Source organism: Nitratireductor sp. StC3, assembly GCF_003015025.1.
GTDB classification, from domain to species: Bacteria; Pseudomonadota; Alphaproteobacteria; order Rhizobiales; family Rhizobiaceae; genus Mangrovimarina; species Mangrovimarina alexandrii.
Genome location: NZ_PYBP01000001.1, coordinates 1 through 111,601, shown reverse-complemented (window position 1 = coordinate 111,601; position 111,601 = coordinate 1). Strand labels below are relative to the sequence as shown.

Here is a 111,601-nt window from a genome sequence, read left to right as displayed (position 1 = left end):
CCGAACGCGCCACCGCCGCGCTGATCGGAGAATTTTCCGCCGCCCGCTGGACGGCGCTCGACGTTCACCCTGCCGATGCGGGAGCGGCCCGGCTCGGCCATCTCGGTTTTTTCCGCCAGAAAAACGCTTCCTTGTGGCCACGGGTGATCGCCTGGCTGCTGGCGGACGCCGACAATAGACCGCCGCGGCACGCCAACCCCGAATTGGACAACGGCAAAACGCCCGCCTCAGCCTGAGCCGCGCGGCACCATCGCCGCGCGCTTCCTCTCAGTCGACAGGCCGCTCAGGCCGCCTTGGCGCGCCGGCGGCGCAAATCGGGCGGCGTTGCCTCCTCGGCAAGCATGGCAACCGCGTCGGCGAGCGCCAGCGACTGCTGATCGCGCGACCCGAGCCGGCGCAGATTGACCGTGCCTTCTTCCGCCTCGCGCCGGCCGCATACCAAAAGCACCGGCACCTTGGTCAGGGAATGTTCGCGCACCTTGTAATTGATCTTTTCGTTGCGCAGATCGGTTTCCACGATCAGTCCCCGATCCTTCAGCGTGCGCGCCACATCCTGGGCGTACTCGTCGGCGTCCGAGGTGATGGTGGCGACCACGACCTGCAGCGGTGCGAACCAGAGCGGAAAGTGGCCGGCATAGTTTTCGATCAGAATGCCCAGGAACCGCTCCATCGACCCGCAGATGGCACGATGCACCATCACCGGCTGCTTCTTTTCCGAATCCGCGCCGATATAGAAGGCGCCGAACCGCTCCGGCAGGTTGAAGTCGACCTGGGTGGTGCCGCACTGCCATTCGCGACCGATCGCGTCCTTCAGCACATAGTCGAATTTCGGACCGTAAAACGCGCCGTCGCCGGGATTGATCGCGGTCTTGATGCGGTCGTCCGACTGCTGGATCTGGGTCAGCACACGGCCCATGATCTCCTCGGCATGGTCCCAGAGCGCATCGGAACCGACGCGCTTTTCCGGCCGGGTGGAGAAAAACACCGTGATCTCCTCGAAGCCGAAATCGGCATAGGTCGACAGGATCAGGTCGTTGATCTTCAGACATTCGGCCGCGAGCTGGTCCTCGGTGCAGAAGATATGCGCGTCGTCCTGGGTAAAGCCGCGCACGCGCATCAGACCGTGCAGGGCCCCGGACGGCTCGTAGCGGTGCACATTGCCGAACTCGGCCAGCCGGATCGGCAGGTCGCGATAGGATTTCAGGCCGTGCTTGAAGATCTGCACGTGGCCGGGGCAGTTCATCGGCTTCAACGCGAACACCCGGTCGTCCTCGGCGTCATCGCCGGCGACCTGCACCTTGAACATGTTCTCGCGATACCAGCCCCAGTGGCCGGACGTCTCCCACAGGCCCTTGTCGAGCACCTGGGGGGCGTTGACCTCCTCGTAGCCTTCCTGGTCGAGGCGCCGGCGCATATAGGCGACCAGGTTCTGGAACATCCGCCAGCCCTTGGAATGCCAGAAGACGACGCCCGGTCCCTCTTCCTGGAAATGGAACAGGTCCATTTCGCGGCCGAGGCGTCGGTGGTCGCGTTTCTCGGCTTCCGCGAGCATGTGCATATAGGCGTCGAGCTGTTTCTGATCGGCCCAGGCCGTGCCGTAGATGCGCGTCAGCATGGGATTGTTGGCATCGCCGCGCCAATAGGCGCCCGCCACCTTCATCAGCTTGAAGGCGTTGCCGATCTGCCCGGTCGAGGCCATATGCGGGCCCCGGCACAGGTCGAACCAGTCGCCCTGGAAATAGATCTTCAGGTCCTGGTCTTCCGGGATCGCATCGATCAACTCGACCTTGTAGGCCTCGCCCTTGTCGCGAAACACCTGCCTGGCCTTGTCGCGATCCCAGACCTGCTTGGTGAACGGCTTGTTGCGGCCGATGATCTCGCGCATCTTTTTCTCGATAGCGGGAAAATCCTCCGGCGTGAACGGCTCGTTGCGCGCGAAATCGTAATAGAACCCGTTTTCGATCACCGGCCCGATGGTGACCTGGGTCCCGGGCCACAATTCCTGCACCGCCTCGGCCAGCACATGGGCGGCGTCGTGGCGGATCAGTTCGAGCGCGCGCGGATCGTCGCGGGTGATGATCTCGACCGCGCCGGAGGCGCCGATCGGATCGGCGAGATCGCGCACCGTGCCGTCGAGCGCATAGGCGACCGCCTTCTTGGCCAGCGATTTCGAAATCGATTCGGCAAGCTGCGCGCCGGTCGTCGCCGCGTCATGCTCGCGCACCGATCCATCGGGAAATTTTAGGGAAATCTGCGACATCGTCTTCTCCTATCCAGTCCCGCACACGAACGCGGGTGGTATTGTCTTGATTGGCAGGCGCGCACGGCAACACGCGCACGCCGGTCGGCACGCTACATAGGCACCGTACCCGCGCACGTAAAGCCCGCGCGAGGCGGAGACGCCGGGCGCGGACTGGATTTGCGAGGCTTAGGCGGAGCTGGACGCGCCCGCCGCTCCGTCAGCTGTTGTCTTCGACCGGCGCGTCCGGTCCGTTCTTCTTGATGGAATCGATCGCGTTCTGGGCGCTCGACTTCGAGGTGTAGCCTTCGGTCGAGAACATGATCTCGCTGTTATATTTGAAACGGACCCGGAACTCGCCCTTCTTGTCCTTATAGATCTCGAACTTGTGAGCCATGTGCGGCCTCCCTCTGCGTATTCGGAACGATGCGATTCGCAAACTGCCAGTGCCCGCGCCCGGGAACAAGCGCTGGATATCGCCTTATGTGCGGTTATGCCCCAATCTGTGGGCCGACCGCCCCCCGTGCGGCGACGCCGGACAGGCGTCGCGCACCGCCTTTGCTCTCACGCGGCATGCGAGCGCCGCCCCACACGCCAATAGCGCCACGGCATATACCAGCGCAGCCGGGCGTCGAGCGCCTCGGGCACGTTGTCGATGCCGTGTGTGCCGCCCGGGCCGCAGCGCGCGACTCGAAACAGAGCCATCCAGCCGCCCGACCACAGCCCGTGGCGGGCGATCGCCTCATAGGCATATTCCGAACAGGTCGGAAAATGCCGGCACGAATTGCCGATGAAACCCGACAGGGTGAGCTGGTAGAGCCGCACGAAGCCTGTCCCGAACAGCCGTCCCGGCGTCTTCGGCCAATCTCCGGAAAAATTGCGCGAGCGAGCGGTCATGTCTGGCTCATTGAACTAGCGCAGCGATGCCGGCCGCGGATGCGGCGTTGCCAAGGGCCGGTCGGATCCACGCCGGTCAGGCCGCCTGCCCGGCCTGCTTTTTCTCGATCTGGCCGATCGCGTCGACGACCGCATCGAAAGTCAAGAGCGTGGAGGCGTGGCGGGCCTTGTAGTCGCGCACCGGCTCCAGATATTTCAGGTCCTCGAACCGGCCCTGCGGCGGTGCGCCGTCTTCCTTCAGCATTGTGCGCATGGTTTCGCGCACGGCCCGCAACTCCTCCGCCGAGGCGCCGACGACATGGCTGGCCATGATCGACGACGAGGCCTGGCCGAGCGCACACGCCTTGACCTCGTGGGCGAAGTCGGTGACGACGCCGTCCTTCATCTTCAGGTCCACGACAACGGTGGAGCCACACAGCTTGGAATGCGCCTTGGCGCTGGCGTCGGCATCGTCAAGCCGCCCGATGCGCGGAATATTGCCGGCGAACCCGAGAATTTTCGCGTTGTAGACGTCGTTGATCATGATTTTCGCACGCCCGTTGAAATTGCGACAATCCGTTTCCGTCTGCCGCCTTTCAATTGTTGTATCCGCTCATATATAATGCCTGGGTTGCCGTTGCAGCAAGACGTACGGTTTTGGCGCAACGGAAAACACGACGCCATTTTCGGGCAGTTTCGGAATTTCGTTCCCGCAATCCCTGAAAAGGCCGTGGTCCGTTCAACTCGTTCCCCCGTAGAGGGGAACTACGGGAGACGCTTTTCATGGACGCAATCGTGAAACCATTCGCTACATCCACCGCTGTCGTTACCCAGGCCGACAGGCCCAGCCAGACCGAGGCCGAAGAGGCCGTGCGCACGCTGTTGCGCTGGATCGGCGAAGATCCGGGCCGCGAGGGCCTGCTCGACACGCCCCAGCGCGTCGCAAAAGCCTATCGCGAAATGTTTTCCGGCTACGAGCGCGATCCGGCCGACGAGCTCGGCCGCACCTTCGAGGAAGTCGCCGGGTTCGACGATATGGTCATCGAGCGCGACATCTATTTCCATTCCCATTGCGAGCACCACATGGTGCCGATCATCGGCAAGGCGCATATCGGCTATCTGCCGGACGGCCGGGTCGTCGGCCTGTCCAAGCTCGCCCGCGTGGTCGACATCTTCGCCCAGCGCCTGCAGACGCAGGAGGCGATGACGGCGCAGATCGCCTCCACCATCCAGGACGTGCTCAATCCGCGCGGCGTCGCCGTCATCGTGGAGGCCGAGCATATGTGCATGGCCATGCGCGGCATCCGCAAGCAGGGCGCAACCACGCTGACCTCCACCTTCACCGGCGTCTTCAAGGACGGGCCCGAAGAACAGGCGCGTTTCTTCACCCTGTTGCGGGCCGGCGCGAAAGCCTGATCTTGCGCCGGCCGCCGGCGGTCCGCAGTCCTTCGTCGCGAGACGGGCCCGGCCGCCCGCCGGCATCGCACGGCGCGAGCGGCTTTATGTCAAAGACGCATGGCTCAACACAGGACCCGGCATGACCCGATCCGATTTTCCCGCCCCGCCGACTTCCAAGAGCGAACTGGAAGAAGGCGCGGCCTTCACGCCGCGTTTCGACGCCAGCGGGCTGGTGACGGCCGTGGTCACCGATGCAGAGGACGGCATGGTGCTGATGCTGGCGCATATGAACGCCGAAGCGCTTGCCATGACGCTGCAAACCGGGATCGCACATTACTGGTCGCGCTCGCGCGGCAGCCTTTGGAAAAAGGGCGAAACCTCCGGCAATCTCCAGCACGTCATCGAAATGCGCACCGATTGCGACCAGGACGCGGTCTGGCTGCGCGTGCGCGTGGCCGGTCACGACGCAACCTGCCACACGGGACGGCGTTCCTGCTTCTACCGGACCGTCGTCGCAGCCGACGGTGCCGCGCGCCTTGCCAAGGACGACGCGGCACCAAAATTCGATGCCGCCGCCGTCTACAAAGACGCGAACCGGTCATAAACGGACCATGAACGCCCGATTCATGGTTTTGATACCCATTGCGGGTAAGGTGGAGACAGGGACGCAAGGGAGATGACGATGCTCGAATGGGCATCCCTTCGCACGAAACAGGAAACCAGGGACGACCGCGCGCCGCCCCCGGAGACCGATGCGCCCGGCCCACTGCCCCAGCCCAAGACCGGAATCGCACTGGCGCTCGGCGGCGGCGCGGCGCGCGGCTGGGCCCATATCGGGGTGCTGCGCGCGCTCGACGAGGCCGGCATCAGGATCAACATGATCGCCGGCACCTCGATCGGCGCCCTGGTCGGCGGCTGCTATCTGGCCGGCAAGCTGGACGAGTTGGAAGAATTCGCCCGCAGCCTGACCAAGCGCCGCATCTTCGGGCTGCTCGACCTGCATCTGGGCGGCAGCGGCCTGTTCGGCGGCATGCGGCTGACGGCGCGCATGCAGCAGCATATGCGCGGGGTTACGTTCGAGGATCTGGAAAAACCCTTCGTCTGCGTCGCGGCCGAAATCCGCACCGGCCACGAAATCTGGCTGTCGAGCGGCAATTTGATCACCGCCATGCGCGCCTCCTACGCGCTGCCGGGCGTGTTCGAGCCGGTCAGCGCCAACAATCGCGTGCTGGTCGACGGCGCACTGGTCAACCCGGTGCCGGTTTCGGTATGCCGCGCCTACGAGCAGCCGCTGGTGGTGGCGGTCAATCTGCACTACGACCTGTTCGGCCGCGCCGCCGTCATCAAGCACAGCGCCGGCGAACTGGTGGTCGAAAAGCCGAAACGCGCCGCCGACGTCACCGGCCACAACCCCCGCGACGCCGAGACCCGTCTCGGTATCACCGGGGTGATGGTGGAAGCCTTCAACATCATCCAGGATCGGATTTCGCGGGCGCGACTGGCCGGCGATCCGCCCGATTTGTCCTTGCAGCCCAAGCTCGGTCAGATCGGGCTGACCGAGTTCCACCGCGCCGACGAGGCGATCCGCCTCGGTTACGACGCCACCCTTGCCAACATCAACGAACTCAAGCGCCTGCAGACCGTGCTGGCCTGACCGGCAGGCCGCTGCCGACAGACGCTCAATCGGCGGCCGCAGCGTCGCTCAGTCGGAACTGCACCGATTTGGTGCCGTTCCAGTAATTGGCCGACAGCGATCCCGCCGCATGGATCAGCCGGCCGCGACTGGCCATGAGAAAACGGCCGAGATCGGTGTCGACGCTGCGAAAAGCCATCGCCTGCAGTCGGCCGCCGGCGCCGGAGCGCAGCGCGATTCGCAAATGGCCCTGCCCGACCGGGCGCACGTCCGATATCTGGTGTCGCGGCAGGACAAAGACGGGCTGTGGATGGCCGGTGCCAAAGGGCCCGGCGCGTTCGAGCAGGTCGAGAAGCTCGAGCGTGGCGCCGTCGGCGGCGAGTGCTGCGTCGATCTTCAAGGCCTGCTCCTCACGCAGGCGAAACACGGCCTCGGCCGCCTGCTCCTCGAAAAACGCCCGCAAGGCGCCCAGTTTGGCGCGTTCCACCGTGATGCCGGCAGCCATGGCGTGTCCGCCGCCCTTGACGATCAACCCGCGTTCGGCAGCTTCGCGCACCAGCCGCCCGAGATCGAAGCCGGCGATCGAGCGGCCCGAGCCCGTGCCCTCGCCATTGGCGTTGAAGGCGACCGCGAAGACCGGCCGGCGCAATTGCTCCTTCAGCCGCGACGCGATCAGCCCCACAATGCCCGGGTGCCATGTCGTGCTCTGGGTTAGGAAAACCGCCGGGCCCCGCCCGTTTGCGAGTTCGGCCTCGGCCTCCGCGCGCGCCTCTTCCAGCATCGTGCGTTCCATCGCCTGACGCTCCTGGTTGAGCCGGTCGAGCTGCTCGGCGATCGCGCGCGCGGCGACCGGGTCGGTCTCGGCCAAAAGCCGCGCGCCCAGCGCCGCGTCGCCGATGCGCCCGCCGGCATTGATGCGCGGGCCGATCAGAAAGCCGAGATGAAACGTGTTGGTCGGCTCGCCGATACGCGCCACGCGCTGCAGCGCCGCCAGGCCGGGATTGTTCTGGTGCCGGGCCGCGACCAGTCCCTTGACCACGAAGGCGCGGTTGACGCCAACGAGCGGCACGACATCGCACACGGTCGCAAGCGCGACCAGGTCGAGCAGCTCCAACAGGTCGGGCAAGGCGCCGGATTTGCCGCTGGCGCGCAGGTGCTTGACGGTCTGCACCAGGGCTAGAAAAGTGACCCCGGCGGCGCATAGATGCCCCTGCCCCGACAAATCGTCCTCGCGATTGGGATTGACGACGGCGAGCGCGTCGGGCAGCGCGCCGCCGACCTGGTGGTGGTCGAGCACGACGACGTCGGCGCCGGCGGCGTTGGCGGCGGTGACTGAGGACGCGCTGTTGGTGCCGCAATCGACGGTGACGATCAGCGTGGCGCCGCGCGCGACGAGGTCGCGCATGGCGTCGGGATTGGGCCCGTACCCTTCGAAGATCCGGTCGGGAATATAGATTTCCGCGTCGATGCCGAAATGGCGCAGAAAGCGCTTCATCAGCGCCGAGGAAGCGGCACCGTCGACGTCGTAATCGCCGAAGATCGCCACGCGCTCGCGCTTCAAGACGGCGGCGGCCAGCCGCGCCGCGGCCTTGTCCATATCGGTCAGCGAGGCCGGATCGGGCAGCAGATCGCGGATCGTCGGGTCGAGAAACCGTTCGGTCCCTGCCGCATCGATGCCGCGCCCGGCCAGGACGCGGGCGATGATGTCGGGCAGGCCGTGGGTCTGGGCGATCTGGAGTGCGTCGTTCTCGCCACGCGCCGACAGGCGGTGGACCCAGGCCTGTCCGGTCGCCGAGGTCCTGACGTCGAGGAACAGCCGCGCCTCACTCATGCCATCGTCCCGTTTTGGGGTCGTGACAGGCGCGTCGTGCGGCCAAGCGCGGCGTCAAAACTTGTCCAGATCCTGGTGCTTGGCCTTGATTTCGCGCACGGTGCGCGAGGACGAGCGCATCACGATCGTGTGGGTCTGCACGAAATCGCGGGCGAACTTGACGCCGGCCAACAGATTACCGTCGGTCACGCCGGTGGCCGCGAACAACACGTCGCCGCGCGCCATCTCGTCCATCTGGTAGATCTTGTCGGGATCGTCGATACCCATTTTCCTGGCGCGCGCGATCTTGTCCTCGGTGTTAAGCTGCAGGCGCCCCTGCATCTGGCCGCCGATGCAGCGCAACGCCGCCGCCGCGAGCACACCCTCCGGCGCCCCGCCGATACCGATATAGATGTCGATGCCGGTCTCGTCGGGATCGGTGGTGTGGATGACGCCGGCCACGTCCCCGTCGCCGATCAGGCGGATCGCGGCCCCGGTGGCGCGCACCTCCTCGATCAGCCGGGCATGGCGCGGACGGTCGAGGATGCAGGCGGTGATCTCGCCGACCGGCACACCCTTGGCCTTGGCGAGCCTGTCGAGATTTTCGGCCGCCGGCGCGTCGATGTCGATGATGCCGGCCGGATAGCCGGGCCCGATCGCGATCTTGTCCATGTAGACGTCCGGCGCGTAAAGCAGGCTGCCCTTTTCGGCGATAGCGATGACAGCGAGCGAGTTCGGCAGGTTCTTGGCGCAGATCGTCGTGCCTTCGAGCGGGTCGAGCGCGATGTCGACCTCCGGCCCGTCCTTGGTGCCCACTTCCTCGCCGATATAAAGCATCGGCGCCTCGTCGCGCTCGCCTTCGCCGATCACCACGGTACCGGTAATCGGCAGACGGTTGAGTTCCGAGCGCATCGCATCCACGGCCACCTGGTCGGCAGCCTTCTCGTCGCCGCGCCCGCGCAGCCTGGCCGCCGCCACGGCGGCGCGCTCGGTCACACGGACCAGCTCGAGGGTAAGGATGCGATCGAGACCGTCGGAAGCGAGTTTGGCCATTTTTGTATCCTGAAACGGGGCGCCGGCGAGCCGGGGCGGATAGTCGGTCGCCTCTTTTGTCAAACGGGCTCGGCGACGGCAAGGGACGGCTGAGGGCTTTCCCCTAATCGCCAATCATAACAATCGATTAAAAAGCACCGCCGCGGCCTACTCGGCGCGCTCGATGCGGATCACCTGTGGCGTGTCGACGACATGGCCGTCCCGGGTGATGCCCTCGACGGCCTTGCGCACCGCAGCCTCGGTGGTCTCGTGCGTGACCAGGATCACCGTCTTGTGGTCGGCGCCGTTTTCGCCGTTGGCGTGCTGGACGATCGATTCCAGCGAAATATCGTTGGCGGCCATGCGCTTGGCGATCGCGGCGAAGGCGCCTGCGCGATCGATCACCGTCAACCGGATGAAGTAGCCGCCGGCATGGGCGCGCATGCGGGCGCGCTTATAGGGCGCGAGTTCGCGCGCCGGCCGGCCGAAGACCGGCCCGTGCTGGAAGCCGGGGCTCGCCTTGGCGATGTCGGCGATGTCGCCGACTACGGCCGACGCGGTGGCGTTGCCGCCGGCACCCGGCCCCGACAAAAGCAATTCGCCCAAAATGTCGGTCTCGATCGCCACCGCGTTGGTGACACCGTCGACCTGGGCGATCACCGAGGCCGTCGGCACCATGGTCGGGTGCACGCGCTGCTCGATGCCGCTTTCGGTGCGCTGGGCAACGCCCAACAGCTTGATCCGGTAGCCCAACTCACCGGCCGCGCGGATATCGGCCTGGGTGATGTTGGAAATGCCTTCCATATAGATGTCGCCGGCCGAAATGCGGGTGCCGAAGGCAAGGCTGGTCAAAAGCGACAGCTTGTGGGCCGTGTCGTGGCCCTCGATGTCGAAAGTCGGATCGGCTTCCGCATAACCGAGGCGCTGAGCGTCGGCCAGGCAGTCGGCGAACGACAGCCCCTCCTCTTCCATGCGCGTCAAAATATAGTTGCAGGTGCCGTTGAGGATGCCGAAGACACGGCTGATCGTGTTGCCGGCCATCGCCTCGCGCATGGTCTTGATGACCGGGATGCCGCCGGCCACCGCCGCCTCGTAATTGAGAAGGACACCGCGTTTTTCCGCCTTTTCGGCCAACCCGACGCCGCTGGCCGCCAACAGCGCCTTGTTGGCGGTCACGACATGGCGGCCGGCCGCAAGCGCGGCTTCGACACAGTCCTTGGCGATGCCCGTCTCGCCGCCGATCAGTTCGACGAAAACGTCGATCTCGGCCTTTTTGGCGAGCGCGACCGGATCGTCGAACCATGCCGCATCGGCAAGCGCGATGCCGCGATCCTTGTGGCGATCGCGCGCCGACACCGCAACCACGGCGACCTCGCGCCCGCATTGGCGCGTCAGTTCGGCGGCCTTGTCGGTCAGCACGCGCACGACGGAGGCGCCGACCGTGCCAAGACCGGCAATTCCGACACGCAATGCTTCGCCCATGGCCGTCAGCCCCTTTCGTTCAAAAAATCATGTGCTGGTTCAGCGGCGCGCGCCGAGCGCGACCACATTGGTCTCGCCGTCCGGCCGGACGCTGCCGGCAAGAAAACGCTTGATGGAACGCGCCGCCTGGCGGATGCGATGTTCGTTCTCGACCAAGGCGATGCGCACGAAATCGTCGCCATGTTCGCCGAAACCGATGCCCGGCGCCACCGCGACGTCAGCTTTTTCCACCAGCAGTTTGGAAAACTCCAAAGAACCGGCCTCACGGAACGGCTCGGGGATCGGTGCCCAGGCGAACATGGTCGCCGCCGGCGCCGGTACGGTCCAGCCGGCACGGTCGAACGATTCGACCAGCACGTCGCGACGGCGGCGATAGGTCTCGCGCACCTCCTCGATATCCGACCCGTCGCTGTTGAGCGCCGCGGCGGCCGCCACCTGGATCGGCGTGAACGCGCCATAGTCGAGATAGGATTTGACCCGCGACAGCGCGGCGATCAGCCGGTCATTGCCGACCGCGAACCCCATGCGCCAGCCCGGCATGGAAAAGGTCTTCGACATCGAGGTGAATTCGACCGTGACGTCGATGGCGCCCGGCACCTGCAGCACCGAGGGCGGCGGATTGTCGTCGAAATAGATCTCGGCATAGGCGAGATCGGACAGGATGATGAGGTCGTGCCGTTTGGCAAACGCGACCACATCCTTGTAGAAATCGAGCGTGGCGACATAGGCCGTCGGATTGGACGGATAGTTGAGGATCAGCGCCAGCGGCCGCGGGATCGAATGCTTGACCGCGCGTTCCAGCGCCGGAATGAAACCTGAATCCGGCTCGGCGGGGATCGAACGGATGACGCCGCCCGACATGATGAAGCCAAAAGCATGGATCGGATAGGTCGGGTTGGGGCACAACACCACGTCGCCCGGCGCGGTGATCGCCTGGGCCATGTTGGCGAACCCCTCCTTGGAGCCGAGCGTGGCGACGACCTGGCTTTCGGGATCGAGCTTGACGCCGAAACGACGGGCGTAATAGGCGGCCTGCGCACGCCGCAATCCGGGGATGCCGCGCGAAGCGGAGTAGCGGTGGGTACGCGGATCGCGCACCACGTCACATAATTTGTCGACGATCGACTTGGGGGTCGGCAAATCGGGATTGCCCATGCCGAGATCGACGATGTCGGCGCCCCTGGACCGCGCGCTGGCCTTCAGGCGGTTAACCTGTTCGAACACGTAAGGCGGCAGCCGGCGGGTTTTGTGAAACTCTTCCATGACGGTCTCGACGGGAATGGAGCGATCTGGGCGCGCGTATACACCCAATCCGGCAGTCGGTCGATAGCGTCACTCGCCCTCGATCTTCTTGAGCGTCTCCTCGCCGTGCGTCTCGCCGAGCTTGCGCAACCTTTCCAGTTCGGACGGCGCGATACCCGGTTGCTGGGCGACCTCGGCCTGACCGCTGGCCGAGCGGCGCACCTCGCCCTTCTTGGCGCTGGCCTCCCCGGGGCTGAGCTGGTTGACCGCGCCCTGGCGCGGCACATTCAGATTCGGATAACGGCCGGTATTGCGCAACGCCGGCGGCGACACACCGTCGATGGGGGCGGTCGGGCCGTTGTCGAGCGCGCCGGCCGGAACTGCGTCCTCGATCGGAACGCCAGCACAGGCCGCCACCGCAACAGGCGCTGCGACGATCAGTCCGCGCAAAACGGCACGGGAAAGAAACGATCGAGATGGTTTCGACATATTGCGTTCCCGAACGTCGGCTAGGCAAATCCCGGCCGCCGGTTCAATGGACCGCTATGGCCGTCACATGATATTGTGTCAACAAAAGGCCCGGGAGGAGCAGCGCCGCAATGGCCAGCCAGGACGACAAGACCAATACGGACGCCAGCGCCTCGTCGGTCGAACAATATATCGTCAAGGATCCGGAGCAGTTCGCCCGCAATCTCGCCCACATGATCGAGCAGGCCGGCAAGGCGGCCTCGGCCTGGGTGACGCCACGCGAACGTGGCGAGGTGCGCGACAGCGTCGCCGAGCCGATGGCCGACATGGTCAAGACCTTTTCCAAACTGTCCGAATACTGGCTGTCGGACCCCGCGCGCGCGCTCGAGGCCCAGACCAAGCTGTTCGCCGGCTACATGAACGTGTGGTCGAACGCGGTCGGCAGGATGTCGGGCGAGCAGCGCGGCGAAGGCGGCGTCGAGCCCGAGCGCGGCGACAAGCGATTCCAGGATCCCGAATGGGGCCGCAATGCGTTTTTCGATTTCCTCAAACAAGCCTATCTGGTGACCTCGCGCTGGGCGGGCGAGCTTGTCGAACATGCCGATGGCCTGGACGAACACACCCGCCACAAGGCCAATTTCTACGTCCGCCAGATCACCCAGGCGATCTCGCCGTCGAACTTCATCCTCACCAATCCCGAACTGTTCCGCGAGACGGTGGCCACCAACGGCGAAAACCTGGTGCGCGGCATGAAAATGCTGGCCGAGGACATCGCCGCCGGCAAGGGCGATCTAAAACTGCGCCAGGCCGACTACTCCAAATTCGCGGTCGGCAAAAATATCGCCACCAGCCCGGGCAAGGTCGTCGCGCGTAGCGAGCTGGCCGAAATCATCCAGTACGAGCCGACCACCCCCAAGGCGCTGAAACGGCCGCTGATGATCTGCCCGCCGTGGATCAACAAATTCTACATTCTCGACCTGAACCCGGAAAAATCCTTCATCCGCTGGGCCGTCGAACAGGGCCACACCGTGTTCGTGATTTCCTGGGTCAATCCCGACGGGCGCCACGGCAGGAAGGGCTGGGACGCCTATATCGAGGAAGGCATCGGCTTTTGCCTCGACACGATCGAGAAAGCGACCGGCGAGCGCACCGTCAACGCGATCGGCTATTGCGTTGGCGGCACGCTGCTGGCCGCCGCCCTCGCCCTGATGGCCAAGCGTGGCGACCGGCGCATCGGCTCCGTCACCTTCTTTACCACCCAGGTCGATTTCACCCATGCCGGCGACCTGAAAGTGTTCGTCGACGAGGACCAGGTCGCCGCGCTCGAACGGGCCATGAACGACAAGGGCTATCTCGACGGCACCAAGATGGCCACCGCCTTCAACATGCTGCGCGCCGGCGACCTAATCTGGCCCTACGTCGTCAACAATTACATGCGCGGCAAGGAGCCGATGCCGTTCGACCTCTTGTACTGGAACTCCGATTCCACGCGCATGGCCGCCGCCAACCACTCCTTCTATCTGCGTAACTGCTACATGGAGAACAATCTGTCGCGCGGGCGGATGGTGCTCGGCGGCGAGACGCTGTCGCTGAAGGACGTCACCATCCCCGTCTACAATCTGGCCGCGCGCGAGGATCATATCGCGCCAGCCCGCTCGGTCTTCGTCGGCTGCCAGTTCTTCGGCGGCGACGTGGAGTTCGTGATGGCGGGCTCGGGCCATATCGCCGGCGTCGTCAACCCGCCGCAATCGAACAAATACCAGCACTGGACCGGCGGGCCACCGCTGGGCGCCTTCGACGACTGGGTCAAGTCGGCCAAGGAAAATTCCGGCTCCTGGTGGCCGCACTGGCAAAAGTGGATCGAAAAACAAGATCGCAAACGCGTGTCCGCGCGGCGGCCCGAAGACGAAAAAGTGCCGATTTTGGGCGACGCGCCCGGCGACTACGTCACCGTCAGGATATAGCGAAGCGCGGCAGGTGGGCAGTAGAACGGTACAAGTCGGGTAACGAACGGTAATGGTCTGTGATGGCGTGCGACGGCGCAAACGCCGCGCAACCGCCTGTGCAACACGGTGCTGCCGCATTTCACTCCTAGCGCGGGGTGGCGGCCGGGATTGCACTTTGAGCGTGACTTCGTTAGGGCTCGAATGATCGATTCCGCGATTGTCCGGCTCCGGTGGGCACGGGGTTGGAAGGGCTGCGTTCCGAATTGGGAACGGTAAGAGGGGAATCCGTTGAAAACAACGCAAGCGCTCGTTGGCAGCAGGAACCGCCGCATACTCGCGACAGCGGCGTTGTCGGTTCTGCTCAGCGCCTGCACGACCGGCGGATCGATGTTCGATGTCGCCTCCCCGTCCTTTAACGGCACCAGCGGCACCACGACCGGCCCAGTCGTTCTGGACGCGATCGAAGAGAGCGATCTCGCCACGATCGACGAAGCGCCCCCGCCTTCCGTGATAGAAGAAGGCGACACGGTGCTACCCACCGAGGTCGCCTACCTGCCCGCCGACAAGCCCGGCACGGGCGCGCCGATGCCCGGCGAGGAGAGCGCCGAGGCCCTTGCCGCAACGCCTAACGGACAGGACCGAGCGGTCGAGACCGGCGACGAGTCGGGCGGGGCAACCGCCGCCGCGACATTGCAACCCGCCCCGGCACCGCCGGCCGAACCGCCGAAAAAACGCGGTTTCTTCGCCAGCCTGTTCAACAGTCCCGCGCCACGAACCGCCGAGACCGAGCGCGGCCGCGCGCCGCGCCAGAATCGCATCGCAACGCCCGAAACGACCGTTGCCGCCGCCATACCGGCCGACAAGCCAGAAACCGCAACACCTCCCCTGCCCGCGCCGGCGAACGCCGCCGAAGAAACCGCCGCATCGACCGACGACGCAACGCAGCCCGTCGCCCCCGAACCCACCGCCTTCATCGAGAGCGGCCCCGGGCCCGCGCCCGCGCCGGTTCAAAAGCGCGGTTTTCTGGCAAGCCTGTTTTCCAACGACGTGCGCTCGGCCGACACCGCCGAGCGGCCTGCCGCAAGAACCACGCCGCGCCGCGAGCCGGTGGTCGCGCTTGCCTCGACCGGACCGGCCAAGCCGATCATCGATCCGGTCTCGCCGACCGGTTCTGGAGATGCCCTGCCCGGCGTGCGCCAATCGGCGCTGTTCGAGATCACCAGAAAATCCGGGCTCGACGAAGACGACGACATCGACGTGCACGAGGCCGGCGAGCCGGTACGCGTGGCCTCGGCGGCGGGTCTGGCCCGTCTTGCCCCCAACGGCTTGATCAAGCAGACCGACAGGGTCGATGTCGGTTGCCTCAAACCGTCGCTCGTGCGCGTGCTGCGCCGGGTCGAGCAGCATTTCGGCAAGAAGCTTATCGTCACCTCCGGCTATCGCAGCCCGGCGCGCAATCGACGCGCGCGCGGCGCGCGCAACTCCTTGCACATGTATTGCGCGGCCGCCGATGTGCAGGTGCCGGGCGTATCCAAGGCGCAACTGGCCCGCTTTGTCCGCGCCATGCCCGGTCGCGGCGGTGTCGGCACTTATTGCCACACCAAATCGGTGCATATCGATGTCGGTCCCGAGCGGGACTGGAACTGGCGCTGTCGTCGCCGGCGCTGAGCCCCGCCGTTCCCGCCTTCCCACTCGCCGGTTTTCGCGATCGCTGCAGCGCGATGGCGGGCATTGGCGTGTGATTTATGCAGCCCGGCAAAAAATCTTCCGCCCGATCTGTTTTGCGGGTTGTCGCCCAACAGGAAGCTGACTATAAGGCCGCACGTTCCCCGCGCGCCCATCGTCTAGCGGTCTAGGACGCCGCCCTTTCACGGCGGAAACACGGGTTCGAGTCCCGTTGGGCGTGCCAATCTTTCCAGTGATCCCATTGAATGCAGCGCGACCCGCCCCATCGAGGCGGGGCTTTTGGCCATGCCGGTCGACCCAGGCATGCGCCCTTTCGCGGCAATGGCAGCGCTGCGGGCTTGATGCCGGCGCGCTTCGATGCCAAATCTGCGTATGAAGGTGCCGCCACCGACGGCCGCGCCCGCTCCCGTTGCCAACGCACGCCCGAAAGACGAGCCCATGGTCACCTATCAGGACGCGGCAACCGCGCCACTCAAAAACACCGGTCAGATTCGCCTCTACGACGAGACCGGCTTCGAAGGCATGCGCCGCGCCTGCCAGTTGACCGCGCGCTGCCTCGACGAGCTTGTTCCGATGGTCGAACCCGGCGTCACCACCGAAACGCTCGATCGCTTCATCTTCGAATTCGGCATGGACCACGAGGCCATCCCGGCGACGCTCAACTATCGCGGCTACACCAAATCGTCCTGCACCTCGATCAACCACGTGGTCTGCCACGGCATTCCCGACCGCAAGCCTTTGCGCGAGGGCGACATCGTCAATATCGACGTCACCTACATCCTCGACGGCTGGCACGGCGATTCCTCGCGCATGTACCCGGTCGGGCAGATCAAGCGGGCGGCCGAAAGGCTGTTGGAGGTGACCCATGAAAGCCTGATGCGCGGCATCGCGGCGATCCGGCCGGGCGCACGCACCGGCGCGATCGGCGCGGCGATCCAAACCTATGCCGAAGGCGAGCGCTGTTCGGTAGTGCGCGATTTTTGCGGCCACGGCGTCGGCCTTCTGTTTCACGACGCGCCCAACATCCTGCACTACGGCAGCCCGAACGAAGGGGTGGAGCTGAAACCGGGCATGATCTTCACCGTCGAGCCGATGATCAATCTCGGTCGGCCGCATGTCAAAGTGCTGTCGGACGGCTGGACGGCGGTCACGCGCGACCGCTCGCTGTCAGCGCAGTACGAGCACAGTATCGGCGTCACCGAAACCGGCTGCGAGATTTTCACCCTGTCGCCGGCCGGGCTCGACCGGCCGGGCCTGCGCGACTGAAAACGCAGCGTCCCGCCCCATTCCGCACGGCGATTCCCTCCGGCCACGAAACGGTCTAGGCTTGCCGCCGGGTGGGTCATGGAATGTGCGTCCTGCAAGCGGGAGGCTGGATGGCGCCGGAGGATGACGACGAACGCGGCTTTTTTGCCGAAAACCCCGTGCCCCGCGCCGGCAAGCCGCATTATTCGGGCCATCGCGAGCGGCTGCGCGAGCGGTTGCGCGACGGAGGCCAGGCCGCGCTCGCCGAATACGAGCTTCTTGAATTGCTTCTGTTTCGCTCGATTCCGCGCGCCGACACCAAGCCGGTTGCCAAGGCGCTAATCGGCCGCTTCGGATCGTTCGCCGAAGTATTGGGCGCACCGGAACACCTGCTGCGCGAGGTGCAGGGCGTCGGCCCGGCGGTTGCCTTCGACCTGAAACTGGTCGCCGCCGCGGCCGAACGGATGCTCAAGGGTCGCATTCGCGGACGCCAGGTCCTGACCTCCTGGAGCGACGTTATCGACTATTGCCGCGCCGCGATGGCGTTCGAACCGCGCGAACAGTTCCGCATCCTGTTTCTCGACAAGAAGAACGCGCTGATCGCCGACGAGGTCCAACAGCAGGGAACGATCGATCACACGCCGGTCTATCCGCGCGAGGTCGTCAAGCGTGCGCTCGAATTATCGGCGACGGCCCTGATCCTGGTCCACAACCACCCCTCAGGCGATCCCACGCCCTCGCGCGCCGACATCGAGATGACGCGGATGGTCGTCGAGTCGGCCAAACCGCTCGGCATCGCCGTCCACGATCACATTATCGTCGGCAAGAACGGCCACGCCAGCCTGAAGGGTCTGCAACTGATCTAAAATTTATGTAATTTTTCAATATATATTCATTCAAATTTGAATATTATTTTAAATAAATAAGGTTTTCGAGAAACCTATCTCAAAAAGGCAATTAACCAAATTTGTCAATTGTTAAGCAAGTCGATTAACTTTCGTTTAACACTCTCAGCGGGTGACCGTGGGAGTTTATCATGCTTATTCGCCAGACAGCCGACAGCGGCGGTCTCGACATGCTCGGCCCGCGCCGGGCCAATCCGTACGAGAATTCGAACAGCCTGGAATTCGGGTTCCGGGCCCGCCGCTTCGTCCATATCCGCCGCCTGATCGAGGCGATCATCGCCGAACGCGGCCGCGCCGAGATCCTCGATCTGGGCGGGACGGAGACCTATTGGAAGATCGGCGCCGATTTCATCCGCGAAAATCGCGGCCGGCTGTCCTTCACCATGGTCAATACCGAAGACCAGCAGGTCGAGGACCCTTCCTTGTTCAGTTTCGTCGCCGAGAGCGCCTCGGATCCGGCGCTGTTTGCCGGCCGGCAGTTCGACCTTGTTCACTCCAATTCGGTGATCGAGCATGTCGGCGACTGGTCGAACATGGAGGCGTTCGCCGCCAATGCGCGCCGCCTGGCGCCGCGCTATTACGTCCAGACGCCGAACTACTGGTTTGCCTACGAGCCGCATTTCCGCTTCCCAGGCTTCCAGTACCTTCCCAAACGCGTCCGCGCCGCCCTTTTGACGCGCTTCGCACTCGGCTTTTTCCAGCGCATCGACTCGCTGGAGGAGGCGCGCGACATCATCCACCATCATCGGCTCCTGTCGACGCGTGAGATGGCGGGGCTGTTTCCCGATGCCGCGATCGTGCACGAGAAAGCGTTCGGTCTGAACAAATCGATAATCGCGATCCGCGACCGCTGCTGACCGCAGCCGCACAGCGCGAAACGCAAAACGGCCGTCCGGATCGGGCGGCCGTTTTCACATGACTCCGTTGAAAGGGAGGCCGTCTTCTAGTCGGCGCTCTCTTCTGCGTCCTTGGCCGCGGCCTTTTTCTTCGGTGCGGCCTTTTTCTTCGCCGGCGCCTTCTTGGCCGGCTTTTCGGCCGTCTCGTCCTCGTCGTCGGCCAGCAGCTCTTCCTTGGAAACCTTCTTGTCTGTCACCTCGACCTGGCCGAGCAGATGGTCGACGACCTTCTCCTCGAACAGCGGCGCGCGCAACGTGGCAAGTGCCTGCGGATTGCTGCGGTAATAGTCGTAGATTTCCTTTTCCTGGCCGGGATAATGGCGCACGGTCTCGATCAGCGCGCGCTGCATCTCCTCGTCCGTGATCTGGACGCCGGCCTGCTCGCCGATTTCGGCCAGCACCAGGCCGAGCCGCACGCGACGCTCGGCGAGACGCTGATATTCCGCACGCGCCTCGTCCTCGGTCGTGTCCTCGTCCTCGAAGCTGCGGCCGGCCTTTTCGAGATCGTTCGTCACCTGGTTCCAGATATTCTGGAATTCCGCCTCGACCAACTTGGACGGCGCCTCGAACGAATAGGCTCCGTCGAGCGCGTCGAGAAGCTGGCGCTTGACCTTCTGACGGGTCAGCGCGCCGTACTGGCTTTCGATTTGACCCTTGACGATTTCGCGCAGCTTGTCGATCGAATCGAGCCCGAGATTCTTGGCCAGTTCGTCGTTGAGTTCCAACGCCTCCGGCTTGGAGACTTCGGAAATCTTGACGTCGAACGTCGCTTCCTTGCCGGCCAGATGCGCCGCCTGGTACTCGGCCGGGAACGTGACGGTGATGGTCTTTTCATCGCCCGCCTTGGCGCCGACCAACTGTTCCTCGAAGCCGGGAATAAACTGCTTGGAGCCGATCACCAGATTGGCGCCGTCGTCCGCGCCGCCCTCGAAGGGTTCGCCGTCGATCTTGCCGACATAATCCAGCGTGACCCGGTCGCCGTCTTCGGCCTTGCCCTTCTTCGGCGTGAAGCTGCGTGCCGATTCGGCGATCCGCAGCATCTGCTCCTCGATCTCGGCGTCTTCGACGTCGTAGACCTCGCGCGTCACCTTGATGGTGTCGACGGCCTGGATCTCGATCGGTGGAATCACCTCGTAGGCGATCTGGAAGCTGAAATCGGCCTCGCCGGCCAGCACCTTCTCGGCTTCCTTCTCGTCCTCGGTCATCGTGACTTCGGGCTGCATGGCGGCCTTCTCGCCACGTTCGGAGATGATCGAGCCGGTGGAATTCGACAGAATGTCGTTGACGACCTCCGCCATCACCGCCTTGCCGTACATCTTGCGCATGTGCTGCATCGGCACCTTGCCCGGCCGGAAGCCGTTGATGCGCACCTTGCCCTTGGCGTCCTCGAGCCGCTCCATCAGCCGGGCTTCCAGGTCCTTGGCGGGGACCACCACCTGGATTTCCCGCTTCAGCCCTTCATTCAGCGTTTCGGTTACCTGCATCATCAAACCTTTGTCTTCGCGAATGCCGGCGATCCGGCGCCTGCCGTTTCGTGAGCCGGATTCTCTTGCCGGGAGTGGCTTCGTGGTGCGGGTGGAGGGACTTGAACCCCCACGGCTTGCGCCACAGGAACCTAAATCCTGCGTGTCTACCAGTTCCACCACACCCGCTCCGGAGGCTTTTTGACCCCCGAAAGCGCGGCGTTCTATATCATCAGCCTTTGTGGCTTCAAAGGAAAAAGGCCGCAAAAATGCGGCTTTTTTTCCGTCATGCCAGGTTTTTTCAAGCGGTCGGCTTCAGCCTACCGATCCGAATGGCTGCGCGGCTAATAAAGCGGCTCTTGATAGAGCGTGGTGTCGCCGTCCTGAAACGCCTTGATCTGCGCCTGCCCGGCGGCGCTGACGGCGGCGATCACATAAAAGCTGCGCTTGCGCATGTCGGCCTCGATCGCCCTGCCCTCGCCTTCCGGCAGATAGAAACGCTCGATGCCGTAGCGCAGCCTGACCCGGTCGGTCGCCGGCGACAGGCCGGATCGGAGCGCGCCGCGCAGGCGCACGCTTTTTTCGTCCGGCGGCGGAGCCCCCTGCGGTAAATGCATCGCCACCGGCTGGAAAAGCCCTTTTTCGTCGGCCTGGACATCGACCAGAACGATCGCGCCCTCGGCCAGCGTCCCCGCGGGCGGCGTCGAAAACAGCGTTTTGGGCAGGACGGAGATGCCATACCCGAGCCGCACATAGTCACCGCGCAGCAGATCGCGCGGATCGACCGGCTCGACCTTGAGGCGCACCTCCCGGCCATGGCGCAAAATATCGGCGCGGGCCTGGATCATCCATGCCAAAAAGCCGATCTGCAGCAGCGCCGCGGCAAGGGCGGCAGCGAAGAAAAGCCCGGTCCTGGCTTTCATGAGGGCGCTCCCCGACCGGTCGCGGGCGCGAGCAGTCTTTTTTCGAGGCGAATGATGACGGCGGCCATCGCCGCCAGGATCAGTCCGGCCGCGAGCAGGAAACCGGCCGTGCCAAGCATGGTTCCGACAGTGGCGACATAGACCACGCCCAATTCGAGCGTGAACAGCGCATAGGCGCACCAGCGCAGGGCGCGGCTGTCACGGCCAGCCAGCATCAAGGCGGCCACGCAGCCGCCAAACGTCACCAGCGCCGCCAGCATGAAGACCGGATCGTCGACGATTTCCGCCTGGATGAGCATCATCGCCACGGCAAAGCCGATCAGCCCGTGCACGGGCGCGCCGCCGCCCAAACGCAGGATCCGCTCACTGGCCGCCTCGCGCGCGGCGCTCACCGCCAGAAACAAGGCCGATGCCACGGCAAGCGCGACCGGAACCGCCAGGCGTTCGCCATGCAGATAGATCAAGCAGACATAACCGACGAAAGCGAGCAACAGCAAATGCCTGGCCGCACGGCTGGCGGTCCACAACGACACCGCCCACAAGCCGGCCGCCAGCACCAGCCATTGCCAAGGCAAGGGGGACTGGCGCCAAAAATCCCAGCTATCCGTCCACAACCAGGCGACGGACAAGGCGACCGCAGCCGCCGTCAGGGCGGGCGACCGCAGCAGGATCGCGGCCAGCCCCACGCCCAGGCACCAGGTGAGCAGCGCGGCCGCCTCGTCGCCCGACAGGTGATACATCTGGCCGATCAGCGCGATCGAGGCGCCGAAGGCGGCGGCGGCCACCATATAGGCAGCCTCGCCGGCCCCGTTCTGGCCGCGCGCGTGCAGCCCCGCCCCGCCGAGATAGCCGGAGAGAATCACCGCAAACAGCATGCCGACCCGGGCAAGCCGCGGCAGCGCCTGCCAATTCGCCGCCACGAAGATCAGAATTGCAGCGCCGAGCAACAGCGCGGCCAGCATCGCCACGATGGCGCCGAACGAAATGCCTCTGCGACCGGTGTTTTCGACATCCTCGAGCAGCCGGCGCGCCGTCGTCGCGTCGACCAGCCCCGCAGCCCGCCAGCGCTCGATATCGGTTTTCAATCGTGTCGCATAGGAAGCCATGGTCGCTCGCTGTGTACCGGCCGGAAGCGCTCTATCCTAGCGGTTTTGGCGAGCGCGGATAGAAGCCGGTTTTACCGGAATTGCCGCGCTGCACCATACGACCGCGCCCGCGCCTCGACACGAGGCAAAGCGGAGTGCGGCGTTTATGTGACGATCCGCTGATGTTGCGCCGCACAAAATGCATTGCTGCTATGCAATATATGCGCTTCAAATCGGCCCCGAACGCCCCTATCTTCCAATTGTCAACGAGAACAGCCGAAACGAAGATTTACGAAAGAGAACGACCATGAACCTGATCCGCAATTATCGCAACTGGCGCCGCTACCGGGAAACCGTCAACGAGCTGAGCCGCCTTTCGAACCGCGAACTCAACGATCTGGGCATCAGCCGCGGCGATATCCCCTTCGTCGCCCGCCGCTCGATCTAACACAGAACACGAATTTCGCCAGGACCATCCTCCTCCCAGGTCCTGTCGGATAAGGCCGGCATTCACCTCCTCCCGGATGCCGGCCGCCAAAACGACACCCGCCGGACCTCCTCCCCCGGCGGGTGTTGTTTTTTTGCGGGCAGCGCAAGCCATGCCCCGGTCTCCAACGACCATTCTGCCACGATCATCCATATCCGATTTCGGGCGCGAACACCCGCTCAGCGCGCGCCCATCACCCCGCGCGAGCGCCATTCGCTGTAAAGCATGATGTCGGGCGCGCCGCCCATCGGCTCGTACCAGCTATCGACCGCCCACAGCGTGCCGCCGCGCTCGCGGATCATCGCCGTGGAATGCGGATAGCGGCCGTCGACGAATAGACCCCGCGAGCGATTCCACTCCACCGTATGGTGCTTCAGGAGACCCCGCTCCTGCAGATAGAGCAGCAGCGAGCGGGTATTGGTCGATTCGTCGATGCAATCCATCTGGCCCTTGACCCGGGAGCCGGCGAGATTGGATTTGGCAGCGTCGCGCACGCCGATCACGCCGCCGGCACGATCCTCGAAATATTGCACCGCCTTGGAGATCGCGCCGCGTTCGTCCGCCGCCGTTTCGGCATAAGCGAACATGCCGCCGAAGGTTTCGCCATCGCGGGCGGTCAGGGTCAGCCTGGTCTTGTAGGAACAATTATAGCCGTGGCAGACATAAAGCCGCTTGGTTGTGGTCTTGGTGATCTCGCCGGTATAGTTGCTCGATACCGACGTGCAGCCGGCCGCGGCAACCAGCCCGAAGCCCACGATGATTCGCCCGAATGACCCGCCACCCATCATCGTGCGATCATAGAAAACGACGCGCGGCCCGGCAAATCGAAAAACGCCGTGCCGTGCAACCGCCCACCGGCCGATTGCATTCGGCCCGCGCGGGGACTATCTCGACCCCATGAACACAAAACCCATCCACGTCATCGGCGGCGGTCTTGCCGGCAGCGAAGCCGCCTGGCAGATCGCCGAGGCCGGCGTTCCCGTCATCCTTCACGAAATGCGCGGCGTGCGCGGCACCGACGCCCATAAGACCGACGGGCTCGCCGAACTGGTCTGCTCGAATTCCTTCCGCTCCGACGATGCCGAAACCAACGCGGTCGGCCTGCTGCATGCGGAGATGCGGCTTGCCGGCTCGCTGATCATGGCCTGCGGCGACGCCCACCAGGTTCCGGCCGGCGGCGCGCTGGCCGTCGACCGCGAAGGCTTTTCTGCCGCCGTGACGGAGAAAGTCGAGACGCACGAACTGATCACGGTGGTGCGCGAGGAAGTCCGCGGCCTGCCGCCGGCGGACTGGGACCAGGCGATCATCGCCACAGGCCCGCTGACCGCGCCGTCGCTGGCAGAGGCCATTCGCGCCGAAACCGGCGCCGACGCACTGGCTTTTTTCGACGCGATCGCCCCTATCGTGCATTTCGATACGATCGACATGGATATTTGCTGGTTCCAGTCGCGCTACGACAAGGTCGGTCCAGGCGGCACTGGCAAGGACTACATCAACTGCCCGATGGACAAGGCCCAGTACGAGGCCTTCGTCCAGGCGCTTATCGACAGCGACAAGACCGAGTTCAAGCAGTGGGAAGGCACGCCTTATTTCGACGGCTGCCTGCCGGTCGAGGTGATGGCCGAGCGCGGGCCGGAGACGCTGCGCCACGGACCGATGAAGCCGATGGGCCTGACCAACGCCCACGCCCCCGACATCAAGCCCTACGCCGTCGTGCAGCTGCGCCAGGACAACGCGCTGGGCACGCTCTACAACATGGTCGGCTTTCAGACGAAGCTGAAATATGGCGAGCAGGCGCGCGTGTTGCGCATGATCCCCGGGCTTGAACGGGCCGAATTCGCCCGGCTCGGCGGCGTGCACCGCAACACCTATATCAACTCACCCGTCCTGCTCGACGGCGCGCTGCAACTGAAATCGCGACCAGGCCTGCGCTTTGCCGGCCAGATCACCGGGTGCGAGGGATATGTCGAAAGCGCCGCGATGGGTCTGCTTGCCGGACGCTTCGCCGCCGCCGAGCGGCTCGGCCGCGCCGCACCGCCGCCGCCCGTTACCACCGCCTTCGGCGCCTTGCTTTCCCACATCACCGGCGGCCACATCGTCTCCGACGACGAGCCGGGCAAACGCTCCTTCCAGCCCATGAACGTCAATTTCGGCCTGTTTGCGCCGCTCGAGCCCGGCGCGATCGAAAAGCCGGAGGGACGGCGCTTTCGTGGCAAGGAAAAAACCATCGCCCGCAAGAAGGCTTTGACCGGCCGCGCGCTCGCCGACTGCCGGGCCTGGCTGGGGCTTGCGCCGCGCGCCGAAGCCGCGGAATAGTCGGGCCCAGTCGGCAGCCGTGTCCGACGCAACCGGGGACTCGCCGCCATGACCGCGTTCGAAAGCACCTTCTTCCACGTCGAGCGCCATGGCGCCGTCGTTCATCTGGTGATGAACCGACCCGACCGGGCCAATGCCATGAGCTCCGATTTCTGGACCGACCTGCCGCGCCTGATCGCCGCCCTCGGCCGCGACCAGACCGTGCGCTGCGCGGTGATCTCGGGCGCGGGCAAAAATTTCACCGGCGGCATGGATCTTGCCGCCTTCGCCGACATCGCAAAACTGTTCGAGGCCGAACCGGGACGGGCGGCGCTGGCCATGCGCGATCTGATCCTGACGCTGCAGGACGCCTTCACCGCGCTGGAACGGGCGCGATTTCCGGTGATCGCAGCCGTGCACGGCGCCTGCGTTGGCGCAGGCGTCGACCTGATCACCGCCTGCGACATGCGGCTCGCCGCCGCCGATGCCGCCTTCGCCGTCGAGGAAATCCATATCGGCATGGCCGCCGATGTCGGCACGCTGCAAAGACTGCCCAAGCTGATCGCGCCGTCCGTGGCGGCCGAACTCGCCTATACCGGGCGCCGGTTCTCCGCCGAGGAGGCGAAAGGGTTCGGTCTGGTCTCCACGGTATATGACGAGCGCGAGACGCTGGTTGCGGGCGCCCTCGAGTTGGCGCACGCGATCGCGCGCAAGTCGCCGCTGGCGATCACCGGCATCAAGCGCAACCTCGCCTATGCACGCGACCACTCGGTCGCCGACGGCCTCGACTATATCGCGACCTGGAACGCCGGCATGTTGCGGCCGCAGGACCTGATGGCGGCGGTGCAGGCGAAGATGGCCAAGCGCGAAGCCCAGTTTGCCGATCTGTTGCAAAGCGAAGCCTGAAAGCCGCGACCGGCCGGTCGGCGGAGGTCCCGCTGGCAGGCCGGCGGCGCATTCGTTCCTGCGCCGCCACGGTCCCCGTCCTACTCGGCCGCCGGCTCCGGCAGCGCGAAGGCGATCACGTAGTCGCCGCGCTCGGGCGAGGTGCGCGCGCCGCCCGCCGACACCACGACATATTGCCGGCCCGTCTCGGGAGATGTGTAGACCAGCGGGGTCGTCTGCGCGCCCACCGGCAGCCGGTGCTTCCACACTTCCTTGCCGGTCGCCAGGTCGAAGGCGCGGATATTGTGGTCAAGCGTGCCGGCATAGAAGACCAGGCCCGAAGCCGTCGTCACCGGGCCGCCCACCGTCGGCATCCCGGTCGGCATCGGCACATGCATCTTGATGCCGAGGGGACCGTTGTCCTCGACCGTGCCAAGCGGCACCTGCCAGGCGATGGTCTGGCTTTTCAGATCGATCGCCGTCAGCGTGCCGTAAGGCGGCTCCTGACACGGAATGCCGAGCGGTGACATGAAGGTGACCTTGGCCGCGCCATAGGGCGTGCCGAGCTGACCCGAGAGCCCTTCATGCGAGTTGCGCGCGTCCGCCTTGTCGGCCTCACTGCGGGCAACGAGCTGGATGCGGTGTGGCGAGCGGGTGTCGTTGAACACCAGATAGCCGGTCGGCTCGTGGATCGACGAACTGCCCCAATTCATACCGCCGAAGAAACCCGGCCATTGCAGCGTCGGCTCCAGCCCCGGCGGAGTGAATTCGCCCTCATAGCGCATCTTGCGAAACTCGATGCGGCAATAAAGCTGATCGAACGGCGTGGTGCCCCACATCCGCGCTTCCGTCAGCGGGTCGGCGCCGATGCTGGGCATGCCCACCGAATAGGGTTGCGTCGCGGCCGTCCAATCCCCTTCGACCGCCCCCTGCGGCACCGCGCGGTCCTCAACCGCGAAGACCGGTTCGCCGGTTGCGCGGTCGAGCACGAAGATCTGGCCGCGCTTGGTCGTTTGGATCAACGCCGCGTGCGTGCCGCCCTGCCCGTCCGGAATATCGTAGAGGGCGGGTTGCGAAGGCACGTCATAGTCCCACAGATCGTGGTTGACGGTGCGAAAGTGCCAGCGTTCGCGTCCCGTCTGGATGTCGAGCGCGACGACGGCGGCGGTGTATTCCTCCGCCCGCTGTGAACGATGCGCGCCGAAGAAATCCGGAGTCGCGTTGCCGGTCGGCAGGTAGACCAGACCGAGCTCCGGATCGAAGGCCGGCGTGCTCCACACATTCGGCGTGCCGCGCGTATAGGTTCCGCCTTCCGGGGGGAAGCGTGTGATGTCCGGATTGCCGAGGTCCCAGGCCCAGACGAGTTCGCCCGTCTCGGCGTCGAAACCGCGTACGACGCCCGAAGGAAGACCGATGGCGACATTGTCGACGACCCAGCCGCCGATAATGATGATGCCCTGCGCCACCGTCGGCGCCGACGTCTGGAAATAGAAGCCGGGGCGCACCTCGCCCATGCCGACCGTCAGGTTGACCGTGCCGTTTTCACCGAATTGCGGGCACGGCGCGCCAGTATCGGCATCGAGCTGGATCAGGCGGGCATCGATCGTGGTCAAGACGATGCGGCGCTGACAGATGCCCGCCTGCCCGGCGGGACGCGTCTGTTCGGGCTCGGCCGGGACGAGCGCCTCACCTTGCGCGCCATCGTCCTCGACGGCCGCAGCCACCGCTGCCTGTGCTGCTTCCGCTTCGGAGGCGCGAACCGCCTGCAGCCCGGCGGAGATGCGACCGGTCGATTCGTAATAGCCGACGCTGCGGCACCGCTGCCACAGCGGCGAAGACGCTTCGGGGTCGAAGCTCCAGCGCTTCTCGCCGGTATCGGCGTCCAGCGCGTGGACCACGTTGCGCACCGTGCACACATAAACGGTGTCGCCGACCTGAAGCGGCGTGTTCTGGTCTTCGGCACCCGTGCCGGTCTCGTTGATGGGCACGTCGCCGTGGCGGAATTCCCAGGCCACCTCGAGCTGGCCGACATTTTCGGGCGTGATTTGAGCGGACGGCGCATAACGCGTGCCGGCCGGCGTGCGCCCGTAATGCTGCCAGCTTTGCGCGACTTCGGCCGTCTCGGCCAGCGTTTCCGGCGCCCCGCTGGCTGCGACGTAGGGCACGGGCTGGAACGCGCGGTAACCGGTCGCAGCAAGCGCCACGACCAGCAGCGCAGCCATGGCAAAGGCCGGCAGACGCGCCGGTCGACCGCTGCCACGCTTCAGCGACGGCGCGGCCAGGAAGATCAACACGCCCAGCACCGCCGGCGCGACCAGGCGCGAGACCAGCGGCCAGAACTGGAAGTCGACCTCCCAGATCGCCCAGATCACCGTACCGACGAACACCACGACGAAAATGTGCAGGCCCAGAACGTGGCTGCGGGCCAGAAACCAGGCCGACAACAGCAAGCCCGCGCCGGCGACGGCGAAATACCAGGAGCCGCCGAGCGAGATGAGCTGAACTCCGCCGATCAGGAGATAGCCGCCGCCGGCAAGCATGACGAGGCAAAGAAGAAGAACGGGCCAGGAGGCCCAGCGCGGGGGAAGCGGCATGGCAGCCATAGAACGACCTTTCCGTTTGGCACGCAGGCGCGCCGTATTTCCCTCCCAGCGGGCACGCCCCTACGACGCTCGAACCGCGATGTCCATCGCGGTACCGAGTTATGGACAGTTAGATCTCGACGTGGATCAATCGCCGGCCGGCAGCGGCCGATTGCGCGCCTTGCGCCTACTTGGTCGACGCCAGGCCGGCACCGTCCGCCGTTGGCAGGCCCGGCTTGCCCGCTTCGGCCGGATTGCGGCGCACGAAATCGGCTTTCAGGCTTTGCGAGGTCTCGCGCGAACCGTCATGGCTCCAGCCCGGCGGCATGAACAGGTAGCCCAGACGCTGTCGCAGCGTCAGACCGGGCGCGGCGGCGTCCTTGAACATGCCGATCCATTCGTGGAAGGCGACCTTGAACGGGTTGAAGGTACCCAGGTTCTTGACGATGCCGTATCGCGGCCGCTCCTCTTCCAACTCCTCCACGAAGGTACCGAACATGCGGTCCCATATGATCAGCGTGCCGGCATAGTTGGCATCGAGATAGCGCGGATTGGTGGCGTGGTGGACGCGGTGATGCGACGGCGTGTTGAAAATCGCCTCGAACCAGCCCCACATCTTGCCGATCGTCTCGGTATGTATCCAGAACTGCCAGACCAGATTGAAGCCGAAGACGAAGGCGATCACCGCCGGATGGACGCCCAGCAGCACGATCGGCGCCTGCAACACGAACATGCCGGTGAACGTGCCCGTCCACGACTGCCTGAGCGCGGTCGACAAATTATAGTGCTGGCTGGAATGGTGGTTGACGTGCTCGGCCCATACCCACCGGCAGCGATGGGCGATGCGATGATACCAGTAATAGCGCAGGTCATCGAGCAGGAAGGCGAGGACGAACACCCACCAATGCAGGCCGAGATCGAACAGGCGGAACTGCCAAACCCAGGACAGCGCCCAATAGGCGACGAAACCGAGCAATATGCCGGCCACCACATTGCCCGTGCCCATCATCAGGCTGGTAAAGGTGTCGCGGGTCTCGAACGCCCCCCTGGCGCGACCCGAGCGCACCAGCCACAGCTCCAGCAGGATCGCGGCGACGAAAAACGGGATCGCCAGTTCCGTGACTTTTGGAAAATCGTAGCCGTCCATCAGGCGCTCTTTCGTTGCTCGTTGCGGTTGGCCGGCGAAAGCCGTTGCGACAGGCGCTGCACCTCCCCGGCGCTTGCGAACCGGAAACATCCGCCCGCCCAGGTGAAATCCCTGGTTTTCAGGCAAAGCGTGGCGCCGTCGGCGTCGACCGCGGCCAGGTCGGGCGGCCGCACGATACGGGTCAGAAAATGCATTCCCACCGCCTGGACGATCCCCGTGCGGGTGCCGTCGAGCAGCAGAAACGCCGCCGTGGGCGGTGTCGTCAGAAGCACCTCGGCAATCGTCTCATTGGGAAAATCCTCGGCAAACCGCCGGCGCGCCTGATCCGCGTTCGCCAGTTCGGCCGCACGCGTTCCCCCGCTTGCATGCACCGCGACGAGGACGGCCGCTATGCCGATCACGACGATGGCGACCAGGACCGTCAGGCTCATGCCGGCTCTCTCCCGTCGGCGCTCCTTGCGCCCGGCACGCTGTAGCATTTTTGACGTAAACGTAAAAGAGAGTCGTCACCAGCCGCCGGTCGCGCGGCGCAAGATCAGCCAGTGCCTGCGCAGCGCCGAGGGCGCGGGCGCGTCGACGCCTTTGCTCTCGATTCGGTCGAGGCTTGCCTCGATTACGGCCAGTGGCAGGAATGCCGGACGCAGGCTGGCCGGCAGTGTCGGCGCGTCGCGCAAAAAAGCACCGAAATGATCACGGGCCAGCGCCAGCATGGCCGCAACAGCCCGCCCTACCCCGTCATCGTCGTCGTTGCTGAGAAAAGCCTCACGATCCGTCCCCACGGCGGCGAGCAGATCGGCCGGCACGTAGCATTGGCCGCGCGCGCGGTGCCGCGACAGGTCCTGCAACAGGCCGGTCATGGTCTGCGCGCACCCGGCATGGCCGGCCAAGTCGGCCTGGCCGGCGGCCGTCTCGGCGTCGAGCACCAGCGCGGCAAGCTGGATCAGCGCCGCGCCAGTTTCCCCGCAATAACCTTCCAGCGTCGTCCTGTCGGGCATCGGATCGTCGTAGAGGTCGAAGACACGCGCCTCCAGCATGGCCTCGAACGCGGCCACCGGCAGGCGATAGGCGTCGATCGCCGCAATCAGCGCGTCGGCGACGGGACTGCCGGTCGGCTGGCCGGCGGCGATCGCGTCGCGCCACCATTGCAGCCGGATTTCGCCGGGCAGCGGTTCGCGAACCAGATCGCGCACCCTGGCCGTCTCGACGTGGAAGGCATAAAGCGCAAACAGTGCCGGCCGCTTGTCTTCGGGCGCGTAAAGGGTCGCCAGATAGCGGTCGGGATCGCCGGCGCGCACGATCTCGCGCACATGCGCATCGGCCGCCATTTCAGGACACGGCGACCAGGGCCGCCGCCACGGCCCGATCCTCGGCCAGAAGCACGTTATAGGTGCGCACGGCCGCTCCCGTCGACATCGCCTCCACCGTCAACCCGGCCGCGCGGACGGCCTCGCGCACCGCCTTGGGCAGCGGCTTCAGCGCCGTGCCGGTTCCGACCAGCAAAAGTTCGATCTCGGCTGCCTCGTCGAAGACACGGCCGAAATCGGCTTCACCGAGCGCAGTCGCATCGGCCGGCTGCCAGCCGTGAATGCCCGACGGCACGCACAGGATGGAGCCGCGATGCGACATCTCGGCAAACCGGAAACCGCCATTGCCGTAGGCGTCGATCGGCGCCCGGCCCGGAAAATGGGCCTCGCGCATGATGATACCGCCGGCCATGGCCGCCTCAGGCTTTCGACGTTTCGGCCGGCGCGTCCTGATCGTCCTCCTTCGCCTCGTCCTTGCTGGCCGAAAGCGCGCCCGGCCGAAGCTTGAACAGGATCAGGATCGGCGCGGCGATGAAGATCGACGAATAGGTGCCGAACACCACGCCGAACAGCATTGCGGCCGTGAACGAACGGATCACCTCGCCGCCGAACAGGAACAGCGCCGTCAAGGCGAGCAAGGTGGTGACCGAGGTCATCAAGGTGCGCGACAAGGTCAGGTTGATGGCGTTGTTGAGCAATTGCGGCAAGGGCATCTTCTTGTAACGCCGCAACTCCTCGCGCACCCGGTCATAGACGACCACCGTGTCGTTCAGCGAATAGCCGACAATGGTCAAAATGGCCGCGATCGAGGACTGATTGAACTCGATGCCGGAAATCACGAAAAAGCCGACCGTGATGACGATATCGTGCACGGTGGCGATGATCGCTCCGACCGCGAACTGCCATTCGAAGCGCAGCCAGATATAGACCATGATCAGGGCGAAGGCCGCCAGAACGCCGATCGTGCCCTGCATCGCGAGTTCGGACGAGACCGTCGGTCCGACGGTTTCCACACGGCGGATATCGTAGTCCTGCTCGAGCTCGCCGCGAACCTTGACCACGACGCTCTGTTCGGCGTTGTCGCCGGCCTCCTGCGAGGCGACGCGGATCAGCACATCGGTTTCGGTACCGAACTGCTGGACCTGGATATCCCCGATATTGAGGTCGGAGAGTCGGCCGCGGATTTCGCCGATATCGGCGGCCTGACCGTCGCGCGTCTGCACCTCGATCAGCGATCCGCCCTTGAAGTCGATGCCGTAATTCATGCCCACGCCGATGAACAGCACGACGGAAGCCACCGACAAAAAGGCGGAAAACGCGAAAGTGATGCGCCGGAAGCTCATGAATGCGATTTTCGTGCCGGGCCGGATCAGCGACACGAACGAGCGCGGCAGCTCCTTCGGCCGGCGGCGGCGGACCCATTCGGCCAGCATCCAGCGGCTGAAGGTAAAGGCGGTGAAGACCGTCGTCACGATGCCGATCGCCAGGGTCACGGCAAAACCGCGCACCGGCCCGCTGCCCAGATAAAACAGCACGACGGCCGCGATCAGCGTCGTCACGTTGGCATCGACGATGGTGGCGAAGGCGCGTGAGAAACCGGTATCGATCGCCTGAATCAGCGAGCGCCCGTTGCGCCGTTCCTCGCGGATACGCTCATAGATCAGCACGTTGGAATCGACCGCCATGCCCATGGTCAGCACGATGCCGGCGATGCCGGGCAAGGTCAGCGTGGCCCCGAGCACCGACAGGATCGCCACGATCATCCCGATATTGGCCAGCAGCGCCAGATTGGCCAGCACGCCGAGCGTGCCGTAGGCGGCGATCATGAACACCACTACCAGCACGGCGCCGATCACGCCGGCAAGCTTGCCCGCGTCGATGGAATCCTGGCCGAGCCCCGGCCCGACCGTGCGCTCCTCGATGATGGTCAGGGTTGCCGGCAGCGCGCCGGCGCGCAGCAGCACCGCCAGGTCGTTGGCGCTCTGAACGTCGAAATTGCCCGAGATCTGGCCCGTGCCGCCGAGGATCGGCTCGCGGATCTGCGGCGCCGAGATCACCTGCTCGTCGAGCACGATGGCAAACAGCCGACCGACATTTTCCTGCGTCGCCTGGCCGAACCGGGTCGCGCCCTTGGTGTCGAAGCGGAACGAAACGACCGGCTCGTTGGTGCGCTGGTCGAACGTCGCCTGCGCGTCGACCAGGTTTTCGCCCGATACGATGACGCGGTTTTCGATCAGATAGGGCACCGGCGGATCGTCGGTGGAATAAAGCACCGTCGTGCCCGGCGGCGGGCGGCTTTCGATCGCCTCCTGCACCGGCACCGAGGTGTCGACCATCTGGAAGGTCAGCTTCGCGGTCTGCCCGAGAATGTCCTTCAGGCGCTGCGGGTCCTGCAGCCCGGGCACCTGAACAAGAATCCGGTCGTCGCCCTGCCTCTGGATGATCGGTTCGGTGGTGCCGAGTTCGTTGACGCGCCGGCCGACGACTTCGATCGACTGCGACAGCGCGGAAGCGAGGCGATAGGTGATGCCCTCATCGGTCAGCGTGAAGCGCAGCAGGCCCGGCTCCGGCTCTTCGAGCGCGAGTTCGGTCACCGTGCCGCCGGCGAACAGGCCGGCAGAGACCGGCTCGGTCAACTGCGCCAGTGCCTCCTTGGCGCGCTCGACATCGCCGGCGTCGCGCACGCGCACCTGGACGGTGCGGCTCGAACCGGAAAGCCCAGTATAGCCGATGCGGGCGTCGCGCAGCAGGCGGCGCACGTCGTCGCGGGTCGATTCGAGGCGCTCCTCGATCAGGTCCCGCCTTTCGATCTGCAACAGGATGTGCGAGCCGCCCTGCAGGTCGAGGCCGAGCGTCATCTGGCGCTTCGGCAACCAGTCCGGCAGACTGGCAACAGTCGCCTGGGAAAAAAGGTTGGGCGCGGCGAACACGATCCCGGCCAGAACGGCCAGCCAGATCAGAGTCGTCTTCCAGCGGGTGAAATACAGCATCAGCCTGTCCGTCGGGGCGAAAACGAGATCATTTCACCCTGTTCTGGGTTATTTTTTGGCGTTCTGGTTGGCGACCGGCTCGCCCTTGACCCGCACTTCCGCGATCGTGGCGCGCATCGCCGTCACCTTCATGCCGCCGCCGAGATCGATTTCCAATTCGTGGTCGTTGATGACCTTGGTGACCTTGCCGACCAGACCGCCGCCGGTGATCACCGAATCGCCCCTGCGGATCGCCGCCAGCATTTCCTGGCGTTTTTTCATCGTCTGGCGCTGCGGCCGAATGATGAGAAAATACATGATCACGAAGATCAGCACGAACGGCAGGATGCTGATCAGCATGTCGGAGCCGCCAGCAGCCCCTGTTTGCGCATAAGCCGGTGTTACGAACATAGAATTCTCCTGAGAACGCCGCCGTGCGCAAAAGGCCCCGGCCGAAGGTGGGCGGAATATAGTCTCTCGCGCCTTCATTGCAACCGGATGGACCGGGTTTCGGCCCGCTTTTGCCGGCGGCACGCGCGTGGTAGAGCGCGCAGACATAATTCAGGACGGACGGAAATGACAGAAGCCCGCAGCGAAACCCTTGGTGAAAAACTCGACCGGCTGATTGCGGCGGTGTCGCGCCTGGCCCCGCCGCCGCCGGCAGCGCCCGATTTCGACGCCGCCGACTGCTTCGTGTGGGAAGCCGAAACCGGCATGCTCACCCCGGTGGAGCGGGTCAACCGGGTGGAGATCGATCTGATCAAGGGCGTCGACCGTGTGCGCGACATCCTGGTCGACAACACGCAGCGTTTCGCCGACGGCTACCCGGCCAACAACGTGCTTTTGTGGGGCGCGCGCGGCATGGGCAAGTCGTCTCTGGTCAAGGCGGCGCACGCCGCCGTCAACGCGAGCCACGCGGCCCGGCTGCGCCTGATCGAAATCCACCGCGAGGACATCGACACGCTGCCCGCCCTGCTGGCCCTGCTCAAGGGCGTCGCGCATCGCTTCATCCTGTTTTGCGACGATCTGTCCTTCGACCACGACGACACCTCCTATAAGTCGCTGAAGGCGGCTCTGGAGGGCGGTGTGGAGGGCCGGCCCGACAACGTCATCTTCTACGCCACCTCGAACCGCCGGCATCTCCTGCCGCGCGACATGATCGAAAACGAGCGCTCCACCGCCATCAACCCGTCCGAGGCGGTGGAGGAAAAAGTCTCGCTGTCGGACCGGTTCGGCCTGTGGCTCGGTTTCCACAAATGCTCCCAGGACGACTATCTCGCCATGGTCGACGGCTACGTCTCCCATTACGGCCTGGCGATCGACGCCGAGACCCTGCGCGCGCAGGCGCTGGAATGGGCGACCACGCGCGGTTCGCGCTCGGGCCGCGTCGCCTGGCAGTTCGTCCAGGATCTGGCCGGACGGCTCGGCCGCAGGCTGGACTGAGCGGCTGCGCACAACGAAATCGCCCGCCCCTTGCGGGACGGGCGAAGCTGGCGGGCCCGACTGGAGGCGATGACCCGCTGCCTACTGTTTAGGGCGCCCTATTCGAGATAACCTGTCGGATCGACCGGCACGGAATCCTTGCGCACCTCGAAATGGAGTTTCGGCAGGTCAGCCGAACCGCTCATGCCCGAGCGTGCGATCTCCTGGCCGCGCCGCACCTTGTCGCCGCGCGCCACCTTCAACTGGCTGGCATGGCCGTAAACGGTAACCAAGCCGTCCTCGTGACGCACGAGAACCGTATTGCCGAATTCCTTCAGCCCGTCGCCCGCATAGATCACGACGCCGTTCTCGGCCGCCTTGACCGGCGTGCCTTCCGGCACGGCGATGTCGATGCCGTCATTCGGCTTGGAGCCGGTCTTGCGGCCGTAGCCGGCGATGACCCGGCCGCGCACCGGCCAGCGCATGCGCTCCACGCCGGTCGCTTCCGGCGCGACGGCCGCGCTTTTGGTGACGGTTTCGGCGATCGCCTTGTCGGAGGAACCGCGCGCGGTCTTGTCGGCTTCCGGCGGCGTATAGGCCGTTACCGGGCTTTTCGTTGCATCGGATGCGCGTTTTTCGCCCGTGCCGGCGGTCTTGATCGGGTCGACGGGCTCGTCCGCCCGCACGAGCACCTGGCCGGACGCAGGAATGCGCAATTTCTGTCCGATGCGCAAATGGCCGTCACTCAGGCCGTTGGCCTGCTTGATCGCAGCGGCGGTGGTGCCGCGCTGGCGCGCGATGCCATAAAGCGTATCGCCGGCCACGACCGTGTAGATCCCGTCCTTGGCGGGCGAAGGCGTGGCGGATGCCTTTTGCGTGGCGACGTCGCTGGTCTCGGCGGAGGCGACGCGCTGCTTGGGCTTCGGCGTCTGCGGCAGGATTGCCACGCTGCGGTCCGGCGAACGGCTCGGCAGCGGCACCTTGTCGGCCGGGACGTCGTAGCGCGAACCGCGCGAGGACTTCGCCTCCATCACGTTGGGATTGGCGTCGGGCGCCGAAATCGGCGCCTTGCGCGAATAGACATAAGTCGGGATCACGACCTTTTGGCCCGCAGACAATTCCCCGGCCGACTCCATGTCGTTGACCTTCATGATCGCCTTGACCGGCACGCCGAAGCGACGCGAGAGATTGTAGAGCGTTTCGCCTTCGCGGATCGTCACCTGGGTTCCGCCGGCCCGCGTCCAGCCCTCGCCATCCGCATCAGTGCCGGCCGGCGCCGGGGCGGGAGCCGCGGCAACAACCTGGCGCGGCGCGGCCGAGGCCACCGGCTCAGGAGCAACCGGCTCGGCCCGCGCCACCTCGACCGGCCGTGCCGGCATTGGCTGGCGGACGGGCGCCGGCAGCGTCTGGCGCTGAACGCTCCCGGTGCGGACTTCGACGGGTTCGACGGCGCGCCGATTGACCGAGCCGGTATAGGTCTGGTCGACCGTGGCCGGCCGTGGGCTCACATCGCCGGGAAAGGGCTGATCGATCGCGTTGCCGAGAATGGCGCGCTGATTGGCCGTGGACGCAGTGAAAATCTCTTCATCGAAACGCATCGCGCCGGAACTGCAGCCGGCCAGAAAGCTGCCGGCGGCCAGAATGGCCGTCATGCGGGCGAAATCGCGCCCGGCTATGCCCAAGACTTTGATACGCATCGCAATACTCGCGAACACCGGTTACGGAACGTCACTCACCCAAAATTAAAGCGCGTTAATCTTACTGCCGCGTTAAGATGGCGCGACGCGCGGCGCGATTTCGCAAATTGCGTGAAAAGGCCGGCTTCAGATCGCCGCGGCCACGCCTTCGAGCAAGGGCTGGAAACGCACGACGCCGATATCGCTCCGGTCGAAACGGCTCCCCACCTTTTGCAGATGGACCAGCGCCTGCTCGCCCTCGCCCGGCCCGATCGGTGCGATCATCAGCCCGTTCGTCGACAATTGATCGACGAAATTGCGCGGCAGGGCCGAGAACGCGGCCCAACACACGATGCGGTCGAACGCCCCTTCGCCGGCGAGCCCGTTGGCCGCATCGGCCTGGCGCACGACCACATTGGCGATACCGAGCGCGTCGAGGCGGTGACGGGCCTGGTCGACCAGCGTCTTGTAGTGATCGACGGTGACGACGCGGCCGGCAAGCTGCGCCATCAGCGCGGCCGTGTAGCCCGACCCGGTGCCGATCTCCAGAACGCGGTGCTTCGGCTCCAGACCGAGCGCATGCACGATCTGGGCCTGCAGGTCGATCCCTTCCAGCGTTTCCCCGCATTCGATCGGGATCATCCGGTCGCACCACACGACGGACTGCCACTGGCCGGACACGAAACCGCGCCGCGGCACCGCCTCGATCGCGGCGATCAGCCGCTTGTCGTCGACGCCCTTGGCGCGGGCGCGCAGCAGGAAGGCGGCGAAACCCTCGCGATCATCGCCGGCACGGGTCATGCGAGCCCCTTCGCCACCCTGTCTTTGAGTTCGTGCGCGGTCAGGTCGAGCTGAAGCGGTGTGACGGAGACGAAATTGTCGCGCATGGCGGCAAGATCGGTGCCCTCGCGCACTTCCGAGGGCTGGCGGCCGAAACGCAGCCAGTAATAGGGAAAATTACGCCCGTCGCGACGCTCGTCGATCCACAGGCCGTGCAGAAGCTTGCCCTGCGCGGTCACTTTCGTGCCCCGCACCTGCTCGGGCTCGCAATTGGGGAAATTCACGTTGAGGAACGCGCCTGCCGGCAGGTCCATGGCGATCAGCTTCTTCAGCAGTGCCGGCGCCAGCGTCTCCGCGACGTGCCACGGCACGAAACGGTCATCGTCGCGGAAACTGTAGGCCTGCGACAGCGCGATCGAGCGCACGCCGACCAGCGTCCCCTCCATGGCGCCGGCAACCGTGCCCGAATAGGTGACGTCGTCGGCGACGTTGCCGCCCGAATTGACGCCCGACAGCACCAGATCCGGCGGCTCGGGCATGACCTTGCGCACGCCCATGATGACACAATCGGTCGGTGTGCCGCGCAGGGCGAAATGGCGCTCGTCGAGCTTGCGCATCCTCAGCGGCTCGGACAGGGACAGCGAATGGGCGAAACCCGACTGGTCGGTTTCCGGCGCCACCACCCACACATCGTCGGACAGGGTGCGCGCGATCCGCTCCAGCACCTGCAGTCCCTCGGCGTGGATGCCGTCATCGTTGGTCAGAAGAATGCGCATACTCAGCCGATCCTTTCCAGACCGCCCATATAGGGACGCAAAACTTCAGGAATGGTGACCGAGCCGTCGGCGTTCTGGTAGTTTTCCATCACCGCGATCAGCGCGCGACCGACCGCCGTGCCCGAGCCGTTGAGCGTGTGCACGAAGCGGGTCTGCTTCTCGCCCTCCGGCCGGTAGCGGGCCTCCATGCGCCGGGCCTGGAAGTCGCCGCACACCGAACAGGACGAAATCTCACGATACGCGTTCTGGCCCGGCAGCCAGACCTCGATGTCGTAGGTCTTTCTGGCCCCGAACCCCATGTCGCCCGAACACAGCACCACCGTGCGGTAAGGCAGGTCAAGGCGTTTGAGCACCTCTTCCGCGCAGCCCGTCATGCGCTCGTGCTCATCGAGCGAGGACGTTTCGTCGGTGATCGAGACCAGCTCGACCTTGTAGAACTGGTGCTGGCGCAGCATGCCGCGCGTGTCCTTGCCGGCCGAGCCGGCCTCGGAGCGGAAACACGGCGTCAGCGCGGTGAAGCGCAGCGGCAGCGATTTAGCGTCGAGGATTTCCTCGCGCACCAGGTTGGTGAGCGATACTTCAGCCGTCGGGATCAACCACAGACGCATCGGGGCCTGGCGCGACCGGCGCAGCCGCTCCATCTCGCGATAAAGTTCGATTTGGGGGAAATCGTCGGGCGCCCACGCCTCCACAAGGTTAGCCACCGCCTCGCCGTAAAGCGCGCTTTCGTCGAAAGACACCTCGCCCGCCCGCGAGGTCTGGAAAAGATCGTCGGTGAATTTCGGCAATTGCCCGGTGCCGAACATCGGCCCGTCGCGCACCAGAAGCGGCGGCTGGACCTCCAGATAGCCGTGCTCGGTGGTGTGCAGGTCGAGCATGAACTGGCCGAGCGCGCGCTCGAGCCGGGCAAGCTGGCCCTTGAGCACGGTGAAACGCGCGCCCGACAATTTCGCCGCCGTCTCGAAATCCATCAGGCCGAGCGCCTCGCCGATCTCGAAATGCTCCTTCGCCGCATTGGCGCGTTTCGGCTCGCCGACGCGGCGGATCTCGACATTGTCGGCCTCGTCGGCGCCGACGGGCACGTCGTCGTGCGGCAGGTTGGGCAGCGCCGCCAGCCGGTCGAACAGCGCCTTGTCGAGCGTGCGCTCCTCTGCCTCGCCGTCCTGAACGAAACGCTTGATATCGGCGACCTCGGCCTTGAGCTTTTCGGCCAGCGCCAGGTCCTTTTGCGCCATCGCCTTGCCGATTTCCTTGGAGGCGGCGTTGCGGCGTTCCTGCTTGGCCTGCAACTCGGTCAGATGGGCGCGCCGCGCCTCGTCCGCGGCCACCACGGCGTCGACCTCGGCGCGCGCATCCGCCGACGACCAGCCGCGCTTTTCAAGCGCTTCGGCCAGGGCCTCGGGGTTGTCGCGAATCCATCTTATGTCGAGCATGGCGAAAATCGGTTCCCATACGGTTGGTGTTGCCGAAACGGCATATGAATGTCCGCCGCGCGCCGCACAACGCGCGCAAGACCGCCGAACGGCCTAAACCGCAAATCGGAATGGCGCAAGGCCGCGCCGCACCGCGAGCGCCTTACGAGGGACGCGTCGCGTCCTCGTCGCCGGCTTCGGAAGCCGCGGGCTCCGCTTGGGCTGGATCGGGTTCGTCACCATCCGTTTGCGCCTCGTCCCGGGCTGCGCGCTCTTCCGCGCGCTTCTTCTCGACCATGCGCGCCAGCCAGATCGAGACCTCGTAGAGAAGGATCGTCGGCAGGGCGAGGCCGAGCTGGCTGACGGGATCGGGCGGGGTCAGCACCGCGGCGACGATAAAGGCGATGACAATGGCGTATTTGCGCTTGTCGGCCAGCCCCGCCGAACTCAAAAGCTCGACCCGCGTCATCAGCGTGGTGACGACCGGAAGCTGGAACACCAGGCCGAAGGAAAAGATCAGCGTCATGATCAGGCTGAGATATTCCGACACTTTCGGCAACAGCGAGATCTGGATTTCCTGATCGGGCGACACCTGCTGCATCGACAGGAAGAACCACATCACCATCGGCGTGAAGAAGAAATAGACCAGCGCGCCGCCGATCAGGAACAGGATCGGCGAAGCGATCAGAAACGGCAGGAACGCGCGACGCTCGTTGCGGTAGAGGCCGGGCGCGACGAATTTGTAGATCTGGCCGGCGATCACCGGAAAGGCGATCACCAGCCCGCCGAACATGGCGAGCTTGATCTGGGTGAAAAAGAACTCCTGCGGCGCGGTGTAGATCAGGTCGACCTTGTCGGCGTCGAGACCGGCCCAGGCGGTCGCCCACTGAAACGGGATCACCAGCAGGTTGAAAATGTCCTTGGCAAAAAAGAAGCAGACCAGGAAGGCGACGAAAAAACCGCCGATCGACCACATCAGCCGCGTACGCAGCTCGATCAAATGATCCATCAGCGGGGCCGACGATTTGTCGATGTCGTCGTCGTGGACGTTCACGAGGATGCCCCGGTCTTCTTGGCCGGCGCCTTGCGCGTTGCCGGTCTGGGTTTGGAGGTCTTGGCAGCCGGCTTGGCGCGCGCGCCCGCAGCCGTTTTCTTCGCCGGCGACGCGGCAGCCTTGCCGGCCGGCTTGGCCTTGGCCGCGGCGCCGGTTGCGGCAGTGGATTTGGCCGCGGTCTTCCTCTTGCCAGGCACGGTCGCCGCCGGTTTTGCCGCTGCGGCCCCCGGCATCGCCGTCGGCCCGGCCTTGGCCGGCTCGGCCGGCGCCGCTTCGGCGTCGGGCGCCGCGGTCTTGGCCGGTTTCGGCTTCATCATGTCGTCGAGGCCGGCGCGCACATCCGCGGCCGCCTTTTCCATCGGATTGAGCGCTTTCTTGATTTCCGAGGTTGGATTGAGCTTGCGCGCGCTGTCGAGGGTCGACTTGACGTCGTCAAGCTCGGCCTCCTTCAGCGCCTCGTCGAACTGCTTGCGGAAATCGCCCGCCATCGAGCGCATCTTGGACGTCGTGCGCCCGAACGCGCGCAGCATGCGCGGCAAGTCCTTCGGCCCCACGATCACGATCAGAACGACCGCGACCACGAGCATTTCCGGCCAACCGATGTCGAACATGGCTCAGCTTCCGGCAGCCTGCGACCGGGGCTCGCGCCCCGTCAGGACTTGGTTGCCTTTTCCTTGGTCGAGGAGGCGGGCGCGCTTTCGTCGTCGCGGTGCTCGACGGTCTTGGCGTTGGCCGCCTCGTCCTCGTCCGACATGCCTTTCTTGAAGCTTTTGATTCCCTTGGCCATGTCGCCCATCAACTCCGGAATCTTGCCGCGCCCGAACAGCAGCAGCACGACCACGAGCACGATAAGCCAGTGCCAGATCGAGAAGGTTCCCATTACAAACCCTTTTATGAACGCGTTTCGTTCCCAGATTTAGGCGTTTTCGGTCCCGCTTTCAAACACAAGCACATCAGACTTTCGCACCGTAAGCCAGATATCGCGTGCGCCGGCAGGCAAAACGCCGCATCGAATGCGTGCCCGAATCGAGGTTTCGGCGCCCGGAACCGCAAGTTCCAGCGCCTCCGCCTCGCCCAGGAAGCGCCGGGATATCACTCTTGCCGCCGTCCCGCCATCCTTTTCGCACGGCTCTATGCCGGAGAGCCGCACGGCAACGGTAACGGGCGCGCCATCGCCGATGCCGGGTGCCGCGAACTGGCCGAGCGGCGTATCGACCCGGCCCGCGCCCGCCCTGGCCTCGAACAGGTTGAGCTCGGAAAAGAAACCGGCCACGAACAGGTCGGCCGGTTTTTCGAACAGGGCCTGCGCCGGCCCCATCTGCACCAGCCGCCCGTTTTTCAAGAGCGCGATTCGATCGCTCATGCGCATCGCCTCCTCGGCGTCGTGGGTGACCACGATCGCCGTCGCCCGGCTCTCGCGCAGGATCGCCAGCGTTTCGGCGCGCACGGTGTCCTTCAGGCGCGAATCGAGCCCGGAGAACGGCTCGTCCAGCAACAGCACCGCCGGGCGTGGCGCAAGCGCCCTCGCAAGCGCCACGCGCTGCTGTTCGCCGCCGGAGAGAATATGCGGGAAGGACTGGGCATGATGCTCCAGGCCGACGCGCACCAGCGCTGCCATCGCCTCGCGCCTGGCTTCTCCCGACGACAGCGCGGTCAGGCCGAAGCGCACATTGTCGAGGATCGACAGATGCGGAAACAGGGCGAAATCCTGGAACACCAGGCCGATCGAGCGCCGCTCCGGCGGCACGAACACCGACGGTCCGGAAATTTCGCGATCGTTGAGCAGCACACGCCCGCGCGTCTGCGTCTCGATGCCGGCGGCGATCCTCAGAAGCGTCGTCTTGCCCGAGCCGGAGGGACCGAGCAAACAAAGCACCTCGCCCGGTTCGGCGCTCAGCGAGACACCGCGCAGCGTTTCGTTCCGATTGTCGAAGGAATGCCACACATTGTCGAAGGACAGGCGCGCGGCAAAGGACACACCGGCGGGAAGGCGCCCTGCCCGTTCACCCGGCTTCCGCCTTGTCTTTTCTGCCTGCGCCATTTCGCCTGTCACGGATATGCGCCGCGACGACACGCGGCGCCTCCGTCAATCATCCCCGCCGCGGGGTGTCAACAGGCCGAGCTCCTCCAGGTCGATGTCGGTCAGCGGCTCTTCGTCCTCGGTAAGCTCGTCGGGATCGGTCGGCGGCAGCGGCACGGAGAAATTGGCCGGCATGCGCGCCGACAACAGGCCCGCGCCCTTCAATTCGTCTATGCCCGGCAGGTCGCGCAGCTCGCCGAGCCCGAAATGGTCGAGAAAGGTCAAGGTGGTGCCATAGGTGACCGGGCGGCCGGGCGTGCGCCGCCGGCCGCGCATTTTCACCCAGCCGGTTTCCATCAGCGTGTCCAGCGTGCCCTTGGAGGTTTCGACGCCGCGGATTTCCTCGATCTCGGCGCGCGTCACCGGCTGGTGATAGGCGATGATGGCCAGCACCTCGAGTGCCGCACGCGACAATTTCTTCTGCTGCACGGCGTCGCGGCTCATCAGGAAGGACAGATCGCCCGCGGTGCGGAATGCCCAGGACTCCTCGATCCTGACCAGGTTGACGCCGCGCTTTTCGTAAAACTTCTGCAGCGACGCCATGATCGCGGGAATGTCGACGCCTTCGGGCATGCGCATGGCCAGCGCCTTTTCGCTGACCGGCTCGGCCGACGCGAACACGATCGCCTCGGCCATGCGCATGGCCTCCACCAGGTGCAGCCGCTCGGCCGGGTTGTCGTTCAGCGGATCGGCGTCGAGGGCATTCCCGTCGTCCGGCATGGACAGCGCGTTCGCCCGGCTGCTTTCAGACATGGCTTCCCTCGCTGGGCACGTGTTCCGGCGGCCGGGCGCGCATGAAAAGCGGCGCGAACGGCTCGGTCTGGCGAATTTCGATCGCGCCTTCGCGCACCATTTCGAGCGAGGCGGCAAACGAGCTGGCGAGCGCGGTGGCGCGCTCTTCCGGTACGGTCAGATACTCGATCAGGAACCGGTCGAGCGCGGTCCAGTCCTTGATCCTGCCGACCAGGCGCGACAGCACCGCGCGCGCGTCCTGGAGCGACCACACCGTGCGCTTGGCGATCCGCACATTGGTGACCGCCTGACGCTGGCGCTGTCCGGCATAGGCGGTCAGCAGATCGTAGAGCGAGGCGCTATATTCGGTCCGGCGTTCCAGGATCACCGCTTCGGGCATGCCGCGGGCCATCACGTCGCGACCGAGCCGGTTGCGGTTCACCAGGCGCGCGGCAGCATCGCGCATCGCCTCCAGCCGCTTGAGGCGGAATTGCAGGATCGCGGCCAGTTCCTCGCCGCTTTCGCCCTCGTCGCTGTCCTGCTTGGGGATCAGCAGCTTCGACTTCAAAAAGGCGAGCCAGGCGGCCATCACCAGATAGTCGGCGGCAATCTCGAGGCGCAGCTTGCGAGCCTCGTCGACGAAAGCCAGATATTGCTCGGCAAGCGCCAGGATCGAGATGCGGGCAAGATCCACCTTCTGGGTACGCGCCAGGTGCAGGAGCAGGTCGAGCGGTCCCTCGAAACCGGCGACGTCGACGACGAGCGCCGGCGCGGCCGGATCGCGCCGCTCCTCGCTTTCCGTCCACAGGCGCTCCATCGGCGCCTTGTCCTGGCCTGAATTCTTCTGGACCGCTCCCAAATCCTTACCCTATTCAAAGGCCGGGGCTTACGCCACCGACCGGGCCAACGCGTCGAATTCCGCCCTGGCCAGCATTTCGCTCTCGCTCGACGCGCCCGCCCGCAAATCGAGGGCCCGCCGCGCCCGCTCCAGCGCCCGACCGGCGAGCGCGGGGGTCGCGGCCGCGACCCCCGCCATCTCGTCCATGACGCCGTTGCAGTGAAGAACCACATCGCAGCCGGCCGCAAGAATCGCCCGGGCTTTTTGCGAGAAATCCCCAGAAAGCGCCTTCATGGAGACGTCGTCGCTCATCAACAGACCGTCGAAACCGATCTCGCCACGGATAATGTCGCCGATCACGCGCGCAGAGGTGGTGGCGGGATTGTCGGGGTCGATCTCCTGGTAGACAATGTGCGCCGTCATCGCCATCGGCAGGTCGGCGAGTGCGGCGAACGGTGCGAAATCGACCGCGCGCAGGACGTCCAGCGAGGCTTCGACCACCGGAAGCGCCTTGTGGCTGTCGCAGCGCGCTCGTCCGTGTCCGGGCATGTGTTTCATCACCGGAAGCACGCCGCCGGCCAAAAGCCCATCGGCCGCCGCGCGCCCCATCGCCGCGACCACGGCCGGGTCGCCGGCATAGGCGCGCTTGCCGATGACATCGTCGGCGCCATCCACCGGCACGTCGAGCACCGGCAGGCAGTCGGCGTCGATACCGTGACGGGCGAGGTCGAAAGCGTGCAGGCGCGACATCAGCCAGGCCGCGCGCAGCCCAGCCGCCGGGTCGGCGGCATGGATCGCGCCAAGCGCGCCGGCCGAGGGATAGTCGGGCGCCAGCGGCGGGCGCAGCCGCTGCACCCGGCCGCCCTCCTGGTCGACGAAGACCGGCGCATCCGGCCGGCCGACGCTCTCGCGCAGGTCGGAAACCAGGCGCAGCACCTGCGGCGTGTCGGCGACGTTGCGGGCAAAAAGAATGAAGCCCCAGGGTTTTTCCCGGCGAAAGAAGGCCTCTTCCTCAGCGGTGAGTTCGGCCCCGGCACAGCCGAGGATCATTGCTTTTGATTCGCTCATTGCGACAGATTAGCCCGTCTTGGCTTGCCGCGCACTGACCACAGCCGAGCCTCATCCGGAAACGGTTCGGGCCGCTTCGCAGCGGCCCGACGTTTCGATGCAGAGTGGTCATCGGCCCGGCGGCCGGCATTATTTGGCGACGAAACAGCTTCCGCCGGCGGCCTTGTACTGCTCGCACAGCCTGGTCGCCTCGGCGCGGCTTCCCGCCGGGATCCGCACCCGCCAGAACGTGCCCTTGCCGGCGATGTCGGCCTTGACGATATTGACGCCGCGCCCGTTCAGGATCGAGCCGTAACGCGTCGACAGATTGGCATAGCTTTTCTGGGCGCCTTCCGGCGAGGGCTGCGAGGCGATCTGCATCGACCATTCGCCCGGCTTCGGCGCCCTGGTGTCGAGGGCCGCGACCTCGGTCTGGCGATTGGCCTGCGCGGTGTTGCCGACGATCTCGACCGGCTGGTCGGACGGGCGGGTCGGTGCGACCGGACCGCGATCGGGAACCTTCTGTGTGCCGGATTGCCGGATCGTGGTGGTTTCCACCACGCGAACCGGCGCGTTGTCTGTCTCGGCCTGTGCCGGTGCGGCAACCTCGTCGGACGTTCCGGCACCGCCGACATCCGCAGCGCCGTTCCGGGCATCCGGCGCGTCCGCGGCGACCGGTTCCGGTGCAGGCGTCGCGGCAACCGGTTCGGGCGCGGGGGCGGCGGGCTCGAGAGGCGCCGGCGCGGGTTCGACCTCCGCCGCCGTCGCGACCTCGAGCGGTTCCTCGCGCGGCACCAGCGTGCCGTCCGGCTTGACAATCATGGTGCGTACCCTGCGCGGTGCGACCAGCGCCGGCTCTTCGCCGGCGACGCCCGGCAGGTTGGACGTCTCGGGCGCGACCCTGTCTTCGGACTTGCCCGCTGCCGCACCCGCCGCGTCGGGCGCGCCCGGGGTGACATCGCGCACGGCGAGATCGACCGGCTCTTCGGCGGCCGAAAGCAGTTTTTCCTGTGTCGGCACGGCCGGCTCGTCGCCACCGGCGACCCGTTCATAGACGATCTTGTCCTCGTTCGGCACGGTCACGCCGCCAGGCGTTTCCGGTCGCACCTTGACCGGCGACGGATCGGCCTTGACCATTGCAGGCGAGGCTTCGGGGTCGCCAGATCCAAACGACAGCGCGAAGGCCGATATGCCCCCGACGACGGCAACGCCGGCAACCAGCGCCGCAATCATCAGCCCGCGACGGCCTGAAGGCTGTGCCTCGTCGGCCGCCTCCGCGTGCGGAGCCGCCCCGTGAAAGGCGGCGGCAAGCTCGCCATCGTCGGGCGCATGCAACTGCTGATAGGCCTCGTCCGGCCACCCGGCCGCCATGGCCTGTTCCTGGCCGGCCGCTTCGTCGAAACCGTGAGGCTGCCAGGCTGCACCGTCGTCGCCCTGCTCGGGGGCCGCGAAATCGAACGTATCGTCGAGGGCGAGGTCTGCCTCGTCGAGCCCGAGCGCGAAATCCTCCGGCGCGGCCTCCTGCGAAACCCGCCGCTCGGCGGCAAGCGACGCCGCGTCGGTGGCGCGCGGCCAGCCCTGCGGCTGGGAGGCGCCGGAACTGTCGCGATTCAACTCGTCGAAAGCCGAGGCGAACTCCATGTCGAGCTCGTCGGCGAGGTCGAGCCGGGGCTCCTCTTCCTGCACGAATTCCGGGATGCCGGTTTCGTCGGCGATCTCGACACCGGCTTCCGGCACGTCGACCGTCTCGATCGCGGGCGCCTCGGCAGCGCGGGCGAAACCGGCGCGCGCCCCACCCAGGGCAGCCGCTGCCGCACCAGCGCCGATTGCGGCACTCTCCGCGGCGATAGGCGCGGTCGGCGGCGCCTCAGCCTGCTGTGCCGGCGCGTCGAAGCCGACCGGCGTCGCCGCCTCGACAGGCTGGGTTTCGGTCCAGCCGGCCATATCCGGCTCGCTCCGCTCGAACTGCGCCTGCCTCCACGCTTCCTCGCCGGCGACGAGCTGGGCACCCGCCAGCTCGTCGGGCGCGGCCGGCGCGTCGTCGATAGGCGCGGACACGTCGTCGTCCGGCATGGCGACCTGCGTGGCCTCCGGTTGCACCGGCTGCGGCGCGACCGGGGTTGCTCGGTCGAACACGAAAGGCCGATCGCCCTCGTCGGGGTGCGGCGCGGCCGGCTCGAAGCCCTGGTCCATATGCGCCAGAACATCGTCCTGGAAATCGTCGGCGACCGAGGCGCTCGCACGCTCGTCAGCATAAAACGGGCTAGTTTCGGCTTCGGGGGCGTCATCCCGGAAATCGGCCTGCATGAATGGATCGGGCGCAGCCGGTGTCGCGACCGCATGGTCGCGCGCTTCGATAGCCGGGCCCTGCCCCTCTTCGCGTGCCTGCGGCAGCGTTTCGACACCCCGCACCGGTTCCGGTGCCGGCGGCGACGCCATCGCTGCAAGTTCTGCGAATGGATCGAAAACCGGTTCGTCGGCAGCCGCGGCCTGGCCGGCGCGCTCCGCGGGCTCCCACGCATCCGCCGGCGCCGCCATACCAACTGACTCGGCAGTCTCGTGCCGCGGCGCGGTCGAAAAACCGGCCCCTTCGCCGCCGTCGTGAACCGGATCGGTCGCCGGTTGCGGATCGGCCCGCGAAAAATTCAAATCCACGAACGCGGCCGCGTCGTCGGCCTGGCCGAAATCGACAGGCGGCGGCGCGGCAGCCGCCGCTGCGGGGCCAGCGTCCAGATAGGAAGGCGCCCTTGCCCCGTCGTCTTGGGCCTGCTGGCCTTCATTGTCGGGCGCGCCCGTATCGCCGCCGAGTGTCTCCAGCGAAGCCGAAAACTCCGCTGCCAGCTCGTCCTCGAAGGCCTGACCGAGTTCGGGAAGGGCTTGCGCGTCGGCCGCCGGCTCTTCCGGCTGGCGTGGATGCCGGGCGGGCGGATCAAGGTCCTGTTCCAACTCCCCCATCAATTCGCGTTCGAGATCGATGCCGAAATCGTCGGCATCGCTCGCGCCGGACGTTTCCGGCATACCGCCCATGATCCGGGTCAGTTCCGCCAGGGGATCGTTTTCGGCGAAGTCATCGTCGCGCTTCACCTTCAACTGCTTGAGGTCTGCCATACCCATTTCCGCACTCACACTCGCCCGGGCGCCGAAAACGCCGCGAGTTTCTGGCCGTTACCAGCCCATTGTGGGCAAAAGGTGACAGGTTTTACCGTGTCGCCTAGCGCATTTCTTCCGGCGCGTCGGCTCCCAACAGACCCAGTCCCGACGTCAAGACATCAGAGACCACCTGCACCAATCCCAGTCTAGCCTGGGTCAAGACTGGGTCATTAACCTTAATAAACCGTAAGTCTTCATTGTCGGTGCCGCGGTTCCACAAGGCATGGAACTGGCTGGCGAGGTCATAGAGGTAAAATGCGATCCGGTGCGGCTCGTGTGCGAGCGCCGCGGCTTCGATCATGCGCGGATATTCGGCCACCTTTCTGACCAGCGCGATCTCGGCGTCGTCGGTCAGCCGTTCCGAAGCCCGCGACAGGCTCTGCCGGTCGAGCCCGTCCGCGCCGATCTGCTCGGCCGCCTGCCGGAACACCGAATGCGAGCGCGCGGAGGCGTACTGGACGTAGAAGACGGGATTGTCCTTGGTCTGCTCCGTTACCTTGGCGAAGTCGAAATCAAGCGGCGCGTCGCTCTTGCGATAAAGCATCATGAAGCGGATCGCGTCGCGTCCGACCTCGTCGACCACCTCGCGCAGCGTCACGAATTCGCCCGCGCGCTTGGACATGCGCACCGGCTCCCCGCCCCGGTAAAGCTTGACCAGCTGGCACAAAAGCACCGTCAGCTTGATGTCGCCGCCAGAAATCGCGCGCGCCAGCGCCTCGAGCCGCTTGACGTAGCCGCCGTGATCGGCGCCGAGCACGAAGATAAGTTCTTCGAAGCCGCGGGCGTATTTGTCCTTCATATAGGCGACGTCGGCGGCGAAATAGGTGAACGCCCCGTCCGACTTGACCAGCGGACGGTCGATATCGTCGCCGACCTCGGTCGAGCGGAACAGGGTCTGTTCGCGGTCTTCCCAATCCTCCGGCTTCTGCCCCTTCGGTGGCGGCAGCTTGCCCTTGTAGACATGGCCCTTCATCGTCAGATCGGCGATCGCGGTGCGAATGGCGCGCGCGCCGTCGGCATGCAGGCCACGTTCGGAAAAGAACACGTCGTGACACACGTTGAGCGCGGCGAGATCGTCGCGGATCATGTCCATCATCGCGTCGATGGTGCGCTCCTTGACCAGGCCGAGCGCCTTGTCCTCGGCCATGCCGAGCAGAGACTGGCCGTATTCGTCAGCCAGCGCCTTGCCGACCGGCTTGAGATAGTCGCCCGGATAGAGACCGGCGGGAATCTCGCCGATCTTTTCGCCGAGCGCCTCGCGGTAGCGCAGCAGCGCCGAGCGGGCCAGAACGTCGATCTGCGCGCCGGCGTCGTTGATGTAATATTCCTTGGTGACCTCGAAGCCGGCAAAACCCATCAGATTGGCCAGCGTGTCGCCGACGACGGCGCCGCGGCAATGGCCGACATGCATGGGCCCGGTCGGATTGGCCGAAACATATTCGACATTGACCTTGCGCCCCGCCCCGACGGTCGAGCGGCCGTAATCGCGGCCGGCGGCCAGCATTTCGCGCAGCCGCGCCTGCCAGAATCCGTGGCCGAGTGTCAGGTTGATGAAGCCGGGCCCCGCCACATCGACGGCGGCGACTTCGGGATCGGCAGCGAGCCGTTGGGCGATCCGCCCTGCGAGCGCGCGCGGATTCTCGCCGACCGCTTTCGACAGCACCATCGCCGCATTGGTGGCGATATCGCCGTGCGCGGCGTCACGTGGCGGCTCGACCGTCAGGCGCGAATAGTCCAGGGGACCGCCCGAAACGGGCTGAAGGTCGAGCGAAGCGATCGCCTTCGTGATCCGATCGCGGAAATCGGCAAAAATGTTCATGGGTCAACGTCCGGGTAAAAACGGGGCCGGCTTGGGCTGCGCGAGGCCCTATCCGATCTCGGGCGTATGGTCAAACAGACGCCGATGCTCCTTGATCGCGTAGGTATCGGTCATGCCGGCCAGGAAATCGGCGACATGGCGGGCTTTGACCGCCTCGTCGGCGCGCTCAAGAATTCCGCGCCAGCCCTCCGGCATCGCGGCCGGGTCGGCGAGGTAGGCGCCAAACAGGTCGCGCACGATGCGCTCGGCATCAGCGCGCACAGCCATCACGTCGGGATGACGGTAGAGATTGGCGTATAAAAACGCCTTCAGCGCCTTCTCGTCGTCGCGCATCGCCGCCGAAAAGCGGACGATCGTCTCGCCTGCCGCGCGCACGTCACCGCTGCTTGCCGGTTTCAGCGCGGCGAGCCGGTCGCGGGCGGTCACGATGACATCCTCGACCATGCGCGTAATCTGGCGGCGCATCAGTTCGTGGCCCGTGCGCACCGGGTCGAGCCCTGGATAAAGAGCGCGCACCTCCGCCAGGATGGCGGCCGCGAAGGGGACCTCCTCCAGCATGTCGAGCGTCAGCAGCCCCGAGCGCAGGCCGTCGTCGATGTCGTGCGCGTCATAGGCGATGTCGTCGGCGATCGCGGCCGCTTGCGCCTCGAGCGAGGCGTGGGAGGCGAGATCGAGCGGAAACAGCACGTCGAAATCCGCGATCGTGCGCGGCAGCGGACCGTCGAGCCCCTTGCCCTCGGCGTCGGTCAGCGGACCGTTGTGCTTGACCAGCCCCTCCAGCGTCTCCCAGCTCAGATTGAGGCCGTCGAACTCCGCATAGCGGCTTTCCAGCCGGGTGACGACGCGCAGCGACTGGGCGTTGTGGTCGAAGCCGCCGGCGAACCCCATCACGGCGTTGAGCGCGTCCTCGCCGGTATGGCCGAACGGGGTATGGCCGAAATCGTGCACCAGCGCGACCGCCTCGGCGAGATCCTCGTCGAGGAACAAGGCGCGCGCCAGGCCGCGCGCGATCTGGGCGACCTCGATCGAATGGGTCAGCCGCGTGCGGTAGTGATCGGCCTCGTGGGCGATGAAGACCTGGGTCTTATGTTTCAGCCGGCGAAAAGCGGTCGAATGGATGATGCGGTCGCGATCGCGCTGGAAGGGCGTGCGGGTACGGCTTTCCTGTTCGGGGTAAAACCGGCCGCGCGTCGCGTCCGGGTCGCAGGCATAGGCCGCCCGCGGCCTGTAGCCAAAGCCGATATGTGAAAATTGTGATGCGTGATCGGACATGAAGCGCCGGTTGACTTGCGGTATGGCGCTTCATACCTATGGAGGGAGTGCGAACACAAGGTGACGCCATGGGCGCGGACGCATTAACAGGCAAGAAGGGCGTCGAACTGACCGACGCCGCGGCGAAGCGGATCGCCAAGATCATGGCCGGCGAACCGGGCAAGACGGCCCTGCGGGTCGCGGTCGAAGGCGGCGGCTGCTCGGGCTTTTCCTACACGTTCGACCTGGTCGAGGCGCGCAACGACGATGACGTGGCCATCGAGAAGGATGGCGCGACGGTGTTGATCGACGAGATTTCGCTGGTCTATCTCGGCGGCTCGGTGATCGACTTCGTCGACGATTTGATGGGCCAGTCCTTCCAGATCAAAAACCCCAATGCCGTCGCTTCCTGCGGCTGCGGAACCAGCTTCTCAATCTGAACCCTCGCCCGCGATAAGGCTTTGCGCCCCGCGAACCGGCCGCGAACGCATCACGCGGCCGGGCTCGTATCCTTCGCCGTCAGTCGAGTTCTTCCGGCAATACGAGATTGAGCACAACCGCCAGGAACGCCGACGGCAGCAGGCCCGAGGTCAACAGGATCTGCGCGGTCTTGGGCAGATGCTGGAGCGCTCCCGGCTCGAGCTGAAGGCCGAGTCCGACCGACAGCGACACGGCGAAGATCACCATGTTGCGCCGGTTCCAGGTGACGTCGGACAGCATGTTGATGCCGGCCGCGGCCACCATGCCGAACATGACGATCACGCCGCCGCCGAGCACGGTGATGGGAATGGTGGAAATCACCGCCCCGACCTTGGGGATCAAGCCGCACAGGATCAGGAAGATCGCGCCGTAGGTAACGACGTGACGGCTCATCACCCCGGTCATCGAGATCAGGCCGACATTCTGGCTGAAGGACGTGTTGGGCAGGCCGCCGAAAATGCCCGCGATTGCCGTTCCCAGCCCGTCGGCATAGGTGGCGCCGGAAATCTCGCGGTCGGTCGCCTCGCGGCCGGCACCGCCCTTGGTGATGCCCGACACGTCGCCGACCGTCTCGATGGCCGAGATCAAAGCCATGAAGCACATGCCGATGATGGCCGCGGCCGACAGTTCGAAGCCCCATTTGAATGGCACCGGCACGGCGACCCAGCCGGCCGTGCCGACATTGTTGAAATTGACCATGCCCATCATCAGCGCCACGACGTAACCGGCGATCAGGCCGAGCAGCACCGCCGCGATCGACCACATGCCCTTGGCGAAGAATTTCAAGAGCAGCGTCACCACGACCACCACGATGGCGACGCTCCAATTGGCCAGGCTGCCATATTCGGGTTTGCCGATCAGCGGCACGCCGCCGGCCGCGTACTGGATGCCGACCTTGATCAGGGCGAGCCCGATCATCAGCACGATCAGGCCGGTGACAAGCGGCGGCAGCGCGAAACGCAGCCGGCCGATGAAGGTGCCGAGAAAGAAGTGGAAAATGCCGCCGATCAAGACGCCGCCCATCAGCGCGCCCATCGCCGCGACGCCGCCGCCGGCCACGATCGGGATCATCACCGGCAGGAAGGCGAAGCTCGTGCCCTGTACGATCGGCAGGCGCCCACCGACCGGCCCCATGCCGATCGTCTGGAACAAGGTAGCGATACCGGCAAACAGCATCGACATCTGGATCATGTAGATCAGGTTCGGAAAGTCGGGCGAATTGGATCCGAAGCCGAAGCCCGCCGCCCCGGCCACGATGATCGCCGGCGTCACGTTCGAGACGAACATGGCCAGCACGTGCTGGATGCCGAGCGGCACGGCCTGTGTGATCGGCGGCGTGTAGTCGGGATCGCGAAGTCGTTGCCTGAGCCCCGCGGCACTTGCCGGGTCGGTGGTCGTCGTGTCAGTCATGGTCGTTGTCCCCTCTTCTCAACGCCCCTTTGTTTTGAGATGGTTTTTCGGGCAATGAACGACAATTTCCGACAATGGCGTCGCTGACCATCAAGTAAAATTTGAAAGATCGGCACTTTATCCATGAAAATCGCAACCTGGAACATCAACGGCGTCAAGGCGCGCATCGACAATCTGCTCGTCTGGCTCAAGGACAGCCAGCCCGACATCGCCTGTCTCCAGGAGATCAAATCGGTCGACGAGCTGTTTCCGCGCACCGACATCGAAGCGCTCGGCTACCACGTCGAAACCCATGGCCAGAAAGGCTTCAACGGTGTAGCGATCCTGTCCAAGCTCCGCTTTGACGAGGTCAATCGTGGCCTGCCCGGCGACGATGACGACCAGCAGGCGCGGTTCATCGAGGGGGTGTTTTCGACCGAATCGGGCGTGGTGCGCGTGGTGTCGCTCTATCTGCCGAACGGCAATCCGCTCGGTTCGGAAAAGTTTCCCTACAAGCTCGGCTGGATGGAGCGGCTGGAAAGATGGGCCCGCGAACGGCTGGATCTGGAGGAGCCGCTGGTGCTGGCCGGCGACTACAACGTCATCCCGCAACCCGAAGACGCCAAGAACCCCGGCGCCTGGGTGGACGATGCTCTGTTCCAGCCCGAAAGCCGCGGCGCTTTCCGCCGTCTGTGCCATCTGGGCTACACGGACGCGGTCCGCGCCGTCAGCGACGACGTGCTCTACACGTTCTGGGACTATCAGGCCGGCGCGTGGCAGAAGAACAACGGCATCCGCATCGACCATGTGATGCTATCTCCGGAGGCCGCCGACCGGCTGGCCAGCGCCTCGGTGGAAAAACATGTCCGCGCCTGGGAAAAACCGTCCGATCACGTGCCGGTTGTGATCGAGCTCGCCTGAGGCGAAGGAAGGCGAGACGGGCCGGCCTCGCGTACCCCTCGCGACGCGCCGCCAGGGCTGCCGAAACCCTTGCCGGATGTGTTTAAGCAGCGCTGGTGCTTCACCGCACAGCAAGGCTTCGATCGGGAGACGCTCCGGCGGAAACCCGCTCAGGCCTCGTCACCTGGAATGTCGGCGGTGAGAACGGAACGTCATTCCGCTGAGGCTGCGCGACGGTCTGCTATGCAACGCTCTGCTCTTGAAAGAGGGCGATAGCCTTAGCAACGAGTTGTGCGTTCGACGATGCGACAGACTGGTCTTCCAACCTGCAACCATCCTCGAGGCCAATACGGGTAGACCATCGCTTCACCCGAGCCTCACGTACGAAATGCCATACCGTAGCATCAAATCCATGTAATAGAATGGGCCGCTGAACACCGGCCTCATTCAAAACAGTTTGGATGCCTGCTAGCGTCGCCCGCGCCTGTCGGAGGTCTTGTTGTTCGATTTCAAACAACACACGAAAGACCTTGTCTCGTTGTCGCAAAGATACAAAACGCTCCGCGTCCTCAACTGTGGCTATCCCAGCTTCGATACCAACACCCTTTGCTTCAAGGAGCGAAAAAATGGCTGGTGCGTCCGGTTCCGACAAGTTCACCGAAGCGTAATCCGGCAGCGATGACCATTCGTTGATACGGTGTCTGGTGAGCGTAATGTCATTTTCGATCCATGCCCCTGTCGATACCCCGACCAGCGTGCCTGGGCAGACGCTTCGGATGCCACGAACAAGCTCATCCACATGGGCCAGACTCTCTTTACCGTCCGAGTCGCGAGGGTGGATGTGCAATTCGCCCGCGCCTGCCGCAATGCATTCTGCTGCGTCAGCTACCATTGCTTCGTGTGTAAGGGGCAGAGATGGGTGGTAAGCCTCAGGGCGGGCTCCGTTTATACACGCTTGAACAATCACCTTGTCGACCAGCCTCTAGCGTGACCTTTCTTTTGTCGACATTCGTTTCCTGCGCAGCAATTGTCAAATTCGGCTCGAAGCCGTCATTGCCCGCTGAAGACCGCGCCGAACCAAGGCGCGACCATCGCCCGCATCCGGCAAAGCGCCTGGCTCGGGCAAGCTGAAGTCGTTTTTCAAGCAGTTGACGCCGGGAAACTTTCCCGGCCGGATGGTGCGGACGGCGGGACTCGAACCCGCATGGCCGAAGCCGAGGGATTTTCGTACCAGCTACGGCTTTCGCCGCCGCCCCGCAGGGGCGTTTGTGGTCTGGACTATACCTTCACCCTAGCCACGGCCTTAGGTGCTGCCCGTCTAGTCTCTACACCTTCCCGAACCATCGAGGCCGCCGGGCTTGGCTCGGGATCGCCATCTGACAGGGTTCCCCGAATTTGAGCAGTTCTACAGCCGGGGTTTCCCCCGATGCACTCAGATTTCTTCAAGTCCCTTGTGTCTACCGATTCCACCACGTCCGCGTGGCCATTCCTGCTAGCAGAACGGGTGACCGGGCTCAATTCCTTACCGTATCTGTCGTTTATTGTTCCGATCCGGCCCCATCGTCGGCCGGCGCCCGCGCCTCAACGTCGGACACATCAACCATCACCTTGTCGGGCACATCGATGCTGGCCGTCTTCGATCCATCGAAAAATCCGCCGGCAAACAGAATGACGACGACCAGAAGCGCCACCACCAGGCGCCGGCGATAAACCAGCCGGCTCCACCGCCGCCCAATGTGACGATCGTCGTGCGCTCGCGCGGATCTTTTTCCATCGCAACATCGCTCCTTTAGAAACCTGCCAAGTCCTGACGAGTTTCAGCCGGCAACCATGCCGAGAACGGCCATAAACCCGGCCAGCGCGAATACCGGGCCAATCAGCCATCGCGCTTCCCGAACACTGGTATGCATCGTCCTTTCCAATATTGACCTGCCTGGACGATGTCCGAACACGCCATCGGGTTCCGGCACGCGAAAGTGTAGAAGACACGAGCGCCGGCGAGGTGCGGACCGGCCGGAAAAGCGGTGCGCGACTGCGGGAACCGCATTGGAGTGCATGCGGGTGATCGACATGCGGCCTGCTTTCTGCTTCCATCGCACGGCCATTGGAGGGAACTGAATATGGGCATCGAAAGTCTGATCGTTTTCATCATCATCGGTGCGATCGCCGGCTGGCTTGCCGGGCTGATCGTCAAGGGTTTCGGCTTCGGCCTGCTTGGAAACATCGTCGTGGGTATTGTCGGCGCCTTCATCGCCGGGTTCCTGTTTCCCGCGATCGGCATCTCGCTTGGCGGCGGCATCCTCGCCGCCATCATCCACGCCACCATCGGCGCGGTCATTCTCCTGGTGATCATCAAGCTGGTGAAATCGGGCTGACATCGCACGGCAAACCACGAAAAACGGCCGGTCCCAACGGAACCGGCCGTTTTTTCCTCAAGGCCGCGGCCTCAGCGCGTATCTGCAGTTTCTTTCGCCCGCCCGGCGTGTCGCAAACGCAACATCGGCGCCATCCGCCAGGCGATGATCGGCGTCAGCGCGAGACTGACGACAACTACGGCCGGGATCAGATAAGGCGCCCAGGCCCGCAACGCCGGCACCGACAGCACCGTGACCGCGCCGGCCCCGAACAATACCGCATTGACCATCAGGCCGATCATGCCCGCCATGTAAGTGCGCGTGCGCATCGAAACATCCTTTCCTTTGACGGAAGAACGCGAGCGGCCGGGCGCCGGTTCCACGCTGCCGGTCAGCCCCCATGCGACCGAGGCGTTCCGACGACGCGGCCTGCCCTTTCTTTTCGCGTTTTCGCCCGCTTGCGACTGGCGCTCGCGCGCCGCTCTTGGCACAGTGCGCCGATAAGGAGACCCGATCATGGCCGCACCGATCTTGCCCGCAAACCGCAAGCCGCATCCCTGGACCGAGGTCGCGCCACTCCTGGTCGACGTCGCCATGGGCCGGCGCGCTGCCGATCTGGTGATCCGCAACGGGCGCTGGGTCAACGTGCATTCCGGCGAGGTAATCCCGGCCACCGACCTGGCGATCGTGGCCGGCCGCTTCGCTTATTGCGGTCCCGACGCCAGCCACGCCATCGGCGAAGGCACCAAGGTCGTCGACGCGGCCGGACGCTATCTGGTACCGGGCCTGTGCGACGCGCATATGCATGTCGAAAGCGGCATGGTGACGGTGACCGAATTCTGCCGCGCCGTCATTCCGCACGGCACCACATCGATGTTCGTCGACCCGCACGAGATCGCCAACGTGCTGGGGCTCGACGGGGTCAGGCTGATGCACGACGAGGCGGCGGCCCAGGCGATCAACGTCTTTGTGCAGATGCCCTCCTGCGTGCCCTCGGCACCGGGCCTGGAAAACGCCGGCGCGCAACTCGGTCCCACCGAGATCGCCGAAGCGATGGGATGGGAAAACATCATCGGGCTCGGCGAGGTGATGAATTTTCCCGGCGTCGCGGCCAACGACCCCACCATGACCGGCGAGATCGCCGCCACGGTGGCCGCAGGGCGCACGGTCGGCGGCCACTACGCCTCGCCCGACCTCGGACGCGCATTTCACGGCTATGTCGCCGGCGGGCCGGAAGACGACCACGAAGGCACGCGCGCCGAGGACGCCATCGCCCGCGTGCGCCAGGGCATGAAGGCAATGCTGAGGCTGGGTTCGGCCTGGTACGACGTCGCCGAACAGATCAAGGCGGTGACGGAAAAGGGGCTCGACCCACGCAATTTCATCCTGTGCACCGACGACAGCCATTCCGGCACGCTGGTCAACGAGGGCCACATGGACCGCGTCGTACGCCATGCGATCGCCCAGGGCCTGAAGCCGGTGACCGCGATCCAGATGGCGACCATCAACACCGCCCAGCATTTTCGGCTCGAACGCGAGCTCGGTTCGATCGCGCCCGGCCGGCTCGCCGACCTGCTGATCGTCTCCGATCTCGCCACGCTCGAGATCGACGAGGTGTTCGCGCGCGGCGTCAGGCTGGCCAAGGCCGGCCGGCTCGAAGTCGAGATCCCGCCCTACCCCTATCCGGCAAACGCGCGCGACACGGTCCGGCTCGGCAAGACGCTCGCTGCGGCCGATTTCGACATCCCCGCCCCCGACAACAGCGCCGAAGTGCGCGCCCGCGTGATCGGCGTGATCGAGAACCAGGCGCCGACCAGGGCGCTGGAAGCCGATCTTCCAGTCGAGGACGGCATCGTGGCCATGGACCGGCGCAACGATGTCTGCCAGATCGCGCTGGTCGAACGGCACAAGGGCAGCGGCGCCGTCGTCAACGGCTTCGTGTCTGGCTTCGGCTATACCGAGGACTGCGCGATGGCCTCCACCGTCGCGCATGATTCGCATCACATGATCGTCGTCGGCACCAACAAGGACGACATGGCGCGCGCGGCCAACCGGCTCGGCCAAGTCGGCGGCGGGGTGGTGATGGTCTCGAAGGGCAAGGAGCTGGCCCTGGTGGAAATGCCGATCGCCGGGCTGATGTCGGACGAGCGCGCCGAGATCGTCGCCGCCAAGGCCGAAAAACTGTCGGCGGCGATGCGCGACATGGGCTGCTCGCTCAACAACGCCTATATGCAGCACTCGCTGCTGGCGCTGGTCGTCATTCCGGAACTGAGAATTTCCGATCTCGGCATCATCGACGTGACCAGGTTCCAGAAGGTGGATCTGTTCGTTTGATCAGCCGAAAGCGGCGGCGATCATGAAACGGTGGCCGTCGGGGCTGCGCACGGCGAATTCGCGCATGCCCCAGGGCCGGTCGGCGGGCGGAAACAAAATGTCGGCGCCGCAGCCCGACACCGCCTCGAACCAGGCATCGACGTCGGTCACCTCGAGATAGCCGAAATATTGATGATCGCCCAGATGGATAGCGTCCGGGCAGCTTCCAAGCATGATCGTGACCTTTCCCGAGCGCACGAACACCCAACCGTCGGGTTCGCCAACGATCTCGAACCCCATCACCTCGACCCACCAGCGGGCGGTGACCCGGGCATCCGGCACGGCAAGCACGTGGGCTGCACCGCGCATAGCCTGCGGCATCACTCCACCCCGACCGTCGAAAGAACCTCGGCCGGCGTGGTGATGACGATGCTGGCCGCCGAAACCGCGGTTTGGCCGAGCCCCTTGGCAAGGTTCTCAATATTGCCGGCAAGGTCGGTGCGGCGCTGCACGAACGTGTCGCCGGCCTTCAGTCGGTCACCGATCAGCTTCACCAGCACAGGGTTGTCAGCGAACTTGGTGTGGTTGAGCCGGTCGCCCGCCTCGACGTCGGTGACATTGACGACGACGATGCCGTAACTGGCGATGTCGTCGGCATCGGAATATTCGCCGAGCCTGGGCCGATTGCCGGCGATCAGGCCGGACAGGTTCAGCGCTCGGTCGTTTTGCGACAGCATCACGAAAAACGGCTTGTCCGGTTTGCCGTAACGCTTCATCTGGCTCTTGAACACGTCGACATCGACATCCGGCGAGGCCAGAACGACGTCGCCGAGCTTGCCGCCGATATCGCGATCCCCGGAAATGGCGAGTTGGCGCAAGGCCTCCAGCGTCAGCCAGTTGCCCATCGAATGGGCGATGATGTCGATGCGTTGCGCACCCGCGCGACGCACCAGCCGCAGCGTGCGCTCCAGCCCGTCGCGCGCGGTGGTGGCCGAATCGCGATCGTAGACATAATCGACGGTGCGCCCGCGCGAGGCCCAGGTGAAAAGCACCGGCGCGCCGTCATAGCCGGCATCGTGCACGATCTGCGTCAGCCGGTAGACGGCCTCGTCGAAACGGGTGTTGTAACCGTGGATGAAGACCAGCGCCCTGCCCCCACGCGCGGCGATCGCCTTGGCGAGCCCGGCCTGGAAGGCCGCCTCGTCCTCGTAGCCGCCGACCGCGGTTGCGGTGAAATATTTGGCCGGGTCGCGGGTGCTGTTCTTCGGCCGCTCCAGCGCGCCGGTCTTGTGGATCGCCGGCACCGTCACGTCGGTCACGGCAAAGTTCAGCGCCAGCGAGCGCTCGCCGTCAAAGACCTCGCGCGGCTCGGCCGAGCGCCGGCGGGTGGTGGCCACGAACAGGCGGTGTTCGCCGGCGATCTCGGCCGTGGTCGCCGACACGGTTTCGCTCCCCACCAGCAGATGCGCGCCCTTGTTGGCGCAGCCCGCGAGCGAGGCGACCAGCATGCCCAAAGCCAGAAATTTCAGGAATTTCGTCGCGCGCGACAGGATCAGACCTCCATGCCTGTGCCCTTCGATAAGCAGATTGACCCGACGGCGTCTACCCGTCATGACGGCAAGAATGCGGCGCCGGCGAACACATTGTCTTGCGCGCTGTCACGGTTTTGTCCGGAACGCAGGCGCCTAAAGATGGTAGCCGGCCGCTCAGCGAGCCCAAAACACCGGCGTGAAGATCACCAGAACGGCCAGGATTTCCAGACGCCCGAGCATCATGGCGAGCGACAATATCCATTTCGCCACATCCGGCAGCGGTGCGAAATTGCCCGACGGTCCGATATAGTCGCCGAGGCCTGGACCGACATTGGTGAGCGCGGTCAGCGCCCCGGTCATGGCGGTGATCAGGTCGAGGCCGGTGGCCGACAACAGCACGGTGGCGATCGCCCACAGCACGAAAAACGAAGAAATGAACAACACCACCGCGCGCTGCATGTCGTCGTCGACCGGCCGGTCGCCGTAGCGCACCGTCTGGACCGAACTCGGATAGACGAAACGGCGCAGGCCGTTGGCCATCAGTTCGAACAGGATGATGAAGCGATAGGCCTTGATGCCGCCACAGGTCGAGCCGGAACAGCCGCCGAGAAAGGTGGCAACGAAGGCGCAGGCGACCACGAACGGCCCCCACGACGTGTAATCGTGCGTCGAGTAGCCGGTGGTGGTGATCAGCGACATGAAGTTGAAGGTGGTGTGCGTCAGGGTCTCGAAAAACGGTGCCCCGGTGGTGATGCGCGTATAGATGGCGGTCGCCACCGCGAAAAACACCACGTAGCCGGCGAACACGCGGATCTGCGGGTCGCGCAACGCGTCGAGCCGTCCGCGTACCATGAACAGGATCAGGATCGAGAACGGCAGAGCGCCGATGAACATGAACACGATCGCGATCCACAGGATCGCCGAGTTGTGGGCGAAATAGCCGAACGAGGCGTCATGGGTGGAGAAGCCTGCCGTGGAGATGGTCGTCAGCGCGTGGTTGAGCGCGTCGAAGCCGCTCATGCCGGCGGCCGCATAGGCGATGCCGCAGGCCAGCGTCAGCGCCGAATAGATGCTGATCAGACTGATGGTGAAGGTCGACAGCCGCTCGAACGGGCGGTCCTCGATATCGGTCGATTCGATCTTGAAATAGGACACGCCGCCGACATTGAGGAACGGCAGGATGAACAGGCCGAGCGCGATCACGCCGAGCCCGCCCATCCATTGCAAGATCGAGCGCCACAACAGCAGGCCCGGCGGCAGGAAGTCGAGACCGCTCAGCACAGTGCTGCCGGTGGTGGTCGTCGCCGAGACCGATTCGAATACGGCGTCAGCAAGCGACATCTCCAGCGACGAGGCCAGGAACGGCACCGCGCCGACCATCGCCGTCGTCGCCCACAGAAGATTGACCATCAGAAAGCCGAAACGCGAGGAGACCGGCGGCGGCCGGCCTTGGGTGGCGAGCGCGACGGCAAGCGAGAGCCCGCCGGTGAAGAACGCCGACAGCGCGAACACCCGCCAGTCCGGATTGCCCTGATAGAGGTCGACGAAAGCGGGGATCAGCATCGCCAGCGACAGGTAGATCCCAAAAATCGCGGCTATGTGGATCGCGGCGCGGAAGGCGAAGCTCTGCACGAAAAGCAAACCCCGATCTGAGCGGCTGCCGGACTCCTCTCGGCCCCGCCATCTTGGCGCGCCGACAGTGGCGGGACGCGGCCTTTTATGCAATAGGGCGCGAAGGTGCAACCGGGAGGTGGAAGGGATCGTGGTCGACAAGTCTGGGCTCGCCGGTTTCGCGACCCGCGTGGACAAGGCCGCGGAGGCCCTGCGCACGCTGTTTGCCGAAACGCCGCTGCAGGAAAACGAGCACCTGTCGCGTAAGACGGGCGCGCGCGTCTTCCTGAAGCGCGAAGACCTGACCCCGGTGCGGTCCTACAAGATCCGCGGCGCCTACAATTTCTTCCGCAAGGCGCTGGCCCGCCCCGACGCGCCGCAGTCCTTCGTGTGCGCGTCGGCCGGCAATCACGCCCAGGGCTTCGCCCATGTCTGCCGCCAGATGCGCAAGACCGGCGTGATTTTCATGCCGGTCACCACGCCGCGCCAGAAAATCGACAAGACGGCGACGTTTGGCGGCGATTTCGTCGACATTCGCCTGACCGGCGACTTTTTCGACGATTGCCTAGCCGCGGCACTGGCCCACGCCGACGAGACCGGAGCGCTGATGGTGCCGCCCTTCGATCATGTCGACATCATCGAGGGGCAGGCGAGCGTTGCGCATGAAATCGCGCACCAGATGCCGGCCGGAGCGCCCGACATGATGATCCTGCCGGTCGGCGGCGGCGGGCTTGCCGCCGGCGTGACGCGATACGGCGCCGCAAGAGGCTGGGCGACGCGTTTCGTCTTCGCCGAGCCGGACGGCGCTCCCAGCCTGCGGCGAAGCCTCGAAGCCGGACGCCGCACAAAACTTGCCCAGGTCGACAATTTCGTCGACGGCGCGGCCGTCGCCGAGATCGGGCGCGAGCCGCTGCGCCACTTAAAGGGTTTCGCCGCCGCGGACGTGCATCTCGTTCCTGAAAACCGGCTCTGTGCCACCATGGTCGAAATGCTCAACGTCGAGGGCGTCGTGCTGGAGCCGGCCGGCGCGCTCGCCATCGATGCGCTGAAGGATTTTTCGCGCCAGGATCTGAAGGGCAAGACCGTGGTCGCGATCGTCTCGGGCGGCAATTTCGACTTCGAGCGCCTGCCCGACGTCAAGGAGCGCGCGCTGCGATTCGAGGGACTGAAGAAATATTTTGTCTTCCGCTTCCCCCAGCGTCCGGGCGCGCTGCGCGATTTCCTCGACCTGCTTGGCCCCGAAGACGACATCGTGCGGTTCGAATATCTGAAAAAATCGGCGCGCAATTTCGGCTCGGTACTGATCGGCATCGAGACCAGGCAGAAAAGGAACTTCGCTGCGCTGAAGAAACGCTTCGACCAGGCCGGCTGGTCCTATCAGGACATCACCGACAACGAGGTGCTGGCGGGTTTCATCATATGAGCGACACAGTCTGGATCGCCCTGTTCCGCGGCGTCGGCGGCAAGACGCAACTGCCGGTCAAGCCATTGCGCGAAAAGCTCTCGCAGGCCGGCTTTCACCGGGTCGCGACCTATATCAACAGCGGCAATGCCATAGTGGCGAGCGACCGGCCGCGCGAAGATGCGCACGCGGCGATCGCCAAACTTTGCGCGCGCGAATTCGGCTTCGAAAAGGACATCTATTTGCGCTCGCTGGCCGAATGGGAGCGGCTGATCGCGCACAACCCCTTCCCCGAGGCGGCCAAGACGGGAAAAGTCCTACACGCCGCCATCCTGGCCGCAAAGCCCGACAACGCCGACGTGACGGCCTTGCGCGCTCACGCCGTCGACGGCGAAGGCATCGTTGTCGTCGACCGGGTCGCCTATCTGCATACCCCGCACGGCTTCGGGCGTTCGAAACTGGCGGACAAATTCGACAGGGGCATCAAAGTTTCCAACACCGCGCGCAACTGGAACACGGTCGCCAGACTGGCCGGTCTGGCACGCGCGGCGGCCAAGGAAGCGTAAGCCGGCCGGCGAGAATTCGTTTGCTTTCCCGACCGAACTCCCCCATATGGCGACCAGACGCAAGGGCCGGCATCGACCGGCCCGCCTGAACTGGCCTTTGCTGCGTCTGGTTCCCCCTCCCCTCATTGGCAGGTGTGAACGATCACCCGCGCGGCATTCTCGCGCGGAACGACAGCGCAGCCGCGCGCGCCCTCGGGCCCGCCGCCTCGTCGTTTTTGACATCATTGTACCGGCAGGTTGCGCCCTGCCGCGCGAGACGCAGTGCCAAACTGCCGAAAGAGAAGAATTTTGACGCATATCAACACCGCGAACCCGCAAAGCGGCTTCGCCGATCTCGGCATCGCCGGCGCGCTTTTGAAAGCGCTGGTCAAGGCCGGGTTCTCAGACCCCAAGCCGATCCAGACCCAGGCCATCCCGCATATGCTTGAGGGTCGCGACGTGCTCGGCATCGCCCAGACCGGCTCGGGCAAGACGGCCGCCTTCGCACTGCCGGTTCTGTCGGCGATCATGGCGCTTGGCGCACGCCGGCAGCCCAAGACCGCGCACGCGCTGGTGCTGGCGCCGACGCGCGAGCTTGCCGTCCAGATCGAGGAAGCCTTCCGGCTATTTTCGCGCGGCGCCCATATCACCACCGCACTGGTGCTCGGCGGCGTGTCGCGCAACAGCCAGACCAAAAGGCTGCGCGACGGCGTCGACGTGCTCGTCGCGACGCCCGGCCGGCTGACCGACCTGGTGCGCGCTGGCGACGTCCGGCTTTCCGAGACCCGCTGGCTGGTGCTGGACGAGGCCGACCGCATGCTCGACATGGGCTTCATCAACGATGTGCGGCGCCTGGCGCGCGCGACCCATCCCAAGCGCCAGGTCGCGCTGTTTTCAGCGACCATGCCGGCCGAAATCGAAAAGCTCGCCATGGAGCTGCTCAAGGATCCGGTTTCGGTGTCGGTCGCCCCGCAATCGACGACCGTGGCCGAAATCGGCCAGCACCTGGTGCTTGCCCGCACCAAGCAAAAACGCGTCGTGCTGGCGGGGCTGCTCGCCGACCCGGCGATGAAAACCGTGATCGTGTTTTCCCGCACCAAGCACGGCGCCGACAAGGTGACGCGCCAGCTCGAGCAGGACGGCATTTCGGCCGCCGTGATTCACGGCAACAAGTCGCAGAACGCGCGCCAGAAGGCGCTCAACGGCTTCCGCGCCGGTGACGTGCGCGTGCTCGTGGCCACCGACATCGCCGCGCGCGGCATCGACGTGCCCGGCATTACCCACGTGGTCAATTACGATCTGCCGGACGAGGCCGAGACCTATGTGCACCGGATCGGCCGCACCGGCCGCAACGGAGCCGACGGCACGGCCATCACGTTGTGCGCGCCCGATGAACGCGCCAAGCTGCGCGCCGTCGAAAGGATCACGCGCACCCGCCTCGAAGTGATGGCCGACCATACCGGCGAACCCGATCCCGCCCCGCAGCCCCGCTCGGCACGGGGCGTCGACGAGGCCGAGAGGAACCGCCCGCGGGCAAAACCCGCCAAGCCGGCCCACGGCCACGACGGCAAGAAAAAGCCCCGGCCCGCCGGCGCCCAGGACGCCGGCGCCGCCGCCAAGCCCCGGTCGCAGCGCCGCCGCCGCCGGCCGCAACGCGCCCGCTTCGCCAAGGCGGCCTGAGCGACACTGGTCCAATATTTGACGGCCCCGCGGCAATTGTGCGGGGCCGTCCCGATTTTGTAAGCTGTGCGCCAGGGCCGGCCGTGGCTGGCCATGGCGCGACGGATCGCGCCGTGAGCTCCAGCACACGCGGGACAAGATGGCCGGCATCGTCGCATTCGCCTTCGCTTACATTCTGTCGCAGTTCTACCGCTCCTTCCTCGCCGTTCTGACGCCGGCGCTGGCCGGAGAACTCGGCGCCAGCAAGGCGGAACTGTCGCTCGCCTCCGGCGCGTGGTTCATCGCCTTCGCGCTGATGCAGTTCATCGTCGGCGTCTCGCTCGACCGCTTCGGACCGCGCCGCACGGCCTCGGTTCTGCTGGCTGTCGGCGCCGGCGGCGGCGCCGTGCTGTTTTCCCTGGCCAACGCGCCCTGGATGATCGTCCTAGCCATGACGCTGATCGGCATCGGCTGCTCGCCGGTGCTGATGGCGCCGCTTTTCATCTTCGCCAAGACCTATTCGCCGATGCGCTTTGCCGTGCTGACATCGTGGTTCGTCGGCATCGGCACGCTCGGAAACGTGCTGGGCGCGGCGCCGCTCGCCGCCTCGGCCGAGCTGTTCGGCTGGCGTGCGGTGATGGTCGGGCTCGGCGTCATCACGCTCGCGGTCGCCGTCGCGCTGCATCTGGTCGTGCGCGACCCGCCGCCGGATCGGGATTCTGCCGGCACCTCGAGCGGCTTTTCGGGCTATTTCGAATTGATGCGGCTGAAAGTGTTGTGGCCGATCATTCCGCTGATGGCCATCAATTACGCACCGCCGATCGGCATTCGCGGATTGTGGGCCGGCCCGTTCCTGACCGACATGCACGGCGCCGACGCCTTGATGATCGGCAACGTCACGCTGTTCATGGCACTCGGCATGGTGGCCGGCTCGTTTGTCTACGGGCCGCTCGACACCGTGTTTCGCACCCGCAAATGGGTCGTGGTCGCCGGCAACGCGATCTGTCTTGCCGCACTCGTCTTCCTGATGCTGTTTCCGGCCGCCTCGATCGTCACCGCAGCCGCGGCGCTGGTGGTGGTCGGCATCGCCGGTGCGAGTTACGGCATGCTGATGGCGCATGCGCGGGCCTTCTTTCCCGGCCACCTGACCGGGCGCGGCGTGACGCTGATGAACTTTTTCGCAATCGGCGGCGTCGGCCTGATGCAATTCGCCAGCGGCGGTGTCGTCAGCGCGGCGGCGAGCCCGGAAAGACCGGCCACCGCCTATGTTGCCCTGTTTGCCTTTTATGCCGTGACACTCGGCGTGGCTTTCGTCATCTATCTGTTTTCGCGCGATGCCCGGCCCGGCCGCGACTGACGCGCCGCCACGGACGCCGGCCAAGCAACGCTTGCCTTTTTGCTCCAACTGCGCATAAGGCTCTGCCGCATCGAGATGCTGAAAAAGAGACGGTCGCGATGTCGCTCCCAGAAAAAGCCTTTCCCGTCTCCTGGGATCAGTTCCACCGCGATGCGCGTGCCCTCGCCTGGCGGCTTACCGGCAATGGCGGCACGTGGAAGGCGATCGTGTGCATCACCCGCGGCGGTCTGGTACCGGCGGCAATCATCGCCCGCGAACTCGGCATTCGGGTCATCGAGACGGTATCGATCGCCTCCTATCACGACTATGCTGCCCAGGGTGAACTGAAGGTGCTGAAGGAGGTGAGCCCGGTGCTGTTGGAAAACGACGGCGCCGATGTGCTGATCGTCGATGACCTGACCGATACCGGCAAGACCGCCGCCGTGGTGCGGGCGATGATGCCAAAGGCCCATTTCGCCACCGTTTACGCCAAGCCGAAGGGCCGCCCGCTGGTCGACAGCTTCGTCACCGAAGTGTCCCAGGACACCTGGATCTATTTTCCCTGGGACATGGGCTTCACCTATCAGCGTCCGATTTCCGAAGACGACCGCAACTGAGACCAGCGCGCCACGCGACGTAGGCAGCGGCAAGCAAACGGCGCAAAAGATCTCGCGACCGACTGGTCAGGGTCTTGAATTTTCACGATAAAGCCGTATTTGATTTGCATAGTCGGCTTATCGACATGCAAGCCACCAGCCAGGCGACATGGAATATTCATCGCCGACTGGCATGTTTCATGCCATCGGCTAAGCTGGCGATTCGTTACGCGGAGGTTCGGTCCACCCATGCTGATCAGTCAGCGCTCATGGCAACATTCGGTCGACAGGGTTCGGCGCCTGCTTGGCGGCGTGCCGCCGCGCGTTCAGGTCGCCGCTCTGCCCTGGCGCCAGACCGGGCGCGGGCTCGAGGTGATGCTGATCACCAGCCGCGATACCGGCCGTTGGGTGTTGCCGAAGGGCTGGCCGGAAAAAGGCGAGCTGCTGCACGAATCGGCCGCCCGCGAGGCGACCGAGGAAGCCGGCCTGCACGGCGCGATCTGCTCGGAGGATATCGGGCACTATCTCTACGGCAAAAACCTGAAAACCGGTCTTGAGGCCCGCTGCGAGGTTCTCGTCTTTCCCCTGAAGGTCGAGCGGATCGACAAGGACTGGCCGGAAAAGGGCCAGCGTCTGCGCAAGTGGTTTCCCGTCGGCGAAGCCGCGCTGCGGGTACGCGAGCGGGATCTCGCGGAGCTGATCGGCGATTTCGCGATTCCGACCTGAACGGCGCGCCGATCAGGGCAGCGACGGTTTTCCACGACTATTCATCATGCCTTTCATCAACTGCCGTGATGCGGCCTTGAGCCCGCACGCCGCCTCCTCTACCGCAGGGGCCGAGATGGGAGCGGGATCGCGATGACCGAGGCCAGCGAGACGGCGCGCAAGGCGACGCTCGACAAGGATCTGGAAAAGCTTGCCCAGGTCGAGGAAGCGACCAGCTTTCTCGCCCGCGGCTTGGCCGCGCCCGGACTCGCGCTCTTCTTCATGGCGTTCGTCGCCATCGCCGTCGCCGTCTTCGTGGCCGGCGAACCGGGCGCCATCGCCATCATCGCCGCCGCCGCGATCGGCGCCTATATGGCGCTCAATATCGGCGCCAACGATGTCGCCAACAATGTCGCCCCGGCCGTCGGCGCGCGCGCGCTCACGATGGGCGGCGCTCTGGTCATGGCGGCGCTTTGCGAAACCGCCGGGGCGCTGATCGCCGGCGGCGATGTCGTCGACACCATCTCCAAGGGCATTATCGACACCGGCGCAGTCGCCGGTCCGGGCGTTTTCGTCAGCGCCATGATGGCGGCCCTGCTCGCCTCGGCCGTCTGGGTCAACCTGGCGACCGCAATCGGCGCACCGGTGTCGACCACCCATTCCGTCGTCGGCGGCGTGATGGGCGCCGGCATCGCCTCGGCCGGCTTCGCCGCCGTCAACTGGCCGGTGATGGGCGGTATCGCGGCGAGCTGGGTGATCTCGCCTCTGCTCGGCGGCGTGATCGCGGCGCTGTTTCTGGCCTTCGTGAAATCGCGCATCATCTACCAGGACGACAAGATCGCCGCCGCGCGCCTCTGGGTGCCGGTGTTGATCGGCATCATGGCCGGCGCGTTCTCCGCCTACCTCGCCACAAAGGGGCTGAAGAAGATCGTCCACCTGCCCGTCACCCATATCGCGCTGATCGGGGTCGGAACCTTCCTGTTCGCCTGGGGCCTGGCCCATGTCGGCGTGGCGCGCCAGTCGCGCGGCATGGAAAACCGCAACCAGTCCCTGCGCCGGCTGTTCGCGCTGCCATTGATCATCTCGGCGGCGTTGCTGTCCTTCGCGCACGGCGCCAACGACGTCGCCAACGCCGTCGGACCGCTCGCCGCGATCGTCCAGGCGGCCGGCGGCGGCGCGCTGACGGCCAAGGTTTCGATACCGTTTTGGGTGATGCTGATCGGCGCGTTCGGCATTTCGCTCGGCCTGCTTCTGTTCGGCCCCAAGCTTGTGCGCATGGTCGGCGAGCAGATCACCAAGCTCAATCCGATGCGTGCATTCTGCGTCGCGCTTTCGGCCGCGATCACCGTCATCGTCGCCTCCTGGTTCGGCCTGCCAGTCAGTTCCACCCACATCGCGGTCGGCGCCGTGTTCGGGGTCGGGTTTTTCCGGGAATGGTATACGCAGAACTCGTCGCGCCGGCGCGCCTATCTGGAACGCAAAGGCGTACGCCTGCGCGCAGAACGTCGACTGCGGGCGACCGACGACGGCCCTCTGGTTTTCGACGACGACGAGGACGAGGCCGACATCGGGCCACAGACGTTTTCGCGTGAGGAAGCCAAAAGGCGCAAGCTCGTGCGCCGGGCCCATTTCTCCACCATCGTCACCGCCTGGGTGGTCACCGTGCCCTCCACCGCGCTGATCGCGGCGCTGATTTTCCACGGGCTGGCCTTCCTGTCCTGACGCCTTCCGGCCTGAAGGCCGGAATTGCTGCGTTCCTGGAAGCGCCACCGGGACAGGCCCGCCATCCCCACTATCCACATTTGCGACACACAAGATGTTGCGGTCATAAAACTTCCAAGAACGAACCCTTGACGCTGCGGGACGAGTCGCTTTTTATTGGCCATGTGCTCTTGTTGAGAGCGCGGCCGGAGAGTTCCGAGCCCGGTCTTTTTCCAGATTTTTGTGCGTTTGAGCCGCTGTCCGCCCGGTCTTGGGGCTGGTGGACGCTGTGAAAAAAACCGTGCCGAGGGGGACCTGAAAGCGACGGGCCGGGGTGGCAAAAATTGTTTGTTAACACTATATTTAGTGTTTGCGCCCAACCTCGGCACTAGATAGCGTGTGAATCCCCTGGGACGGGGAATCGCGATCAGCGGCAGTACGAGGAACCCGCCGGCCTTGCGAGCCATCACGAAGGTGCTTTTCGAACACCTTCTCGGCCTTGGACAAGGATCGGCAAAAGGAGACCCGGGCGCGCAAGACAGGGCGTACGGGAAAGGCGGACCTGTGCCTTTTGGACGAGCGCGTGACGCTTGTGGACAAAGGCGCTATATTTAGGGACTAGAGGGACCAAGATGCGCATCGAGCGTCGTTTCACAAAGCAGGGCCTCTCGGCCTACGCGGAGATCGAATTTCGCAAGGCCACGAGCGAGATCAAGAACCCGGACGGCTCGGTCGTCTTCAGGCTCGCCGACATCGACGTGCCGACGCAGTTCAGCCAGGTCGCGGCCGACATCCTGGCCCAAAAATATTTCCGCAAGGCCGGCGTGCCCGCCCGGCTGAAGCGGGTCGAGGAAAACGACGTGCCGTCCTTCCTGTGGCGCTCGGTCGCCGACGAGGCGGCCTTGGCCGAGCTGCCCGAAGACGAGCGCTACGGCTCCGAGACCGACGCGCGCCAGGTCTTCACCCGTCTTGCCGGCACCTGGACCTACTGGGGCTGGAAGGGCGGCTATTTCGACAGCGAGGATGACGCTCAGACCTTCATGGACGAGCTGTGCTACATGCTCGCCACCCAGCGCGTGGCGCCCAACTCGCCGCAATGGTTCAACACCGGCCTCTACTGGGCCTACGGCATCGACGGCCCCGGCCAGGGCCATCATTACGTCGATCCCTTCACCGGCAAGCTGACCCGGTCGAAATCCGCCTACGAGCATCCCCAGCCGCATGCCTGCTTCATCCAGTCGGTCGGCGACGACCTCGTCAACGAGGGCGGCATCATGGATCTGTGGGTGCGCGAGGCGCGCCTGTTCAAATACGGCTCCGGCACCGGCTCCAACTTCTCGCAACTGCGCTCGGAAGGCGAAAGCCTGTCGGGCGGCGGCAAGTCGTCGGGCCTGATGAGCTTCCTGAAGATCGGCGACCGCGCCGCTGGCGCGATCAAGTCGGGCGGCACAACCCGACGCGCGGCCAAGATGGTGGTGGTCGACGTCGACCATCCCGACATCGAGGCCTATATCGACTGGAAGGTGAAAGAGGAGCAGAAGGTCGCCTCCCTCGTCACCGGCTCCAAGATTGTCAAGAAACATCTCGACGCCATCATGAAGGCCTGCGTGAACTGCGAAGCCGACAATGGCGACTGCTTCGACCCGGCCAAGAACCCCGCGCTCAAGCGCGAGGTGCGCGCGGCCAAGAAAAGCGCCGTGCCGGAAAACTATATCCGCCGCGTCATCCAGTTCGCGCGCCAGGGCTACGCCGCGCTCGATTTCGCGACCTACGACACGGACTGGGATTCGGAAGCCTACCTGACGGTATCGGGGCAGAATTCCAACAATTCGGTCTCGCTCAAGGACGACTTCCTGCGTGCGGTCGAGGCTGACGGAGACTGGGACCTGATCCGCCGCACCGACGGCAAGGTCGCTCGCACCGTCAAGGCCGGCGAGCTGTGGGAAAAGATCGGCCACGCCGCCTGGGCCTCGGCCGATCCGGGCCTGCATTTCAACACCACCATGAACGACTGGCACACCTCGCCGGCGGCCGGTCCGATCCGCGCGTCGAACCCGTGTTCGGAATATATGTTCCTCGACGACACGGCCTGCAATCTGGCCTCGCTCAACCTACTCGCCTATCGCGGCAAGGACGGCGTGTTCGACATCGCCGCCTACGAGCATTCGGTCCGGCTGTGGACCATGGTGCTCGAGATCTCGGTGATGATGGCGCAGTTCCCGTCGAAGGAGATTGCGCGGCTTTCCTACCAGTACCGCACGCTCGGCCTCGGCTACGCCAATATTGGCGGGTTGCTGATGACCTCGGGCATTCCCTACGATTCCAAGGAAGGCCGCGCCATCTGCGGCGCGCTGACGGCGATCATGACCGGTGTGGCCTATGCCACCTCGGCCGAGATGGCGGCCGAGCTCGGCGCCTTTCCCGACTACGAACGCAATGCCGACACCATGCTGCGCGTGATGCGCAACCATCGCCGCGCAGCGCATGGCGAGGCCGACGGCTATGAAAAGCTCGCCGTCAACCCGGTGCCGCTGGTCGCCGAGGACTGCCCCGACCCGGCGCTGATGGAGCATGCCCGCGCTGCGTGGGACCGCGCGCTCGAGCTCGGCGAAAAGCACGGCTACCGCAACGCCCAGGCAACCGTGATCGCGCCGACCGGCACGATCGGTCTCGTCATGGATTGCGACACCACCGGCATCGAGCCCGATTTCGCCCTGGTGAAGTTCAAGAAGCTGGCCGGCGGCGGCTATTTCAAGATCATCAACCGCGCCGTGCCGGAGGCGCTGCGCACGCTCGGCTATTCCGAGGCGCAGATCGCCGAGATCGAGGCCTATGCGGTCGGCCACGGCAATCTGAACCAGGCGCCCGGCGTCAATCCCGGCACGCTCAAGGCCAAGGGCTTCGGCGACGAGCAGATCGCCGCGCTCAATGCCGCGCTCAAGAGCGCCTTCGACATCAAGTTCGTGTTCAACAAGTGGACGCTCGGCGAAACCTTCTGCAAGGAGGGGCTCGGCCTCACCGACGCGCAGCTCGACGACTTCTCCTTCGAGATGCTGCCGGCGCTCGGCTTTTCCAAGAAGGAGATCGAAGCCGCCAACATCCATGTCTGCGGAGCGATGACGCTGGAGGGCGCGCCGCATCTCAAGGACGAGCACCTGCCGGTGTTCGACTGCGCCAATCCGTGCGGCAAGGTCGGCAAGCGCTACCTTTCGGTGGAAAGCCATATCCGCATGATGGCGGCCGCCCAGCCGTTCATCTCGGGCGCGATCTCCAAGACGATCAACATGCCCAACGACGCGACGGTGGACGACTGCAAGGCCGCCTACATGCTGTCATGGAAGCTGGCACTCAAGGCCAACGCGCTCTACCGCGACGGCTCCAAACTGTCGCAGCCGCTCAATGCCTCGCTGATCGCCGAAGAAGAGGACGACGAGGACGACGCGATCGAGACCCTGGTGGCGCATCCGGCCGCCGCGCGCGCTGCCGCCGTCACCGAAAAAATCGTCGAGCGCATTGTCGAGAAAGTGGTGCGCGAGCGGGAAAAACTGCCCAACCGGCGCAAGGGCTACACCCAGAAGGCGGTGATCGGCGGCCATAAGGTCTATCTCAGGACCGGCGAGTTCGACGACGGCCGGCTCGGCGAGATCTTCATCGACATGCACAAGGAGGGCGCCGCCTTCCGGGCGATGATGAACAATTTCGCCATCGCCATCTCGCTCGGCCTGCAATATGGCGTGCCGCTCGAAGAGTATGTCGAGGCCTTCACCTTCACCAAGTTCGAGCCGGCCGGCATGGTCCAGGGCAACGACGCCATCAAGAACGCCACCTCGATCCTCGACTACGTGTTCCGGGAACTGGCGGTGTCCTATATCGGCCGCCACGACCTTGCCCATGTCGACACGTCGGACTTTTCCAACACCTCGCTCGGCAAGGGTATTTCCGAGGGCCGGTCGCTGCCGGTGTCCAAAGGGCTGACCCGCGGCGCCGCCTTCCAGGTGGTGTCGGGCTCGGGCGAACCCAAGGGCCAGGCCGGCGGCGGCGACAGGCCGATGCGTCAGCCCACCGCCCAGGGCACCAATGTGCGTGCCATCGCCTCGGCCGCCATGGCGGCGGCACTCAAGCCGGCCGTATCGGAACTGCAGAACCAGGCGACCGCCTTCAAGCGCGACTATGAGGAGCGCGCCAAGGAACTCGCCGACGAGGTCGCGATCGAAGAAAGTGCGCAGGAAGAGGCCGCGGGCGGCGTGGCTTTTTCCGACGCCGCGCACAAGCAGGCGGGCGAAGCCAAGGCGCTCACCGCCGAACGGCGCCAGAAGGCGATCATGCAGGGCTATACCGGCAATATGTGCTCGGAATGCCAGAATTTCACCATGGTCCGCAACGGCACCTGCGAAAAATGCGACACCTGCGGGTCAACGTCCGGGTGTTCGTGACGCACCACGACCGGAATCGGTGACAGAGAAAGCAAATCGGCCCGGTCGCGAGACCGGGCCGATTTGATTCGGAAGCTGAGGCTGTCAGATCGCGCCAGCGCGTGCGTCGCTGGCGATTTGCCGCACTCCCTTCCACCTCCGTCGTCCCTGGGCGGAGCCGCCGCGAAGCGGCGTCGCAGAGACCCTGCAAGCGATGCCTGAACGCAGCCGTCTCGCGGGACGGCGCAGGAACGGAAAGGTTGCCGCCTTCCTCCTTAACCCGCCGGTAGCACACCGCATCCCAAACTCCGCCCAAAAGCGGAGTGCGAACGGATGGCGCAGATTGTTCCCTGGCGGAAAAAAACGCGCAGAGCGCGGCATCGCCCGTCACGGCCGAGCCGCCGGCGCGGCGGCATCAGGCGCATGCTCGGCCACTTCAACGGCCTTGTCGCACTCGCGGCAATCGTTGCGTTTGGCGTCAGCGCAAGCGGCGCCCTGCCCGCGTTAAACAAAGTCACCCCCGACCCGCTCGACAGCCTGGTCGCGCTGTGGCAGCCGCCGGAAGAAAGGGCGACCGCCATCCGCCGCCATTTCCCGATCTGCGGCTCCGGTGCACGGGTCGACTGCATCGTCGACGGCGACACCATCTGGATCGCCGGCGAAAAAGTGCGCATCGCCGATATCGACACGCCGGAGATCGGCGAGCCGGCCTGCCGGCGCGAACGCATGCTCGGCGAACAGGCCAAACGGCGTCTGCATCAATTGATGAATGCCGGGCCGATGGAATTGCGCCGCGCCGGCGGCCGAAATCGCGACCGCTACGGCCGGCTCCTACGTACCGTCTACCGTGACGGCCGCTCGCTCGGCGACATTCTGGTCGCCGAAGGCCTTGCCCGGCGATGGAATGGCCGGCAGCCGGGGTGGTGCGCCTAATCGGGCGTGGCCGGTCGGGTAAAGACCGTCGGAGCAAGCCCTGAAATGGCATGCCTGAGGGAGCGGCGGTTGAAGCGCGGGTGTCCCTGGTCGCCTTCGACCGTCCCGTCGCGACACGGGACCGGCGACGGGCGGCAACGCTGTCCCATCGGCGCGCCCCGCGAGCGAAGCCCGCGCAGCCGGCCGGGTCAAAGCCGTTTTACCTGTTCGATGCACGTCTCGAGATCGGAACGAAGCCGGTCGAGCAACCTCAGCACGTCGGCCCTGGCGTTGTCCGACACTCTATAAGGTCGCCCTTCCTCGCCAAAACCGTCCGGCGCGGCCTCTTGGGCTCCGAGGATCGCCATCGCCTCCTCGAATCGGCCGGCCGGTATCCGGCTTTCCCCGCGTTCATATTTTCCGACCTGCTGTCCGGACAGGCCAAGCTGCCGCGCAAGTTCGGCCTGGGACTGGCCTGCGGCCTTGCGATGGTGCGCGAGAACCCGTCCCATCTGCTTGTCGCGCTCATCGGGTTTTCTGGACGTGTGCATGACAGCATAATTTATAGGTGCACACACCACTATTCACGATCAGAAATTGCAGACAATACATTTCGGGTTGTATATCCCAAATGCGCAAACTTGAAATTTCATTTTGTTTATTTTCCGAAGGTGACACGGCGCCGGTGCGTCGAGAACCGGCTCTGGTTGCAGACCGGCCCGCTATGACCGGTCCCCGACTTGCGGCCCGGGCCAAGCGCCCCGGTGAAGCCAGGGAGGACGAGGAGAAGACGCGACGCAGCGTCCGCCGCCATACCATGTCGGCGCCCGCGCGACGCCGGCTAACGGCGCGCGCATTGCCACGACCGTCATGTGGAGAAGATAGCCGCCCGCATGAAAACGGCGCCGGGCGGCGCGATCGAGGCACCCCGCCCCGCCGGCAAAGCGGCTATTCGGCGGCTTGCTTGTCCTGCGTCATCGTATCGAAATCGGACGCGTCGTGCCGCTCGTGCAGCTGTCCGGCCGGGTCGCCGGACGTGCGGTTGACCATGCGCCCGCGCTTGACCGCCTCGCGCGCATGGATCTGGTCGGCCCAGCGGATGACGTTCTTGTATTCGTGCACCGCCAGAAACTCGCCCGCACCGTAGTTCCAGCCCTTCACCAGCCCGCCATACCAGGGCCAGACCGCCATGTCGGCAATCGTGTAGGTGTCGCCGGCCAGATAGTCGGCCTCCGCCAGCCGCCGGTCAAGCACGTCGAGCTGGCGCTTGACCTCCATGGCGAAGCGATTGATCGGGTACTCCCATTTTTCCGGCGCGTAGGCGAAAAAATGGCCGAAACCGCCGCCGAGATACGGCGCCGAGCCCATCTGCCAGAACAGCCAGTTCAGACATTCGGTGCGCGCCGGCTGCGCGCTCGGCAGGAACGCGCCGAACTTTTCGGCCAGATAGAACAGGATCGAGCCGGATTCGAACACCCGCACCGGCTCCGCGCCGCTGCGATCCATCAGCGCGGGAATTTTGGAGTTCGGATTAACCTCCACGAAACCCGAGCCGAATTGGTCGCCTTCGCCGATGCGAATCAGCCAGGCGTCGTATTCCGCGCCGGCGTGGCCGAGCGCCAAAAGTTCCTCGAGCATGATCGTTACTTTCACGCCGTTGGGCGTGGCCAGCGAATAGAGCTGCAGCGGGTGCTTGCCGACCGGCAAGTCCTTGTCGTGCGTCGCACCGGCGATCGGCCTGTTGATCGAGGCGAACGTGCCGCCGTTTTCCTTGTCCCACGTCCAGACTTTCGGCGGGGTGTAGGCGGTGGTGTCCGACATGCGTTGGCTCCTGGAATTGGTTGCAAGGTCTGCGGCTGAGATAGGTCGATCGTTCACCGAACGCCATAAACAACCGTTGGTCCACACAATATTGTGTTCGCCTGACGCCGCTTTACCACATGGGGTAGCGTTGCGCGCACGCTCGAATGAAGACCGGCAAAACCCGTGCGGGATACGCCGGCCGGGCCTATCCGGCCGCGCGCCCCAGCCATTTGCGCCATTCGCCGGCATCGCCGCGAAACACGTTCAGGTCGATGCGGCCGTCGACACCCTGCGACAGGCCCGAGCCCGAATACTGCCAAAACAGCCATTTGCGGCCCGGATAGACCTTTGAGGGATGGGCCGCCACTGAGCGCAGCCAGAACGGGTGGTCGGGGAAAGCACCCTTCAAATTGTCGGCGTAAAAATCGGGTGCGGTATAGATCACCGGCCGCTGGCCGTAATGTTTCTCGAGCCGATCGAGAAAGACCCGCATTTTTTCGAGCACGATTTCTCGGGACGGGCGCTTCTTGCAGGCCGACAGATGGTTCCACTCCACGTCCAGGACCGGCGGCAACGCGCCCTTTTCCTTCGGCACGTTGCGGATGAACCAATCGGCCTGCGAGGAGGCGGAACGGCACCAATAGAAAAAATGGTATGCCCCGCGCGGGATGCCGGCGGCCTTGGCCGCACGCCAATTCTTCTTGAACAGCGGATCGAGATGGTCACCGCCATCCGTGGCCTTGATCCAGGCGAAATTGGCCCCCTGCCCGCGCAGCTTGACCCAGTCGATATCGCCCTGCCAGCGCGATACGTCGACACCGTGCACGGCATGGTCGTCGGGCGTGACCTTGCCGAAATTGATCGGATGGGCGTCGCCGAAACGCTGGCGCATCACCTTGCGGCCGGCGGCCGGGGGCGTGGGCCGGCTGGCCGGTTTGGCTGGCGCGATCAGGGCCACCTTCTCGGCCGCCGCCGCGGTGACGATGTCGGGCTCGGCAAGCGCCGTCACGCCGACATCACCCTGCTCGACGACCAGTCCGTCGCCATCGCCTTCCGGCACGACGGCCGACGGCCTGACGATGGAACTCGTCGTTTCCGGCGACGGGCCGACGCTGTTCAAGGCGTCGAGGCCGGGACCGGTCGTGCAGGCGGCAAGCGCGAGACAAACGAAAACAAGGGCGGCGATGGCGGGCGAACGCATGGAGACCTGTACGCGGGACAAAACAGGGTGACGGCGCATCGCGCGCCGTTTGACCAAACCAGCGTCGATCCTCGTTCAAAAAAACCAAGAAAGTTTGAATCGAATTTTTACCATGTCCGCGCCTCGACGCGAAGCGGATTGCCGACAAGGCCGCGGCCGCGCCTCAGGCGCAAAGCCGCAGCGGGCCCGCACCCACCGCGCTGACAGCCCCGTCGGCAAAGGTCCGCGCGGTCCGGCCGGACTTGTGGGCGCGCATATGCACCTTGTCGGCCAGGCGCCTGATCTCGCCGGGCGAGACGCCGTCGCTTCTCATCATCATCAGGATGATCGGATCGTTCAGCAATTCATCGAGTGTAGCTTCGTCCTGCAGCATGTCCGTCTCCGAATCTTCAAGCCCGCGCCCATCGTCTAGGCGGCCAAGGTGACGGCCCAATGTCCGATTGGTGACGAACCGGTGGCCGGGCAAAGACATCGCCGTCACATTGCTTAACGCTCAGGCGATCGTCACGCCGAGACCAGCGATCGGCAGGCCGAGTACGGAGGTGCTCCAATGCTGGCCGGCGGCGATCGGCACAGCGCGCGTGACCGTGCCGGTCGCGACCACGTCGCCGGCCTCAAGTTTGCGGCCAAACGGCTGCGGGTCAAAACCCTCGACAAAATGCCTGAGCGCCGAGACCGGCCCGCCAAGCACGTTTTCGCCCTCGCCGCGCTCCACCACCTCGCCGTCGCGCATCAGGGAGAGGGTGAAATCGCGCAGTCCTTGCAGCCATTCGCCGACCGGCCGCGCGCTGACCGGCAGCATCGGCCCAACAAGGAGGCGCCCGTGCAGCGCGCAGGCCGCGACCGTATCGGCCGGGCGAAACCGCCAGCCGGGAAAGACCGACTGCACGATCTCGAAACCGTGCCCGACCGCCTCGATGCACGAAAACAGCGCTGCCTCATGCATACCCTTACGCGGCGCGCTTTTCAGCCGAAAAACGATCTCGGGTTCGATGCGCGGTTCGGGCATGGTCATCGCCGCGGCCTCGGTTGGCGCCCTCGGCGTCCCGGCCGGACCGAGCGTGCAGTCATAGACCGGGCCCCAGATCGGGGCGAAGATGCCATATTCGGACCAGATCGTGCGGTTGGTGAAACCGATCTTCCAGCCGGCAATGCGTTCCCCGCGCCTTGCCCGCCGTGCCGCGATCGCGCCCGAGACGCGATAGGCGTCCTCAAGTTCCAAGTCGGGCCGGGTTTCCGACACCGGCGCGATCTGCCGGCCGGTCTCCAGCGCGACGCAGATCCGCTCGGCAAGCCCCTCGACCTCCCGCTGCTCCATGCGTGCGGTGCCGTTCATCGTCATCCCGCCTCCCGGTTTTCGCCCCATCGTGCAGTTGACGGCATCACCGGCGGTGCGTCAGTGCTTGCGCGCCTGGACGAAATAAGCGTCGATCTCGATTTCGCCGAGCCATTTCGCCGCTTCCAACCGGTGCAGCCCCTCGACCAGCACGTGGCGCTTGCCGTCGTGGCGGACCTGGATCGGCACTTTCATGCCGTTTTCCAGAATATCCTCGGCAAGATGGCGCACCGTATCGGGATGCAGGGTCTTGCGCCGCGCGGTCGGCACGTAGATCGACGCGATCGCGACCTTCTCTACCCTCAGCATCCTGCCTCCCGCTGTTTGGCCCAAAATCGGATCATGGGCGGGCCGGCAGGCAAAGTCCAGTATCGCATTGGACCCACCACGCGCGCGTCAGGCCGCTGGTTTGGCGCCATCCCACACAAGACCGGGGTTGACCTTCCAGCTACCGGAAGCCTCAGGATTCATGTCATCGTCGCACGCCACCGACCCGGTATGCGCCAACCGCCCCATTCGAGGAGACCGCCTTTGCCCCTGCCCCGAACCTTCATGTTTGCTTCGACGCTTGTTCTGGCCCTGACGTCGCACGCGGCCGTCGCGGCCGAGCGCGGCACCATCACCGTATGGAAATCCCCTTGGTGCGGCTGTTGCCAGGCTTGGGCCGACGCGGTCGAAAAAGCCGGCTTTGAAATAAGGATGCACGACGTCGAGGATCTCGATCAGGTCAAGAAACAGGCCGGGGTGCCCGACACGATGCAGGCCTGCCACACCGCCGCCATCGACGGCTATTTTATCGAAGGTCACGTGCCGCTGGAAGCCGTGGACAAACTCCTGACCGAAAAGCCGGAAATCGCCGGCATAGCCGTGCCCGGCATGCCCCAGGGCTCGCTCGGCATGGGCGACGATCCCGACGCGAGCTATCTCGCCTATGCGATCGCGCGCGAGGCCGGCATCGAACCGACGGTCTTTTACCGGGCCGGCCGCTGACGGCGGCGCCCATATCGCGCAGCGACGCAACGGTCGGAGGCGAAGGGGCGACAATGATTTGCGCGTTTGGGGAGCGGCTCGCCGCCCCCTCACGAAACGCTGTCATCGGCCGCCGACAAGCCCGCCAGCACGGCGGGGATCGTGCCCGGCAGATCCTCGGCCACCAGCCCCGCTCCCAGGCGCAGGCCGGCGTCGCCATGCAGCCACACGGCCGCCGCCGCGGCCTCGAACCCGGGCACGCCCTGGGCAAGCAGGCCCGCAATCAGGCCGGTCAGCACGTCGCCGGACCCGGCGGTGGCGAGATAGGGACTGGCATGCACGCTGATTGCCGCCCGCCCGCCCCGCGCGGCGATCACGCTGTCGGCCCCCTTCAGCACCACGGTCGCGCCGGCGCGCGCGGCCGCCCGGCGGGCGCGTTCAACCTTCGAAAGGCCGCCATCCGCGCCGAGATCGGGAAACAGGCGGGCGAACTCGCCTTCGTGAGGCGTCAGCACCACGGGCCCCGCCTGCCCGCCCCCGTCGGTATGCAAGCCGGCAAACAGCGTTTCCGGCTCGTCCTCAAACGAGGTCAGCGCATCCGCGTCGAGAACAAGGCCCAGCCCGCTTTCGCGTCGCAGTCCTGCCGCCATGGCCACGAAAACGCGGCATTTTTCGCCGACCCCGAAGGCTGGCCCGATCGCTAGCGCCGACAATTTGCGTGCGGCGATGAAGGCGGCGACATCGTCGGGATCGTCGGCGCGCCGCAGCATGATCGACGTCAGATGCGCGGCATTGACCTGCAGCGCCGAGGCCGGCGACAGAAGCGTGACCGCACCGGCGCCCGATCGTGCCGCCGCCATCGCCGCAAGCCTGGCCGCACCGGTTGCCGACGGGCCACCGGAAAAGACGCCGGCATGGCCGCGCCTGTATTTGTGCCGCTGCGAATCCGGGACCGGCAAGGCGTCCAGCCACAGGCGCGGCGTGTTTTCGAACAGGTCGACGCCGATCTCGGCCAGCACCCGGCGCGGAATGCCGATATCGACGAGTTCGACGGTACCGCAGAGCCCGCGACCGGGAAAAAGCAGATGGCCGGGCTTGCGCCGGAAAAAGGTGACGGTGTGCCGCGCGGCCACCGCCGCACCCAGCACGGCTCCGCTTTGCCCGGATACACCCGAAGGCAGATCGACGGCCACCACGGGCGCCTCCGACTGCCGCACCCTGTCGACCAGCGCGGCAAAAATGCCATCGAGCGGCCGGGCGAGGCCGGCGCCGAACAGCGCGTCCACGACGACATCGTCCGACGTGGCGCAAAACGCCTCCAGCGGCCGCACCGTATCGCAAAAATCGGCAAGTGCGCGCGCCGCGTCGCCGCCCTCGCGCGGCGGCGGCCCGAGATAGGCAGAGACCGCCATTCCCGCCGCGCGCAGAAACCGCGCCGCCACCAGCCCGTCGCCGCCATTATTGCCGGGCCCGCACAGAATATGGGCATGGCGGGCCTGCGGGAAACGCGCCAGCACCGCGGCGGCCACCGCGCGCCCGGCATTGAGCATAAGCCCGTAGCCGTCGAGCGGTCCGCCTTCGATCGCCAGGCGGTCTGCTTCGGCCATCTGGCCCGGTGTCAGCAATTCGTCGCTCACCGCGCACCTCCCTGTTCGCGGCCACATTATCCGGCGGAGCGTGCCCCCGCCACGGCATCGTCTGCCGTTTTTTTGTGCCGGTTGCACACGAATTAATCACGCCGCATGATGCCCGCGCACAGCCCGCCGCCCTGTGCCTCGCCAAACCGGTACCCGAGCCGCGCAAATCCCCGATTTTGGGCGACCGGGACGATGGCGAGGTCCGTCTCTCGGCCATGAACCGAACTGGCACGGTTCATGCTTATGAGGTCGCAGCGCGGGAAAACCACCCGACATCGATGCCAGCGGAGGCCGAAACCTAGATGAAAAAGATCGAGGCGATCATCAAGCCGTTCAAACTCGACGAGGTGAAGGAAGCGCTTCAGGACGTGGGCCTGCAAGGCATCACCGTCACCGAAGCCAAGGGTTTCGGACGCCAGAAAGGCCATACCGAACTCTATCGCGGCGCCGAATACGTCGTCGACTTCCTGCCGAAGGTGAAGGTCGAGATCGTGCTGTCCGACGATGCGGTCGAGGCGGCGATCGAGGCGATTCGCAAGGCCGCGCAGACCGGACGGATCGGAGACGGCAAGATTTTCGTCTCCAGCGTCGAGGAAGTCGTGCGCATCCGCACCGGCGAAACCGGCGTCGAGGCGATCTAGAGCGGCCGCACCGGGTTCAGGCCGATTTTTCAGGCAAAGCGGCTTTGACAAGAAATCGGGCGCTGTCTCCGTTTGCGAAAGAACGCCGACCGCTCATCACAAATTGCCCGCAAGGCATGTCACACGTCAGACAGGGAAAGAGAGACCATGACGACAGCCAATGAAATCCTTAAGCAGATCAAGGACAACGACGTGAAGTTCGTCGATCTGCGCTTCAGCGACCCCAAGGGCAAGATGCAGCACGTCACGATGGACGTGGCGGCGGTCGACGAGGACATGTTCGCCGACGGCGTCATGTTCGACGGCTCCTCCATCGGCGGCTGGAAGGCGATCAACGAATCCGACATGGTGCTGATGCCGGACACCGAAACCGCCCATATGGACCCCTTTTTCGCCCAGTCCACGATGGTGCTTCTGTGCGACATCCTCGATCCTGTGTCGGGCGAGGCCTATAATCGCGATCCGCGCACCACGGCCAAGAAGGCGGAAGCCTATCTGAAGTCCGAGGGCGTCGGCGACACCTGCTATGTCGGCCCGGAAGCCGAGTTCTTCGTCTTCGACGACGTCAAGTACAAGGCCGACCCCTACAATACCGGTTTCGTGCTCGATTCGACCGAACTGCCGTCCAACGACGACACCCATTACGAAACCGGCAATCTCGGCCACCGCCCGCGCGTCAAGGGCGGCTATTTCCCGGTGCCGCCGGTCGATTCGCTGCAGGACATGCGCTCGGAAATGCTGACCGTGATGGCCGAAATGGGCGTCGTGGTCGAAAAGCACCACCACGAGGTCGGCGCCGCCCAGCACGAGCTCGGCATCAAGTTCGACACGCTGACCCGCAACGCCGACAAGTTGCAGATCTATAAATACGTCATTCACCAGGTCGCCAACGCCTATGGCAAGACCGCAACCTTCATGCCCAAGCCCGTCTATGGCGACAACGGCTCGGGCATGCATGTGCACCAGTCGATCTGGAAGGACGGCAAGCCGACCTTCGCCGGCAACGAATATGCCGGCCTGTCCGAAAGCTGCCTGTTCTACATTGGCGGCATCATCAAGCACGCCAAGGCGATCAACGCCTTCGCCAACCCCTCGACCAACTCCTACAAGCGCCTGGTTCCCGGCTTCGAGGCACCGGTGCTCTTGGCCTATTCGGCCCGCAACCGCTCCGCCTCTTGCCGAATCCCCTTCAGCACCTCGCCGAAGGCAAAGCGCGTCGAGGTCCGGTTCCCCGATCCGGCCGCCAACCCCTACCTGTCCTTCGCTGCCATGCTGATGGCCGGGCTCGACGGCATCAAGAACAAGATCCATCCCGGCCAGGCCATGGACAAGGATCTCTACGATCTGCCGCCGAAGGAATTGAAGCGCGTGCCGACGGTCGCCACGTCGCTGCGCGAGGCGCTTGCCAGCCTCGACAAGGACCGCGCCTTCCTGAAGGCCGGCGGCGTGTTCGACGACGACCAGATCGACGCCTATATCGAACTCAAGATGCACGAGGTGCTGCGCTACGAGATGACGCCGCATCCGGTCGAGTTCGATATGTATTATTCGGTCTGATCGGCCCGAACAGCGCGATTGCCGACATCGCGAAAGCCCCGCGGCCACGCCGCGGGGCTTTCTGCGTTGTGGAAACACGACATAAAACGGGGCGGCGCATTGTCGGCATGGGCACAAACTCTCTAACTGGGCGTCTTGAACATCCGCGAGGGGGACGGACATGAGGGCGACAGCGCGCTTGGCGGTGAGCGGATCGGTCTTGGGCGTGCTGGCGATTGTCGTCGCCTCGTGTCAGACGATGAGCAAAGAGGAATGCGCCGTCGCCGACTGGCGCATCGTCGGTGAGACCGACGGGGCAGCCGGCCGCACCACCGACTACATTCTCAAACACGCCAAGGCCTGCCAGCGCATCGGCATCGAACCCGACCAGTCGGCCTGGCTGGCAGGGCGCGAAGCCGGCCTGATCCGCTACTGCACGCCGCAAAACGCCGTCCGGGTGGGGTCCGAGGGCAAGAGCTACGCCAATGTCTGCCCGCCACAACTGGACGGGCTGTTCACACAGGGCTATCAGCTCGGAAAACGTGTCCACGAGGCGCGTGCCCGGCGCGACAGCATCCAGAGCGACATTTCCCGCAAGGAAAACGAACGCCGCGAACTGACGGCCTCGCTCGGCAAGGATCCCGCCAAAGACGCCGCGATCCGCGCACAGATCAGCCAGCTCGACCGCGACATCGGCTTTCTCTACGGCTCACAGAACAGCGTCAATCTCGAATTGGGCCGCGCCGAAGCCGAGGCGGAAGGGTTTCTAACCACTCTCTAGCGCGGCGTCCGCCGCAACGGCGCGGGCGTCGAGACGCCGTGCCAGGTCGCGCCGGATCTCGATCCAGGCGAACCGGATCGAATTTTCGACGATCTCGGCATCGTAGCGCTTGAGCCGGTCGGCGATCGGCGCCCAGTGCAGCAGCGCCCTGGGGCTTTCGCTAAACGCATCGCCGCCGGCCACCAGGTTCGCCCACTGTACGCCCTCGAGCCGTGCATCGAATGCCGTCAGCCATGCGGCCAGGGTCGCTTCGTCGCGCATTTCGGCGGCGTTGTCGGCCAGGCCGGCGCGAAAGCAGCGCTGGGCCAGGCCGTGCCTGCACGCATCGTCCAAGGCCGATCCCGCGCCGACGCGTGCAACCGCATGCACGGCGAGATCGGAAAGCGCCGCGGCAAACACGTGCATCTTGGCGATATTGACCGAGGCCACGAACGCCTCATCCTCGAACATCGACGGATAACGCGTGCCCATACGCGCCTTGAGATAGCCGTAGAGCTTCTTCTGCGCGACGAAGGCGGCGCGCGTGCTGACGAAGCCGTACAGCGCCTCGACGCTGTCGATCGGCGCCGTGTCGCGCCGCACCGTCAGGCGTGACGCGAATTGGCGCAGAAGCGCCAGGCCGGATACTAGTTTAGCGCTCAACAAAACCACCCCTTGCAACCTCTTGATACGACCAATGTCTCAATTCCCATTGTCGGGCCGATAGATGATCCTGTCCGATCATCAGTGCGATTCCCTACCAGGAATCGGTGATGTGGCCGCTGGCGGCAAATGCTTCCAGCACAATGTAGGGAGGGAAATAACCATGTCCGGCGAACACGCTCAATTGAGCGACGAAGCCCGGGATCGCTATTGGTCGAAAACCAGAAGCCTGACGATCGTCGTTCTCGTGCTCTGGTTCTTCTTCTCACTGGTGATCCCCTGGTTCGTCAGCTCGCTCAACAGCGTCACCTTCCTGGGCTTTCCACTTGGCTACTACATGATCGCCCAAGGCTCGCTGATCGCCTTCGTTGTTCTCATCTTCTTCCAGAACTGGCGCCAGGACCAGATCGACGAAGAATTCGGCGTTGCCGACGACTAGGAGACGTATCATGGCCATGATCAAAGGGGCTTTTCTCGACAATATCGGCCGCGTCTACGGGATCTACACCGGCGGCTTCATCGCCTTCATCATCCTGATGGCGATCCTCGAGCAAATGGGCGTTGGCGCCGACACGATCGGCATCCTGTTCGTCGCCTTCACCATCGCCATCTACGCGCTGATCGGCTGGCTGTCGCGCACGATGGAAGTCGACGCCTATTACGTCGCAGGCCGTCAGGTTCCGGCGGTCTATAACGGCATGGCCACGGCGGCCGACTGGATGTCGGGCGCGTCCTTCGTGGCGCTGGCCGGCGGCGTCTATTTCGGCGGCTACGGCTATATGGCCTTCATCGTCGGCTGGACCGGCGGCTACGTGCTCGTCAACTCGCTGATGGCGCCTTATCTGCGCAAATTCGGCTGCTACACCGTGCCCGACTTCGTCGGCACGCGCTACGGCGGCAATCTCGCCCGCTTCTGCGCGGTCGTGGTGCTCGTGGTGGCGTCGTTCACCTATGTCACGGCACAGATCAACGCCACCGGCACGATCGCCGCGCGCGCCCTGCACATCCCGTTCTCCTACGGCGTGTGGTTCGGCCTGCTCGGTATTCTCCTGTGCTCCATGCTCGGCGGCATGCGCGCCGTGACCTGGACGCAGGTGGCGCAATACATCGTGCTCATCATCGCCTATCTGGTGCCGGTGATCTGGATGTCGAACGCGCAGGGTTTCGGCATCATTCCGCACTTCACCTATGGCGAGGCGGCGGCCGGCATGGCCCAGTTCGAAGCGCAATACGGTCTCAATCCGCCGGCTGAGGCCATACCTGGCCTGTCGGTGCTGACCACGCCCCATACCGGACCGGTCGGCGATCTGGCGCAGTGGAAATTCGTCACGCTGGCCTTGTGCATGATGGCCGGTACCGCGTCGCTGCCGCACATCCTCATGCGTTACTTCACGACGCCGTCCGTGCGGGCGGCGCGCAAGTCGGTGGCCTGGTCGCTGCTGTTCATCTTTCTGCTCTACTTCACCGCACCGGCCCTCGCCACGCTGACAAAGCTGCAATTGCTCGATCCCAGCCTGCCGACCGCGATCATCGGCAAGTCGATCGAGGAGGTGCAGAACCTGGCCTGGATCCAGAACTGGTCCGATGTCGGCTTCCTGGCCGTCGTCGATCAGAACGGCGACGGCATCCTGCAATTGAACGAGTTCTTCATGCGACCCGACATCGTCGTCTTGGCGACTCCGGAAATTGCCGGCCTGCCCTATGTCATTTCCGGCCTCGTCGCGGCCGGCGGCATGGCAGCCGCGATGTCGACCGCCGACGGCCTGCTTCTGGCGATCGCCAACGCGCTCAGCCACGATCTTTACTACAAGATCATCGACCCGAAAGCGGACACCGCCGTCCGGCTGATCGTGGCACGCGTGCTCCTGCTCGTCATCGGCGCCGCGGCGGCCTTGATCGCCTCGCTGCAGTTGACCGGCATTCTGGGAGCTGTGGCCTGGGCGTTCTGCTTCGCGGCCTCGGGCCTGTTTTTCCCACTGGCGCTCGGCGTATGGTGGAAACGGGCCAACACGGCCGGCGCGATCGCAGGCATGGTCTTCGGCTTCACCGCCGGCTCGGCCTATCTCTACTACGTCTATACCGGCGGCACGCCGTGGATGGGGCTCGACCATCTGCGTTTCGGCATCGTCGGCATGGCGACCAGCCTCGTCGCCATGGTCGTCGTCACCTTGCTGACACCGGCGCCGGACGAGGAAACCCAACGCATGGTGGACGAAACCCGGGTGCCGACCGGACCGGCCATTCTTGCGGCCAAGCATTGACTTGGAGCACACTGCGCGCGGGGACGGGCGTCAATCCCGTCCCCGCGTTTTCGCGCAACGGACCCTCCCGGCATGGACCACACATTCGCGGCCTTTCCCCTCTGGGTGATCGTGATCGACTACCTGCTCGGCATCGTCATGTGGACGCTGATCGGGCGGGCGGCGATGAACGTCTTTTTGCCCGAGGATTCCGATTTCTTTTTCATGAAATTCTTCGTGCGGGCGACCAACCCGATCTTGCGCCTGTTCCGCCCGATCACGCCGTCTTTTCTGCTTGATCCGCTGGTGCCGGTGTTCGTCGCCTGGTTCTTCTACATGATCCGCTTCTACCTGATGCCTTGGCTTTTGGGCTATTCGGTCATGGGCATGCTGTCTTTCCCGCTGGAAGGGGAAATCGCGCAGGCGCTCTACCGCATGTTCGGCGGCGGCGGCTGAAAAAGGGCGGCGCCGTCGCCCGTTCAGTCGAGTGTCGCCATAAGCGCGTGGGCGGCAACGATGTCGGCAAAGCGCATCGTGCGCTTGCGCGCCGCCTCGGCATCCTCGCCCCACTGGGCGATGTTCCAGTCCTCGTCGACATGCGCGCTTGCCCAGGCCCGATCGAGATCGACAGCACCGTCCTCCAGCGCCAGGGCGATCAGCGCCGATCCGGTCAGCGTGGTCATCACGTGCAGGCAGGCGAGCCGGAAGGGGTCGCTGCGTGCGCGCAGATGGACGCCGACCGCGGCGATCGACTCGCGCGGCTGCTCGACATGCATCACCCCCTCGGCAAGCACGAAACGCGCGCCCAGCCGCGTCAGCGCCCAGTCGAGCACCGGGTCCCAGGCCTCGGCCTGCAACGCGGCCAGCCGTTCCGGGGTGTCGGCGCGGTAACACACCAGATCCGAGGCGGCGAAACGCAGAATATCCTCGAGCACCGCCTGCGTATCGTGCGCCACGCCGTCGATCACCGTATTGGCGATACGCGTCACCGGCATCGTCATCGGGTCGATGATCTCGCCCTGGGCGGCAAATTCGCCGGCCACCAGTTCGGCCGCCGCCGCATTGGGCAGCGCAAGCAGCGCCCGACCCGGCGTGCGTACCGGCTTGCCGTCGAGCCGTACCTCATGGCCACTCTCGCCGACGGAAGCGGTGGCCTGCTTGTAGAAGCGTTTCGGCAAGGGCTGGCGCATCTTTTCCTGCGCCCGCTTCATCGGATCGGGGCCGGCCAGCCCACGTTGGTCGTTCAGATCGTTGAGTATGTCGCGCATGAGGTTGTCCATCGGCAGAAAGGGAAGAATGGCGGCGGTTCAGCCGCGCGGCCGGCGCCGCGGCGGCCGGTTGGCAAGCACGATGCCGACCGCGATCAGCGCAAGCGCGGCCACGATGCGCGCCGACAGCGGCTCGCCGAGCAGCAGCCCGCCCAACATGACGCCAAAAACCGGCGTCAGGAAGGCAAAACTGGTCAACCCGCCCGCCGGATAGCGCCGCACCAGCCAGAAGAAGACCAGATAGGTGAACGCAACGACGTAGATCGCCTGGAACAGCATCGCCGCGCTGGCCAGCGCCGTGACCTCGCGCAGGGCGGGACCGGAGACCGCCAGCAGCGGTAACGCCAGCACCGCCGACACGACAAGCTGGTAAAGCAGCACTTTTTCGGGGCTCGCCGTCGCCAGCCTGCTTTTGCGGATCACCAGCACCGTCGCCCCCCATAACGCGCCGGCCACCAGGCACATGATGTCGCCGCGGATCGCGGTCGGACTGGGCAGGCTGAGCTTGTCGGAAAAGACAAGCGCGACCCCGCCGAAAGCCAGCACCGTGCCAACCAGTTTCATGATCGACATGCGTTCGCCGAGCAGGAAATGCGCGCCGACCAGCACCCAGAACGGCATGGTGTTGAGCATCAGCGCGCTGCGGGCGACGCTGGTATAGTCCAGCCCCCAGAACAAAAGCACGAACTCGCCGCCGAAAAGCAGCCCCGCCAAAATGCCCGGCCACATCGTGCCGTCGCGTTCGAACAACGCCACGCCGCGCCAACGACACCAGCCGTAAACGCAGGCGGCCCCGATCGCCGAGCGCAGGATCGTCAGCAAGACCGGGCTGTAGCCGACCCCCGCCAACTTGGCGGCAACCCCGTTCAGCCCCCACGAAAAGGTGAGCACGACCATCAATGCGGCCGCGAAGCCATCGATCGCGCCGTACCGTTCGACGGGCTGCGCGGCGCCGCTCATCGCTCCGGCGCCTCGTTTTCGTCGAAACCAAGCAGGTTGAAGCTCTGCACCATGTGCGGCGGCAGCGGCGCGGTTACGTCGATCGTGCCACCGCGCGGATGCGGGATCACGATCCGGCGCGCATGCAGGTGCAGCCGGTTCTGGATACCGCCCGGCATTTCCCAGTTCTGGTCGGCCTCGAAATATTTCGGATCGCCGATGATCGGGCAGCCGATCGCGGCGGCATGGACGCGCAACTGATGGGTTCGCCCCGTAAACGGTTCCATCTGCAGCCAGGACAGCGCCATACCCGCCTGCTCGATGACCCGGTAGTGGGAGATCGCGTGATCGGCTCCCGCCTCGCCATGCCGGGCAACCCGCATGCGGTCGCCATCCGGTGTCTGTTCCTTGACAAGCCAGGACGATATCCGGTCCTCGCGCTTGCGCGGCACGCCCTTGACCAGTGCCCAATAGGTCTTTTTGGCGTCGCGCCCGCGAAAGGCCTCGGCCAGCCGCATCGCGGCCTGGCGCGTGCGCGCCACCACCAGCGCGCCCGATGTGTCGCGATCGAGGCGATGCACCAGCCTGGGCTTTTCGCCCTTCTTGTTGCGCCAGGCCTCCAGCATCTGGTCGAGATGGCGCGACACGCCCGAGCCGCCCTGCACCGCCAGGCCGGACGGCTTGTCGAAGACGAACACCTGCGGATCCTCGTAGAGAAGCATTTTCGACAGCAGGTCGGCGTCGCTGCGGTCGCGCATGGTGCGCTGCGTCAAGGGCGCCTCCCCCTTGCGGTCGACGGCAAGCGGGGGAACCCGCACCACCTGCCCCGGCTCCACGCGCGTGTCCGATTTCGCGCGGCCGCCATCGACGCGGATCTGGCCCGAACGCAGCAGCTTTTGCAACTGCCCGAAGCCGAGGCCGGGAAAATGCGCCTTGAACCAGCGGTCGAGCCGCATGCCGGCCTCGCCGCTCTCCACCGTGATCTGCTCTACGCCCGCCATCGCCTGTCGCCGGTCATGTCCGTTTCAAGCCGCGCACTTATCATCCGGCAAGAGCTCTTGCGAGCCACAATCCGCAAAACAGAGCCCCCACCGCGCCAATCATGCTGGCGGCCATGTAGAATGCGGCCAGGCCGACGGCGCCACGCTCCCACAAAAGCGCCACCTCGAGCGAAAACGCCGAAAAGGTGGTGAAGCCACCCAAAAGCCCGGTGGCCACGAACAGGCGCAGTTCCGGCGGCGCGCCGACGCGGCGGGCGAGCAGTTCGACGAACAGCCCCATCGCGAAACCGCCGACTATGTTGACGCTCAGCGTTGCCCAGGGAAAGCCGGGCCCCAGCAGGCGCAGAAACAACAACCCGGTCAAATGGCGCAACGACGCGCCGATGGCGCCGCCGGCCGCGATGATGGCGATATCCTTCATGCGGCCACACCTTGGCCATCGCCGGCCCGGAGTCAATCGGGCCGCACGACCTGTTGCACCGCCAGACCTCCGGTGCGGGGCGCCTGACGCCCCGCCTCCGGCGTTCTCAGCCCGCCTGCCGCTTGGCGGCGGCCCGACCGTCGGCGCAGTGCTCGATGAAACCGGTCACGAAGGCGGCGAGCGCGTTCCAGTTGGTGAATTCGTGATCCTTGGTCACGTCGGTCGGCCCGCCCTCGCGATAGGCGATATGTTTCATCAACAGCCGCTTGAGGAAATCGTAGCGCGGATAGCGCAGCGCACCGGCCGCCTGGTGCACCAGCCCCGGATGCCAGCCGGTCTGATCGAAAAACGTCTGGGTGATCTTCTGAATCTCGGCATGTTCCTCCGGAAACGGCGACGCGGAGGCAAGCGAGACCGAAATAAAGGCCCCGGGCAGACCGGCGAGCGCGGTATCGTGTGCGCTCAGCCAATGCGCGATCGCGCTTGGAAACTGCCCCATATGGACCGGCGCGCAGACGATGACCGCATCGGCAAGATCAAGATCGGCGTCGCCAAGATCGCCGGCATCGAACACGGTGACCTGATGACCGAGGCTCTGGATCGTCGCCGAGACGGTGCGCGCGATCTTGCGCGTATGGCCCTCGACGGTTCCGTAAATGACGATGACATGCATGCGACTGTTCCTTTCCTTGTCTCGAAAGGGTCAGCAGACCCGCACCGCGCAAGCCTCGAAGGTGAAGTCGGTGTCAGGCCCGGTGCGCGAGGCATCGAACTGACGGCCGTCGACGCACTGGACACGCGCCTCGAAGACCTGCCGGCCACCGAGCTCGTATTCGCGCGCGGCAATGAAATAGGCGACTTCGCACTGTTTTTCGGCGGCGATGGCACGCGTGATCTCGTCCAGCCACGCCGGATCGGTGGATTGGGCCGCCGCAGGCAGCGCCAGCGCGCCGACGACAGGCAGGGCGGTGATCAACGTTCGGTAGGCCAAGGCACGTTCTCCGAAAACCGCGTCATATTCGCAGCCTTCGCGGCTTCGGTCCTTGATCCCGGTCAAGCGGCCCGCAAGCCCCTTACCGACGGAGCGCCGCCAGCTGGTCGCGCAGGCGAGCGCCGACTTGCAGACCGAGCGCGGCGGCCGGCCGATTGACGGCCGAGACGACGCCGCCGGCCAGACTATCGTCTGCCTCGCCGATGCGCGCCGTATCGTGGGCGACCGCGCAGGCGGCAATACCTGCGCGCGCCAGCCGGTCGAGCCCGGCAATGCCGGCCCGCTGCTTGCCGATGCCGGCATCGTTGAAGACGTAGAGCCTGGCTGCGACCGCCGCCGCGAAGCGGGCCGCGCTGACGCCGCCATGCGAGCCGGTCACCACCACCTTGCCGGCGTCCTCGGGCACGATCTGGGTGATGGAATCGATCAGCACGAGGTCGACATCGCCGATCTTGTCGCCGCGGCGACCGGATCCGGCGGTGTCGGCGTCGCGTCCGTTCATCCGCCCGAACGGTCCCGACGCAGCTTGGCCCAGTAGTCGAGCCGTTTGCGGATATCGCGCTCGAAGCCGCGCTCGGGCGGGTCGTAATAGGTCTGGCGCCCCATACGTTCGGGAAAATAGTCCTGGCCGGAGAACGCGTCGTCCTGGTCATGGTCGTAGAGATAGCCGCCGCCATAGCTCTCCGCCTTCATCAGCTTGGTCGGCGCGTTCAAGATATGCTTGGGCGGCATCAGCGAGCCGTGCTGCCTGGCGTCGCGCATCGCCGCCTTGAAGGCGGTATAGACGGCGTTCGATTTCGGCGCGGTGGCCAGATAGACGCAGGCCTCGGCCAAGGCCAGTTCGCCCTCGGGCGAACCGAGATAATCATAGGCGTCCTTTGCGGCATTGGCGACGACGAGCGCTTGGGGGTCGGCCAGGCCGATATCCTCGCTTGCCATACGCACCAGCCGCCGGCCGATATAAAGCGGGTCCTCGCCGGCATCGAACATGCGCGCGAGATAATAAAGGGAGGCGTCGGGATCGGAGCCGCGCACCGATTTATGCAGGGCGGAAATCAGATTGTAATGCCCGTCCTGGCCTTTGTCGTAGATCGGAGCGCGGCGCTGGACGATCTCCTGCAAGGCAGTCGCGTCGAACACCTCGTCCGTGCCCGCCGCGCGCCAGATCTCCTCGGCAAGCGTCAGCACCGCACGGCCATCGCCGTCGGCCATCCGCGTCAGCACGGCGCGCGCCTCCTCATCGAGCGGCAACGGTCGTCCCTCGGTCTCCTCGGCTCGTGTCAGAAGAAGCTCCAGAGCCTGGGCGTCGAGCGCCTTGAAAACCAGAACCCTTGCCCGCGACAACAACGCGGCGTTGAGTTCGAAGGACGGGTTTTCCGTCGTCGCGCCAACGAGGATCACCGTGCCGTCCTCCATCACCGGCAGGAAGGAATCCTGCTGGGCGCGGTTGAAGCGGTGGATTTCGTCGACGAACAACAAGGTCTGATGACCATTGGCACGCCGCAGCCGCGCCGCCTCGAACACCTTCTTGAGATCGGCGACGCCGGAAAAGATCGCCGATATCTGCTCGAAGGCGAGACCGGTCTCGCCCGCAAGCAGGCGCGCCACGGTGGTCTTGCCGGTTCCGGGCGGCCCCCAGAAGATCATCGACCCCAGCGAGCCCGAGCGGATCAACCGCGTCAGCGCGCCGTCCGGACCGGTCAGGTGCTCCTGACCGACGACATCGGCAAGTTTCTGCGGCCGCAGCCGGTCAGCGAGCGGGCGGGCCGGCTCGCGTTTCGGTGCCTCGTCGGCCTGGAACAGATCCCCCATGCGGTACGCACCACCCGTCAGTAACGCAGCATCTGGCGCAGCAACTGGCCGTCGCGTTCGACGGTGAAGCGCCACCAGCGCGTGTTTTCAGACGCCGCGGAGACGAGAGCCTCGACCGTGTCGATCGGCACACCGTTGACCTCGCGCACGATGTCGCGCGGCCTGAACCCGAACCCGGCCGCAGGCGATCCGCGCGGCACCTCGACCATCGCCACGCCCGTCGTGCGCGCCGGCAGGCGCAGGCGCTGGGCGAGACGTGGCGACAGCGTGGCCACCCTGGCGCCGGCAAACGGGCTCTCGCCGTCGATTTCGACAGGACCGCCGCCCCTGCCTTCGGGCGCCCGCGCCAGCGTCACCGAGATCTGGCGCCTGGCCCCCTGGCTCAGTATGTCGAACGCGACCGCGCTGCCCATTGGCTGCGTGGCCAGACGGTAGCCAAGCGCGTCGACATGCTCGATCGACGCGCCGTTGAGCGCCAGCACCACGTCGCCGGGCTTGAGCCCCGCGGTCGCCGCGGGGCCCTCGGCGTCGACCGCCGCCACCAGCGCGCCGGCCGGTCGCTCCATGCCGAGCGCCTCGGCGATCTGCGCGGTGACGGGCTCGAACTGCGCCCCCACGAACGGCCGTTCGAAATGGTCCTCGCCCTGCCGAGCGGCTTCCACGACGGCGCGCACCATGTTTGAGGGAATGGCGAAACCGATGCCGATCGAACCGCCGGTACGGCTGTAGATCGCGGTATTGATGCCGACCAGGCGGCCGGCCATGTCGATCAGCGCGCCGCCCGAGTTGCCCGGATTGATCGCGGCGTCCGTCTGGATGAAAAAGCCGAAATCGACGATGCCGATATGGTTGCGCGCCAGCGCCGACACGATGCCGCTGGTCGTCGTTTGGCCAACGCCGAACGGGTTGCCGATCGCCAACACCAGATCGCCGACCTCCAGCGCATCGGAATCGCCGATGGCGATGGTCGGGAAATCCGCATCAGCCTCGATCTTCAGAACCGCAAGGTCGAGCGATTCATCCTTGAGCAGGATCGCGCTTTCATATTCGCGCCCATCCGACAGCGCCACCTTGATGTCGTCCGCCTCGCCGATGACGTGATAATTGGTCACGATCAGGCCCGAGGGATCGACGATCACGCCCGAGCCGAGCGAGGACTGCACCCGGGGCGGCATGCGCCGGCCGAAAAACTGTTCGAAAAACGGGTCGCCGGCAAAGGGCGAACGCGCCGCCACCACTTGCTTGGCATAGACATTGACGACGGCCGGCGCGGTCTCGCGCACCAGCGGCGCGAACGACAATTGAATGTCCTTGCGGGCAAACGGCACCCTGCGCTCGGGACCGCTCTGCGTGGCCCCGGTTTCTGCGGGTTGGGTGTCGTCCTGCCCGTTCCGGCCAGGCAGGAGTTCGTTCAAAAGGCCGCGCAGCCCGCCGGCATCTTCCTGCGCATGCAAAGGCACCGCGGTGCCGAGCGGCATCAGGGCTGCGATTGCCAACGAGACCAGCGCGACGGCCAGCAATTTGCGCATCAACGAATCCTCCAAGGCGGCACTCGTCCCATTGTCACCCCGATTGTGCAAATTGGAAGGCGGCCCAAGGCCGTAACGGCCGCATCGGGCATGTTTGTGCGCAGCCGTTGTCCCGGTCGACCAGGCGGCGTCGCCCGCGGCCCGATCGCGGTGATGCGGCTGGCTCTTGCGTGCCTGAAAAAATGCCGCGCACGCAAAGAAGGGGCCGTCCGGCCCCTTCCAGCTCTTCCGATACTGACCTTGGGTCGCTTACGCGGCCTCGGTCTCCTCGACCTTGTCCTCGGCCTCGACGCGGGCGCGATCGGCAGCGCCCTTGGCCGAAACGTCGCGGTCGACGAACTCGATCACCGCCATCGGCGCGTTGTCACCGTGGCGGAAACCCGCCTTCATGATGCGCAGATAGCCGCCATTGCGCTCGGCGTAGCGCGGCGCGATGGTGTCGAACAGACGCTGAACCAGCTTGTCGCTGCCCACGCGCGAGATCGCCTGCCGGCGTGCGTGCAGATCGCCGCGCTTGCCGAGCGTGACGAGCTTTTCCACGATCGGACGCAGCTCCTTGGCCTTCGGCAAGGTGGTGGTGATCTGCTCATGCTCGATGAGCGATGCGGCCATGTTGGTGAACAGGGCCTTGCGGTGGCTTGCGGTGCGGTTCAGCCGGCGGCCGGAACGTCCGTGTCGCATGAGCCTTCTCCTTCAAATCCAAACTGTCCGGACCAGCCGGCTCTCAATACTGATCTTCGTAGCGCTTGGCGAGATCTTCGATATTGTCCGGCGGCCAGTCCGGCACTTCCATGCCCAGATGGAGGCCCATGGCGGCCAGGACTTCCTTGATCTCGTTCAAGGATTTGCGCCCGAAATTCGGCGTGCGCAGCATCTCGGCTTCCGTCTTCTGGATCAGGTCGCCGATATAGACGATGTTGTCGTTCTTCAGGCAATTGGCCGAACGCACCGACAATTCCAGTTCGTCGACCTTCTTCAACAGAGCCGGGTTGAAGGCCAGTTCGGTCACCTGTTCCTGGGCGACCTCCTTCTGCGGCTCCTCGAAATTGACGAACAGGCCGAGCTGGTCCTGCAGGATGCGCGCGGCAAACGCCACCGCGTCCTCGCCGGTGATCGACCCGTCGGTCTCCAGCGTCATCGACAGCTTGTCATAGTCGAGAACCTGGCCCTCGCGGGTGTTTTCCACCTTGTAGGACACTTTCTTGACCGGCGAGTACAGGCTGTCGACGGGGATCAACCCGATCGGCGCGTCCTCGGCACGGTTGCGCTCGGCCGGCACGTAACCCTTGCCGGTGTCGACGGTGAACTCCATGCGGATTTCCGCACCCTCGTCGAGCGTGCAGATGGCGTGATCGGGGTTGAGCACCTCGATGTCGCCGACCGTCTGAATGTCGCCGGCCACCACGACACCCGGCCCCTGCTTGCGCACGACCATGCGCTTGGGACCGTCGCTCTCCATGCGGATCGCGATTTCCTTGATGTTGAGGATGATGTCGGTAACGTCCTCGCGCACACCGGCGATGGAGGAGAATTCGTGCAGGACGCCGTCGATCTGGACGGCGGTGACTGCTGCACCGCGCAACGACGACAACAGCACGCGACGAAGCGCATTGCCGAGCGTCAGCCCGAAACCGCGTTCCAGCGGTTCGGCGACGAGTGTCGTCACCGTCTTGCTCTTGGACGAGAACTCGATCTTGTTGGGCTTGATCAGTTCCTGCCAGTTCTTCTGGATCATGTGTTTGTCCTTCCGGTACCCCGCCACCATCCAATCGTGGCGGGCGAGCTGGAAACCGCGGGGGAGCGCACCCGGCGCTCGTGCGGCGTGGTATCGACCTGCGTCAGACCCGGCGCTTCTTGCGCGGGCGGCAACCATTGTGCGGGATCGCCGTGACGTCGCGGATCGAGGAGATCGTGAAGCCGGCCGCCTGCAGCGCGCGCAGCGCCGATTCGCGGCCCGACCCCGGTCCGCTCACTTCGACGTCGAGCTGGCGCATGCCGTGTTCCTGGGCCTTGCGCGCGCAATCCTCGGCCGCGATCTGCGCCGCGAACGGGGTCGATTTGCGCGATCCCTTGAAGCCCTGGGCACCGGCCGACGACCAGGCGATGGTATTGCCCTGCGCGTCGGTGATGGTGATCATGGTGTTGTTGAAGGTCGAGCTGACATGCGCCACGCCCGACGAAATATTCTTGCGCTCGCGGCGGCGAACACGCGCGGCTTCCTTGGCCATATTATTCCTTTCGTTCGATATCGACGCCGCCGTAATGCCAGCGGCTACACCTTGACGGACTGGCGGGTCTCACCCCCGGACCGGATCAACCGGCCCGACGGCCTCCGCCTGCCCACTCTTACTTCTTCTTGCCGGCGATCGCCTTGGCCGGCCCCTTGCGGGTGCGCGCATTGGTATGGGTGCGCTGACCGCGAACCGGCAGCGACCGGCGATGGCGCAGACCGCGATAGCAGCCCAGATCCATCAGACGCTTGATGTTCATCGACACTTCGCGACGCAGATCGCCCTCGACCTGATAGTCGCGATCGATCGATTCGCGGATATGCATGATTTCGGCATCGGTCAGCTGGCTCACCCGGCGGTCGGCGGGGATATTCGCCTTGGCGACGATCTCGGCCGCGAACTTCGGGCCAATGCCGTGAATGTACTGCAGCGCGATGACAACGCGCTTGTTGGTCGGAATGTTGACGCCGGCTATACGAGCCATCTGTATCTCCATGTGGGCCGGCCATGCCGGCGCTTATCCAAAACCGCTTCGCGTCCGGTGGAGCCCGGCCCTTGCAAAGGTTCCCTTCAGATGCAACGACAAAGCCGAGCCGAACCGGCCCAGCCGACTGTCTGTCTGATGGGAGACGCGCCGCTATAGTCCAAGCAGCCCGTCCCGTCAACCGGTCATTCAGCGTACTGGCGCGATTTCCTGGAGAACGGCCTCGACCGCCTCGGTGACCGCGTCGATCGAGGCCATGCCGTCGACCCCGACCAGCTTGCCCTTGGCATGGTAATAGCCGATCAATGGCGCCGTCTTCTTGTAATATTCGCGCAGACGCTCGTCGAACACTTCCGGGTTGTCGTCCTTGCGCGGCGGCTGCCCGGCTGCCTGGGCCTCCTCGGCCCGCTTGACGATGCGTCCGACCAAGGCCTTGTCGTCGACGACGAGTTCGATCACCGCGTCGAGACCCAGGCCACGTTCACACAGCATCGCTTCGACCGCGTCGGCCTGGGCCAGCGTGCGTGGATATCCGTCGAGGATGAAACCACGCGCGCAGTCCGGCTGGTCGATCCTTTCGCCGACGATGGCGTTGACGATCGCGTCCGAAACCAGTTCGCCTGCGTCCATGACCGCCTTGGCCCGGAGCCCGACATCGGTTTCGGCCTTGACGGCGGCCCGCAACATGTCGCCCGTCGACAGCTGCGGAATACCGTGTTTTTCGACCAGCCTTTGCGCCTGCGTCCCCTTCCCCGCTCCCGGCGGACCGAGCAGTATCAGCCTCATCGCCCCCTCTTTCCTCCGCGAAGCTTCGATTTCTTGATCAGCCCCTCATACTGATGCGCGATCAGATGTCCCTGGACCTGCGAAACGGTATCGAGTGTTACGCTGACCACGATCAGGAGGGAAGTACCACCAAGGTAGAAGGGAACGCCGGTGGCCGAAATCAGGAACTCGGGCACCAAACAGACCAGAACGAGATAGATCGCGCCGACCACGGTGATGCGCGTGAGCACGTAATCGATATATTCGGCCGTCCGCTCGCCCGGGCGATAGCCGGGAATGAAGCCGGAATGCTTCTTCAGCTGGTCGGCCGTGTCCTTCGGATTGAACACGATCGCGGTGTAGAAGAAGGCGAAGAAGGCGATCATCGCCGCGTACAGGATCATGTAGAGCGGCTGACCGTGGCCCAGCGTGGCCAGTATCGAATTGGCCCAGCCCGGCAAGGTCGACGTGTCGGAAAAGCCCGCGAGTGTCGCCGGCAGCAGAAGAAGCGAGGAGGCGAAGATCGGCGGAATGACGCCGGCCGTGTTGAGCTTGAGCGGCAGGTGCGAGGTGTCGCCCTGGAACATGCGGTTGCCGACCTGGCGCTTCGGATATTGGATCAGCAGCCGGCGCTGGGCGCGTTCGAAAAACACGATCAGCGCGATGAGCGCGATCGCCAGCACGATAATCGCCAGGATGATGCCGGTCGACAGGGCCCCGGTGCGGCCGAGTTCCAGCGTACCGCCGAGCGCGGAAGGCAGGCCTGCGACGATGCCGGCAAAGATGATCAGCGAAATGCCGTTGCCGATGCCGCGCGCGGTGATCTGCTCGCCCAGCCACATCAGGAACATGGTGCCGCCGACAAGCGTGATGACGGCCGAAATCCGGAAGAACCAGCCCGGATCGGCGACGATGTTGGTCCCGCTCTCCAATCCGACCGTGATGCCGTAGGCTTGGACGGTTGCGAGCAACACCGTGCCGTAGCGCGTATATTGGTTGATGACCTTGCGGCCCTGCTCGCCTTCCTTCTTGAGCTGTTCCAGCGTCGGGATCACCGACGTCATCAACTGCATGATGATGGAGGCGGAGATGTAGGGCATGATGCCGAGCGCGAAGATCGCCATACGCTCGACCGCGCCGCCGGCAAACATGTTGAACATGCCGAGCACCCCGCCCGACTGCTGTTCGAACGCCTGGGCGAAGGCTTCCGGATTGATGCCGGGAATGGGGATATAGGTGCCGAGCCGGTAGACAAGCAGCGCGCCGAGCGTGAACCAGATTCTCTTTTTGAGATCCTCCGCCTTGGCGAAGGCGGCGAAATTGAGATTGGATGCTAGTTGCTCAGCAGCAGATGCCATGGAAAATTCTCCGCTTCGTCACGCCGCTGGTCCGTTCGTTCCGAACGGCGCGCGTCGCCGAAGCCCCGAGATAGGCTCCGGCCAGCCAAGATGCAAGCGGCGGCCTTGGGCCGCCGCTATCGGTCGCACCGGGTGCCGGTCTATTCCGCGGCGGGCTTTTCCGGCACTTTGACGGAACCGCCTGCCTTTTCGACCTTTTCCACGGCCGCCTTCGAGGCGCCGGCAATGTCGAAGGTCAGCTTGGCTTTCAGCTCGCCGTCCGAAACCAGGCGCACACCGTCCTTGACGCGACGAATCACGCCGGCCTTGACGAGCGCCTCGGCCGTCACCGTCTCCTTGGCGTCGAGCTTCTTGGCATCGATCGCGGTCTGGATGCGGGCCAGCGACACGACGTTGAATTCCTTCGGGAAAGGAACCTTGAAGCCGCGCTTGGGCAGACGCCGGTAAATCGGCATCTGGCCGCCCTCGAAGCCGTTGATGGACACGCCCGAACGCGATTTCTGGCCCTTAACGCCACGACCGCCGGTCTTGCCCAGACCAGAGCCGATGCCGCGCCCGACACGCTTGCGCGAATGGGTCGCGCCGTCCTTGTCACTCAGTTCGTTGAGTTTCATGTCGATACTCCAGCGTCGCTCAGGCCTCGTCCACGACGCGGACGAGATGTTGCACTTTCGCGATCATGCCGCGCACGGAAGGCGTGTCCTCCAGCGTGCGCCGGCGATGCATCTTGTTGAGTCCCAGCCCGATCAGCGTCGCGCGTTGCACGCCCGGGCGACGGATGGGACTGCCGGTCTGCTCGACCGTAACGGTCTTGCCGCTCTTTTTCTCAGCCATTGTCCTGCTCCTCAGTCAGCCGATCGACGGCCTATTCTTCGGCGGCGGCGGAGCCGCGGCGCGCCTGAAGCGACGAATATTTGATGCCGCGCTGGGCGGCGATGTCCTTGGGGTGCATCTGCTGCTTGAGAGCGTCGAACGTGGCGCGCACCATGTTGTAGGGATTGGACGTTCCCATCGACTTGGCGACCACGTCGTGCACGCCGAGCGTCTCGAACACGGCGCGCATCGGACCGCCGGCGATGATGCCGGTACCGGCCTTGGCGGCGCGCAGAAGCACTTTGCCGGCGCCGTGGCGGCCGGCCACATCGTGATGGAGCGTACGGCCCGAACGCAACGGCACGAAGATCATCTCGCGCTTGGCGCTCTCGGTCGCCTTGCGGATCGCCTCCGGCACTTCGCGAGCCTTGCCGTGACCGAAGCCGACGCGGCCCTTCTGGTCGCCCACGACGACAAGTGCGGCGAAGCCGAACCGCCGGCCGCCCTTGACGACCTTGGCGACGCGGTTGATGTGAACGAGCTTGTCGACAAATTCGCTGTCGCGCTCGTCGCGGTCACGATTGCGACCGTCCCTGCGATCCTGTGCCATTATCCTGTTCCTTGTTCTTTTCCGGAAGCACGGTTGGTGTTGAGAACCCGCACGGCGTCACAAGGCCATGCGGGCGGCGATTAGAAGCTCAGGCCGCCCTCGCGGGCTGCCTCGGCCAGCGCCTTGACGCGGCCGTGATAGAGATAGGCGCCGCGGTCGAAAACCACGTCCTTGACGCCGGCCTTGACGGCGCGTTCGGCAAGCAACTTGCCGACGGCGGCTGCCGCGTCCGCGTCCGCACCGGTCTTGAGCGACCCCTTGAGGTCCTTCTCGAGCGTCGACGCGGCGGCGACGGTATGGCCCTTCTGATCGTCGATGATCTGGGCGTAGATATTCTTCGACGACCGGTGAACCGAAAGCCGAAGGCGATCGCCCGACACCGCCTTCAACTGACGGCGAACGCGGGCGGCGCGGCGCTGAGCGGGATGCTTCGAAGCCATGGCCTGCTTTCCTTACTTCTTCTTGCCTTCTTTGCGCACGATGCGCTCGTCGGCATAACGCACGCCCTTGCCCTTGTAGGGCTCGGGGCCGCGATATTTGCGGATTTCCGCGGCGACCTGGCCGACCTTCTGATTGTCGATGCCGCTGACCACGATTTCGGTCGGCTTCGGCACCGCGATCTCGATGCCTTCCGGAGCCTCGTAGACGACCTCGTGGCTGAAGCCCAGCGAAAGCTGGAGCCTCTTGCCCTGCATCGCGGCGCGATAACCGACGCCAGTGATCTCGAGCCGCTTTTCAAAGCCGCTCTTCACGCCGTCGAGAATGTTGCCGATCATCGTGCGCGACATGCCCCACTTGGAGCGCGCGTCCTTGGACTGGTCGCGCGGGTCGACCTTGATGCCGTCATCGTCGAGCTTGACCAGAACTTCGTCATTGACGACGAAGGTGAGCTCGCCCTTCGGGCCCTTGGCCCTGACGGTCTGGCCGTCGACGCTGGCCGTGACGCCCTCGGGCACCGGCACGGGTTTCTTACCAATACGAGACATTTTCCCGTCCTCGTCTTCCTGTTCCGTTTCCCAGCCCGATCAGAAGATCTGGCACAGGACCTCGCCACCGACATTGTTCTCGCGCGCCTCGTGGTCCGCCATCACGCCCTTGGGCGTGGACAGGATCGAGATGCCGAGGCCGTTGGAAACCTGCGGGATCGACTTGGCCGATACGTAGACGCGCCGACCGGGCTTCGACACGCGGGCGATCTCGCGGATCACCGGCACGCCGTCGAAATATTTCAGTTCGATCTCGATTTCCGACTTGCCGTTGTCGAAATCCGTCTGGCTGTAGTCGCGGATATAACCTTCCGACTTCATCACTTCCAGAACGCGGGCACGCAGCTTGGACGCCGGCGTCGATACCGTGTTCTTCTTGCGGCCATAGGCGTTGCGGATGCGGGTCAGCATATCGCCGAGAGGATCACTCATGGACATCGCACGCCCTCCTTACCAGCTCGACTTCACAAGGCCCGGGATCATTCCCAGCGAGCCCAGTTCGCGCAGCGCCACACGAGACATGTTCAGCTTGCGATAATAGGCACGCGGGCGACCGGTCACCTCGCAGCGGTTGCGGATACGCACCTTCGAGGAGTTGCGCGGCATCGCGGCAAGCTTGAGCTGGGCGCGGAAGCGGTCTTCCATCGGCAGGCTGCGGTCCATCACGATCGCCTTGAGCGCGGCGCGCTTGGCGGCATGGCGCGCAACGAGTTGGCGGCGGCGCTTGTTCTTTTCGACTGAGCTGGTCTTTGCCATTTCAGATTGTCCTTTCTCGCTGCCGTTACTGCCTGAACGGGAAGTTCAGGGCCTTCAGCAAGGCCCGAGCCTCGTCGTCGGTCGGGGCAGTCGTACAAACGATGATGTCCATTCCCCAGATCTGATCGACCTTGTCGTAATTGATCTCGGGAAACACGATATGTTCCTTGATGCCCATGGCGAAATTGCCGCGGCCATCGAAGCTCTTCGCATTCAGCCCGCGGAAGTCACGCACGCGCGGCAGCGCGATCGTCACCAGACGATCGATGAAGTCGTACATGCGATCCTTGCGCAGCGTCACCTTGGCGCCGATCGGCATGCCCTCGCGAACCTTGAAGCCGGCGATCGAGTTGCGGGCGCGGGTCACGACCGCCTTCTGGCCGGCGATCAGCGCCAGGTCTTCCGCCGCCGTGGTCGGCTTCTTGGAATCCGCCGTGGCCTCGCCGACACCCATATTGATGACGACCTTGTCGAGACGCGGAACCTGCATCTCGTTGGCGTAGCTGAACTGGTCGCGAAGCGCCTTGCGGATCGTCTCCCTGTAGAGCGTCTTCAGGCGGGGTTCGTAAGCCTTCTCAGACATCGATCGTTACTCCCGAGCGCTTGGCGACGCGCACCTTCTTGCCGTCCTTGACCTCGAAGCCGACGCGGGTCGGCTTGCCGTCCTTGGGATCGGCCAGCGCGAGGTTGGACAGGTGGATCGGCGCGTCGATCGCGACGATGCCGCCTTCCTGGGTCTGCGTCTGCCGCTGGTGGCGGCGTACAACGTTGATGCCGCGCACGACCGCCTTGTCGTCCTTCGGCATGACCTTCAAAACTTCACCGGTGCGGCCCTTGTCCTTGCCGGCGAGCACGACGACTTTGTCGCCCTTACGGATCTTCTGCATCAGTCCGGCTCCTTAAAGCACTTCCGGCGCGAGCGAGATGATCTTCATGTGGCTCTTCGCGCGCAGTTCGCGCGGCACCGGTCCGAAGATACGCGTGCCGATCGGCTCTTTCTTGTTATCCACCAAGACGGCGGCATTCTTGTCGAAACGAATGACGCTGCCGTCCGGACGACGGATATCCTTGGCCGTGCGAACCACGACCGCCCTCATCACATCGCCCTTCTTCACGCGGCCGCGCGGGATGGCTTCCTTGACCGACACCACGATGATGTCGCCGACGGAAGCGTATTTCCGCTTCGAGCCGCCCAGCACCTTGATGCACATGACACGACGGGCGCCGGAATTATCCGCGACGTCGAGGTTTGTTTGCATCTGAATCATGACTGGCCGCCTTCTTCTTGTTCAGGGGGACAGGCCAACGCCCTCCCCGGCTTCCTTGATCGTTGCTATTCGGCCTGCGCTTCGGTCGTCACCACGACCCAGCGCTTGTCCTTCGAAATCGGCCGCGATTCCTGGATGAGCACGGTATCGCCGACCTTCAAGCTGTTGGCCTCGTCATGCGCCTTGTAGTTCTTCGACGTACGCACGGTCTTCTTCATCACCGGATGGGTGAAGCGACGCTCGACCTTGACGACGACGGTCTTGTCGTTCTTGTCAGACACGACCGTGCCCTGCAGGATGCGCTTTGGCATGTGTTTGTCCTTACGCCTTCTTGTCCGCCGACTTCTCGGCGACGATGGTCTTGATACGCGCAATGTCCCGACGGACCTGCTTGACGCGCGCGGTCTTCTCGATCTGACCGGTGGCCTGCTGGAAGCGCAGGTTGAACTGCTCCTTCTTCAGGCCGGCGAGATCGTCGGTAAGCTGGTCGAGGGTCTTGGCCCTGATATCCGAGGCTTTCATCTGTCAGCCCTTTCTATTCGACGATGCGCTGCACGAAGCGCGTCTTGACGGGGAGCTTGGCAGCGCCGAGCCGCAGCGCCTCGCGCGCGATCGTCTCGTTGACGCCGTCGAGCTCGAACATGATCCGGCCCGGCTTGACCCGGCAGACCCAGTAATCCACCGAGCCCTTGCCCTTGCCCATGCGGACTTCGGTCGGCTTCGACGTCACCGGCACGTCCGGGAAGATGCGGATCCACACCCGACCCTGGCGCTTCATCTCGCGGGTGATCGCGCGGCGTGCGGCCTCGATCTGGCGCGCGGTCACGCGCTCCGGCTCGAGTGCTTTCAGGCCGAAGGACCCGAAATCGAGATTGGTGCCGCCCTTGGCCGCGCCATGGATCCGACCCTTGAACTGCTTGCGGAACTTCGTGCGCTTCGGCTGCAGCATCGTTTTCTACTCCAAATTCCGTTTTGCCCGCGGCAACCGATCAGGCGTTTTCGCGACGACGGCCACCGCCGCCCTGATTCTCGCTCTCGGCCACGCGGCGTTCGGACGCCATCGGGTCGTGCTCGAGGATCTCGCCCTTGAACACCCACACCTTGACGCCGCAGATGCCGTAGGCGGTCTGCGCCTCGGCGGTCCCGTAGTCGACGTCGGCGCGCAGCGTATGCAGCGGCACGCGGCCCTCGCGATACCATTCCATACGGGCGATCTCGGCCCCGCCGAGACGGCCGGAACAGTTGATGCGGATGCCTTCCGCGCCCAACCGCATGGCCGACTGCACCGCGCGCTTCATGGCGCGCCGGAACGCGACACGGCGCTCGAGCTGCTGGGCGATCGACTGCGCGATCAGCGTCGCGTCGATCTCGGGCTTGCGCACCTCGACGATATTGAGATGCGTCTCCGACTGGGTCATCTCGGTCAGCTTGCGACGCAGCTTCTCGATGTCGGCGCCCTTCTTGCCGATGATCAGGCCCGGGCGCGCGGCATGGATCGTCACGCGGCACTTCTTGTGCGGACGCTCGATCACCACCTTGGAAATCGCGGCCTGCTTGAGTTCGGACATCAGATATTTACGGATCTTGATGTCCTCGTGCAGCAGCTTGCCGTATTCGCCGGTATTGGCGTACCAGCGCGAGTCCCAGGTCCGGTTGATGCCGAGACGAAGCCCGACCGGATTGACTTTCTGGCCCATCAGGCGGCCTCCACGTTGTCTTCTACTTCGCGAACCACGATCGTCAGGTTCGAGAATGGCTTCTCGATGCGGCTGGCACGACCACGGCCGCGCGCATGAAACCGCTTCATGGTGATCGACTTGCCAACGAAGGCTTCCGCCACGACAAGCGAATCAACATCGAGATCGTGGTTGTTTTCCGCATTTGCGATCGCGGATTCCAGTGTCTTTCTGACCGTGCCGGCGATGCGCTTGCGCGAGAATTCGAGATCCGCGAGCGCGCTCGCCACCTTCTTGCCGCGGATCATCGCGGCCACCAGGTTGAGCTTCTGAGGGCTGACGCGGATCGTGCGCAACACGGCGCGCGCCTCGTTGTCAGCAAGCCGGCGCGGAGCTTTGGCCTTGCCCATGGTTATTTCCTCTTCGCCTTCTTGTCCGCCCCGTGGCCGTAATAGGTCCGGGTCGGCGCGAATTCACCGAATTTATGCCCGACCATGTCTTCCGACACGGAAACCGGCACGTGCTTCTGGCCGTTGTAAACGCCAAAGGTCAGGCCGACGAACTGAGGCAGAACGGTGGAGCGACGGCTCCAGATCTTGATCACCTCGTTGCGGCCGCTCTCGCGCACCTTCTCGGCCTTCTTCAGCATGTAGCCGTCGATGAAAGGGCCTTTCCAGACTGAGCGGGTCACTTCGCGTTACCTCTTATGACTTGCGCGCATGACGCGAGCGCATGATGAACTTGTCGGTCGACTTGTTGGAGCGCGTGCGCTTGCCCTTGGTGGGCTTGCCCCAAGGCGACACCGGATGGCGACCGCCCGACGTGCGGCCTTCGCCGCCGCCATGCGGATGGTCGACCGGGTTCATGGTCACGCCGCGATTGTGCGGACGCTTGCCGCGCCAGCGCGTGCGACCGGCCTTGCCGTCATTGATGTTGGCGTGGTCGGGATTGGAGACCGCGCCGATCGTGGCCATGCACGAACCGTGCACCAGGCGCTGCTCGCCGGAATTCAGTCGCAGGATCGCCATGCCCTGGTCGCGACCGACCAGCTGGACATAAGCGCCCGCCGACCGCGCCACCTGGCCACCCTTGCCGGGCTTCAACTCGACATTGTGCACGATCGAGCCGATCGGCATCGCCGACAGCGGCATCGCATTGCCCGGCTTCACGTCCACCGACGCGCCGGCGATCACCTTGTCGCCGACCGCCAGGCGCTGCGGCGCCAGAATGTAGGACAACTCGCCGTCGTCGTAGCGCACCAGCGCGATGAACGCCGAACGGTTCGGATCGTATTCCAGCCGCTCGACCGTCGCCGACACGTCGACCTTGCGCCGCTTGAAGTCGACCACGCGATAGGTCCGCTTGTGGCCGCCGCCGATGAAGCGCGCCGTCACCCGGCCGGCATTGTTGCGGCCGCCGGATTTCGTCAGACCCTGCGTCAGGCCCTTGACCGGCTTGCCTTTGTAGAGGCCGGAGCGATCGACGATGATCAGCTGACGCTGACTCGGCGTGATCGGATTGTACTTCTTGAGTGCCATAACCCTACCTCAAGCCTCTCAAAGACCCGTCGCGATATCGATCGACTGGCCCTCGGCCAGCGTCACGACGGCTTTCTTGACATCGCTCTGCTGGCCGATAGTGCCGCGGAACCGCTTCACCTTGCCCTTGCGAACGAGCGTGTTGACGGCCATGACCTTGACGCCGAACAGCGCCTCCACGGCAGCCTTGATCTCCGGCTTCGACGCCTTGCGGGCGACCTTGAAGACCACCTGGTTGACTTCCGAGGCCATGGTCGACTTTTCGGTGATCACCGGGCTGACGATCACGTCGTAATGGCGCAGATCCGTCATTTGAAACGCTCCTCGAGCGCCTCGATGGCCGATTTCGACAGAACCAGCGTACCGCGGCGCAAAATGTCGTACACATTGATGCCCTGGATGGGCAGCACGTCGATATTGGGGATGTTCGCCGCCGCCTGCTTGAAGTTGGCGTCGATCTCCGCGCCGCCGATCATCAGCGCGTTGTCGAGACCGAGCTTCTGGAAGCTGGCGACCAAGGCCTTGGTCTTGGCCTCCGGCAGCGCCAGATCGTCGATCACGATCAGGTTCGACGCCTTGGCCTTCGCCGACAGGGCGTGTTTCAGGCCGAGCGCGCGCACCTTCTTGGGCAGTTCGTGCTCATGGCTGCGCACCACCGGCCCGTGGGCCCGGCCGCCGCCGCGGAACTGCGGAACCCGCGCCGACGAGTGACGGGCGCGGCCCGTCCCCTTCTGCCGGTACATCTTGGCACCGGTGCGCGAAATCTCCGAGCGCCCCTTGGTCTTGTGGGTGCCCTGCTGCTTCTTGGCCAGCTGCCAGCGCACGACGCGCTGCAAAAGGTCCTCACGCGGGTCGAGCCCGAAAATCTCGTCCGACAGCGACGCCTTGCCCGCGTCCTTGCCGGCCAGCGTTGTGATCTTGATATCCATCACTCGGCACCTTCCTGAGCGGCGGCTTGACTTGCGCCAGCATCGTTCGCGGCAGCGGCCCGGAACGCGGCCGGCTTCGGCGCATTGTCCGGCAGCGAAGCCTTGACGGCGTCGCGCACCAGGATCCAGGCGCCCTTGGAACCGGGAACCGCGCCGCGCACCAAAATCAGGCCGCGGTCGACATCGGTCGACACCACTTCCACGTTCTGGGTGGTGACCCGCGTCTGACCCATGTGGCCGGCCATTTTCTTGCCCTTGAACACCTTGCCGGGGTTCTGGTTCTGGCCGGTCGAGCCGTGCGTGCGGTGCGAGATCGAGTTACCGTGGGTCGCGCGACCGCCACCGAAATTGTGACGCTTCATCACGCCCTGGAACCCCTTGCCGATCGAGGTGCCGGTGACGTCCACCTTCTGCCCCGCGACGAAATGGTCGGCCGTGATCTCGGCGCCCACGTCGAGCAGGCATTCCGGGGATACGCGGAACTCGGCCAGCTTCGACTTGGGCTCGACGGACGCGGTGGCGAAATGGCCCCGCAGCGCCTTTGTCGTGTTCTTGACGCGGGCAAGCCCTACGCCGAGCTGGACAGCCGTGTAGCCGTTCTTTTCCTGGGTGCGCTGCGCAACAACCTGACAGTTCTCCATCCGCAGAACCGTCACGGGCACGTGTTCGCCCGCTTCGTTGTAGATGCGCGTCATCCCCACCTTCTGTGCGATAACACCTGAACGCATCGGTTCGATTTCCTTCTCAAGAGTTCCCGGGCGGGGCTCGAGCGCCCCACCGCGCCTCTTCTCAGCTCGTTAGAGCTTGATCTCAACGTCGACGCCGGCGGCCAGGTCGAGCTTCATCAGCGCATCGACCGTCTGCGGCGTCGGATCCACGATGTCGAGCAGACGCTTATGCGTGCGCATCTCGAACTGTTCGCGGCTCTTCTTGTCGATATGCGGCGAGCGGTTCACGGTGAACTTCTCGATCCGCGTCGGCAGCGGAACCGGCCCGCGCACATTCGCCCCGGTACGCTTGGCCGTCGACACGATCTCCCGGGTCGAGGCGTCGAGCACACGGTGGTCGAACGCTTTGAGGCGAATTCGGATATTTTGTCCGTTCATGGATAGTGTCCTTGTTTGGCGGGGTGCGGCGGGATTGCCGCGCCCGCGCCAGACCGGTTTTGCCTTATTCGGTGATCGAGGCGACGATGCCCGCGCCCACGGTGCGCCCGCCCTCGCGGATGGCGAAGCGCAGCTTCTCCTCCATCGCGATCGGCACGATCAGCTCCACGTCCACCGTCACGTTGTCGCCAGGCATCACCATCTCCGTGCCTTCCGGCAGCGTCACAACACCCGTCACGTCCGTCGTGCGGAAGTAAAACTGCGGACGGTAATTGGTGAAGAACGGCGTGTGGCGACCGCCTTCCTCCTTCGTCAGGATGTAGGCTTCCGCCTTGAACTTGGTGTGCGGCATCACAGAGCCCGGCTTGCACAGGATCTGCCCGCGCTCCACGCCCTCGCGGTCGACACCGCGCAGAAGCGCGCCGATATTGTCGCCAGCCTGGCCCTGGTCC

Annotated in this window: 117 protein-coding genes, 2 tRNA genes and 3 pseudogenes (1 of these 122 cut by a window edge); 34 read left to right on the top strand and 88 right to left on the bottom strand. The window is 65.1% G+C overall.

What is annotated here, in order from left to right:
• Positions 1-236 carry the end of an alpha/beta hydrolase gene (locus C7T96_RS00600; protein WP_106569240.1) on the top strand. 754 nt of this gene lie to the left of the window's left edge, so only the last 236 of its 990 coding nucleotides appear in the window; its start codon lies beyond the left edge, outside the window; its stop codon occupies positions 234-236.
• A 47-nt stretch (positions 237-283) separates the two neighbouring features.
• Here the strand turns inward: C7T96_RS00600 and thrS are convergent, their stop codons facing one another.
• The 4 genes from thrS to C7T96_RS00580 all read right to left on the bottom strand — a co-directional run bounded on the left by thrS (position 284) and on the right by C7T96_RS00580 (position 3,659).
• Positions 284-2,260 (bottom strand): threonine--tRNA ligase, encoded by a 1,977-nt coding sequence (thrS, locus tag C7T96_RS00595; protein ID WP_106569239.1) that lies wholly within the window; start codon positions 2,258-2,260, stop codon positions 284-286.
• A gap of 199 nt (positions 2,261-2,459) precedes the next feature.
• Positions 2,460-2,636 (bottom strand): YegP family protein, encoded by a 177-nt coding sequence (locus C7T96_RS00590; protein ID WP_106569238.1) that lies wholly within the window; start codon positions 2,634-2,636, stop codon positions 2,460-2,462.
• 167 nt (positions 2,637-2,803) lie between these two features.
• Positions 2,804-3,136 carry a membrane protein insertion efficiency factor YidD gene (gene yidD / locus C7T96_RS00585; protein ID WP_106569237.1) on the bottom strand — a complete coding sequence of 111 codons (333 nt, stop codon included), beginning with the start codon at positions 3,134-3,136 and terminating at the stop codon, positions 2,804-2,806.
• A gap of 76 nt (positions 3,137-3,212) precedes the next feature.
• Positions 3,213-3,659: an iron-sulfur cluster assembly scaffold protein gene (locus C7T96_RS00580; RefSeq protein ID WP_106569236.1), complete on the bottom strand. Its 447-nt coding sequence runs from the start codon at positions 3,657-3,659 to the stop codon at positions 3,213-3,215.
• A 239-nt stretch (positions 3,660-3,898) separates the two neighbouring features.
• On the opposite strand from C7T96_RS00580, the gene folE reads away from it, so the two are divergent.
• The 3 genes from folE (at position 3,899) to C7T96_RS00565 (ending at position 6,167) form a co-directional block, all read left to right on the top strand.
• A complete protein-coding gene (gene folE / locus C7T96_RS00575) occupies positions 3,899-4,531 on the top strand; it encodes a GTP cyclohydrolase I FolE (RefSeq protein WP_106569235.1) in 633 nt (210 codons plus the stop codon).
• A 121-nt stretch (positions 4,532-4,652) separates the two neighbouring features.
• Entirely contained in the window at positions 4,653-5,117 is a 465-nt protein-coding gene (hisI, locus tag C7T96_RS00570; RefSeq protein ID WP_106569234.1) for a phosphoribosyl-AMP cyclohydrolase, read from the top strand.
• A 78-nt stretch (positions 5,118-5,195) separates the two neighbouring features.
• Positions 5,196-6,167, top strand: coding sequence for a patatin family protein (locus C7T96_RS00565; RefSeq protein ID WP_106569922.1), 972 nt, complete (start codon positions 5,196-5,198; stop codon positions 6,165-6,167).
• Positions 6,168-6,192: 25 nt separating this feature from the next.
• On the opposite strand, the gene recJ is transcribed toward C7T96_RS00565, so the two are convergent.
• From recJ to C7T96_RS00540, 5 genes are all read right to left on the bottom strand, one after another.
• The gene (gene recJ, locus C7T96_RS00560) at positions 6,193-7,977 is read right to left on the bottom strand and encodes a single-stranded-DNA-specific exonuclease RecJ (protein ID WP_106569233.1); all 1,785 of its coding nucleotides are present in this window, start codon (positions 7,975-7,977) and stop codon (positions 6,193-6,195) included.
• 54 nt (positions 7,978-8,031) lie between these two features.
• Entirely contained in the window at positions 8,032-9,009 is a 978-nt protein-coding gene (gene glpX / locus C7T96_RS00555) for a class II fructose-bisphosphatase (protein ID WP_106569921.1), read from the bottom strand.
• 147 nt (positions 9,010-9,156) lie between these two features.
• On the bottom strand, positions 9,157-10,470 hold the full coding sequence (locus C7T96_RS00550) for a homoserine dehydrogenase (RefSeq protein ID WP_106569232.1): 1,314 nt from the start codon (positions 10,468-10,470) through the stop codon (positions 9,157-9,159).
• Positions 10,471-10,509: 39 nt separating this feature from the next.
• Complete coding sequence (locus C7T96_RS00545; protein WP_106569231.1) at positions 10,510-11,733, bottom strand: LL-diaminopimelate aminotransferase; 1,224 nt, start codon at positions 11,731-11,733, stop codon at positions 10,510-10,512.
• Positions 11,734-11,802: 69 nt separating this feature from the next.
• Positions 11,803-12,201, bottom strand: coding sequence for a hypothetical protein (locus C7T96_RS00540; RefSeq protein WP_127598761.1), 399 nt, complete (start codon positions 12,199-12,201; stop codon positions 11,803-11,805).
• 110 nt (positions 12,202-12,311) lie between these two features.
• Here C7T96_RS00540 and phaC point away from each other — a divergent pair, with 110 nt between their 5' ends.
• From phaC to C7T96_RS00510, 6 genes are all read left to right on the top strand, one after another.
• Positions 12,312-14,144, top strand: coding sequence for a class I poly(R)-hydroxyalkanoic acid synthase (gene phaC, locus C7T96_RS00535; protein WP_106569229.1), 1,833 nt, complete (start codon positions 12,312-12,314; stop codon positions 14,142-14,144).
• A gap of 330 nt (positions 14,145-14,474) precedes the next feature.
• Positions 14,475-15,794, top strand: a complete 1,320-nt coding sequence (locus C7T96_RS00530; protein ID WP_238719831.1) for a D-Ala-D-Ala carboxypeptidase family metallohydrolase — start codon at positions 14,475-14,477, stop codon at positions 15,792-15,794.
• A 165-nt stretch (positions 15,795-15,959) separates the two neighbouring features.
• Positions 15,960-16,035: transfer RNA gene (locus C7T96_RS00525), tRNA-Glu, on the top strand.
• Between the two features lie 215 nt (positions 16,036-16,250).
• Positions 16,251-17,078: a type I methionyl aminopeptidase gene (gene map / locus C7T96_RS00520; protein WP_106569228.1), complete on the top strand. Its 828-nt coding sequence runs from the start codon at positions 16,251-16,253 to the stop codon at positions 17,076-17,078.
• 110 nt (positions 17,079-17,188) lie between these two features.
• Positions 17,189-17,923 carry a DNA repair protein RadC gene (gene radC / locus C7T96_RS00515; RefSeq protein ID WP_106569227.1) on the top strand — a complete coding sequence of 245 codons (735 nt, stop codon included), beginning with the start codon at positions 17,189-17,191 and terminating at the stop codon, positions 17,921-17,923.
• Positions 17,924-18,093: 170 nt separating this feature from the next.
• Positions 18,094-18,819 carry a methyltransferase domain-containing protein gene (locus C7T96_RS00510; protein WP_106569226.1) on the top strand — a complete coding sequence of 242 codons (726 nt, stop codon included), beginning with the start codon at positions 18,094-18,096 and terminating at the stop codon, positions 18,817-18,819.
• A gap of 86 nt (positions 18,820-18,905) precedes the next feature.
• On the opposite strand, the gene tig is transcribed toward C7T96_RS00510, so the two are convergent.
• The 4 genes from tig to C7T96_RS00490 form a co-directional block, all read right to left on the bottom strand.
• Positions 18,906-20,342, bottom strand: coding sequence for a trigger factor (gene tig, locus C7T96_RS00505; RefSeq protein ID WP_106569919.1), 1,437 nt, complete (start codon positions 20,340-20,342; stop codon positions 18,906-18,908).
• 83 nt (positions 20,343-20,425) lie between these two features.
• A tRNA-Leu gene (locus C7T96_RS00500) sits at positions 20,426-20,510 on the bottom strand.
• 155 nt (positions 20,511-20,665) lie between these two features.
• Entirely contained in the window at positions 20,666-21,244 is a 579-nt protein-coding gene (locus C7T96_RS00495) for a GDYXXLXY domain-containing protein (protein ID WP_106569225.1), read from the bottom strand.
• On the bottom strand, positions 21,241-22,350 hold the full coding sequence (locus C7T96_RS00490; protein WP_106569224.1) for a DUF2157 domain-containing protein: 1,110 nt from the start codon (positions 22,348-22,350) through the stop codon (positions 21,241-21,243). Before C7T96_RS00490 ends, C7T96_RS00495 begins: the two co-directional genes overlap by 4 nt.
• A gap of 286 nt (positions 22,351-22,636) precedes the next feature.
• Here C7T96_RS00490 and C7T96_RS00485 point away from each other — a divergent pair, with 286 nt between their 5' ends.
• Positions 22,637-22,777, top strand: coding sequence for a DUF1127 domain-containing protein (locus C7T96_RS00485; RefSeq protein ID WP_106569223.1), 141 nt, complete (start codon positions 22,637-22,639; stop codon positions 22,775-22,777).
• A 218-nt stretch (positions 22,778-22,995) separates the two neighbouring features.
• Here C7T96_RS00485 and C7T96_RS00480 read toward each other — a convergent pair whose 3' ends face one another.
• Positions 22,996-23,571, bottom strand: a complete 576-nt coding sequence (locus C7T96_RS00480) for a hypothetical protein (RefSeq protein ID WP_238719832.1) — start codon at positions 23,569-23,571, stop codon at positions 22,996-22,998.
• A 142-nt stretch (positions 23,572-23,713) separates the two neighbouring features.
• Here C7T96_RS00480 and trmFO point away from each other — a divergent pair, with 142 nt between their 5' ends.
• Together trmFO and C7T96_RS00470 are read left to right on the top strand one after the other, a co-directional pair.
• A complete protein-coding gene (gene trmFO, locus C7T96_RS00475) occupies positions 23,714-25,132 on the top strand; it encodes a methylenetetrahydrofolate--tRNA-(uracil(54)-C(5))-methyltransferase (FADH(2)-oxidizing) TrmFO (protein ID WP_106569222.1) in 1,419 nt (472 codons plus the stop codon).
• A gap of 48 nt (positions 25,133-25,180) precedes the next feature.
• On the top strand, positions 25,181-26,017 hold the full coding sequence (locus C7T96_RS00470; RefSeq protein ID WP_106569221.1) for a crotonase/enoyl-CoA hydratase family protein: 837 nt from the start codon (positions 25,181-25,183) through the stop codon (positions 26,015-26,017).
• Between the two features lie 80 nt (positions 26,018-26,097).
• On the opposite strand, the gene C7T96_RS00465 is transcribed toward C7T96_RS00470, so the two are convergent.
• From C7T96_RS00465 to yajC, 7 genes are all read right to left on the bottom strand, one after another.
• Entirely contained in the window at positions 26,098-28,599 is a 2,502-nt protein-coding gene (locus C7T96_RS00465) for a membrane-bound PQQ-dependent dehydrogenase, glucose/quinate/shikimate family (protein ID WP_245414028.1), read from the bottom strand.
• Positions 28,600-28,765: 166 nt separating this feature from the next.
• A complete protein-coding gene (locus tag C7T96_RS00460) occupies positions 28,766-29,725 on the bottom strand; it encodes a sterol desaturase family protein (RefSeq protein WP_199190385.1) in 960 nt (319 codons plus the stop codon).
• Positions 29,725-30,156 carry a hypothetical protein gene (locus C7T96_RS00455; RefSeq protein WP_106569220.1) on the bottom strand — a complete coding sequence of 144 codons (432 nt, stop codon included), beginning with the start codon at positions 30,154-30,156 and terminating at the stop codon, positions 29,725-29,727. The genes C7T96_RS00460 and C7T96_RS00455 overlap by 1 nt, the downstream gene beginning before the upstream one ends.
• Positions 30,157-30,231: 75 nt before the next feature.
• A complete protein-coding gene (locus tag C7T96_RS00450) occupies positions 30,232-31,050 on the bottom strand; it encodes a phytoene/squalene synthase family protein (RefSeq protein ID WP_106569219.1) in 819 nt (272 codons plus the stop codon).
• Position 31,051: 1 nt separating this feature from the next.
• Complete coding sequence (locus C7T96_RS00445) at positions 31,052-31,441, bottom strand: Mth938-like domain-containing protein (protein ID WP_106569218.1); 390 nt, start codon at positions 31,439-31,441, stop codon at positions 31,052-31,054.
• 7 nt (positions 31,442-31,448) lie between these two features.
• Complete coding sequence (gene secDF, locus C7T96_RS00440) at positions 31,449-34,019, bottom strand: protein translocase subunit SecDF (protein WP_106569217.1); 2,571 nt, start codon at positions 34,017-34,019, stop codon at positions 31,449-31,451.
• A gap of 48 nt (positions 34,020-34,067) precedes the next feature.
• Positions 34,068-34,409, bottom strand: a complete 342-nt coding sequence (gene yajC, locus C7T96_RS00435; RefSeq protein ID WP_106569216.1) for a preprotein translocase subunit YajC — start codon at positions 34,407-34,409, stop codon at positions 34,068-34,070.
• Positions 34,410-34,574: 165 nt separating this feature from the next.
• Between yajC and C7T96_RS00430 the strand changes: the two genes are divergently transcribed.
• Positions 34,575-35,441: an ATP-binding protein gene (locus tag C7T96_RS00430; RefSeq protein WP_106569215.1), complete on the top strand. Its 867-nt coding sequence runs from the start codon at positions 34,575-34,577 to the stop codon at positions 35,439-35,441.
• A 98-nt stretch (positions 35,442-35,539) separates the two neighbouring features.
• Here C7T96_RS00430 and C7T96_RS00425 read toward each other — a convergent pair whose 3' ends face one another.
• The 15 genes and pseudogenes from C7T96_RS00425 to C7T96_RS00360 form a co-directional block, all read right to left on the bottom strand.
• Positions 35,540-37,117 (bottom strand): peptidoglycan DD-metalloendopeptidase family protein, encoded by a 1,578-nt coding sequence (locus tag C7T96_RS00425; protein WP_106569214.1) that lies wholly within the window; start codon positions 37,115-37,117, stop codon positions 35,540-35,542.
• Positions 37,118-37,243: 126 nt separating this feature from the next.
• Positions 37,244-37,897: a protein-L-isoaspartate(D-aspartate) O-methyltransferase gene (locus tag C7T96_RS00420; RefSeq protein WP_106569213.1), complete on the bottom strand. Its 654-nt coding sequence runs from the start codon at positions 37,895-37,897 to the stop codon at positions 37,244-37,246.
• Positions 37,894-38,652, bottom strand: coding sequence for a 5'/3'-nucleotidase SurE (gene surE / locus C7T96_RS00415; RefSeq protein ID WP_106569212.1), 759 nt, complete (start codon positions 38,650-38,652; stop codon positions 37,894-37,896). The genes C7T96_RS00420 and surE overlap by 4 nt, the downstream gene beginning before the upstream one ends.
• 2 nt (positions 38,653-38,654) lie before the next feature.
• Positions 38,655-39,251, bottom strand: a pseudogene (serS, locus tag C7T96_RS24520) (serine--tRNA ligase); the annotation flags it as partial.
• Positions 39,252-39,407: 156 nt separating this feature from the next.
• Positions 39,408-40,085 (bottom strand): annotated as a pseudogene (locus tag C7T96_RS24515) (serine--tRNA ligase); the annotation flags it as partial.
• Positions 40,086-40,227: 142 nt separating this feature from the next.
• Positions 40,228-41,118, bottom strand: a complete 891-nt coding sequence (gene tatC, locus C7T96_RS00405; RefSeq protein WP_106569210.1) for a twin-arginine translocase subunit TatC — start codon at positions 41,116-41,118, stop codon at positions 40,228-40,230.
• Positions 41,115-41,729 (bottom strand): Sec-independent protein translocase protein TatB, encoded by a 615-nt coding sequence (gene tatB, locus C7T96_RS00400; RefSeq protein ID WP_106569209.1) that lies wholly within the window; start codon positions 41,727-41,729, stop codon positions 41,115-41,117. Before tatB ends, tatC begins: the two co-directional genes overlap by 4 nt.
• A 41-nt stretch (positions 41,730-41,770) precedes the next feature.
• Positions 41,771-41,998 (bottom strand): twin-arginine translocase TatA/TatE family subunit, encoded by a 228-nt coding sequence (locus C7T96_RS00395; protein WP_106569208.1) that lies wholly within the window; start codon positions 41,996-41,998, stop codon positions 41,771-41,773.
• A gap of 36 nt (positions 41,999-42,034) precedes the next feature.
• Positions 42,035-43,159, bottom strand: coding sequence for an ABC transporter ATP-binding protein (locus tag C7T96_RS00390; RefSeq protein WP_106569207.1), 1,125 nt, complete (start codon positions 43,157-43,159; stop codon positions 42,035-42,037).
• 45 nt (positions 43,160-43,204) lie between these two features.
• Positions 43,205-43,918 carry an SMC-Scp complex subunit ScpB gene (gene scpB, locus C7T96_RS00385; protein WP_199190405.1) on the bottom strand — a complete coding sequence of 238 codons (714 nt, stop codon included), beginning with the start codon at positions 43,916-43,918 and terminating at the stop codon, positions 43,205-43,207.
• 25 nt (positions 43,919-43,943) lie between these two features.
• Positions 43,944-44,747 (bottom strand): ScpA family protein, encoded by an 804-nt coding sequence (locus tag C7T96_RS00380; RefSeq protein ID WP_106569205.1) that lies wholly within the window; start codon positions 44,745-44,747, stop codon positions 43,944-43,946.
• Positions 44,748-44,816: 69 nt separating this feature from the next.
• The gene (gene nagZ, locus C7T96_RS00375) at positions 44,817-45,836 is read right to left on the bottom strand and encodes a beta-N-acetylhexosaminidase (RefSeq protein WP_106569204.1); all 1,020 of its coding nucleotides are present in this window, start codon (positions 45,834-45,836) and stop codon (positions 44,817-44,819) included.
• A 129-nt stretch (positions 45,837-45,965) separates the two neighbouring features.
• Positions 45,966-48,923, bottom strand: coding sequence for an SPOR domain-containing protein (locus C7T96_RS00370; RefSeq protein ID WP_106569203.1), 2,958 nt, complete (start codon positions 48,921-48,923; stop codon positions 45,966-45,968).
• A gap of 103 nt (positions 48,924-49,026) precedes the next feature.
• Positions 49,027-50,784: an arginine--tRNA ligase gene (argS, locus tag C7T96_RS00365; RefSeq protein WP_106569202.1), complete on the bottom strand. Its 1,758-nt coding sequence runs from the start codon at positions 50,782-50,784 to the stop codon at positions 49,027-49,029.
• Between the two features lie 48 nt (positions 50,785-50,832).
• Entirely contained in the window at positions 50,833-52,056 is a 1,224-nt protein-coding gene (locus tag C7T96_RS00360) for a deoxyguanosinetriphosphate triphosphohydrolase (protein ID WP_106569201.1), read from the bottom strand.
• Positions 52,057-52,124: 68 nt separating this feature from the next.
• On the opposite strand from C7T96_RS00360, the gene erpA reads away from it, so the two are divergent.
• A complete protein-coding gene (erpA, locus tag C7T96_RS00355) occupies positions 52,125-52,475 on the top strand; it encodes an iron-sulfur cluster insertion protein ErpA (RefSeq protein WP_106569200.1) in 351 nt (116 codons plus the stop codon).
• A gap of 79 nt (positions 52,476-52,554) precedes the next feature.
• Here the strand turns inward: erpA and C7T96_RS00350 are convergent, their stop codons facing one another.
• Positions 52,555-53,925, bottom strand: coding sequence for a nucleobase:cation symporter-2 family protein (locus tag C7T96_RS00350; RefSeq protein ID WP_106569199.1), 1,371 nt, complete (start codon positions 53,923-53,925; stop codon positions 52,555-52,557).
• Positions 53,926-54,048: 123 nt separating this feature from the next.
• Here C7T96_RS00350 and xth point away from each other — a divergent pair, with 123 nt between their 5' ends.
• Positions 54,049-54,825, top strand: coding sequence for an exodeoxyribonuclease III (gene xth / locus C7T96_RS00345; RefSeq protein ID WP_106569198.1), 777 nt, complete (start codon positions 54,049-54,051; stop codon positions 54,823-54,825).
• A 220-nt stretch (positions 54,826-55,045) separates the two neighbouring features.
• Here xth and C7T96_RS00340 read toward each other — a convergent pair whose 3' ends face one another.
• Positions 55,046-55,771 (bottom strand): 3-keto-5-aminohexanoate cleavage protein, encoded by a 726-nt coding sequence (locus tag C7T96_RS00340; RefSeq protein ID WP_106569197.1) that lies wholly within the window; start codon positions 55,769-55,771, stop codon positions 55,046-55,048.
• A gap of 636 nt (positions 55,772-56,407) precedes the next feature.
• The gene (locus tag C7T96_RS23790) at positions 56,408-56,578 is read right to left on the bottom strand and encodes a hypothetical protein (RefSeq protein WP_245414027.1); all 171 of its coding nucleotides are present in this window, start codon (positions 56,576-56,578) and stop codon (positions 56,408-56,410) included.
• 346 nt (positions 56,579-56,924) lie between these two features.
• On the opposite strand from C7T96_RS23790, the gene C7T96_RS00335 reads away from it, so the two are divergent.
• Positions 56,925-57,179, top strand: coding sequence for a GlsB/YeaQ/YmgE family stress response membrane protein (locus tag C7T96_RS00335; RefSeq protein WP_106569196.1), 255 nt, complete (start codon positions 56,925-56,927; stop codon positions 57,177-57,179).
• A 71-nt stretch (positions 57,180-57,250) separates the two neighbouring features.
• Here C7T96_RS00335 and C7T96_RS24290 read toward each other — a convergent pair whose 3' ends face one another.
• On the bottom strand, positions 57,251-57,706 hold the full coding sequence (locus C7T96_RS24290) for a hypothetical protein (protein ID WP_245414026.1): 456 nt from the start codon (positions 57,704-57,706) through the stop codon (positions 57,251-57,253).
• Here C7T96_RS24290 and ade point away from each other — a divergent pair.
• Positions 57,675-59,492, top strand: coding sequence for an adenine deaminase (ade, locus tag C7T96_RS00325; protein WP_106569194.1), 1,818 nt, complete (start codon positions 57,675-57,677; stop codon positions 59,490-59,492). The genes C7T96_RS24290 and ade overlap by 32 nt on opposite strands.
• Here ade and C7T96_RS00320 read toward each other — a convergent pair whose 3' ends face one another.
• From C7T96_RS00320 to C7T96_RS00310, 3 genes are all read right to left on the bottom strand, one after another.
• A complete protein-coding gene (locus C7T96_RS00320; RefSeq protein ID WP_245414025.1) occupies positions 59,493-59,840 on the bottom strand; it encodes a VOC family protein in 348 nt (115 codons plus the stop codon).
• An 11-nt stretch (positions 59,841-59,851) separates the two neighbouring features.
• A complete protein-coding gene (locus C7T96_RS00315; protein ID WP_106569915.1) occupies positions 59,852-60,979 on the bottom strand; it encodes an alpha/beta hydrolase in 1,128 nt (375 codons plus the stop codon).
• Between the two features lie 198 nt (positions 60,980-61,177).
• Positions 61,178-62,635: a TrkH family potassium uptake protein gene (locus tag C7T96_RS00310; RefSeq protein WP_106569192.1), complete on the bottom strand. Its 1,458-nt coding sequence runs from the start codon at positions 62,633-62,635 to the stop codon at positions 61,178-61,180.
• Positions 62,636-62,765: 130 nt separating this feature from the next.
• Between C7T96_RS00310 and ilvA the strand changes: the two genes are divergently transcribed.
• The 9 genes from ilvA to C7T96_RS00265 all read left to right on the top strand — a co-directional run bounded on the left by ilvA (position 62,766) and on the right by C7T96_RS00265 (position 75,903).
• Complete coding sequence (gene ilvA, locus C7T96_RS00305) at positions 62,766-64,037, top strand: threonine ammonia-lyase IlvA (RefSeq protein ID WP_245414024.1); 1,272 nt, start codon at positions 62,766-62,768, stop codon at positions 64,035-64,037.
• Positions 64,034-64,582, top strand: a complete 549-nt coding sequence (locus C7T96_RS00300) for a DUF1697 domain-containing protein (protein ID WP_106569190.1) — start codon at positions 64,034-64,036, stop codon at positions 64,580-64,582. Before ilvA ends, C7T96_RS00300 begins: the two co-directional genes overlap by 4 nt.
• Before the next feature lie 288 nt (positions 64,583-64,870).
• Positions 64,871-66,241, top strand: coding sequence for a DEAD/DEAH box helicase (locus tag C7T96_RS00295; RefSeq protein ID WP_106569189.1), 1,371 nt, complete (start codon positions 64,871-64,873; stop codon positions 66,239-66,241).
• 139 nt (positions 66,242-66,380) lie between these two features.
• Entirely contained in the window at positions 66,381-67,577 is a 1,197-nt protein-coding gene (locus C7T96_RS00290; protein ID WP_106569188.1) for an MFS transporter, read from the top strand.
• Between the two features lie 98 nt (positions 67,578-67,675).
• Positions 67,676-68,173, top strand: a complete 498-nt coding sequence (gene gpt, locus C7T96_RS00285) for a xanthine phosphoribosyltransferase (protein WP_106569187.1) — start codon at positions 67,676-67,678, stop codon at positions 68,171-68,173.
• A gap of 228 nt (positions 68,174-68,401) precedes the next feature.
• On the top strand, positions 68,402-68,878 hold the full coding sequence (locus C7T96_RS00280; RefSeq protein WP_106569186.1) for an NUDIX hydrolase: 477 nt from the start codon (positions 68,402-68,404) through the stop codon (positions 68,876-68,878).
• Positions 68,879-69,010: 132 nt separating this feature from the next.
• Positions 69,011-70,579: an inorganic phosphate transporter gene (locus C7T96_RS00275; protein ID WP_106569185.1), complete on the top strand. Its 1,569-nt coding sequence runs from the start codon at positions 69,011-69,013 to the stop codon at positions 70,577-70,579.
• A gap of 611 nt (positions 70,580-71,190) precedes the next feature.
• Entirely contained in the window at positions 71,191-74,991 is a 3,801-nt protein-coding gene (locus C7T96_RS00270; protein ID WP_106569184.1) for a vitamin B12-dependent ribonucleotide reductase, read from the top strand.
• A gap of 402 nt (positions 74,992-75,393) precedes the next feature.
• Positions 75,394-75,903 carry a thermonuclease family protein gene (locus C7T96_RS00265; protein ID WP_106569914.1) on the top strand — a complete coding sequence of 170 codons (510 nt, stop codon included), beginning with the start codon at positions 75,394-75,396 and terminating at the stop codon, positions 75,901-75,903.
• A gap of 188 nt (positions 75,904-76,091) precedes the next feature.
• On the opposite strand, the gene C7T96_RS00260 is transcribed toward C7T96_RS00265, so the two are convergent.
• The 6 genes from C7T96_RS00260 to C7T96_RS00235 form a co-directional block, all read right to left on the bottom strand.
• Positions 76,092-76,433 carry a helix-turn-helix transcriptional regulator gene (locus C7T96_RS00260; RefSeq protein ID WP_106569183.1) on the bottom strand — a complete coding sequence of 114 codons (342 nt, stop codon included), beginning with the start codon at positions 76,431-76,433 and terminating at the stop codon, positions 76,092-76,094.
• Positions 76,434-76,830: 397 nt separating this feature from the next.
• Complete coding sequence (gene yghU / locus C7T96_RS00255; protein WP_106569182.1) at positions 76,831-77,703, bottom strand: glutathione-dependent disulfide-bond oxidoreductase; 873 nt, start codon at positions 77,701-77,703, stop codon at positions 76,831-76,833.
• A gap of 187 nt (positions 77,704-77,890) precedes the next feature.
• The gene (locus C7T96_RS00250) at positions 77,891-78,886 is read right to left on the bottom strand and encodes a GH25 family lysozyme (RefSeq protein WP_106569913.1); all 996 of its coding nucleotides are present in this window, start codon (positions 78,884-78,886) and stop codon (positions 77,891-77,893) included.
• Between the two features lie 163 nt (positions 78,887-79,049).
• Complete coding sequence (locus C7T96_RS00245) at positions 79,050-79,259, bottom strand: hypothetical protein (protein WP_106569181.1); 210 nt, start codon at positions 79,257-79,259, stop codon at positions 79,050-79,052.
• Positions 79,260-79,379: 120 nt separating this feature from the next.
• Entirely contained in the window at positions 79,380-80,222 is an 843-nt protein-coding gene (locus tag C7T96_RS00240; protein ID WP_106569912.1) for a fumarylacetoacetate hydrolase family protein, read from the bottom strand.
• 60 nt (positions 80,223-80,282) lie between these two features.
• Complete coding sequence (locus C7T96_RS00235; RefSeq protein ID WP_106569180.1) at positions 80,283-80,531, bottom strand: ParB N-terminal domain-containing protein; 249 nt, start codon at positions 80,529-80,531, stop codon at positions 80,283-80,285.
• 243 nt (positions 80,532-80,774) lie between these two features.
• Here C7T96_RS00235 and C7T96_RS00230 point away from each other — a divergent pair, with 243 nt between their 5' ends.
• Positions 80,775-81,212, top strand: coding sequence for a DUF411 domain-containing protein (locus C7T96_RS00230; protein WP_106569179.1), 438 nt, complete (start codon positions 80,775-80,777; stop codon positions 81,210-81,212).
• Between the two features lie 89 nt (positions 81,213-81,301).
• Here C7T96_RS00230 and C7T96_RS00225 read toward each other — a convergent pair whose 3' ends face one another.
• On the bottom strand, positions 81,302-82,828 hold the full coding sequence (locus tag C7T96_RS00225) for an NAD(P)H-hydrate dehydratase (RefSeq protein WP_106569178.1): 1,527 nt from the start codon (positions 82,826-82,828) through the stop codon (positions 81,302-81,304).
• 302 nt (positions 82,829-83,130) lie between these two features.
• Here C7T96_RS00225 and C7T96_RS00220 point away from each other — a divergent pair, with 302 nt between their 5' ends.
• The 3 genes from C7T96_RS00220 (at position 83,131) to C7T96_RS00210 (ending at position 85,786) form a co-directional block, all read left to right on the top strand.
• Positions 83,131-83,469 carry a P-II family nitrogen regulator gene (locus C7T96_RS00220; RefSeq protein ID WP_106569177.1) on the top strand — a complete coding sequence of 113 codons (339 nt, stop codon included), beginning with the start codon at positions 83,131-83,133 and terminating at the stop codon, positions 83,467-83,469.
• A 147-nt stretch (positions 83,470-83,616) separates the two neighbouring features.
• The gene (gene glnA, locus C7T96_RS00215) at positions 83,617-85,026 is read left to right on the top strand and encodes a type I glutamate--ammonia ligase (protein WP_106569176.1); all 1,410 of its coding nucleotides are present in this window, start codon (positions 83,617-83,619) and stop codon (positions 85,024-85,026) included.
• Between the two features lie 160 nt (positions 85,027-85,186).
• Positions 85,187-85,786, top strand: coding sequence for a DUF2799 domain-containing protein (locus C7T96_RS00210; RefSeq protein ID WP_106569175.1), 600 nt, complete (start codon positions 85,187-85,189; stop codon positions 85,784-85,786).
• Here the strand turns inward: C7T96_RS00210 and C7T96_RS00205 are convergent.
• Positions 85,772-86,428, bottom strand: a complete 657-nt coding sequence (locus tag C7T96_RS00205) for a hypothetical protein (RefSeq protein WP_106569911.1) — start codon at positions 86,426-86,428, stop codon at positions 85,772-85,774. The two genes, C7T96_RS00210 and C7T96_RS00205, sit on opposite strands and share 15 nt — an antisense overlap.
• Before the next feature lie 163 nt (positions 86,429-86,591).
• On the opposite strand from C7T96_RS00205, the gene C7T96_RS00200 reads away from it, so the two are divergent.
• From C7T96_RS00200 to C7T96_RS00190, 3 genes are all read left to right on the top strand, one after another.
• Positions 86,592-86,867: a DUF4212 domain-containing protein gene (locus tag C7T96_RS00200; protein WP_106569174.1), complete on the top strand. Its 276-nt coding sequence runs from the start codon at positions 86,592-86,594 to the stop codon at positions 86,865-86,867.
• A gap of 10 nt (positions 86,868-86,877) precedes the next feature.
• Complete coding sequence (locus C7T96_RS00195; RefSeq protein ID WP_106569173.1) at positions 86,878-88,689, top strand: sodium:solute symporter family protein; 1,812 nt, start codon at positions 86,878-86,880, stop codon at positions 88,687-88,689.
• A 72-nt stretch (positions 88,690-88,761) separates the two neighbouring features.
• Complete coding sequence (locus tag C7T96_RS00190) at positions 88,762-89,124, top strand: YggT family protein (RefSeq protein WP_106569172.1); 363 nt, start codon at positions 88,762-88,764, stop codon at positions 89,122-89,124.
• Positions 89,125-89,147: 23 nt separating this feature from the next.
• Here the strand turns inward: C7T96_RS00190 and C7T96_RS00185 are convergent, their stop codons facing one another.
• The 37 genes and pseudogenes from C7T96_RS00185 to C7T96_RS00005 all read right to left on the bottom strand — a co-directional run.
• Positions 89,148-89,936: an ATP12 family protein gene (locus tag C7T96_RS00185; RefSeq protein WP_106569171.1), complete on the bottom strand. Its 789-nt coding sequence runs from the start codon at positions 89,934-89,936 to the stop codon at positions 89,148-89,150.
• A gap of 39 nt (positions 89,937-89,975) precedes the next feature.
• The gene (locus C7T96_RS00180; RefSeq protein WP_106569170.1) at positions 89,976-90,896 is read right to left on the bottom strand and encodes a DMT family transporter; all 921 of its coding nucleotides are present in this window, start codon (positions 90,894-90,896) and stop codon (positions 89,976-89,978) included.
• Entirely contained in the window at positions 90,893-91,876 is a 984-nt protein-coding gene (locus C7T96_RS00175; protein WP_106569169.1) for an RluA family pseudouridine synthase, read from the bottom strand. The genes C7T96_RS00180 and C7T96_RS00175 overlap by 4 nt, the downstream gene beginning before the upstream one ends.
• A 40-nt stretch (positions 91,877-91,916) precedes the next feature.
• Positions 91,917-92,297, bottom strand: coding sequence for a fluoride efflux transporter CrcB (crcB, locus tag C7T96_RS00170; protein ID WP_106569168.1), 381 nt, complete (start codon positions 92,295-92,297; stop codon positions 91,917-91,919).
• Between the two features lie 106 nt (positions 92,298-92,403).
• Complete coding sequence (locus tag C7T96_RS00165; RefSeq protein ID WP_106569167.1) at positions 92,404-92,970, bottom strand: flavodoxin domain-containing protein; 567 nt, start codon at positions 92,968-92,970, stop codon at positions 92,404-92,406.
• 30 nt (positions 92,971-93,000) lie between these two features.
• Entirely contained in the window at positions 93,001-93,288 is a 288-nt protein-coding gene (locus C7T96_RS00160; protein WP_146149119.1) for a hypothetical protein, read from the bottom strand.
• 82 nt (positions 93,289-93,370) lie between these two features.
• Positions 93,371-93,790, bottom strand: coding sequence for a hypothetical protein (locus tag C7T96_RS00155; protein WP_199190384.1), 420 nt, complete (start codon positions 93,788-93,790; stop codon positions 93,371-93,373).
• Entirely contained in the window at positions 93,787-95,100 is a 1,314-nt protein-coding gene (locus tag C7T96_RS00150; protein ID WP_106569165.1) for a replication-associated recombination protein A, read from the bottom strand. The genes C7T96_RS00155 and C7T96_RS00150 overlap by 4 nt, the downstream gene beginning before the upstream one ends.
• Before the next feature lie 17 nt (positions 95,101-95,117).
• Positions 95,118-96,578, bottom strand: coding sequence for a DegQ family serine endoprotease (locus C7T96_RS00145; protein WP_238719843.1), 1,461 nt, complete (start codon positions 96,576-96,578; stop codon positions 95,118-95,120).
• Positions 96,579-96,878: 300 nt separating this feature from the next.
• On the bottom strand, positions 96,879-97,310 hold the full coding sequence (gene rplQ, locus C7T96_RS00140) for a 50S ribosomal protein L17 (protein WP_106569164.1): 432 nt from the start codon (positions 97,308-97,310) through the stop codon (positions 96,879-96,881).
• Between the two features lie 43 nt (positions 97,311-97,353).
• Positions 97,354-98,364: a DNA-directed RNA polymerase subunit alpha gene (locus tag C7T96_RS00135; RefSeq protein ID WP_106569163.1), complete on the bottom strand. Its 1,011-nt coding sequence runs from the start codon at positions 98,362-98,364 to the stop codon at positions 97,354-97,356.
• A 103-nt stretch (positions 98,365-98,467) separates the two neighbouring features.
• The gene (gene rpsK / locus C7T96_RS00130) at positions 98,468-98,857 is read right to left on the bottom strand and encodes a 30S ribosomal protein S11 (RefSeq protein ID WP_106569162.1); all 390 of its coding nucleotides are present in this window, start codon (positions 98,855-98,857) and stop codon (positions 98,468-98,470) included.
• Positions 98,858-98,975: 118 nt separating this feature from the next.
• Positions 98,976-99,344 (bottom strand): 30S ribosomal protein S13, encoded by a 369-nt coding sequence (gene rpsM / locus C7T96_RS00125; protein ID WP_106569161.1) that lies wholly within the window; start codon positions 99,342-99,344, stop codon positions 98,976-98,978.
• A gap of 189 nt (positions 99,345-99,533) precedes the next feature.
• Positions 99,534-100,130 (bottom strand): adenylate kinase, encoded by a 597-nt coding sequence (locus tag C7T96_RS00120; protein ID WP_106569160.1) that lies wholly within the window; start codon positions 100,128-100,130, stop codon positions 99,534-99,536.
• The gene (gene secY, locus C7T96_RS00115; protein ID WP_106569159.1) at positions 100,127-101,467 is read right to left on the bottom strand and encodes a preprotein translocase subunit SecY; all 1,341 of its coding nucleotides are present in this window, start codon (positions 101,465-101,467) and stop codon (positions 100,127-100,129) included. Before secY ends, C7T96_RS00120 begins: the two co-directional genes overlap by 4 nt.
• A gap of 140 nt (positions 101,468-101,607) precedes the next feature.
• Positions 101,608-102,081 (bottom strand): 50S ribosomal protein L15, encoded by a 474-nt coding sequence (rplO, locus tag C7T96_RS00110; protein WP_106569158.1) that lies wholly within the window; start codon positions 102,079-102,081, stop codon positions 101,608-101,610.
• 19 nt (positions 102,082-102,100) lie between these two features.
• Positions 102,101-102,301: a 50S ribosomal protein L30 gene (gene rpmD / locus C7T96_RS00105; RefSeq protein WP_106569157.1), complete on the bottom strand. Its 201-nt coding sequence runs from the start codon at positions 102,299-102,301 to the stop codon at positions 102,101-102,103.
• Positions 102,302-102,332: 31 nt separating this feature from the next.
• Positions 102,333-102,890, bottom strand: coding sequence for a 30S ribosomal protein S5 (gene rpsE, locus C7T96_RS00100; RefSeq protein ID WP_106569156.1), 558 nt, complete (start codon positions 102,888-102,890; stop codon positions 102,333-102,335).
• An 80-nt stretch (positions 102,891-102,970) separates the two neighbouring features.
• Positions 102,971-103,330, bottom strand: coding sequence for a 50S ribosomal protein L18 (rplR, locus tag C7T96_RS00095; RefSeq protein ID WP_106569155.1), 360 nt, complete (start codon positions 103,328-103,330; stop codon positions 102,971-102,973).
• A 12-nt stretch (positions 103,331-103,342) separates the two neighbouring features.
• Positions 103,343-103,876 (bottom strand): 50S ribosomal protein L6, encoded by a 534-nt coding sequence (gene rplF / locus C7T96_RS00090; protein WP_106569154.1) that lies wholly within the window; start codon positions 103,874-103,876, stop codon positions 103,343-103,345.
• Between the two features lie 39 nt (positions 103,877-103,915).
• A complete protein-coding gene (gene rpsH, locus C7T96_RS00085) occupies positions 103,916-104,314 on the bottom strand; it encodes a 30S ribosomal protein S8 (protein WP_106569153.1) in 399 nt (132 codons plus the stop codon).
• Positions 104,315-104,326: 12 nt separating this feature from the next.
• Positions 104,327-104,632: a 30S ribosomal protein S14 gene (gene rpsN, locus C7T96_RS00080; protein ID WP_106569152.1), complete on the bottom strand. Its 306-nt coding sequence runs from the start codon at positions 104,630-104,632 to the stop codon at positions 104,327-104,329.
• Positions 104,633-104,657: 25 nt separating this feature from the next.
• A complete protein-coding gene (gene rplE / locus C7T96_RS00075) occupies positions 104,658-105,215 on the bottom strand; it encodes a 50S ribosomal protein L5 (protein WP_106569151.1) in 558 nt (185 codons plus the stop codon).
• Positions 105,208-105,519 (bottom strand): 50S ribosomal protein L24, encoded by a 312-nt coding sequence (rplX, locus tag C7T96_RS00070; protein ID WP_106569150.1) that lies wholly within the window; start codon positions 105,517-105,519, stop codon positions 105,208-105,210. The genes rplE and rplX overlap by 8 nt, the downstream gene beginning before the upstream one ends.
• A gap of 12 nt (positions 105,520-105,531) precedes the next feature.
• Positions 105,532-105,900, bottom strand: a complete 369-nt coding sequence (gene rplN / locus C7T96_RS00065; RefSeq protein WP_106569149.1) for a 50S ribosomal protein L14 — start codon at positions 105,898-105,900, stop codon at positions 105,532-105,534.
• Positions 105,901-105,965: 65 nt separating this feature from the next.
• Positions 105,966-106,211 (bottom strand): 30S ribosomal protein S17, encoded by a 246-nt coding sequence (rpsQ, locus tag C7T96_RS00060; protein WP_106569148.1) that lies wholly within the window; start codon positions 106,209-106,211, stop codon positions 105,966-105,968.
• A gap of 10 nt (positions 106,212-106,221) precedes the next feature.
• Positions 106,222-106,422, bottom strand: coding sequence for a 50S ribosomal protein L29 (gene rpmC, locus C7T96_RS00055; protein WP_106569147.1), 201 nt, complete (start codon positions 106,420-106,422; stop codon positions 106,222-106,224).
• A 13-nt stretch (positions 106,423-106,435) separates the two neighbouring features.
• Positions 106,436-106,849, bottom strand: a complete 414-nt coding sequence (gene rplP, locus C7T96_RS00050; protein WP_106569146.1) for a 50S ribosomal protein L16 — start codon at positions 106,847-106,849, stop codon at positions 106,436-106,438.
• 40 nt (positions 106,850-106,889) lie between these two features.
• Positions 106,890-107,597, bottom strand: coding sequence for a 30S ribosomal protein S3 (rpsC, locus tag C7T96_RS00045; RefSeq protein WP_106569145.1), 708 nt, complete (start codon positions 107,595-107,597; stop codon positions 106,890-106,892).
• The gene (gene rplV / locus C7T96_RS00040; protein ID WP_106569144.1) at positions 107,597-107,986 is read right to left on the bottom strand and encodes a 50S ribosomal protein L22; all 390 of its coding nucleotides are present in this window, start codon (positions 107,984-107,986) and stop codon (positions 107,597-107,599) included. The genes rpsC and rplV overlap by 1 nt, the downstream gene beginning before the upstream one ends.
• Before the next feature lie 2 nt (positions 107,987-107,988).
• On the bottom strand, positions 107,989-108,267 hold the full coding sequence (gene rpsS / locus C7T96_RS00035; protein ID WP_106569143.1) for a 30S ribosomal protein S19: 279 nt from the start codon (positions 108,265-108,267) through the stop codon (positions 107,989-107,991).
• A 13-nt stretch (positions 108,268-108,280) separates the two neighbouring features.
• Positions 108,281-109,114 carry a 50S ribosomal protein L2 gene (rplB, locus tag C7T96_RS00030; protein ID WP_106569142.1) on the bottom strand — a complete coding sequence of 278 codons (834 nt, stop codon included), beginning with the start codon at positions 109,112-109,114 and terminating at the stop codon, positions 108,281-108,283.
• 18 nt (positions 109,115-109,132) lie between these two features.
• On the bottom strand, positions 109,133-109,426 hold the full coding sequence (locus C7T96_RS00025) for a 50S ribosomal protein L23 (protein ID WP_106569141.1): 294 nt from the start codon (positions 109,424-109,426) through the stop codon (positions 109,133-109,135).
• Positions 109,423-110,043, bottom strand: coding sequence for a 50S ribosomal protein L4 (gene rplD / locus C7T96_RS00020; protein WP_106569140.1), 621 nt, complete (start codon positions 110,041-110,043; stop codon positions 109,423-109,425). Before rplD ends, C7T96_RS00025 begins: the two co-directional genes overlap by 4 nt.
• Entirely contained in the window at positions 110,043-110,771 is a 729-nt protein-coding gene (gene rplC, locus C7T96_RS00015) for a 50S ribosomal protein L3 (RefSeq protein ID WP_106569139.1), read from the bottom strand. The genes rplD and rplC overlap by 1 nt, the downstream gene beginning before the upstream one ends.
• Before the next feature lie 69 nt (positions 110,772-110,840).
• A complete protein-coding gene (gene rpsJ / locus C7T96_RS00010) occupies positions 110,841-111,149 on the bottom strand; it encodes a 30S ribosomal protein S10 (RefSeq protein WP_007009511.1) in 309 nt (102 codons plus the stop codon).
• Positions 111,150-111,213: 64 nt separating this feature from the next.
• Positions 111,214-111,601: pseudogene (locus tag C7T96_RS00005) on the bottom strand (elongation factor Tu); the annotation flags it as partial.

Bases quoted from the DNA above. Each gene is read 5' to 3' on its own strand.
- rplD (WP_106569140.1), bottom strand. From the start codon at position 110,043: ATGGATATCAAGATCACAACGCTGGCCGGCAAGGACGCGGGCAAGGCG.
- C7T96_RS00135 (WP_106569163.1), bottom strand. From the start codon at position 98,364: ATGATCCAGAAGAACTGGCAGGAACTGATCAAGCCCAACAAGATCGAG.
- C7T96_RS00430 (WP_106569215.1), top strand. From the start codon at position 34,575: ATGACAGAAGCCCGCAGCGAAACCCTTGGTGAAAAACTCGACCGGCTG.
- nagZ (WP_106569204.1), bottom strand. From the start codon at position 45,836: ATGAGCGAATCAAAAGCAATGATCCTCGGCTGTGCCGGGGCCGAACTC.
- C7T96_RS00370 (WP_106569203.1), bottom strand. From the start codon at position 48,923: ATGGCAGACCTCAAGCAGTTGAAGGTGAAGCGCGACGATGACTTCGCC.
- C7T96_RS00195 (WP_106569173.1), top strand. From the start codon at position 86,878: ATGGCCATGATCAAAGGGGCTTTTCTCGACAATATCGGCCGCGTCTAC.
- C7T96_RS00175 (WP_106569169.1), bottom strand. From the start codon at position 91,876: ATGGCGGGCGTAGAGCAGATCACGGTGGAGAGCGGCGAGGCCGGCATG.
- C7T96_RS00540 (WP_127598761.1), bottom strand. From the start codon at position 12,201: ATGTCGAAACCATCTCGATCGTTTCTTTCCCGTGCCGTTTTGCGCGGA.
- C7T96_RS00240 (WP_106569912.1), bottom strand. From the start codon at position 80,222: ATGAACGGCACCGCACGCATGGAGCAGCGGGAGGTCGAGGGGCTTGCC.
- glnA (WP_106569176.1), top strand. From the start codon at position 83,617: ATGACGACAGCCAATGAAATCCTTAAGCAGATCAAGGACAACGACGTG.
- C7T96_RS00380 (WP_106569205.1), bottom strand. From the start codon at position 44,747: ATGGAGCGCCTGTGGACGGAAAGCGAGGAGCGGCGCGATCCGGCCGCG.
- scpB (WP_199190405.1), bottom strand. From the start codon at position 43,918: ATGCCGGACGACGGGAATGCCCTCGACGCCGATCCGCTGAACGACAAC.
- rplB (WP_106569142.1), bottom strand. From the start codon at position 109,114: ATGGCACTCAAGAAGTACAATCCGATCACGCCGAGTCAGCGTCAGCTG.
- rpsE (WP_106569156.1), bottom strand. From the start codon at position 102,890: ATGGCACAGGATCGCAGGGACGGTCGCAATCGTGACCGCGACGAGCGC.
- C7T96_RS00490 (WP_106569224.1), bottom strand. From the start codon at position 22,350: ATGGCTTCCTATGCGACACGATTGAAAACCGATATCGAGCGCTGGCGG.
- C7T96_RS00470 (WP_106569221.1), top strand. From the start codon at position 25,181: ATGACCGCGTTCGAAAGCACCTTCTTCCACGTCGAGCGCCATGGCGCC.
- C7T96_RS00460 (WP_199190385.1), bottom strand. From the start codon at position 29,725: ATGGACGGCTACGATTTTCCAAAAGTCACGGAACTGGCGATCCCGTTT.
- xth (WP_106569198.1), top strand. From the start codon at position 54,049: ATGAAAATCGCAACCTGGAACATCAACGGCGTCAAGGCGCGCATCGAC.
- C7T96_RS00235 (WP_106569180.1), bottom strand. From the start codon at position 80,531: ATGCTGAGGGTAGAGAAGGTCGCGATCGCGTCGATCTACGTGCCGACC.
- crcB (WP_106569168.1), bottom strand. From the start codon at position 92,297: ATGAAGGATATCGCCATCATCGCGGCCGGCGGCGCCATCGGCGCGTCG.
- C7T96_RS00455 (WP_106569220.1), bottom strand. From the start codon at position 30,156: ATGAGCCTGACGGTCCTGGTCGCCATCGTCGTGATCGGCATAGCGGCC.
- C7T96_RS00025 (WP_106569141.1), bottom strand. From the start codon at position 109,426: ATGACGGATCTGCGCCATTACGACGTGATCGTCAGCCCGGTGATCACC.
- C7T96_RS00550 (WP_106569232.1), bottom strand. From the start codon at position 10,470: ATGGGCGAAGCATTGCGTGTCGGAATTGCCGGTCTTGGCACGGTCGGC.
- radC (WP_106569227.1), top strand. From the start codon at position 17,189: ATGGCGCCGGAGGATGACGACGAACGCGGCTTTTTTGCCGAAAACCCC.
- folE (WP_106569235.1), top strand. From the start codon at position 3,899: ATGGACGCAATCGTGAAACCATTCGCTACATCCACCGCTGTCGTTACC.
- phaC (WP_106569229.1), top strand. From the start codon at position 12,312: ATGGCCAGCCAGGACGACAAGACCAATACGGACGCCAGCGCCTCGTCG.
- secY (WP_106569159.1), bottom strand. From the start codon at position 101,467: ATGGCATCTGCTGCTGAGCAACTAGCATCCAATCTCAATTTCGCCGCC.
- rpsH (WP_106569153.1), bottom strand. From the start codon at position 104,314: ATGTCCATGAGTGATCCTCTCGGCGATATGCTGACCCGCATCCGCAAC.
- C7T96_RS00210 (WP_106569175.1), top strand. From the start codon at position 85,187: ATGAGGGCGACAGCGCGCTTGGCGGTGAGCGGATCGGTCTTGGGCGTG.
- rplX (WP_106569150.1), bottom strand. From the start codon at position 105,519: ATGCAGAAGATCCGTAAGGGCGACAAAGTCGTCGTGCTCGCCGGCAAG.
- hisI (WP_106569234.1), top strand. From the start codon at position 4,653: ATGACCCGATCCGATTTTCCCGCCCCGCCGACTTCCAAGAGCGAACTG.
- C7T96_RS00565 (WP_106569922.1), top strand. From the start codon at position 5,196: ATGCTCGAATGGGCATCCCTTCGCACGAAACAGGAAACCAGGGACGAC.
- gpt (WP_106569187.1), top strand. From the start codon at position 67,676: ATGTCGCTCCCAGAAAAAGCCTTTCCCGTCTCCTGGGATCAGTTCCAC.
- rplQ (WP_106569164.1), bottom strand. From the start codon at position 97,310: ATGCGACACGGACGTTCCGGCCGCCGGCTGAACCGCACCGCAAGCCAC.
- C7T96_RS00335 (WP_106569196.1), top strand. From the start codon at position 56,925: ATGGGCATCGAAAGTCTGATCGTTTTCATCATCATCGGTGCGATCGCC.
- C7T96_RS00465 (WP_245414028.1), bottom strand. From the start codon at position 28,599: ATGGCTGCCATGCCGCTTCCCCCGCGCTGGGCCTCCTGGCCCGTTCTT.
- rplE (WP_106569151.1), bottom strand. From the start codon at position 105,215: ATGTCTGAGAAGGCTTACGAACCCCGCCTGAAGACGCTCTACAGGGAG.
- C7T96_RS00230 (WP_106569179.1), top strand. From the start codon at position 80,775: ATGTTTGCTTCGACGCTTGTTCTGGCCCTGACGTCGCACGCGGCCGTC.
- C7T96_RS00155 (WP_199190384.1), bottom strand. From the start codon at position 93,790: ATGAACGGACGCGACGCCGACACCGCCGGATCCGGTCGCCGCGGCGAC.
- rpmD (WP_106569157.1), bottom strand. From the start codon at position 102,301: ATGGCTGAGAAAAAGAGCGGCAAGACCGTTACGGTCGAGCAGACCGGC.
- C7T96_RS00350 (WP_106569199.1), bottom strand. From the start codon at position 53,925: ATGACTGACACGACGACCACCGACCCGGCAAGTGCCGCGGGGCTCAGG.
- C7T96_RS00545 (WP_106569231.1), bottom strand. From the start codon at position 11,733: ATGGAAGAGTTTCACAAAACCCGCCGGCTGCCGCCTTACGTGTTCGAA.
- rpsQ (WP_106569148.1), bottom strand. From the start codon at position 106,211: ATGCCAAAGCGCATCCTGCAGGGCACGGTCGTGTCTGACAAGAACGAC.
- C7T96_RS23790 (WP_245414027.1), bottom strand. From the start codon at position 56,578: ATGGAAAAAGATCCGCGCGAGCGCACGACGATCGTCACATTGGGCGGC.
- C7T96_RS00510 (WP_106569226.1), top strand. From the start codon at position 18,094: ATGCTTATTCGCCAGACAGCCGACAGCGGCGGTCTCGACATGCTCGGC.
- C7T96_RS00260 (WP_106569183.1), bottom strand. From the start codon at position 76,433: ATGCACACGTCCAGAAAACCCGATGAGCGCGACAAGCAGATGGGACGG.
- C7T96_RS00420 (WP_106569213.1), bottom strand. From the start codon at position 37,897: ATGACCCGTGCCGGCGATGATCGCGAGGGTTTCGCCGCCTTCCTGCTG.
- C7T96_RS00390 (WP_106569207.1), bottom strand. From the start codon at position 43,159: ATGGCGCAGGCAGAAAAGACAAGGCGGAAGCCGGGTGAACGGGCAGGG.
- C7T96_RS00450 (WP_106569219.1), bottom strand. From the start codon at position 31,050: ATGGCGGCCGATGCGCATGTGCGCGAGATCGTGCGCGCCGGCGATCCC.
- C7T96_RS00495 (WP_106569225.1), bottom strand. From the start codon at position 21,244: ATGAAAGCCAGGACCGGGCTTTTCTTCGCTGCCGCCCTTGCCGCGGCG.
- C7T96_RS00265 (WP_106569914.1), top strand. From the start codon at position 75,394: ATGCTCGGCCACTTCAACGGCCTTGTCGCACTCGCGGCAATCGTTGCG.
- C7T96_RS00290 (WP_106569188.1), top strand. From the start codon at position 66,381: ATGGCCGGCATCGTCGCATTCGCCTTCGCTTACATTCTGTCGCAGTTC.
- C7T96_RS00445 (WP_106569218.1), bottom strand. From the start codon at position 31,441: ATGGCCGGCGGTATCATCATGCGCGAGGCCCATTTTCCGGGCCGGGCG.
- rplR (WP_106569155.1), bottom strand. From the start codon at position 103,330: ATGGCTTCGAAGCATCCCGCTCAGCGCCGCGCCGCCCGCGTTCGCCGT.
- rpsN (WP_106569152.1), bottom strand. From the start codon at position 104,632: ATGGCAAAGACCAGCTCAGTCGAAAAGAACAAGCGCCGCCGCCAACTC.
- thrS (WP_106569239.1), bottom strand. From the start codon at position 2,260: ATGTCGCAGATTTCCCTAAAATTTCCCGATGGATCGGTGCGCGAGCAT.
- C7T96_RS00165 (WP_106569167.1), bottom strand. From the start codon at position 92,970: ATGCATGTCATCGTCATTTACGGAACCGTCGAGGGCCATACGCGCAAG.
- C7T96_RS00270 (WP_106569184.1), top strand. From the start codon at position 71,191: ATGCGCATCGAGCGTCGTTTCACAAAGCAGGGCCTCTCGGCCTACGCG.
- C7T96_RS00300 (WP_106569190.1), top strand. From the start codon at position 64,034: ATGAGCGACACAGTCTGGATCGCCCTGTTCCGCGGCGTCGGCGGCAAG.
- C7T96_RS00200 (WP_106569174.1), top strand. From the start codon at position 86,592: ATGTCCGGCGAACACGCTCAATTGAGCGACGAAGCCCGGGATCGCTAT.
- C7T96_RS00185 (WP_106569171.1), bottom strand. From the start codon at position 89,936: ATGCGCGACATACTCAACGATCTGAACGACCAACGTGGGCTGGCCGGC.
- C7T96_RS00250 (WP_106569913.1), bottom strand. From the start codon at position 78,886: ATGCGTTCGCCCGCCATCGCCGCCCTTGTTTTCGTTTGTCTCGCGCTT.
- rpmC (WP_106569147.1), bottom strand. From the start codon at position 106,422: ATGAAAGCCTCGGATATCAGGGCCAAGACCCTCGACCAGCTTACCGAC.
- C7T96_RS00485 (WP_106569223.1), top strand. From the start codon at position 22,637: ATGAACCTGATCCGCAATTATCGCAACTGGCGCCGCTACCGGGAAACC.
- C7T96_RS00280 (WP_106569186.1), top strand. From the start codon at position 68,402: ATGCTGATCAGTCAGCGCTCATGGCAACATTCGGTCGACAGGGTTCGG.
- trmFO (WP_106569222.1), top strand. From the start codon at position 23,714: ATGAACACAAAACCCATCCACGTCATCGGCGGCGGTCTTGCCGGCAGC.
- yidD (WP_106569237.1), bottom strand. From the start codon at position 3,136: ATGACCGCTCGCTCGCGCAATTTTTCCGGAGATTGGCCGAAGACGCCG.
- glpX (WP_106569921.1), bottom strand. From the start codon at position 9,009: ATGGCCAAACTCGCTTCCGACGGTCTCGATCGCATCCTTACCCTCGAG.
- rplC (WP_106569139.1), bottom strand. From the start codon at position 110,771: ATGCGTTCAGGTGTTATCGCACAGAAGGTGGGGATGACGCGCATCTAC.
- rplV (WP_106569144.1), bottom strand. From the start codon at position 107,986: ATGGGCAAGGCCAAAGCTCCGCGCCGGCTTGCTGACAACGAGGCGCGC.
- yajC (WP_106569216.1), bottom strand. From the start codon at position 34,409: ATGTTCGTAACACCGGCTTATGCGCAAACAGGGGCTGCTGGCGGCTCC.
- C7T96_RS00425 (WP_106569214.1), bottom strand. From the start codon at position 37,117: ATGCGTATCAAAGTCTTGGGCATAGCCGGGCGCGATTTCGCCCGCATG.
- C7T96_RS00275 (WP_106569185.1), top strand. From the start codon at position 69,011: ATGACCGAGGCCAGCGAGACGGCGCGCAAGGCGACGCTCGACAAGGAT.
- C7T96_RS00150 (WP_106569165.1), bottom strand. From the start codon at position 95,100: ATGGGGGATCTGTTCCAGGCCGACGAGGCACCGAAACGCGAGCCGGCC.
- C7T96_RS00320 (WP_245414025.1), bottom strand. From the start codon at position 59,840: ATGCGCGGTGCAGCCCACGTGCTTGCCGTGCCGGATGCCCGGGTCACC.
- C7T96_RS00315 (WP_106569915.1), bottom strand. From the start codon at position 60,979: ATGCTGGTCGCCTCGCTCGCGGGCTGCGCCAACAAGGGCGCGCATCTG.
- secDF (WP_106569217.1), bottom strand. From the start codon at position 34,019: ATGCTGTATTTCACCCGCTGGAAGACGACTCTGATCTGGCTGGCCGTT.
- rplO (WP_106569158.1), bottom strand. From the start codon at position 102,081: ATGAAACTCAACGAACTGAGTGACAAGGACGGCGCGACCCATTCGCGC.
- rpsK (WP_106569162.1), bottom strand. From the start codon at position 98,857: ATGGCCAAGGAAGCCGCGCGTGTTCGCCGCCGCGAGCGCAAGAATATT.
- yghU (WP_106569182.1), bottom strand. From the start codon at position 77,703: ATGTCGGACACCACCGCCTACACCCCGCCGAAAGTCTGGACGTGGGAC.
- C7T96_RS00395 (WP_106569208.1), bottom strand. From the start codon at position 41,998: ATGGGAACCTTCTCGATCTGGCACTGGCTTATCGTGCTCGTGGTCGTG.
- rplN (WP_106569149.1), bottom strand. From the start codon at position 105,900: ATGATTCAGATGCAAACAAACCTCGACGTCGCGGATAATTCCGGCGCC.
- rpsJ (WP_007009511.1), bottom strand. From the start codon at position 111,149: ATGAACGGACAAAATATCCGAATTCGCCTCAAAGCGTTCGACCACCGT.
- C7T96_RS00120 (WP_106569160.1), bottom strand. From the start codon at position 100,130: ATGAGGCTGATACTGCTCGGTCCGCCGGGAGCGGGGAAGGGGACGCAG.
- C7T96_RS00145 (WP_238719843.1), bottom strand. From the start codon at position 96,578: ATGCCGCTCGGCACCGCGGTGCCTTTGCATGCGCAGGAAGATGCCGGC.
- map (WP_106569228.1), top strand. From the start codon at position 16,251: ATGGTCACCTATCAGGACGCGGCAACCGCGCCACTCAAAAACACCGGT.
- argS (WP_106569202.1), bottom strand. From the start codon at position 50,784: ATGAACATTTTTGCCGATTTCCGCGATCGGATCACGAAGGCGATCGCT.
- C7T96_RS00220 (WP_106569177.1), top strand. From the start codon at position 83,131: ATGAAAAAGATCGAGGCGATCATCAAGCCGTTCAAACTCGACGAGGTG.
- rplF (WP_106569154.1), bottom strand. From the start codon at position 103,876: ATGTCTCGTATTGGTAAGAAACCCGTGCCGGTGCCCGAGGGCGTCACG.
- C7T96_RS00190 (WP_106569172.1), top strand. From the start codon at position 88,762: ATGGACCACACATTCGCGGCCTTTCCCCTCTGGGTGATCGTGATCGAC.
- erpA (WP_106569200.1), top strand. From the start codon at position 52,125: ATGGGCGCGGACGCATTAACAGGCAAGAAGGGCGTCGAACTGACCGAC.
- C7T96_RS00245 (WP_106569181.1), bottom strand. From the start codon at position 79,259: ATGCTGCAGGACGAAGCTACACTCGATGAATTGCTGAACGATCCGATC.
- rpsC (WP_106569145.1), bottom strand. From the start codon at position 107,597: ATGGGCCAGAAAGTCAATCCGGTCGGGCTTCGTCTCGGCATCAACCGG.
- recJ (WP_106569233.1), bottom strand. From the start codon at position 7,977: ATGAGTGAGGCGCGGCTGTTCCTCGACGTCAGGACCTCGGCGACCGGA.
- C7T96_RS00580 (WP_106569236.1), bottom strand. From the start codon at position 3,659: ATGATCAACGACGTCTACAACGCGAAAATTCTCGGGTTCGCCGGCAAT.
- surE (WP_106569212.1), bottom strand. From the start codon at position 38,652: ATGCGCATTCTTCTGACCAACGATGACGGCATCCACGCCGAGGGACTG.
- rplP (WP_106569146.1), bottom strand. From the start codon at position 106,849: ATGCTGCAGCCGAAGCGCACGAAGTTCCGCAAGCAGTTCAAGGGTCGG.
- C7T96_RS00590 (WP_106569238.1), bottom strand. From the start codon at position 2,636: ATGGCTCACAAGTTCGAGATCTATAAGGACAAGAAGGGCGAGTTCCGG.
- ade (WP_106569194.1), top strand. From the start codon at position 57,675: ATGGCCGCACCGATCTTGCCCGCAAACCGCAAGCCGCATCCCTGGACC.
- tig (WP_106569919.1), bottom strand. From the start codon at position 20,342: ATGCAGGTAACCGAAACGCTGAATGAAGGGCTGAAGCGGGAAATCCAG.
- C7T96_RS00360 (WP_106569201.1), bottom strand. From the start codon at position 52,056: ATGTCCGATCACGCATCACAATTTTCACATATCGGCTTTGGCTACAGG.
- C7T96_RS00180 (WP_106569170.1), bottom strand. From the start codon at position 90,896: ATGAGCGGCGCCGCGCAGCCCGTCGAACGGTACGGCGCGATCGATGGC.
- rpsM (WP_106569161.1), bottom strand. From the start codon at position 99,344: ATGGCTCGTATAGCCGGCGTCAACATTCCGACCAACAAGCGCGTTGTC.
- tatB (WP_106569209.1), bottom strand. From the start codon at position 41,729: ATGTTCGACATCGGTTGGCCGGAAATGCTCGTGGTCGCGGTCGTTCTG.